The following is a 95,307-nucleotide window of genomic DNA, read 5'->3' on the forward strand; positions in this document are numbered from 1 at the left end:
TGCGCGCCCACGAACTGTGGGAGAAGCTCGTCGTCGACTCCGGACGGGCGGTTTTCACCGAGACCGGCGGTCTCATGATCGGCCGCGAGGACAGCGAGGCCTTCGCCGGTACGCTGCGCAGCGCCCATGAGTGGGGCCTGGACCACGAGGTTCTGGGCGCCGCCGACATCCGGCGCCGTTTTCCCACCTTCAACCCGGCGGCCGAGGACATCGCCTTCTATGAGCGCAAGGCGGGCATCGCCCGGCCCGAGGCGGCTGTCACCGCCCACTTGGGCCTGGCCCGGGCGCATGGCGCCGACCTGCACTTCACGGAACTCGTACTCGGCTGGGAGGCCGACGGCCCGGGCGGCAAGGCCTGGGTGGTCACCGACCGCGGCGCCTACACCGCCGACCGCCTGGTCATCGCGCCCGGGGCCTGGGCACCCAAGCTCCTGACCGACCTCGGCGTGCGCGTGACGGTGGAGCGACAGGTCATGTACTGGTTCCAGCCCGAGGGCGGAACCCGCCCGTTCAGCGCCGAACGGCACCCCGTCTACATCTGGGAGGACCCTGACGGTACCCAGATCTACGGCTTCCCCGCGCTGGACGGACCCGACGGCGGCGCCAAGGTCGCCTTTTTCCGAAGGGGCGTCCCCAGCGACCCCGACCACCTCGACCGCCGGATCCACCCGGACGAGATCACGGCCATGGCCGAGTACCTGCGACCGCGCATCCCCGCCCTGCCCGGCCGCTACCTCAAGGCCGCGGCCTGCATGTACGCCAACACCCCGGACGAGCACTTCGTCCTCGCCCGGCACCCCGAGCATCCGCAGGTGATCGTGGCCTGCGGCTTCTCGGGCCACGGGTTCAAGTTCGTCCCCGTCGTCGGCGAGATCCTCGCCGACCTGGCCACGGTCGGCACCACCGACCACCCCATCGCCCTGTTCGATCCCCGCCGCGTGCGCGTCTGACACTTCCGAAGGTGACGAGATGACCATCACGAATCTGCCGCCCAGCTTGATGCCCACGCTGTCCGGCTCCTCCTACACCGACCCGGGGATCTTCGCCCAGGAGCAGGAGCGGGTCTTCGAGGCCATGTGGTTCTGCGTGGCCCGGGCCGCCGAGCTGGACAAGCCCGGCGCCTTCCGCACCTACCAGGTGGGCCGTGAGAGCGTGCTGGTCTCCCGCTCACGGGACGGCTCGGTCAAGGCGTTCTTGAACATCTGCCGGCACCGCGGCGCCAAGCTCTGCACCGAGGAGTCCGGCGAGGTCAAGCGGGCCTTCCAGTGCCCGTACCACGCCTGGACGTACGGTCTGGACGGCAAGCTCGTCGCCGCGCCCAACCTCGCCAAGATGCCCGACGTCGGCCGCGCCGAGTACGGCCTGGTCAACGTCCATGTGCGGGAGTGGCTCGGCTATGTGTGGGTCTGCCTTGCCGACGAGCCGCCCTCCTTCGAGGCGGACGTGCAGGGCGCGGTCGTCGAGCGGCTCGGCGACCTGGAGTCGATCGGGCGTTACGGGATCGAGGACCTCCAGGTGGGCCGCCGTATCACCTACGACGTGAAGGCGAACTGGAAGCTCATCATCGAGAACTTCATGGAGTGCTATCACTGCGCCACGATCCACCCCGAACTCACGGAGGTTCTCCCGGAGTTCGCGGACGGTTACGCCGCCCAGTACTACGTCGGTCACGGAGCGGAGTTCGGCGAGGACGTTCAGGGCTTCACGGTGGACGGCTCCGAGGGGCTGGACCGCATTCCCGGGGTCGCCGACGGTCAGGACCGCCGCTACTACGCGATCACCGTCCGGCCCCAGGTCTTCATCAACCTCGTGCCGGACCATGTGATCTTCCACCGGATGTACCCGATGGCGCACGACCGCACGATCGTCGAGTGCGACTGGCTGTACCTGCCGCACGTCGTCGAGAGCGGCAAGGACGTGGACCGTTCGGTGGAGCTGTTCCACCGGGTCAACCAGCAGGACTTCGATGCCTGTGAGCGCACCCAGCCGGCGATGAGCTCGAAGGCGTACGCGAAGGGCGGCGTGCTGGTGCCCAGCGAGCACCACATCGGCGAGTTCCACACCTGGGTGCAGAACAAGCTAGAGGTGCGGCCCTCGCACTGATCCCGCCCCAGTACCGCCCGTCCACCTGCTGGTGCGGCCCCTCCGGCAGGTGGGCGGGCCATGTGGGCTGTGAGAAGCTCTTGCCGTACCGATCTTGGGGTTTGTTGATCGAACGGAAGTCTCGTTCGGGTGGTTGCGGGGTCCTCGGCGCATACGAGCAGGGCCTCCTGAACAGCTCGTTGGTGTCGAGTCGCCGAGCGACATCAGGATGCCCCGGTGCCGCGGTCTTCCGTGTCGATGGCCGGGTCGTCCGGCTCGGTCGCCCGGGAGTGTGACTGCCTGCTCAGCGTTGTGAGCTTGTCGAGGTCTTCACCGGGCTGCGTCCGCGGCGGTTTCAGCGCTTGGTGCAGGCAGTGCGGCGTGAGGGAGGATCGTCGCTGGGTCCGGCCCGGCCTGGTCGTCCCTGGTCTTTGCCGCTGGAGGACCGGGTACTGCTGGTAGCGATGTATTGCCGCACCAACCTCACCATGCGGCAGCTCGCGCCGCTGTTCGGGATCTCCTCAGCGGCGGTCGGGCGGATCATCGACCGACACGGTCCGCTGCTGGCGCTTGCGCCGGCCCGGCGTAAGCCCGGCCGGCGGGAGGTGGTCATCGTGGACGGCACGCTGGTGCCCACCCGCGACCGGTCGGTGGTCGCCTCCTCGAAGAACTATCGGTATTCGGTGAACCTGCAGGTGTTGATCAAGGCGGAGACCCGGCTGGTGCCGGCGGTCGGTCGTCCGCTGCCGGGTAACCGCAACGACTGCACGGCCTTCGCCGAGTCCGGTATCGAGGAGACCAGCGGCCGCGCGCCACCGTGCTCGCCGACGGCGGCTATCAGGGAACCGGCGCCCTCGTCCCGCATCGCCGCCGAGCCGGACAGGACCGCCTACCGCAGTGGAAGGAACAGCACAACGCCTCCCACCGGCAAGTCCGGGCTCGCATCGAGCACGTCTTCGCCAGGATGAAGAACTGGAAGATCCTGCGGGACTGCCGACTCAAGGGCGACGGCGTCCACTGGGCGATCAGCGGCGTCGCCCGCATGCACAACCTCGCCCTCACCGGCTGAGCCGACTCACTCCGGCACGCTCACCCCGAGTGCGCGCAGGCGCGGTACGGCAACGGCAAGGCAAGCCTCCACCGACACCGCATCGACTCGCACCACCTGCCCGCCCAGTGGCTCACCACTGGCGACGAAGGTCCATGGACGGGACCGCTCCAGCATCCGCTCACCGTCCGCCTTGACCAACGCGGTCACCCCCCTGCTAGGCAAGCGTCTCCAAGATTGACACGACGTCCACACGCACCCCTGTCCTCCACCCGACAAGGCACGTTACAGCCACCGATCACCATTACGAGACAGCCTTTAGCCCGCACCGTTCGGGAGGGGGCCGTCGGAAAAGGACCCGGGCCACGGGCACCTCGTCGGCGGCCTACTTCACTCCATCGCTGGCGCGACCACGGCTTGACCGGGTCCACGGCCGGCTGCGCGGCCGAGTCCGCATCAGGCTGGGGCGGGACGCGGAGCCGACGGCCGGAGTGATCGACTCGCAGTCGGTCACGGCGGACGCCGTCGTCGGCTCCGGCAGCCGCGGCTTCGACGGCGGCAAGCTGGTCAACGGCCGCAAGCGGCACTTCGTGGTCGACGCCCTCGGCCTGCCGCTGGGCGTCATGGTCACCGGCGCGGACATCGGCGACCGCACCGCCGCCCAGGTCCTGCTCACACGGGTGGCCAACGCCCACCACCGACTGGCCTGGCCTGGGCCGACGGCGGCTGCACCGGCAGCTTCGTCGAGCACTGCCACGCCGCACTGGCGCTGGTCCTGGCGATCGTCAAGCGCAGCGACAACCGGAAGGGGTTCGTGGTGCTGCCCAAGCGGTGGATCGTCGAGTGGTGTTTCGCCCACCTGGTGCACACCCGCCGTCTGGCACGCGACTACGAGCGCCGCACCACCAGCGCCGAGGCGATGGTCTACTGGTCGATGACTCTGCTCATGACCCGCCGCCCGGCCCGGCCGCACCCGCAGCGAGGGTGAACCGGCCCGGCGCCGACTCGATCACCCAGCCGTGCGCGACCAGGCGTTTCTGTGGGGTTGGCCCCTTCGGGGACTTCGACCGCAGCCCCTCAACCTGCGTCGGCACCACGTCCATGCCGAACCCGGAGGCCGTCTCCTGGCAGTTCAGCGGCCCCTGCCCGAGCCGGCACCGGTCCGCGAGCGAGGTGAGGATGCGCTGGTAGTCCACCGACAGCGTCGACCGGGAAAGGCCCTCACACCACACCGGCACCTGCGGCTTCGGTTTCACCGCATCCCAGGGCGCCGACGGCGCGTCCGTGTCCCGCACATCCGGGACGGCCTCCGTCTCGGCGGTGTCGCCGCTATTCGGAGCCAACACCATATCGACCCGCCTGCGGGCGATCGCCCACTCCTGCCATTCCCACTCCTGCCATTCCCGCTCGGCCATGGCCGACTCGGCCTGGATACGATCGGCCTCCTCGCGCAGCTCGTCCACGCGGCGGCGAGCACCCGGCTCACGCTGTTCCAACAACCCAGTCACCGACGGCATCCACGACATCCCGGGGAGCGACAGCACGACAGGCGACTACTCCCACGGCACCTCCGCCCCTACGCCCGACCAGCGGAAACGCGGCTCTCAAGTCCGGAAAGACAACAGCTACTGAAGTCGAGATCGGCAGGGCAGGCACGATGGAACATTGACGGCCGATACTTGGAGCATGGACAGGTCCGAATCGCGGCGGTCCTCGGTACGTCTGCCATCTGTGCTGAGCGTGCACAGTGTCGCGGGCCAGGTCTTCATCCTGCAGGTGGCCGTCGTTCTGCTGCTGGTGATCGCCTCGGTGGTGGCCCTCGTGCTGCAGGCCCGGAACGCGAGCCTGCAGGAGGCCAAGGCACGCTCGCTCGTCGGCGCCGAGACCTTCGCGCACGCCCCGGGCACGCTGGCCGCCATGAAGTCCCCCAACCCCAGCGCCCTGCTCCAGCCGCGGGCGGAGGCGGCGCGGAAGGACTCCGGGGTGGCCTACATCATCGCGTTCGACACGAGGGGCATCCGCTGGACCCATCCCGACCCGGACCTCATCGGCAAGCGTGTCGTCGGCTCCTACGCCGAGGCGCTCGCCGGTCATGTGCACCAGAACACCTACGACACTCCCGGTGTAGGCCGTACCGTGGACTCGGTGGTTCCCGTCTTCGACACCGACGGGGAGGTCGTCGGACTGGTGTCCGTCGGCATCACGCTCAGCAGCGTCAACGAGCAGGTGATGGACCAGCTGCCGCTGCTGATCGGTTCCGCCGTCGGCGGGCTGGCGCTGGTCGCGGGTGGAACCGCGCTGGTGAGCCGACGACTGCGGCGACAGACCCACGGTCTGGATCCGGCCGAGATGACACGGATGTACGAGCATCACGACGCGGTCCTGCACTCGGTACGGGAGGGTGTGGTCGTCGTCAGCGGCGAGGGGCGCCTGCTACTGGCCAACGACGAGGCTCGCCGGCTGCTGGATCTCCCCGAGGAGGGGGAGGGGCGACGGGTCGCTGACCTCGGGCTCGCCCCGCGTGCCGCCGCCCTGCTGACCTCGGACCGTGTGGCCACCGACGAGGTGATCCTGGCCGGGGAGCGGCTGCTGGCCGTGAACCTGCGGCCGACCGCGCCGACCGGGAGCGTGGCGACGCTGCGGGACACCACGGAGTTGCGCGCCCTGGCGGGCCGGGCCGAGGTGGCACGCGAACGCCTGCAACTTCTCTACGACGCCGGGGTACGCATCGGCACCACGCTGGACGTGGTGCGCACCGCCGAGGAACTGGTCGAGATCGCGGTTCCGCGGTTCTCCGACTACGTCACCGTCGAGCTGCTGGACGCGGTCCGGCGGGGCGAGGAACCGAACGGCGACGTGAGCCCGACCATGGAGCGCATCGCCGTACGCGGGATCCGGGACGACCACCCGCTGAGCCCCGCGGGGGAGCGGATCACCTTCGTCCCGACCATGCCGCAGGCGCAGAGCCTGCACAGCGGTCGTGCCGTGCTTCTGCCCGATCTGAGCGACGCGCCCGGCTGGCATGCCCAGGATCCGGAGCAGGCGCGGCGTGTCCTGGACTTCGGCATCCACTCCCTGATCACTGTGCCGTTGCAGGCCCGTGGCACGGCGTTGGGCATGGTGGACTTCTGGCGCTCGCACCGGAAGCCGTTCACGCCCGACGATCTCGCCTTCGCCGAGGAACTGGCCGCGCGAGCCGCAGTCGCTGTCGACAACGCCCGCCGCTACACCCGCGAGCATTCCATGGCCGTCACCTTGCAACGCAGCCTGCTGCCACGCGCCCTGCCCGAGCAGTCGGCGCTGGAGGTGGCGTACCGCTATCTGCCCGCCCAGGCCGGGGTCAGCGGTGACTGGTTCGACGTCATTCCCCTGCCCGGCGCCCGCGTCGCCCTCATCGTCGGCGACGTCGTCGGCCATGGCCTGCACGCCGCCGCGACCATGGGCCGTCTGCGTACCGCGGTGCACAACTTCTGTGCCCTCGATCTCGCCCCTGACGAGCTTCTGAGCCACCTGGACGAGTTGGTCGCCCGCATCGACGAGTCGGAGGCCACCGAAGAGGAGAGCGAAACCATCACCGGGGCCACCTGCCTGTTTGCGATCTACGACCCGGTCTCCGGCCACTGCACCGTCACCCGGGCGGGCCACCCCGGGCCCGCCGTGGTTCACCCCGACGGCTCCGTGACCTTCCCCGACGTCCCGGTCTCACCACCGCTCGGCCTGGGTGCCGGGCTGCCGGTCGAGACGGCCGAACTCCAGCTGCCGGAGGGTTCCCGGATCGCCCTGTACACCGACGGACTCGTCGAGGACCGCGAGCGGGACATCGACGCCGGCCTCGAACTCCTCAGGCACACCCTGGCACACCCCGACCGGCCTCCGGAACAGGACTGTCAGGCGGTACTCGACGCACTGCTGCCCGACCGCCCCCGTGACGACATCGCCCTCCTGGTGGCCCGCAGCAAACGGCTCGACCCGGGCAGGGTCGCCGACTGGGACGTACCGTCCGACCCCGCCGCCCTGGGCCCCCTCCGCGCCGCCTGCGCCGACCGGCTTCAGGCTTGGGGGCTGGATGAGCTCGCTTTCACCACCGAGCTCGTCCTCAGCGAACTGGTCACCAATGCCATCCGCTACGGCGACGATCCCATCCGCCTCCGGCTCATGTACGACCGGGACACTCTGATCTGCGAGGTCTCCGACGGCAGCAGCACGTCCCCGCATATGCGCCGCGCGGCCACCACCGACGAGGGTGGCCGAGGGCTGTTCCTGGTTGCTCAGTTCGCCCGTCGCTGGGGCACCCGGTACACCGATCGCGGAAAGGTCATCTGGAGCGAACAGTCCGTGGAGGCCGCCGAGGCCGGGCTCGGAGCCATGGGAGACCTGCTCCTGGACCAGTGGGACGAGTCGGCGACGTAACCGTGAACGCCCGGACTCTTCGCCTCGCGCTGGTTGCGAAGAGCGCAACTTGGATCATCATCAGAAATCGATATGCGACGCCTCCCTTGACAACGCCCGCGCCGCGCGGAAAGCATGTTGCGTATAGCGAATGTCGTTGTGTTATGTGAGACAACTCTGTCTGGAGTCGGCATGAGGAGCATCACCGTCGTCGGAGCGTCGCTGGCAGGATTGAGCACGGTCCGCGCGCTGCGCGCAGAGGGCTATGACGGCGAGATCGTCGTCGTGGGGGAGGAGCGCCACGCCCCCTACGACCGCCCCCCGCTGTCCAAGGACTTCCTCAAGGGCGACATCGACGCCGATGGGCTCGCGCTCGGCGACGCCGACGAGTACGAGGCTCTGGACGTGCAGTGGCTGCTCGGCGAGCGCGCCGTGCGGCTCGATCCCGTCGCCCGCACCGTCACCCTGGCCGGCGGGCGCCATGTGCGCACCGACGGCGTCGTCGTCGCGACCGGCGCCAGTCCCCGCACCCTCCCCGGCGCGGACGGGCTGGCGGGCGTCCACACCCTGCGCACCCTGGACGACGCCCAGGCCCTGCGCGCCGAACTGCTGGACGGCCTGCCCAGAGTCGTTGTGATCGGTGCCGGGTTCATCGGCGCCGAGGTGGCGTCCACCGCGCACTGGCTCGGGCTCCACGTCACAGTCGTCGAGGCGCTCCCCGTACCTCTGGAGCGCCAGCTCGGGCGCGAGATGGGGCTGGTGTGCTCCTCGCTGCACAGCGATCACGGGGTTGAGCTGTTGTGCGGGACCGGCGTGGCGGAACTGATCGGCGAGGGCCGGGTCACGGGCGTACGGCTGACGGACGGGCGGGTGCTGCCCGCCGACATCGTCGTGGCCGGCATGGGCGTCCGACCCAACACCGACTGGCTTGCGGGCTCCGGCGTGCAGGTCGACGACGGCGTGGTGTGCGACGCCGGCTGCTCGACGGGCACCCCGGGCGTGGTTGCCGTAGGTGACGTCGCCCGCTGCCCCAACCCGTTCACCGGACGGCACGCCCGCATCGAGCACTGGAGCAACGCCACCGAGCAGGCCAAGACCGCCGCCCGTACGCTGCTGACCGGTGTGTCGGCCCAAGCCCCGCTCACCGCACCGTACTTCTGGTCCGACCAGTACCAGGTGCGCATCCAGGTCGCCGGGTACGTCGCACCCGGCGCCGAACCCGACATCGTCGAGGGCGACGTCGACAGCCGCACCTTCACGGCCGTCTACCGGCGCGAGGGCACCCCCGTCGCCGTGCTCTCCCTCAACCAGCCGAAGTTCTTCAACCGGCTCCGCCGCACCCTCGTCCCCGCCGCCACGGCCGTCGTGTCATGAGCTCCGCGCCCCAGCTCTCCCTGGAATCCGAGGGGAAGAGCGCCACGAGCATTCCGCGGTGCCTGAGTTGCGCCTGGGACCACGAGTGGCTGGTCGTGGACGAGGGCAACGTCACCGTCGGCATCATCGCGTTCGCGGCGCAGGCCCTCGGCGATGTCGCCCACCTCCGGCCGCCCGACGTCGGGACCTGGGTCGAGGCGGGGGAGAGCTGCGGACAGACCGAGTCACGGACCGACGTCAGCAGCCTGTACGCCCCCGCCTCGGGCCGGGTCCTGGAAGTCAACACCGCGCTGGCCGGCGACCCCGGCGTCGCCAACGCCGCCCCTTGCGCCGGCGGCTGGCTGTTCCGCCTTCGCGTCGAGAACATCGCCGGCGCGCTGTCCGCCGATGCCTACGCCGCCCATTGCGCCCACACCCAAGGAGACCGCCCATGACCCTGTTCAACCAGCCCCTGCACCAGCTCGACCCGGAGGTAGCCGCCGCGGTCGACGCCGAGCTGGAGCGTCAGCAGTCCACCCTTGAGATGATCGCCTCGGAGAACTTCGCGCCCGTCGCGGTGCTGGAGGCGCAGGGATCGGTCCTGACCAACAAATATGCCGAAGGCTACCCGGGCCGCCGTTACTACGGCGGCTGTGAGCACGTCGATGTCGCCGAGCAGATCGCCATCGACCGGGTCAAAGAGCTGTTCGGCGCCGAGTACGCCAACGTCCAGCCGCACTCGGGCGCGTCCGCCAACCAAGCCGCGCTGTTCGCGCTGGCCCAGCCCGGCGACACCATCCTCGGCCTGGACCTGGCCCACGGCGGCCATCTCACCCACGGCATGAAGATCAATTTCTCGGGCAAGCAGTTCGACGTCGTCCCGTACCACGTGGACCCCGAGACCGGCCTGGTCGACATGGCGGAGCTGGAGCGGCTGGCCAAGGAGCACCGCCCAAAGGTGATCATCGCGGGCTGGTCGGCGTATCCGCGGCAGCTGGACTTCGCGGAGTTCCGGCGGGTCGCCGACGAGGTCGAGGCGTACCTGATGGTCGACATGGCGCATTTCGCCGGTCTGGTCGCGGCCGGGCTGCACCCGAACCCGGTGGAGTACGCGGACGTCGTCACCTCCACGACGCACAAGACGCTCGGCGGGCCGCGCGGGGGCATCATCCTGGCCAGGCAGTCCTTCGCGAAGAAGCTCAACTCCTCGGTCTTCCCGGGCTTCCAGGGCGGCCCCCTGGAGCACGTGATCGCGGCCAAGGCGGTCTCCTTCAAGGTCGCCGCGAGCGAGGAGTTCAAGGAGCGTCAGCGCCGCACGGTCGAGGGCGCGAAGATCCTCGCCGAGCGGCTCACCGCGCCGGATGCCCGTGAGGCCGGGGTGAACGTGCTGTCCGGCGGCACCGACGTGCACCTCGTCTTGGTCGACCTGCGCGCCTCCGAGCTGGACGGGCAGCAGGCCGAGGACCGCCTCCATGAGGTCGGCATCACGGTCAACCGCAACGCCGTCCCCAACGACCCGCGCCCGCCGATGGTCACGTCCGGCCTGCGTATCGGCACCCCGGCCCTGGCCACCCGCGGCTTCCATGCCGAGGACTTCGCCGAGGTCGCCGACGCCATCGCCGAGGCGCTCAAGCCGTCATACGACGCCGAAGCACTCAAGGCCCGCGTGAAGGCGCTGGCCGACAAGCACCCGCTCTACCCCGGCCTGTAACCGACACCCTCCCGCAGGGGCGTGCCGTGACCGCTCGGCACGCCCCACCAATCCCACGGAGTATGGCGTGGCAATCAGCGTCTTCGACCTGTTCTCCATAGGCATCGGCCCGTCCAGCTCCCACACCGTCGGCCCGATGCGCGCCGCCGCGATGTTCGTCGCCCGGCTGAAGCAGGACGGCGTGCTCGCCCAGACCGCCGCCGTCCGGGCGGAGTTGTTCGGCTCCCTCGGCGCGACCGGCCACGGCCACGGCACCCCCAAAGCGGTGCTGCTCGGTCTGGAGGGCAACGAACCGCACACGGTCGACGTCGCCCAGGCCGACCAGGACGTCGAGCGAATCCGCAGCACCGGGCGGATCCGCCTCCTGGGTGCCGAGATCGGCCGGGCTCACGAGATCGACTTCGACGCCTCGACCCAGCTGGTCCTGCACCGCAGGCGGTCGCTGCCGTACCACGCCAACGGCTTGATCCTTTTCGCCTACGACGGTGACGGGGTGCCGCTGCTGGAGAAGACGTACTACTCCGTGGGCGGCGGATTCGTGGTCGACGAGGACGCGGTCGGCGCGGACCGCATCAAGCCCGACGACACGGTGCTGGCGCACCCGTTCAGCACCGGCGACGAACTCCTGCGCCTGACCAAGGAGACCGGTCTGTCGATCTCCGCGCTGATGCTGGAGAACGAGAAGGCCTGGCGCACCGAGGAGGAGATCCGCGCGGGCTTGCTGGGGATCTGGCGGGTCATGCAGGACTGTGTCGCACGCGGGCTGGGTCGCGAGGGCCTCCTCCCCGGGGGGCTGAAGGTCCGTCGGCGGGCCGCAGCGGCAGCCCGGGCGCTGCGCAGCGAGGGAGACCCGGCGGGCCGCACCATGGAGTGGGTGACCCTCTACGCAATGGCCGTGAATGAGGAGAACGCCGCAGGCGGCCAAGTCGTCACCGCCCCCACCAACGGCGCGGCGGGCATCATCCCCGCCGTCCTGCGCTACTTCCTCGACTTCGTGCCCGGCGCCGACGAGGACGGCATCGTCCGCTTCCTCCTCGCGGCGGGCGCCATCGGCCTGCTCTTCAAGGAGAACGCCTCCATCTCCGGAGCCGAGGTCGGCTGCCAGGGCGAGGTCGGCTCCGCCTGCTCGATGGCCGCCGGCGGGCTCGCCGAGGTGCTCGGCGGCAGCCCCGAGCAGGTCGAGAACGCCGCCGAGATCGGCATGGAGCACAACCTCGGGCTCACCTGCGACCCGGTCGGCGGCCTGGTCCAGATCCCATGCATCGAGCGGAACGGGATGGCCGCGGTCAAGGCCGTCACCGCCGCTCGGATGGCCCTGCGCGGCGACGGCCGCCACCACGTCTCCCTCGACAAGGTCATCAAGACCATGAAGGAGACCGGCGCTGACATGAAGACCAAGTACAAGGAGACCGCCCGCGGCGGGCTGGCCGTCAACGTCATCGAGTGCTGAGGAGACGGACGGAGCGGGACAGGGACGAAGCAGGAGAAAGGGCCGCAGCCATATGCTCATCGACACCTACGGTCGCGTCGCCACCGACCTGCGGGTCTCGCTCACCGACCGGTGCAACCTGCGCTGTACGTACTGCATGCCGGCAGAGGGCCTGCGGTGGCTGGCCAGGCCCGACCTACTCACAGACGACGAGGTCGTACGGCTCATCCGGATCGCCGTCACCGAACTCGGCGTGCACGAGGTCCGTTTCACCGGCGGCGAGCCGCTGCTGCGCCCCGGCCTCGTCGGCATCATCGAGCGGTGCGCCGCCCTCACACCGCGCCCCCGGCTGTCGCTGACGACCAACGGCCTCGGCCTCGAACGCACGGCGACTGCCCTGGAGGCCGCGGGCCTGGATCGGGTCAACGTCTCACTGGACACACTGCGCCCCGCCGTCTTCAAGGCCCTGACCCGGCGCGACCGCCATCACGAGGTGCTTCAGGGCCTCGCCTCGGCCCGCGCCGCCGGGCTCACCCCGGTGAAGGTCAACGCCGTCCTGATGCCCGGACTCAACGACGACGAGGCACCCGAACTGCTCGCCTGGGCCATGGAGAGAGACTACGAACTCCGGTTCATCGAACAGATGCCGCTCGACGCCCAGCACTGCTGGCAGCGCGACGGCATGGTCACCGCCGAGGACATCCTGGCGAGCCTGCGCACCCGCTTCACGCTCACCCCCGAGCCGGACGAGGTCCGCGGCTCCGCGCCCGCCAAGCGCTGGCTCGTCGACGGGGGCCCGGCCCGGGTAGGCGTCATCGCCTCCGTGACCCGTCCCTTCTGCCGCGCCTGCGACCGCACCCGCCTCACCGCCGACGGCCAGGTGCGCGCCTGCCTGTTCGCCCGGGAGGAGACCGACCTGCGCGCGCCACTGCGCTCCGGAGCGCCGGACGAGGAGATCGCGGAACTCTGGAAGCGCGCGATGTGGGGGAAGAAGGCCGGCTCCGGACTCGACGAGCCGTCCTTCCGGCAGCCCGACCGGCCGATGTCGGCCATCGGGGGCTGACGCCCGAGCCCGCGAGGGGGGAACGACATCCACCGATAGAACTGGGAGTGAGGCCGTGGGACGGGTCACCGAGCGACGGCGCGTGGTGCGCATCCGGGACGGCGCGCTGAGCACGCGCACGGACACGCTGGTGGCGGAGGAGCCACTGGAGATCCGGCTCGGCGGCAAGCCGCTGGCTATCACCATGCGCACGCCGGGGGACGACTTCGCGCTCGCCGCCGGATTCCTGGTGAGCGAGGGTGTCGTGAGCCGGGCCGAGGACGTCGCGAACATCGTGTACTGCGCCGGTGCCACCCAGAACGGCTCAAACACGTACAATGTCGTCGACGTGCAACTCGCCCCCGGCGTACCGTTGCCCGACATCACGCTCGAACGGAACGTGTACACCACGTCGTCGTGCGGACTGTGCGGCAAGGCCAGCCTGGACGCCGTACGGACCACGGCGCGGTGGCCGATCGCCGACACACCACAGGTACGAATCACCCCAGAACTGCTGGCCATCCTGCCCGACCGACTACGGGCCGCGCAGCGGGTGTTCGACCGCACGGGCGGTCTGCACGCCGCCGGGCTGTTCTCACCCGAGGGCGAACTGCTGGACCTACGGGAGGACGTCGGCCGGCACAACGCCGTCGACAAGCTGATCGGCCGGGCGCTGCGCAACGGCGAACTGCCGCTGCACCGGACCATCCTGCTCGTGTCCGGGCGGGCCTCCTTCGAGCTGGCGCAGAAGGCGGTCATGGCGGGCATCCCGGTGCTGGCGGCGGTCTCGGCGCCATCCTCTCTCGCCGTGGGCCTGGCGGCGGAGACGGGGCTCACGCTCGTCGGCTTCCTGCGCGGGAGTTCCATGAACGTCTACGCGGGCGAGCAGCGCCTCTACCTGCCCACCGCGGCCATGGCCGACGAACCAGCGAGGTGAGCCAGTACATGACCCGCCTCGAAGAACTCCAGGACAGCCGCATCCACGGCAGTACCCTCGTCGGCCCGCCCCGCCTGCACCCACCCGACGCCCACGACCGGCCCCGCCGCGTCGCGATGCTCTCCGTGCACACTTCCCCGCTGCACCAGCCCGGCACCGGCGACGCCGGCGGCATGAACGTCTACATCGTCGAACTCGCGCAGCGTCTCGCCGCGATCGGCATCGAGGTCGAGGTCTTCACCCGCGCCACCACCGGCGGGCTCCCGCCCGCCGTCGAACTCGCCCCCGGCGTACTGGTGCGGCACGTGGACGCCGGCCCCTACGAGGGGCTCGCCAAGGAGGACCTGCCCGCCCAGCTGTGCGCCTTCACCCACGGCGTGATGCGCGCCTGGGCCCGCCACCGGCCCGGCCACTACGACCTGGTCCACTCCCACTACTGGCTCTCCGGCCACGTCGGCTGGCTCGCCGCCGAGCGATGGGGCGTCCCCCTGGTGCACGCCATGCACACCATGGCCAAGGTCAAGAACGCCGCCCTCGCCGAGGGCGACACCCCCGAGCCGGCCGCCCGTGTCATCGGCGAGACGCAGATCGTACGGGCCGCCGACCGGTTGATAGCCAACACGGAGAAGGAGGCGGAGGAACTCCTCCGCTACTACGGCGCCGACGCAGCCCGGGTCGCCGTCGTCCACCCCGGCGTCAACCTGGAGCGCTTCCGGCCTGACACCCGGGGTGTCGAGGCCGGACGAGCCGCTGCCCGCTCGCGCCTCGGCCTTCCGCAGGACGCGGTGATCCCCCTGTTCGTGGGCCGCATACAGCCGTTGAAGGCGCCGGACGTCCTGCTGCGCGCGGTGGCCCAGTTGTTGGCGGAGCAGCCGTGGCTGCGCGAGCGGATCGTGGTGCCGATCGTGGGCGGGCCCAGCGGCAGTGGCCTGGCGAGGCCGGAAGGGCTGCAGAAGCTGGCGGCCTGTCTCGGCATTGCCGATGTGGTGCTGTTTCGGCCGCCGGTCGGCCAGGACCGGCTCGTCGACTGGTATCGGGCGGCGTCCGTCCTCGTCATGCCCTCCTACAGCGAGTCTTTCGGCCTGGTGGCCGTCGAGGCGCAGGCCTGCGGCACCCCGGTGATTGCTGCTGAAGTCGGCGGCTTGCCGGTGGCGGTGAAGGACGGGCTGAGCGGCGTTCTCATACCCGGGCACGACCCGAGAGACTACGCGGTGGCGCTGTCCGGCTTCGCCGGCGACCCCGCACGCTCCACCCGGATGGGCGAGGCCGCTGCCCGGCACGCCCTCTCCTTCGGCTGGGACACGGCCGCGGCGACGACGGCGGATATGTACGCCGCGGTCCTGCACGAGCGTAGGCTCCATCGCATCTCGTGACGCGGCTTCCCAGTCGTATTGGGCGAGCAGCATTTTTTCGCACCGTTGCCAACGCGGCCGGCATCGACGAAGTCGGCGCATTCCTTGGCGCACGCTTTATCACTACCTACCCGGTGCCGTTTATTTCTACTGCCTTGACTCCCATGGTCACCAGGGTTGTGGTCATGCATAAGACTTCCGCGCGGGCACGGAAGCTCTGTACGCAGGCCTGCGTTGACGTGCAGGCTCTGCTTTGGGCAATGGACGAGCTCGATGATGCGAATGCTGCAGCCTCCCCCATCCCCGCTGTACTTGGCCAACTCGCTCCCGCCGCTGTCCTGGCAGAACAAGAGGACCCCGGTCTGCTGTCCTGCCCGGCGCAGGCATCCGACCCGCGTGACCCGCGGGGCCGGCTCCATCCGCTGGTCGGCGTGCTCGCGATCTCCGCCGCGGCCGTGCTGACCGGCGCGATCTCGCTGCCGGCGATCAGCGAGTGGGTCACCGACGCGCCTCAGGACCTGCCCGCCCGCCTGGGCGCCCGCCGTGATCCGTTCACCGGGCGTCGCCAGGCACCGTGCGAGGCGGCCATTCGCCGGATCCTCGCCGGGATCGACGGCGACGAACTCGACCGGGCCGTCGGCACCTGGCTCGCCGCCCGCCGCCCGCAGACAGCCCTGATGCCGCTGCGTGCCCTCGCGGTGGACGGCAAGCCCCTGCGGGGAGCGGCCCGCGCCCACGGGCGCAAGGTCCACCCGCTGTCTGCCGTCGACCACGCCACCAGCGCGGCCCTGGGACAGGTCGACGCGGCAGAGAAGACGAAAGAAATCCCCTGCTTCCAGCCCCTTGCTGGACGGAATCGACCTCGCCGGTGCCGTGGTGACCAGCGATGCGATGCACACTCAGCGCGACCACATCACCTACCTGTTGAGACGCGGCGCTCACTACATCGTGATCGTCAAGAGTAACCAGAAGAAACTCCGCAGACAGCTCAAACAGCTCCCTTAGGACCAGGTCCCGCTCCAGAAACGGACCCGCGAGACGGGGCACGGCCGCGGCGAGATCCGCCGTATCAAGGTGGGCACCGTGAACAACCTGCTCTTCCCCGGCGCGCTCCAGGCCATCGAGTTCAAACGCCACAGAGCGAACCGCAGGGCCGGCAAGGTCAGTCTCAAGACCGTCTACGCCGTGACCAGCCTCAGCGCCGAACGGGCCACACCCGCCCAGCTCACATCCCTGATCAGAGGGCACTGGCGGATCGAGGCCCTCCACCACGTGGGAGACACCACCTTCGCCGAGGACACCTCCCAGCTCCGCACCGGCAACACCCCAAGAGCCATGGCCACCTGGCGCAACCTCGCCATCGGAGCCCTCCGCACCGCCGGACACCACGCAGTCGCCGCGGTTCTCCGGCACAACGCCCGCGACGCTACCCGCCCCCTTGCGATCCTCGCCATCCCATGACCAGAAGCAGGACATTACGGCTTCACGCCGAAGTCCTGGGTGCACCGCACTCCGAGTGCGGCCAGGGTGGTGTTTCCTTCCAGGGAGCACACCGCGACCGCGAGGCCGGTGTGTCCGGCCTTCCGCCACGCCCGGACCGTCTGGCTCAGCAGATCCAAGGTGGGCACCATCACCAGCACCTACCTCCGCAGTTCCAGCCGTCGAGCCGCCTCGGCAGCGATCAGCGTCTTGCCCGCCCCGGTGGCGGCCACCGCTGTGGCCCGCAACCCTCCTCCGACACCTCGCGTCCTGCACGGTATTCCAGCGCACGGACAATCGCGTCGACCGCTTCCACCTGATGCGGCCGGAGCCTGATATCAGCCATTCTTTCCTCTCTGTATGAGGGTCTTCTTACGCGCGGTCAATGGGGTCGGAAATATGTGAGGAGCGGGCGTTGTACATATGGGAAATTGCGCGGCGAAGATGTTGGTGCAGCGTCTGGAGCGTCCATATGAGCTGACGGTAGAATCCGGTTGCGACTTCTTCGGCCGGCGGCTGATGCTGGGGTGATGGATCAGATCCGGGATGTTGTGGGCTTGGTGGGTGACGCTCTGGGGGCCGAGGTCATCGGTGTGTATCTTCACGGCTCCTCTGTGCTGGGTGGCCTGCGGCCGGCCAGCGATGTGGACGTCCTCGTCGTCTCCCGGCGACGGATGAAGGACCGGGAACGGCGGGTACTCCTCGAAGGATTGCTCCAGGTCTCCGGTATGGAAGCAGGGATGCGCCCGGTCGAACTCACCGTCGTCTCCCAGCCCGATGTGCGTCCCTGGCGGTTCCCACCGACCGGTGACTTCCTGTACGGCGAGTGGCTGCGCGAGGAGTTCGAGGCCGGGGGAGTCCCACAACCGGCGCCTATGGCGGATCTGGCCCTGCTGGTGGCGATGGTGCTGGCCGGCGACCACTCCCTTGCCGGCCCGCCACCGGCCCAGGTCTTCGACCCCGTCCCACATGCGGATCTGGTACAGGCGAGTGTGGCGGGCATCCCCGAGCTGCTCGACGACCTGGACGGTGACACCCGCAACGTCGTGCTGACCCTTGCTCGTATCTGGACCACGCTCGCCACCGGCGAGATCAGGCCGAAGAACACCGCCGCCGACTGGGCCCTCGCCCGGCTCCCGCCAGAGCACCGCCCCGTCCTGGAACACGCCAGAAGGTTGTATCTCACGTGCCGGTACTCCGAGGAAGCCTGGAGCGACGACCTGAAAGCAGGAGCACGTCCGTATGCAGACCACGTACTGGTTGAAATCGGCCGACTCTCGCAAGAGCGCATGGGTGGGTTCCCGGATCCTCTGTAGTGATGGTCGGCTTCTGGTTTTCAGTGAGGTTCTTCAGCGTGGCCGCTGAACGGGTGGCGGGCAGGGCCGCGTAATGAACGAGACCCCCGGGCGGTTGGTCGAGGTGTCTGACGTCTCAACTCACCAGCCAAGGGGCCTCGTTGCTGACCTATCCCGCCGCACTCGACCTGCCGCACGCGCTCGTGGAGTGGGTCACCACGCTCATCGTCACCCGCGAGGGTGACCGCCGCTGCAAGCTCCCGCCCCACCAGCGGGCCATGGTCGCCCCGGTCTACCTGCGCGAGCACACCACCCCCACCAAGATCGCCGCACGCTTCGGCATCAGCGAAGCCACCGCCCACGCCTACGTACACAGCGGGACCGCACTGCCGGCGGACAAGGGCTCCCTCCCTCACCCGCGCCCTGCGGCGGGCCAGGCCGGACTACGTGCTGGTGGACGGCACCCTCACCGAGTGCGACCGGGTCGGCGACGGCGAAGGCGACCACTCCGGCAAGGCCCGGCGGCACGGCGTGACCATCCAGACCGTCACCGGCCCGGCCGGCGAGCTGATCTGGTATTCACCGGCGCTACCGGGCCGCACGGTGGACATCACCGCCGCCCGTACCCACCGCATTGTCACCGTGTGTGAGCACTTGCGGATCCCGGCCCTCGCGGACAAGGCGTACGAAGGAGCCGGCGGTACCTTCTGCACCCCGTTCAAACGGCACCGCGGACGCGACCTCACCGCGCACCAGAAATCCGTCAACCGCGCACACGCCCGCCTGTGCAGTCCCGTCGGGCGTGCCTTCGCCCGCCTGAAGGACTGGCGGATCTTCCGTCACGCCCGCTGCAGCCCCAACCGGCTCACGTCAATCGTTCAAGCCATCCTCACCCTGGAGCAGCACCGCTGAAGAACCTCACTGGACAGACCCCCTGTGGGGTGGCTGGGGCAAGCTCAGGAGGAGTTCGCGGTCGTATACCATCCCGCTCACTGTCTGGAAGCGTCGGCGCTGCCCCTGAAAGCGGACATATGAAAGCGAACACCAACCACTTGATGGGCGCCGCCGAGGCGATCGCCTTCGTGACCGGCACCGGATTGTGCATCGCACTGGCCGTGTCAGGACACCCCATCGCCTGGCTCTTCGGTTTCGGGACTCTCACCTTCGCTTGGGACCTGTGGCGCAGGTTCCGTAACGTGAAGACCGACTCGGCCCCGAAGGGGCACCGCGAAAGCTGATCCACCCCTTCACTACGTGACAGAGGGGCTGCCGTGACTACCGCGGCAGCCCCTCTTACGAGTTGGTGCGTGACAGCGACTGAGGCGTGCTGGCCTGTTGGAGGGCCTTGTTCAGGCTTGTGCGGTGCGGTCGGAGACGAGGCCGGCGATGGCGCGGTAGGTGTCGGGCAGGCGGTCGCGCTGGTGGGCCCAACGCATCAACTGCTTGACCAGGTCGTCCGCCGCCCTGCGGGCCACGCGCAGCCAGTGCGCATGGCCGGGCCCGGTCCGGTCGGACGGCGAGGCGGGGCGGGACGGCGCGGAGGCAAGGCCCATGGAAGTGGTCTCCTCAAGGTCGGCCGCAGAGCGCGGCGTTGGAGCTCTCCTGCTGGTCGGGCACGTACTTGTAGCCCACGCGCCGAACGGTGACGATGCGGGGCCGGTGAGCTTCGCCCAGCTTGCGGCGTAGGCGGGCGATGTGGACATCCACGGTGCGGTCGTCGCCGATGTGGTCGTAGCCCCAGACGGCGGTCACCAGCCGATCACGGGTCTGCACATGGTGCGGATGCTGAACGAGATGCGCCAGCAGCTGGCGCAGGCGGAAGCCGGGCGGGCTGGAGCCCTCTACCGCGGCCCGGGCCCTGTGGCCGGCGGCCGTCAACCACGTGCTGCGCGACCATGGCCGGCTCGCACTCAACGCCTACAGCGGCCTGTTCCACTGACGAACCGGCCGTCCCGCGCCATGGCTTGTGGGCCGGACGGAGGTAGAGGGCGCCGACCGTGACGACGACACCGGCCGCGGTGTTCGCGGCGGCGGCCGCCACGGGCCCGGCTTGCGCGTGCTTGACGTTTTGGCGGGTACAGCACCGAGGCCCTGTGGCACCTGACCAGCTTCCGAGCCGCGGTGGGGCGCCGGTGCACGGGCGCACGCCGTGCACTGGCGTCCCGGCACGCGTGTCTCGCCCGGCTGGGCACGCCGACGAGGGATCGGCCGATCCGCGAGACGGTCGCCGAAGGCCCAGACCCTGGGGAGCGGGCCGGCTCAGCCTGTCGACCGCCGGCCCGTGCGTGTCCTCGAACGCCGAGGTCGACGTGGAACGTTGATTGCTCTGTGTAGCTGGTCGGCACACGACGTGGTGCTTCGTCCTCTGGTGAGCGAAAGTTTTGAGTGATGCCGCGAAACTTCTTCCTAAGGTTGGCTGGCGCTGCTAGCTTCTCGGCGAAAGCCCGTCAGGGTTCGTTCGCTGGGTGGTGTCTCAACGCGCAGCGACCGACGTTGAGGAGTGCTCGTGCGGCGGATGACGGCTCGGCCGGCCAATACTTACCAGGCACACCTGCTGCGTCTGCTGCGGGACAGTGGGCGCAGCTCACGGGCCGAACTGGGGGAACGCATCCAGCTCTCCCGCTCCAAACTGGCTGTTGAGATCGACCGGCTGCTGGAGACGGGCCTCGTGGCCACCGATGGGTTCGCCGCTTCCCGAGGGGGCCGGCGGTCCCACAGCGTGCGGCTCGCGCCAGGTCTGCGTTTCCTCGGCGTGGACATCGGCGCAACCTCCATCGACGTGGCCGTCACCAACGGCGAGCTTGAGGTGCTGGGCCACCTCAACGACTCCACGGACGTCAAGAACGGCCCCGTCGCGGTGTTCGAGCAGGTGCTCGCGATGGCGGAGAAGCTCAAGGAGTCCGGGCTGGTGGAAGGCTTCGACGGGGTCGGGGTCGGCGTTCCCGGTCCGGTGCGCTTCCCCGAGGGCGTGCCCGTGGCGCCCCCCATCATGCCGGGCTGGGACGGGTTCCCCGTGCGTGAAGCTCTGAGCCAGGAGTTCGGGTGCTCGGTCATGGTCGACAACGACGTCAACCTCATGGGCCTCGGTGAGCAGCACGCAGGCGTCGCCCGCTCCGTCGCCGACTTCCTCTGCGTCAAGATCGGAACGGGGATCGGCTGCGGCATCATCGTCGGCGGCCAGGTGTACCGGGGCGTCACCGGGTGCGCCGGAGACATCGGCCACATCCAGGTGGATCCGCAGGGGCGGCTGTGCGCGTGCGGAAACCGCGGATGCCTGGAAGCACACTTCAGCGGTGCCGCGCTGGCCAGGGACGCCGAAGAGGCCGCACGCAGCGGTCGTTCGGCGCACCTGGCCGTACGACTGGAGGCGTCCGGGCGGCTCACCTCTGCCGATCTCGCGGCCGCCGCGGCCGCGGGTGACCCGGTCGCACTGGACATGGTCCGCACGGGCGGGGAACGGGTCGGGCAGGTGATCGCCGGGCTCGTCAGCTTCTTCAACCCCGGCATGGTCGTCATCGGTGGTGGTGTGACGGGACTGGGCCACACGCTTCTCGCAAGCGTGCGTTCCCAGGTCTATCGCCGCTCCCTTCCGCTGGCGACGGGGAACCTTCCCATTGTCCTGGGCGAACTGGGCGGCATGGCCGGGGTCATCGGTGCCACGCGACTCATCAGCGACCACCTGTTCTCGCCCGCCTGACCTCCGCGACTCGACTCTCCCGCCCGTCCTCAGCCCCAGTCCCAGTCCCCAGTGGCAGGAGCCCGGGCGGGGTCGGCATGTCCTTTCCGTTGGGATTCCTCGTGGTGCCTATGTCTGTTTCCTCTCACCGGGCCGGTGACACGGTCCGATCACCTCTGCTCACGATGTCGGACATCATCAAGGCCTTTCCCGGGGTGCGGGCCCTGGACGGTGTCACTCTTCAGGTGCAGGCGGGCGAAGTGCACTGCCTGCTGGGGCAGAACGGAGCGGGCAAGTCCACCCTGATCAAGGTGCTCGCCGGCGCTCACCGCCCCGACTCGGGCACGGTCACCTGGCGCGGCGAGGAAGTCGTGCTGAGATCGCCCATCGCCGCGATGCGGCTCGGCATCGCCACGATCTACCAGGAGTTGGACCTGGTGGAGGGGTTGTCCGTCGCCGAGAACGTCTTCCTGGGCCATGAGCGGACGGCCGCCGGGTTTGTGATCCGCGGTCGTGACACCCGCGTCGCGGCGGCGGAACTGCTGCGGCGGCTCGGGCATGAGGAGATCGATGCGAGCCGGGCCGTGGGGGAGTTGTCGGCCGCGCAGCGGCAGATCGTCTCGATGGCCCGGGCGCTCTCCCACGACGTGCGGCTCATCGTCATGGACGAGCCCTCCGCGGCGCTCGACCCCGACGAGACGGAGAACCTTTTCCGCATCGTCCGCGAACTGACGGCCGACGGAGTGGCGGTGGTCTACATCTCGCACCGTCTTGAGGAGATCCGGCGCATCGGGGACCGGGTCACGGTCCTCAAGAACGGCCGGTCCGTCGCCGGGGGGCTTGCGGTGGAGGAGACCCCGGACCGGGAGATCATCGCTCTGATGACCGGGCGCGAGATCGAGCACGTCTTCCCCGGCCGGTCCGCACCTCGGCAGAGCGCGCCGACCGTCCTGCGGACGCGTGGCCTGGCCCGGGAGGGGGAGTTCGCGCCGCTCGACCTCGAACTGCGCGCGGGCGAGATCGTCGGCCTCGCCGGCCTGGTCGGTTCCGGTCGCTCGGAGATCCTGGAAACCATCTACGGGGCGCGCCGCCCCAGCGCCGGGGAGGTGAGCGTCGACGGCCGGCGGCTGCGTCCCGGCAGCGTACGCTCGGCCGTGGCGGCGGGACTGGGCCTGGCTCCCGAGGAACGCAAGGCTCAGGGGCTGTTCCAGCTTGAATCCGTCACCCGCAACGTGTCGGTCTCCACCCTCTCGCGCTTCGCGCGGCTGGGCTGGTTGGACCGGCGCGGCGAGCGCGTCGCGACGAAGGCCGTCACCCGGGAGCTGTCCCTGCGTCCCGACGACCCGGATGTGCTCATACGCACGCTTTCGGGCGGCAACCAGCAGAAGGCGGTCCTCGCACGCTGGCTGCTGCGGGACTGCCGCGTCCTCCTGCTCGACGAGCCGACCCGGGGCGTCGACGTGGGAGCGCGTGCGGAACTCTACGGCGTGATCAGGCGGCTCGCCGACGCGGGTCTGGCCGTTCTCCTCGTCTCCAGCGAGCTTCCCGAGGTCCTCGGCCTCGCCGATCGTGTCCTGGTGCTGCGCGAGGGCCGGGTGGTCGACGCCGCACCGGCCCCGGACCTCGACGAAAACCGCATTCTCGACCTGTTGATGGCAGCCCATGCCGACACCACGTCTCCTGGAACGGAGCCTTCGTGACACAGCAGCCAGTCTCCTCTGCGCGGCGGGCGGTGCCCCAGTCGGCCAGTCGTGGCAAGCGTCCGGTCCGCGGTGGGCCCGCGGGCGGCAGGCCGCCGGGCCCGCTGGCTCGTCTCGGTCGGCAGGCGGACGTCCGCAACCTCTCCCTGCTCGGCGTGCTGGCGATCCTCGTCGCCGTCGGCGGGGTCACCGAGCCCGACACCTTCCTGGCGGGCTCGAACCTGCAACTGGTGCTGACGCAGGCGTCGATCATCGGAGTGGTGACCGTCGGCATGACGTTCGTCATCGCCGGCGGCGGCATCGACCTCTCGGTGGGCGCGATCGTCGCCCTGGCCTCGGTCTGGGCGACCACCGTCGCGACACAGGAGTACGGCTTCACCGGAATCCTGTTCACCGCTGTTGTCGTCGGTGTCGGATGCGGCCTGGTCAACGGCGTCCTCGTCGCGTACGGCGGCATGGTTCCCTTCATCGCCACGCTTGCGATGCTCGCCTCCGCACGCGGGCTGGCTCTTCAGATCACCGACGGCCGCACCCAGATCGTCACGGTGGACGCCGTCCTGGACCTGGGCGCCCCCGGCGCCTATGTGCTCGGCATACCGCCCCTGGTGCTCGTCTTCGGTGCGGTGACCGTGCTCGGCTGGCTGCTTCTGAACCGCACGACCTTCGGCCGCCGCACGCTCGCGGTCGGCGGGAACGCCGAGGCCGCCCGGCTGGCCGGGATCGACATCCGGCGCCAGCGCCTCTACCTGTACGTGCTCTCGGGTCTGTGCTGCGGCATCGCGGCCTTTCTGTTGATCATATTGTCAGGTTCAGGACAGAACACCAACGGCAACCTGTATGAACTCGACGCCATCGCGGCCGTGATCATCGGTGGCACCCTGCTGACCGGCGGGCGCGGCACGATCGTCGGTTCCGTGCTGGGCGTATTGATCTTCACCACGATCACCAACATCTTCGCGCTCAACAACCTGCAGAGCGACGTCCAGCAGATCGCCAAGGGCGCGATCATCGTCGCCGCCGTCCTCCTCCAACACCGCACGCTCCGCCGCACCGGCGGAGCCTGACCAGGCACCCGCCCCCGCCCCTGGTCCTCCCCCCCGCACCACACCTGAGAAGGGCTGACTCAGCATGCCTGAAAAAATCCTCACCAGCCGCAGAAGAGTGCTGTTCGGCGCGGCGATCGGTGCCGGCGCCCTCGTCACCGGCTGCACGAGCAACGCCTCCTCCAGCGATGAGTCCGCTGCCACGGCACCGGAGACCGCGGACAAGCCCGGCAAGCCGGTCACCATCGGGTTCGCCGGACCGCAGGCCGACCACGGCTGGCTGAACGCCATCAACCAGAACGCCACCCGGCGGGCCGAGCAGTACGAGGACGTGACGCTGGAGATCACCGAGGGGTCCAACGACACGGCGACGCAGATCGGCCAGATCACGACACTGATCAACAAGAAGGTCGACGTGCTCGTGATCCTGCCGGCCGACGGCAAGGCGCTCACCCAGACCGGCCTTGAGGCGATGCGTGCGGGCATCCCCGTCGTCAATCTGGACCGGATATTCAACTCCCCCCAGGCCTACCGGTGCTGGATCGGCGGAGACAACTACGGAATGGGCCTCAACGCGGGCCGGTACATCGGCGAGCGACTGAAGGATGTCGCGGACGCCAAGGTCGTCGAACTCGCCGGGCTCGACACCCTGGAGCTCACCAAGCAGCGCACCCAGGGTTTCGACGACGCGCTCAGCAACTACCCGAACATCACCAAGGTCGCCCGCCAGGCAGCCGAGTTCACCGTCGAGTCCGGCCAGGCCAAGATGGCCCAACTACTGCAGGCCCAAAAGGATTTCGACGCTCTGTGGAACCACGATGACGACCAGGGCGTGGGCGCGCTGCGGGCCATCGAGCAAGCCGGCCGGGACGAGTTCGTGATGGTCGGCGGCGCGGGATCGAAGTCGGCCATGGAAGCGATCCAGTCCGACGACAGCGTGCTCAAGGCCACCGTGCTCTACCCGCCGACCATGGCGGCCTCCGCGATCGACCTCGCCCGTGCCCTCGGGCAGGGCAAGGGCGTCAGCGGCCTGGCCGAGCTGGAGATCCCCTCGTCCCTGACGCTCTACTCGGCGATCGTCACCAAGGACAACGTGGAGGACTATCTGCCCACCGGCTTCATCTGAGCCCTTCCCCCCACCCGGCGAACCAGGAGCACATCTGATGAAACACAGTGATCGCAGAGAATACGGCGAGCCCAAACCGGACCTGGGTATCGGCATGGTCGGCTACGCGTTCATGGGCGTCGCCCACTCGCAGGCGTGGCGGACGGCGGGGCACGCGTTCCCGCTCCCACTGCGTCCCCGGCTCGCGATGATCTCGGGCCGTGACGAAGCGGCGGTCGGAGCGGCGGCCCGGCAGCAAGGCTGGGCCGCCGCCGTGACCGACTGGCGTGCCGTCGTGGACAGTGACGACGTCGACCTGGTCGACATCTGCACACCGGGAGACAGCCACGCCGAGATCGCCATCGCGGCGCTGGAGGCGGGTAAGCATGTGCTGTGCGAGAAGCCGTTGGCGAACTCCGTGCCGGAGGCGGAGGCCATGGTGGAGGCCGCGCGGGCGGCCAGCCGCCGTGGCCAGGTGGCGATGGTGGGTTTCAACTACCGTCGGGTACCGGCCATCGCCCAAGCCCGCCGCCTGATCGCCGGAGGCCGCCTCGGAGCGCTGCGCCATATCCGGGTCACTTACCTCCAGGACTGGCTCGTCGACCCTGAGTTCCCGCTGACCTGGCGCCTCTCGCGCGAGAAGGCCGGTTCCGGCGCGCTGGGCGACTTGGGCGCGCACGCGGTGGATCTGGCCCAGTACCTGTCCGCGGAGCCGCTGGCCGGTGTGTCGGCCCTCACCGAGACGTTCGTCTCCGAGCGGCCCCTGGTTGCCGCGACGCTCACAGGGGACGACGGGCCGCGGGCCAGGGGACCGGTGACCGTGGACGACGCGGCCCTGTTCACCGGCCGGCTCGCCTCGGGCGCCCTCGCGAGCTTCGAGGTGTCCCGGGTGGCGGCGGGCCGCAAGAACGCGCTGCGCGTGGAGATCAACGGCGAGCTGGGATCGCTGGCCTTCGACCTCGAACGCCTCAACGAACTGTCATTCCACGACCACACCGAGCCGGCCACGACGGCCGGTTTCCGGCGCGTCCTGGTCACCGAACCCGAGCACCCGTACCTGAAGGCGTGGTGGCCCCCCGGCCACGCCCTGGGCTATGAGCACACCTTCACCCACCAGGCCCACGATCTCGTGCACGCGATCGCCACCGGCACCGACCCCGCACCGTCGTTCACCGAAGGACTGCAGGTCCAGCGGGTGCTGGCCGCGGTCGAGGAGAGCGCGGCGAAGAACGCGAGCTACACCCCCGTACCCGTCTGACGGCAAGGAGACACGCGACAATGCCACGTCCCTTCACCTTGTTCACCGGCCAGTGGGCCGACCTCCCCCTGGAAGAGGTCTGCGGCCTTGCCCGGGACTTCGGCTACGACGGACTCGAACTCGCCTGCTGGGGAGACCACTTCGAGGTCGACCGGGCACTGGAGGACCAGGACTACGTCCGAGGCCGCAGGGAACTCCTCGCCCGCTATGGACTGAGATGCTGGGCCATCTCCAACCATCTGGTCGGCCAGGCCGTGTGCGACCGGCTCATCGACGAACGCCACCAGGCGATACTTCCGGGCCGCATCTGGGGCGACGGCGACCCCGAGGGCGTCAGGCGCCGGGCCGCGGCCGAGATGGCCGACACGGCCAGGGCCGCCGCCGCCCTCGGCGTGGACACCGTCATCGGGTTCACCGGTTCCTCGATCTGGCACCTCGTGGCGATGTTCCCCCCTGTGCCGCCGGAGATGGTGGAGCGCGGATACGCCGACTTCGCCGAACGGTGGGGGCCGATCCTCGACGTCTTCGACGCCGAAGGCGTGCGGTTCGCCCACGAGGTCCACCCCGGTGAGATCGCCTACGACTACTGGACGACGCACAGGGCGCTGGAGGCCGTGGACCACCGGCCCGCCTTCGGGCTCAACTTCGACCCAAGCCACTTCGTCTGGCAGGACCTCGACCCCGTCGGGTTCCTCTACGACTTCCGTGACCGGATCTACCATGTGGACTGCAAGGAGGCGCGTAAACGGCTGGACGGACGCAACGGACGGCTCGGTTCCCACCTGCCCTGGGGCGACCCGCGCCGGGGCTGGGACTTCGTCTCGGCCGGGCACGGCGACGTTCCATGGGAGGACGTCTTCCGCATGCTGTCCTCCATCGGGTACGGCGGTCCCGTCTCCGTTGAGTGGGAGGACCCGGGGATGAGCCGCCTCCAAGGCGCTCCCGAAGCCCTGCGGGCGCTCAAACGCTTCGACTTCGAGCCCCCCACCGCCTCCTTCGACGCCGCCTTCGGTGGCGACCGCCGGCCCTGACAACACCGCCGCCCGCCGAAGCACGAGCCAGTGCCTCTCTCCTTCCGGGGCCCGGCGGCGTGCCTCCGGAGTCCTACCGGCGACGTCGATGCGAACGCGCCCCACGCGCGGACGGGTTCACCAGGGAGGCCCCGTCGATCTCACAGGAACGAGCCGGAGCCCGGCTCATCCGAGGCCGCGACTCGGTCGCCACCACGGGGACTGCAAGAGCTCCTGACGCAATGCGGTGCGGAGGCGGCGCCAGCAGATCAGCGCGCAACCAAGTCACATGAGGGCTTCGTGGATGTCGTCGCGGATCTCCCAACGGATCCGCAGGCGGCGAGCCGTACAGCAGCGCGATGGTCTGCTCGACCACTCACCGCCGGGTGCCCAACCCGGAGCCGTGTTCGGTGCCGCGGCGGGCGATGACCGGCTTGATGCCCCTGGCCCAGACCTGGCGGCGGCAGCAGTCGTGGTCGTAGCCGCGGTCGGCCAAGACCTCCCGCGGCCGCTGCCGAGGCCGGCCCCGTTTGCCCCGGATCGGCGGGACAGCCGCCAACAGGGGCATCAGCCGGGTGACGTCGCCCTCGGTTGCCGCCGGTCAGCGTCGCCGCGAGCGGGATACCAGTGGCATCGCAGACCGAGATGGTGTTTGGAGCCCGATCTGCCCCGGCCGACCGGGCTCCTGCCGGTTTTGAGCCGCCCTTGAGCGCTCGGACGTGGGAGCTGTCGATCACCGCCCGCGACAGGTCCAGGCGGCCGGCCGCCCGCAGCTCGGCCGGCAGCACCTCCACCCGCTGCCGAGCAGCACGCTCCCGCTCCTCCAGCAACCCCACCACCGACGGCGCCCGGCACCTCCACCGAGAAGACGACACGACGTGTCATCACTGCCGTCGGGACACCAGCTCCACGCCTGACCAGCGGAAACAAGACGACCAGGCCCGGAAAGACAACAGCTACTCAGACCCTTGGAGGTTACGGAGCACCAGGTCGTAGGGCTTTTTCTGATCAGTGGTTGGTGGTCTGGCCTGTACTGATCAGTTTGTAGTGCGGTGGTGAGTGGGGGAGTGCGAGTAGCTGAAGTGGTTGTGGCGCTTGCTGGAGCAGGGGTTTGGTCTGCGGCTTTGTCAGCTAGCTGGTTGGGTGATCAGGTCGTGTCATCTGCGCTGCGCAGGGTTCATTTTCAGTGGTCATTCATATGCGGCGGTGCTTGGACGAGCTGTCGGCTTGAACTGGACTGTGGTCAGGTGTTCGAGCTGCTCGAGGCGGGCGAGCCAGTCCGGGACGGCGCCACGAGGCCGCCACCGGCACGGCACCTGTTTCGCCACTTCCCGGAGGGGTATCCCGACCGCGAACCTACAGCCAGGGGGAGCTGATGGACGACGACGACTCCTACGACGACCGGCACCTCGACCACGGGGACCTCGACCACCGGTCCGGCCACACGAGCTGGGACACCGGGCTCGACCACCTCGCCACCGCCTTCACGACCGAGCCCGACCCGGAACCCCGTCCCGAACCCGAGACCCACCCCGAGGCGGACTCCCCGTCCGGACCCGCCGGCGGCACCCGGGACCAAGACGGTGGCGGGAGCCTGCTCCCCGGTCTCCCCTCCGTGGCCGCATGGGGAGGAAACACTCTCAAGATCGCGGTCGGGGCCGGCGGAGCGATCCTTCTGACGTCGTTCGTGCAGACCCTGGGGAACAAACTCGGGGAGCGGACCGCGCAGGCGCTGGAAGACCGGCGCGGCCCCGGCATCCTGCGACGCCTGCGACCGCAGCACGGCCCCGGCGAGGACGAGCTGCACGCGGCCGCGTTCACCGACGCGGTGCGCGGCATCTGCGCCAGACGCCCCGAGTTCGGCGGCACTCTGCGCCTGCTGGACCAGGATTCGCAGGCCACGCTCCTGGTGCATCCCTTCCTCCCCGCCCGGGCCGCCATGCACTTCCAGCGCCTGGACCTGTCCGACACCCGGGTCGCCGGTGCGGTGATCGCCTGGACCGACACTCTCAACGGCCACCCCGACGGGGCGTGGGCCACCACCGCCACCACCCCCGACGGCCGACGCCTCGTCTGGGACGACGACCGGCGCGCCTGGCAGCCCCACCCGTGAGAGCCGGGAGCGGGCCGGAGCCGCTCGTCCGACGGCCCCTGTGCCCCGCCCCGGCGCCGTTCCGGCCCGCGTGCGACTGCACTGACCAGTGCCCGCCCCGGCACAGGAGCCGGTGCGTTACAGCAGTCCTCCCAGCGGGAGGACGCGTTCGGTGAGCCGTCCGCGTACCCTTCCTCGGGTGGTGTCGGCTTCGGTGAGCCAGTCGGCGGCGGTCAGCAGGTCGGCGTGCTCGGCGACGCGGTTGGGTGGCAGGGTGGTGAACGCGGCGACGTCGTCGAGGCGGAGCCCGCCGTCCTCACGGTGTCCCAGGCCGCCGTCGGGGCGGGTGTGGGCGGCGGTGTACAGGGCCAGCAGCCGGGTGGCGGCCCCCGGCTTCTTCGTGCGGATCTTCCGGTCACCCACCACTTTCTGGGCCCAGCCGGAGACCCTGGCGCGGGTGACCTTGCCGAAGGCGAACGGGCGGGGGTGATCGGGCAGCAGTGCGGGGACGGTGAACGCGGTGGGGTCCTCCGGGCGGGAGGCCGTCACCTCGGCGACGGTGCCGGGCAGGTGCAGCCACCCGTCGGAGACCAGCCGCCCGAGCACCCGCTCGACGTCGCCCTGGAGCCAGCCGGTCAGGTCCTGGCCGGTGACGTTCCCGGTGCCGCACCGCGCGGCCCCCGCCGCTGGCCGTGCCCCACCGCGCGGTTGGGCGGCGGGATCGGGGGTGTGCCACGCGCAGTCGGCGGCGCGGCAGGAGCACCGTGCCTGGTCGCGCGGCCCGCCGTCCGCGCGGATGCGGGCCAGGTGCGTGTTGACGTGGCCGACCGCGGCCCGGCGCCCCGGGGAGGCGCCGGGAAGGTGCTGATCGGGGCAGGCCGGGCAGGAGCAGGAGAGCCGGACCGTGCCGGCGGCGGGGCGACCGTAGGGGTCCAGGCGCACCGTCCACACCCGTCCCCTCAGGTGTTCTTCCTGCCTGTCGGCCTGTACTGCCATACGTGCTCCCAGCTCCTGGTCCGTTGCTCCGGGCGCGAGGCGTGGTAGGTGCAGGCGATCGGCGAGGTGGTGGAGGAAAGGCGGCCTGCCGGGTGCGTGGCAGGGGGGACGGGGGCAGGCGGTCGAGGGCTGTGGCGAGGATGACGGTTTCCGGGTAAGTGATCAGTTCCCGGCAGGTCAGGGCGGGGGACGCGGGGCCGGTGGGGAGGTGGGGGATGGCGGCGGTGAGCCGGTTCAGGCGTGTGTGCCAGCGCTGGTGGAGGTGTTGATGGTGGTCGTACCAGCGTGTGGTGATCGTTGATGCCCAGTTCAGGGAGGCTGCCGTCGCGTGGTGGGCGCCGGGGTGGGCCCGGGTGAGTTCGGGGGCGGGCGGATGTCGAGGGGCGCGGGGTGGCAGGGGTCGCTGGCGCCTTGCTGGTGGCGGATGCAGATCGTGAGCCGGGGCGGGCCGCTGGCGGTCGTCGACGTCGAAGACGGCCTTGGGCTCCTGCTCAGCGCGCTGGGGGTGGGCCGTGAGGCCGTGGCCTTCACCGCGGACCAGACGGGCGCCCCGTCCGGCACGCCCGGCTGACCCTCCTCCCGCCTCCGGCGGCGCACGGCCACAGGGCCGACCCTCTTTGAGGGAGGCCCTGCACAGCAAGACCTGCCCCAAAGCGCTCTCAAAGCCCGCAGACCACGATGGCGTGGGGCGACCAAGGCAACACCCCGGCCTTCGCCACCGCGGCCAGGCCGACCGCGAGGTCAGCGCACCGCCGCGGTCTCCATTGGCTGCCAGCGGGGGCCGTCCGGGTCGCCGCTCCAGATCCACTGCTCGCCCGGTGTGCGGGTGAGGCCGAAGTCGTGCAGCCCCGGTGCGCCCCTCGACTCCCAGTGTTCCCAGGCCTCCAGCAACTCGTCGGCCAGGCTGCGGGACCCGCCCTGGTAGGCCACGACCGCCGGACCGGGGCAATTCCTCGCCCTTCGCACACCTTCGCCAGTACACGCCCCGAAGGCCGGCGTTCCCTGAGAACCCCGCGGACCACCGGGTTCGGCGTCGGCGGAAGGTGCTCGGTGACGCAGGGCGCAGCTCATTCCGTTGGGAGTTCGAGGCTGTTACGGCTCGTCCATGCCGGTCGGTGATTCCTGTGGGTTTCCGCTCGTGGCCAGGGTGCGCTTGATGCCGCGCCGTACGAAGGCGCGGGCCCGTGCTGCTCGGCGGACACGCCACAGGTGGCTGATCGGCTCGGGGTCCGCGTACCGGCGCTCGCGGATGTCGCGGACCACATCCGCGGGCGCGCCGAGCGCCGGCAACTCTGCCAGGGCCTCGCCCTTGGTGATCAGCTGTCCGTCGCGGAGCGTGACGGTGGCGCGGGCCAGGACCAGCAGGCCCAGGTCCACCCAGACGTCCCGGAGCCAGAGCCACGGTCTGCCGGTGGCCGGGAGCCAGAACTCCGCCAGGTCGCGCCGGATGAACTCCTCCAACTGCCCGCAGGCGAGCGGCGGGAGCAGTTCCGCCGGCGGCGGGCCGTGGAGGGTGAGTCCGCCGTCGAGCAGTTCCCGGCGGGTGACCGGGGTGACCGGGCGTTCCAGCATCGTGCCGTGCGCCCAGGTGACATGGTCCTCTTCGGCCCCGGGGAGGGCTGTCCTGGCCATGTACGAGCAGTGCAGCTTGGCCGCTGCCGGCTCCTCGCCCAACAAGCGCCGGTGCACACTTGCCAGCCGGTTCATCTGCTCGCCCTCCAGCGGGCTTTCGACCACCGCGATGAGATCGAGATCGCTGCGCCCCGGCTGGAAGTCGCCCAGCGCGAGTGAACCGTGTGCCCAGACAGCCACCACCGGCACCACCAGCGGTACCTCGGAGACGAACCGCTCGAGCACGGCATCCGTGTCGGTCTCTGCCACGGTGAGGATCCTCGCAGAGCACCGTGCACCGCGCCACAAGCTCACCTGATCACGAGCCGCTGCCGGGGCGCTGAGACGCCGATCCCTGTGGTTGTTGAACGCGGGGGGTCGGTGGGCGTGTCCGGTGGCGGGCCGTAACCGCGGGCGGGATCGTGGTGGAGTCGCGGGCCCGGTTCGGGCTCACCACCACCCCCGGCACCAGCGACGACGGCCGGATGCGGCGGATCACCCAGCACCTCCCACCCGCCTACGCCGCCTGCCTGTTCGACGCCCAGGCCGCCGGCGCCACCGACACCCGGCTCCAGGCCGTGGCCGCCGAAGGCCTGCAGGAGGTCCACTTCAACGCCCCGGCCGGCTGACCCGTACGGCCCCAGGGGGCGGACCCCGCCGTTCCACCCGTACCGAACGCCCTGGCAGGGCGGTGCGCCCCGGCCGGCCCGCAGGTCGGCCGGGGTGCCGGTGGCGGCCGGAAGACAGCGGACCGCGCGGTACCGGCCTTGCGGGGGGCCCGTGCCCCTGACAGTCTTCCGGCGCGCGCCCTGCGGCGGCCGGGGCACGGGCCAGGCTCCCGGTCGGCCCCCGCCCGTTGACTCTGCCCGATGGACGAACCGACCAGGAGTGCCCGCCATGCCGCGTATGACCTTCCGTGTGCCCCGCACGCTGCTCGCCGCCACGGCGACGGCTGCTCTCGCCCTCGCCACGGCTCTCACCACGGCGACCGCCCCGGCCGTCGCCGCCCCGGCCGCCGAAGCCGGGACCATCGCCCAGGCCCCCAAAGCCGAAACCACCGGGGCCACCTCGGGCTTCTGGGCCTGCTCCGTGCCGTCCGGCTACACGTACACCTCCTCCCGCGGCTCCTACACCTGCTCGGGAGGCAGCAGCTACCGGACCACCGAGTTCTACGTCCAGCCGCCCGCCGACGGCCTCTGGGCCTGCACCACCATGCCCGGCTACACCCACACCGGGGTCATGAGCAGCCACACCTGCTCCGGCGGCGCCAGCTACACGACCAGCCAGTTCCTGCTCCGCAAGCCCGTGACCGGCATGTGGGCCTGCTCCGTGCCGTCCGGGTTCACGTACACAGCCACCCAGCAGAGCCACACCTGCTCCGGCAACGCCGGCTACACCACTACCCAGTTCCTGCTGCACGCCCTGTAGACGCCGAGGGCTCCGGGCCCGTACGCGCGCTGGCTCACGGCCCGGTCTCCAACCGGAGGACTACGGGGTGCTGATCCGGCTGCCGCTGCGGGACCCGGGGCTGCCCTCGGCGATCTTGCCGCGGTCGGAGGAGTTCCAGGCGTCCGGCTGGAAGACGGGCGCCAGCCGTCTGCGCGGGGTGATGCAGCGGCTGAAGAAGGCCGGTCACGCCCGGCACACGCAGGACGGCTACGACCCGGCCACCGGCCGCCCGCGGTGGGAGTTCGCGGTCCACCGGAACCCGGCCAACACCCCGCAGTACGTCGGCCAGGGCCTGAACGCTGCGTCGCAGGTCAGGCCGATGGTGCGGAAACCGACACGTTGGAGCCGTCCCCCCACACCCCCTGGGGGAGGTGGGTACCTCCTCCCCTCGCCTCCACAGCAGCCCCAATGGTCACACGCGCGCCGGGGCACCGGCTGTGCCGGGGAGTGCCTCTATGTGTTTCGTCAAGCGTGAGGGCGGCTTCGACCTGGGGTTCGATCTTCTTCGTGGGGCATGAGACTGTCTGGCCGTGCCAGAGATGATGAGTGGGTTGGAGGCGGCCTTGGCCGAGGCGTCGTCTCCTTCCTGGAAGGAACGTGTTCGTGCCGGGCGTGACCTTGCTTCCTTTGCTGACGCTCCCGATGCTGCGGAAGCGCTGATGGGGCTGCTCCTGGATGTCGAGGACACGGCGGTGACCCGACAGACGGCAGAGGCCCTGGCCCGCATGGGGACGGTGGCCGCCGTGAGGCTCATCGCTCTCGCGGTTGTCGAGGCTGACGACAATCAGGCTGACTGGCTGCGGACCGGGGTGCATGACGCGCTCGTGGGACCGGACGGTGTGCCGGACGCCGCAGCGGCCTGCAGGAAGCTTGCCCATGGCCAGGAAGAAGCTGTCCGTCGGGGTGCCGCAGAGATCTCGGCGTGGATAGGCGACACAAGGTGTTGATCTGGATCGACGTGCCTGTGGGCTGGTTCAGGCAGCCGCCGCCCGGGTGGGTCGGGGTTCGTAGAAGGTGCCGTCGCGGAGCAGGGCGAACAGGACGCTGATGCGGTGGCGGGTGAGGCGGAGGAGGCGGAGGAGGGCTTGGGTGTGGGTCTTGCCGTGAGCCCGACAGCGGTCGTAGTAGGTGCGGGAGGCGGGGGCGTGCAGGGCGGCGAACGCGGAGAGGAACATCGCCCTCTTCAGCTGGCGGTTTCCGCCTCTGGGAGCGTGGTCGCTGCGGATCGAGGTCCCCGAGGGCTTCGTTGTCGGGTCGAGGCCGGCGTAGGAGGCGAGGTGGGCGGCGGTGGGGAGGCTGGTGCCGTCGCCGACGGTGACCAGCAGCACGGCGGCAGTCTTGACCGCGACTTCCGGCATCGAAGTCAGGACCTTCGGAAGAAGGCGCTCCTTCAGCAGGGCTTTGAGCTGGGCTTCCAGGGCCCGGCGCTGTTCGTGGACGGCCGCCAGGGAACGGGCCAGGGACGGGACCACGACGTCGAGGGTGCCTGTCCCCGGGACGACGACGGTTTGTTCATCGAGCGCGTCGAGGATGTCCTGGACCAGCCGGTCGGCCATGCGCGGGGTCTTGGGCCGGATCACTTCGAGGAGTCTGCGGCGGTCGGCTTTCCGGTGCGTGGCCTGCAGTGCGCCGGGGTCTTCCGCGACCAGGGCGTGGTCGTCTGGATGCACCTGCGCAAAGGACCCCGAGGGCGGCGCATCGCCGTCCACTTTCCAACGGCGGGTTGGAGCAGGCTGCCTGGACCCGCTGGGGGTGCTGGTGTCAGGGGCGGGGCAGGTCGACCAGAGTGCCGGTCAACGGGGCCGTCTCCAGCAGTCCGCGGGTGATCTGCACCCCGGTGAGGCGCTCGGCGAGCGCGAACGCCGCCTGTGTGGGCAGGCCGATGTCCCGCTCGGCGCCGGCGCGCAGGTCGAAGCCGGCCGCCCGCATCTGCTCCACCGCCACCTCCGGGGTGCTGCCGCCGCGCCGGTAGGGAGACAGCGGCTCGAACGACAACCGCTCGACGCCGTCCTGGTACCAGCGGAAGCGGTCGGCGGCTTCGATGGTGCGGGAGTGCGAGACCACCACGGTGCCCCGCGACAGCGGCTCGGCCACCGACCGGGTCACGCCGAGGAAACCAACGGGCTCGACCATCAGCGTCCATCCGCCCACCGCGGTCACGCCCGCGAACAGCCGCTCGCCGCAGAAAGCGTTCCAGGCCGCGTACGCGGGTCCGTACAGGGCGTCCACGCCTCTGACCGCGCAGACCCGCACCGCATCCAGCCGGGCCAGTACCGCCGAGACGGCGAGTCCGCGGATCGCGGTGAGGCAGTACGCCTCGGCCAGTTCGGGGAAATGCTCCTCCAGCCACCGGTAGTCCCGTGCTGTTGCCCTCGACATGGCACCAGCCTCCCAGCCGCCACCGACACCCCGCCCCGCTCTGGCTCTCCTTGTCCCTGCGCTGCGGCAACGCTGTCCGCGCGGACCCTTATCCTCTGGGCAACCTCTGCGGCCGCCGTGCAGGCCGCCACGGGGGAGCCGGCGACATGGACACTGCCCGGAAGGGAGCACGGCCATGGCCGATGGCGCCCCGCACCCCCAGGCCGCCGACAGCTGGTGGTCTCGCCTCGGCCGTCATTGTGGAAGTGCGGCCGTCGTCGTAGGTGTACGCGATGGAGCCGCCGCTGTACGTGCGGGTGAGCATCTGCCCGGCGGCGTCGTAGGTATAGGCGAAGTGCCGGGTCTTGGTGAGGTTGCCTGCCGGGTCGTAGCCGTAGGTGGTCGTGTACCGGGCGGGGTCGGCACCGGTGGTGTTGCCGCGCGGGTCGATGGCGGTGACCTGGCGGCCGTGGGCGTCGTAGGTGTATCTGGTGGTGTGGCCCAGTGGGTCGGTGACCACCAGCGGTCGGTTGATCGCGTCGTAGGCCGTGGTGGTGGACGCGCCCGTGGGGCCGGTGACCTTTGCGGTGTTGCCGGCCGCGTCGTAGGCGTAGCTGGTGGTGTGGGCGGCCGGGTCGGCCCCTGCGGCATTGCCGCGTGGATCCGTCTTGGACAGGACCCGCCCGGCCTTGTCGTAGATGAACGTCGCCTTCTCGCCCAGCGGGGTGGTGACCGAGGTCCGATTGCCCGCCGCGTCGTACCCGTACTCGGTGACCCTGCCGCGCGGGGTCGTCACGGTCGCGATGGCGCCGAGCGAGGTGTACGTGTAGGCGGTCTTGCCGCCCTGCGGATCCGTGGTCGTAGTCAGCTGGTTTGACGCGTTGTACGCGTACGCCGTCTTGTTGCCGCGGCCGTCGGTGTGGCCGGTGACGTTGCCCGCGGCGTCGTAGGTCCAGCTCTCCGAGTTGCCGAGGGACGACGGCGCGCTGCGGGTGAGCATCCGGCCGGCGCTGTCGTACGTCATCGACGTGGTGTTGCCGCGCTGGTCGGTGATGTCGACGGGCCGCAGATGGCGGTCGTAGTCGTAGGTGATGCTCTTGCCGTACGGGTCGATGGTCTCCATCAGCACGTTGCCGGAGTAGACGTCGGTCCACACCCCGCCGTCGGGGGCCGTGGTGTGCGACTCGCGGTCGCCGTCCCAGGTGAACGTGGTGGTCTTGCCGTTCTGGTCGGTCTGGGACGTGATGCGGTCGGTGGCGTCGTAGACGTTGGTGACCTTGCCACCCTCCGGGTCGGTGTAGGAGGACAGCCGCTTGTTCGCGTCGTACGCGTAGGACGAGGTCTTGCCGGCAGGGTCGGTCACCGAGGTCAGCAGGCCGTCGGTGTAGCCGTATGACACCGAAGTGCCGTCCGGCAGGCTCACCTTGGACAGCAGCCCGTCGGTGCCCGTGGTGGTGCGGCCGGTGGCGTCCTTGACCGAGGCGAGTTCGCCGGAGACGTACGTCAGGCTCAGCCCCTTGCCGGCGGCGTCGACCACGGAGGTGAGCTGACCGCTGCTGTCGAAGGTCCGACTGGTGTGGTCGGGCGTTGTGATCGTGTAGTCGCCGGTGCCCTTGCCAGCTTGGCCGCCGACCCCGCCGGAGCCTTGTACGTCCCGTCGCTCGCCTGGGTGAATGCGTGAGCGCGGCGTCACCCGGCGCAGGCGGTGTTCGCTGACCCGGCCTGCACGACGACCAAACCCGCCCCGGACCTGATCGGCCGCGACCTCCATGCCGAGCGCCTCGGGACCGAGCTGATCTGCGACATCGCCTATCTGCCCACCGCAGAGGTCGGTTCTCCCTCGCCTGCCGACCGAACCTGGCCACCCACGAGGTCGTCGGCTACGCCATGACCGACCACCTATGAAACGCCGGCGCTGCCGCGCCCGGTCAACCTGCCGCTGCGGAGACCATCCCGTGAGCGTGAGGAAAACGGGAATCAGGGGGGTCATCGTGAGCCCCGGGCCGGAGAACATATCTCTGCGGGGGTAGGGACCGCCACGCCTTGCCGGGAAGGCGGTCCCCCCTCGGCGGCGCGGGTCAGGGCTGCGATCCGGATTCCGTCGCGGACAACCCCTCCGGTGCCGTGCCCTCCGTGACACCCAGGTCCTGGGTCCCTATGACGGACAGCAGTTCCAGTTGCTCGGCTCCCGGGCTTCCGGGCGGGGCGGTGAACCACAGCAGGCGTTGGCGTCCGTCTTCGCTGAGGAGGTTGTAGCAGTCGAGTTCGATGATGCCGAGCGTGGGGTGGACGATCTTCTTGTGGTCCATGCGGCGCACCGCGACGTCGTGGGTGTCCCAGAGGGCTGCGAACTCCTGGCTGCGGCGGCGTAGCACGGCGATCATCTTCGTGACCTCCGTGTCCCGGCCGCGCTTGGCGGCCGCTGCTTGGAGGTCGGCCACGAACACCCGGGAGTGGTGCGGGTGATCCTCGGGCGGGTACCTCTCGCGCGCCTGCGGGTCGGTGAACCAGCGGTACACGAAGCTCGCCGCCGGGCCGCGGTGTGCCGGGGACTTGCCGAGCAGGTTCCTGGCCAGGTCGTTTTCCACCAGGGTTTCGTGCAAGTCGGTGATGACGCGCGCGGGGGTGTTGGACAGCCGGTCCAGCAGTCCGAGAAGCGCGGGCTGCACGTGCGCCGACGGTCCGTGCGCTGACGGAGGGCCCGGCCGTTCGGCGAGGTGAAACAGGTGGTCGCGCTCGTCGCCGTTCAGGCGCAGGGCTCGGGCGAGGGCGGCCAGGGTCTGGGCCGAAGGCTGCACGCCGTTCTTCGCGCTGCCGCGTTCCAGCTCGGTGTAGTAGTCGGCTGACAGCCCTGCCAGCTGGGCGACTTCCTCGCGGCGCAGCCCGGGGACGCGCCGGCGCGGGCCTTGGGGGAGACCGACCTCGGCGGGGCGGATGCGGTCGCGGCGTGTCCTGAGGAAGGCGCCGAGTTCTGGAAGGTTCACCCCTTCATGGTCGCGCGCGCGCCGAGCCGTAGCCAGGGGGTGGCATCCCCTGGGTAAACGCAGCCCTGGCTAGGGGTGGGGGACCGGCCGATCGTGGATGACGCAGCAGGGCGACGGCGAGACCGCGGCCCGACCCGCATTCACCACAGGAGTCAGTAATGCCCATCCCTACTTCCCTCGACGGGACCGCTGCCCCGGCTCAGCCCTCCGCCTCACCCCGTGTCGCGATCGTCACGGGCGGCTCGCGCGGCATCGGCCGCCGGACCGTCGGGCGGCTGGCCGCCGACGGATACGCCATCGTGGTCGGCTACGCCGGCAACCAGGACGAGGCCGAAGCAGCCGTGAAGGAGGCCATCACCGGCGGCGTCCGGGCGATCGCGGTGCGTGCCGACGTCGCCGACGAACACGCCGTCGCGGCCCTGTTCGACGCGGCCGAAGCAGAGTTCGGCGGTGTCGACGTCGTCGTGCACGCGGCCGGGCGGGCACACATGGCGCCGATCGCCGAGCTGGACCTGGCCGTCCTGGACGACCTGCACCGCACCAACATCCGCGGCACGTTCGTCGTCGTCCAGCAGGCCGCCCGTCGGGTGCGCCCCGGCGGTGCGATCGTGACGTTCTCCACGTCCGTGGTGGGGCTGGCCTTCCCGGGCTACGGCGCATATTCCGCCAGCAAGGGCGCGGTCGAGGCGCTGACGCTGATCCTGGCCCGGGAGCTGCGGGGCCGGGACGTCACCGCCAACGCCGTCGCGCCCGGCCCCACGGCCACCGACCTCTTCCTGGACGGCAAGGACGAGGAGACCATCGCCCGCCTGGCCGCCCAGCCCCCGCTGGAGCGACTCGGTACCCCATCGGACATCGCCGAGGTCGTCGCGTTCCTGGCCTCCCCGGTCGGCCACTGGGTCAACGGACAGGTCGTCCGCGCCAACGGCGGAATCATCTGAACCGCCCGCCCAGCCACCCCATCGATCAACGAAAGACCCTGTCATGAGGAACGACGACACCGGAAAGGCCATCCTGGTCACCGGGGTCTCCAGTGGCATCGGGGCGCTGTCCGTGCGTGCTCTGGCCCTCGCCGGTCACACCGTGTACGCGGGCATCCGCCAGATGGCGACCCGTAACGCGACCGCGGTGGCCGACCTGGTGCGCTACGGCACCGACCACCGGGTCGACGTGCACGCCGTCGAGCTGGACGTCACCTCCCAGGACTCCGCCGACGGCGCAATCGACCGGATCGTCACTGAGCACAGCCGACTCGACGTGGTCGTGCACAACGCCGGGCACATGGTCCTGGGCGCCGCCGAGGCGTTCACCGCCGAGCAGTTCGCGGACCTGTACGACGTGAACGTCCTGGGCACCCAGCGCGTCAACCGCGCCGCCCTGCCGAAGTTGCGTGAGCAGGGCTCGGGGCTGCTGGTGTGGATCGGCAGCACCAGCACCCGAGGCGGTTGCCCCCTTTCCTGGCCCCGTACTTCGCCGCCAAGGCCGCGATGGACGCCCTGGCCGTCAGCTACGCCGCCGAGGTGCTTCCGTTCGGCATCGACACCGCGATCGTGGTGCCTGGTGCGTTCACCACCGGCACCAACCACTTCGCCAACGCAGGCACCCCCGCCGACATCGACCGTGCGGAAGCCTACGACCAACGTCACCAACCCCTTATGGACGACCTGGGCAAGCGCCTGGCCGCGCTCATCCCTTCGGACGCCGATGCGACCGAGGTCGCTGAAGCCGTCGCGCGACTGGTCGCGATGAAGCACGGCACCCGGCCTCTGCACACCCACATAGACCCCAGCCGGGATGGCAGCGAAGTCGTCTCCGCGGTCGCCGACCGCCTCCGCGCCGACTTCTTCCGCCGCATCGGACTGGACAGCCTGCTCACCGCAGGCAGCTCCCTGTGACACCCCACTGAGAGAAGGAACAACCAGCCATGCCTTTTGCGAACTTCAAGGTCCCCGAGAAGACCCTCACCCCGAAGCAGAAGGAGGAGATCGTCATCCGCACCACCGAGCTGTACGTCGAGATCTACGGCGAGCGCGCCCGCAACAACACCATGGTTCTGGTCGAAGAGGTCGCCGACGGCGGCTGGGGCATCGCCGGTAACGTGCTCACCCTCGCTATGCTCGGCGAGGCGACACCGACCGACACCAACGCCGCCTGACCGCACCGGCCGTCATTCGGCCAAGACACCACCTTGAAACCGAAGGCCACCGGGGCGAGCGTCCGGCCAAACGGCCTCGTTCATCCGGGGGCCGGTGAGATCGGCGAAGTCCTTCAATGTGTCCCCGCACTCGATCGGTCTGCGATATCCGCCGGGGTGCGGGGGCGGGGCACGGCAGCGGTCAGCCCCAGGTCGAGCCGCTTGTCCATGTCCAGGCGGAAGGTGCCGTACGGGTTGACGTTGGACCAGAACAGTGCGGTCAGGCCGCGCCGGTCCTCGTCCCTCAGATTCTTCGCCCAGGCCGGCTCGGCCAGGACCTGCTGCACCAGTAGCGTGTTGACATGCACGAGCGCGGACTGGAGCAGATGAAGCACGAGCATCGGCGCCCCGGTGTGCTCCTTGTCCGGGCCGGTCAGGGCGCCGCCCTTGCCGTAGTAGGGCACGGTGTTCGCGCTGTTCCAGTTCTCGACGACCTGGAGGCCGCCATGGATCTCCCGGCGCAGGCCGGGCCCGGCGAGTGAAGATCGCAGCTCAGGTCGACCGGGAGCTGCCCGGCCTCACCGACCGCGAGCGTTGGCGCGTCCTCGGGGCGGAGGACCTCGTGCGGCGCCGTGAGCAGGCCCGCGCGGAGCAGGCCCGCAGCGAGCCGCCCGTGCGGCTGCCCGGGAAGCGGCCAAGCGGCCAAGAAGAACGGCACCGGCCGGACGAAGAAGCCGAAGCGGCGCACCGGCACGGCTCCGCGCCGTGACGGCCGCGAACCGCTCAGACTCGGTACGGCGATCAGCATGATGATGACCGAACGCGGCATGACCACTCCGGCCGCCGGCGGCAGCGTCCTCGCCCAGTCCGACGCCATCCTCACCACGGCCGCGCCCGACCTCGCCGGGCACATCCAGGCCGTGGGACTCGACGCGGACACCAGCTGTCTGGACGCCGCCCCCGACGCGCCCGCGTACGGCACGAAACTGCGCTGGAGCACACCGAAGTTGACCGCGGTGGCCGGCCGAGCCGGCGCCCGGCTGGCCGACGTCTTCGGGGCGAAGGCCAGCCGGAACACGGTCCTGCGACTGGTCGACGCGCTCCCGGAGCCGCAGCCGCGGACCCCGCGGGTGGTCGGCGTCGACGAGTACGCGATGCGCAAGGGACGTGTCTACGGGATGGTCTTGGTCGACGTCGGGACCCGCCGACCAGTTGACCTGCTGCAGGATCGCGAGGCGGGCACGGTCGCGGCCTGGCTGGCCGAACGCCCGGGGGCGAGGTCGTCTGCCGTGACCGTGCTCCGTTCTTCGCCGAAGGCGCCAGCATTGGGGCACCCACTACCGTCCAGGTTGCTGACCGTTTCCACCTCTGGCGCAACCTTGGCGAAGCCGCCGAGCGGTGCATCTCCCGCCATCGCTCGTGCCTGTGCGCGACCACCGCCGAGACGGCCCCGCAGAAGGCAGAGGTCGGGCCTTGACCCCGAATCCTGGACACCGGTTATGCGGCTGGCGTCAGCGTAGTTGATGTTGTTCGGAAGGTGTTCTCGTAGGCGATCGGGCTGCGGCGCCCGGGGCGGGAGTGGCGGCGTCGGGTGTTGTAGCGGTGCAGCCGGCGGAACGCGTCGAGGCGGGCCTCGCGCTCGCCGGCCCAGCGCTTGCGGCCCTGGAGCGTCTCGCGCTTGAACGTCGCGTTGAAGGACTCGGCGAGCGCGTTGTCCGCCGAGCTGCCGACCGCGCTCATGGAGTGCCGGACGCCCGCTGTGCGGCAGGCGCCGGCGAAGGCGGCGCTGGTGTACTGGGCTCCGTGGTCGGTGTGCAGGACCACTCCGGTGAGGCCGCCGCGGGTGAGCTCGGCGGCGGCCAGGGCGTCGGTGACGAGATCGGTGCGCAGGTGATCGGCCAGATCCCGGTCGGCCAGGCGGCGGGAGGCGAGGTCGATGACGGTGGCCACATACAGGAACTTCCCGCCGCCCAGCGGGAGATAGGCGATGTCGCCGGCGTACCGTCTGTTCGGCTTGCTTGCGGTGAAGTCGCGGCCGATCAGGTCCGGGGTCTTCACCCCGGCCGGGTCCGAGATGGTGGTGCGGTGTCTGCGCCGCAGCCGCACGCCGGCCAGATTGATGCTCGCATCACGCGCGCGATGCGCTTGTGGTTGACGCGCTCGCCCGCCTCGCGGAACTCGGCGGTGATCCTGGGGACGCTGTAGGTGCCGTCCGACTCGCGGTGCACGGCCCGTATTCGTGCGGCGAGAACGGCGTCGTCGGCCTGCCTCGCTGCCCGGCCCGCGGCTGTCGCGCGCCGGTGGTGGAAGCTGGAGAACGAGCTCGTCGAGGCTGCCGACGAGGAACAGTCGAACAAGACGATCGCCCGCTACGGCCGCGCGCCGACCCGCGCTGACGACACGACACGGGTCGGTGACGGAACGGCTCGACTTGTTCCAGATGGAGTTCCATCAGCCAGCAGGGCCCGACCCGGCTCGGCGGTCATGCCGGCGCAGGGGCTCGAGCAGAGTGAGTGCCGAATGAGCCAGTTTTCCCTCCGCCGGGGGCATGGCGCTGAGGCTGCGCAGTCGTTCGTTGCGCTGCTCCAGGGCCTGGGCGGTGGTGGGGAAGAGGGTGGCGCCGCCCCGGTCGACCAGCCCTTGGTTCGCGGTCACGAACTGCCGGGTGTCGCGTTCGTAGGCGGCGAAGCCCGCGCCGTGACCCCGGTCCGCGAGGCAGCCGGCGAGCATGTACGCACCGACGAGCGCGAGGCTGGTGCCCTGTCCGGTGAGGAACGAGGGCGCGTACGCGGCGTCGCCGACCAGCGCGGTCCTGCCGTTGGACCAGCGGGGCATGTGGATCTGGCTGACCCCGTCAAAGAACAGGTCCTCCGCCTCGCGCAGGGCGGCCAGCATGTCCGGGACCTCCCATCCCGCGTCGGCGAAGACCTTGGCGACCAGGTCGCGTTGGGCTTGCGGGTCCCGGAACGCGTCCATGGGCGGCTCCGGCCGGGCGAAGTTCAAAAAGGCGTGCACCTCGTCGTCGTCCCCCACGGCGTAGAGTGCCGCGGCCCTGCCCGGGGCGTTCCACATCACGGTCTCGTGGGAGAGCCCGAAGGTGTTGCGCATGGTGAACACAGCGAAGCAGTAGCCGAGGTAGCGGTGGAACTGCTCTTCAGGGCCGAACAGCATCTCCCGGGTGCGCGAGTGCATGCCGTCCGCACCGAACACCATGTCGAACGTACGGCTGCCGCCCCCGCGGAAGGTGACGTCGACCCCGTGGTCGCTCTGGTCGAGGGTGTCGATGGAGTCGTTGAACAGGAACTCCACGTCGTCACGGACCGCCGTGTACAGCGCTTCCGTCAGATCCCCGCGCCGTACCTCCAGGTCCCGTCCCGCGACGCCGCCGGTGACGGCATGCGGGTGCAGGGAGGTCACCTCGCTGCCGTCCGAGTCGAGGAAGGTCAGCCGCCGCAGGTCGATGTGCGCGTCCCGCAGCCGCGGCAGGATCCCCATCCTCCGGACGACTTCCAGTGCGGTGCCGCGCACGTCGATGGGATAGCCACCCCCACGCAGGGTGGGCGCCTTCTCCACGACCGTGACCGCGTATCCGTAGCGGTTCAGCCAGAACGCGAGGGCGGGCCCCGCGATGCTAGCCCCGGATATCAGGACCTTGCGCCTCGGCGTGCTACGGACATCCGTCAGCTGATCGGTGAGGGGCATTCCTTGGCTCCTTTGGGCATGGTGCGAGTGACGAACAGAGCCAGCGACGTGACGACGCCGGCTATGACGAAGCCGGTGACGTAGGCCGATTCGGCCGCGACCTCCGACCCGGAAGGGGTTGCGGCGGTGAGGAGCGCACCACCGAGCTGCCCGCCCACGGCGTAGCCGAGTACGCGGCTCACCAGGATCAGGCTGGTGGCGATGCCGGTGTCCTTGGCATCGACGGCCGTGGCGGTGCTGGTCATCATCGCTGTGACGCACAAACCGTTGGCCAGCGCGATCAGCGCCTTGCCGACGACGACGTGCCAGACCTCGGTGTGCACGGACGCCAGGACGACCAGGGAGACGGCCATCATGACGACCCCGGTGTTGACCACGGCACGCGAGCCGAAACGCCGGTCCCCGATTCCGCCGAGCGGCCCGGCCAGCGTCGCGGCGACGGCGCCGGGCAGTAGGAGGAAGCCGATCTCGGTGGCGCTGGCGCTGAATCCGTACCCGTCGCCGCGCTCGTCGAGCAGCTGCGGAACGAGATAGGCCGCCATCGAGGTGCCGAGGCAGATCACGAATGTCAGCGCACACGCCTTCCAGATCGCGGGCCGTGCCAGCATGTGCAGATCGATCATCGGAGAGGCCGCACGCCGTTCGACGGACACCCAACCGGCGACGAAGACGGCCAGAGACACGACGAGGGCGCCGAGCACGAGTGGTTGCGAGGCCGCTTCGGGCGCCAGCGCGAGTACGAGCATGAGCGTGACCAGCATCCCGCTCAGGAGCAGCAGGCCGGGCCAGTCGATGCCGGCGTCGTCCGACCCGCCCGGCTGGTCGGACGGCATGAGCCTGTTCACGAGCAGGGTGGCCCCGATGACCGCGATCGTGGGCAGCGCGAACATCCAGTGCCGGGAGAGCTCTTCCGCCACCGGCCCGGCCGACAGCATGCCGACTATCCCTCCCCCGACGAAGAGTCCGCTGACCACCCCGATGGCGACCCTCGACTCTCCCGGGGGCAGGTTTTTGCGCACGACGATGAACGACAGGGGAAGCGCGCCCACCATCGCCCCTTGCAGCACCTGCCCGAGCAGCAGTACGGGCAGGTTCGGGGCCAGGGCGGACACCGTGCCGCCGACCGCGACGACCGCCATCAGCCGGATCAGGACCCGTTTCCCGCCGTAGCGGTCGCCGAACATGCCTGCCAACGGCGTGATGAGTGCCCCGGAGATGAGGAGCACGATGCTGAGCAGTGCCCCTTCGGACTGGCTCATGTCCAGTTCGCGTTCCAGGAGCGGGATCGTCGGTGACACCACCGACTCCAGAGCGCCGGTGAACAGTGCCAGTAAACCGAGGGCTCCGACAGCGGCCTTCCCGATGGGGACCGGGGGATCCAGGGTTGTGGTCATGAGTGTCCTTTCCGTCGTTGCCGGGTGAGGAAGGGGGCAACGGGGGGCGCGCACGGCATGTGGCGCTGCCGCCCCGGATGGGCTAGGACCAGCGGCGCAGCGCGGCCCGGGCCGGCAGCGTGACCGCCAGCAGGGCCAGGCCGCCGGCGGCGACCGCGAAGCATCCGTACACCAGCGGAGGCACGTACGGCATGTCACCGGTCACGCCGCTCATCATCGGGATCAGCGTGGCCGCGGCGATCGCGGAGCCGAGGACCAGGCCCACCACGGCGACCAGCAGGCCCTCCCAGCGGAGCATCGTCATCACCTGACGCCGGGTGGAGCCGACGAGGCGCAGCATGCCCAGCTCGCGGCGGCGGTCCAGGACCGTCATCACCAGGGTGTTGACCGCGGCGACGGCGGCGAACCCGCCGAGGACCGCGGCCATGGTGTTGTTCATCCAGGCGCCCAGCTTCGCGTCGCGGTTCTGCTCGGTGGCGTAGCCGGAGGCGTCGGTGACCTCGCCCAGGGCGGTGAGTGACTTCTCCGAGCCGCCCCGTACCAGGAGCGTGCTGTCGAAGCCCGAGGTGACGTGCCCGGCCAGGGACGCCCGGTCCATGGTCACCGTGGCCACGCCGAGGCCGCGGCCGTAGACCGCGACGATCTCGGGGCTGACCTCCGTCCCGTCGGGGAGGTGGAGCGGGAGCCGGTCGCCGACACCGGCGTCCGCCGAGGTCGCCAGGGTCTTGTCGATGGCGATACGCCCCTCGCCGAGCCGGTCGAGGCTGCCGTCGTGTACGTCCAGGTCCTGCACCTTCGCCAGCTCGGCGCCAGAGCCGGTGACGCCCTGGGCGGTCGCGCCCTGGAGCGACTTGAACTCGCCGGAGCCGGTCGGCACCAGCACCTGCGTGTTCAGCAGCCCGACGGCCGCCTCCACGCCCGGCGCGCGGGCGGCGCGTGCCGCCGCGTCCACCGGGAGCCCGGCCGGGTCCGTCACCACGTGGTCCGCGGTGATGCCCGCGCGCAGCTGCTTGTCGGCGGCGTGGGTCTCGCTCGTGTGCATGAACACGAGGGTCGAGGAGAAGGCCACGGCGAGCACGATCGGGGTGATCGCGGAGGCGAGGCGGCGGGCGTTGGTACGGGAGTTGGCGGCCGCGAGTTCGGCGGACGGGCCCGCGCCGCGCAGCGGGAGGCCGAACAGGCCGGCGCACAGCCGTGCCACCAACGGGCCGAGCAGCCCGACGGCGAGCATGAAGAGCATGACGACGCCGAGGGCGGCGCCGGCCGCGTCGTCCCCGGCGGAGCGGGCGGACACGCCGGTGAGGATCGTGCCTCCGACGAGGGCGCCGACGCCGAGGAGGGTACGGAGCAGACCGGGCCGCAGCCGCTCCACCGACGCGTCCGACAGCGCCTGTCCGGGCTTGATCTTCGCGGGCCGGCGCCCGGCCATCCAGCCTGCGCCGAGCGCGGTGAGCAGCCCCATGACGACGGCGGCGAGCAGCGGGAGCCCGGAGACGTGCAGGTCCACGGCGCGCGGGATGGCGTCCCGGTCCTGGAGCTGCCCGAACCACCAGTGGGCGAGCCCGATGCCGGGCAGGCAGCCGATGATCCCGGCGAGCGGCGCGACGAGCAGTGCTTCGGAGGCGACCGCGCGGCGGACCTGCCGCGGGGTGGCGCCGACGGCGCGCAGCAGGGCGAACTCGCGGGCCCGTTGACCGACCGAGAGCGCGACGGTTCCGGCGGCCGTGAAGACGGCGACGATGGCGGCGATGCCGCCGAAGGAGCCGCCGATTCCGAAGAGCGTCACCTTGGCGTACCCGAGGCCCGGGTCCTCGACGGCACCGCGGTCGTCGCCGGTGTGGACCTGGACGCCGGAGCCGGCCAGGGCCTGCTTCACGGCGCCGGCGAGGGCGTCGGCGTCGGTGCCGTCCTCCGCCAGCACGACGACGGCGTCGGCCTTGCCGGGATGCCCGGCGAGCAGGGGGGCCTGGGTGTCGGCGAACCAGGTCAGGGCACCCGCGTCGCCGGAGTCGCGGGCGGTCTCCGCGGGACCGGCCTCGGCGACGCCGGCGACGCGGAAGTCCTGCCGGCCGGCGGCGGTCTCCAGTACGACGGTGTCGCCGACCGCGGCGCGCGCGGCGCGGGCCGTTCCCGCGTCGAGGACGACTTCCCCCTCGCGGGGTGCGGAGCCGGTGGTCAGCGAGGTGCCGGTGAAGGTGTGCGAGCCCCATCCGTGCGCGGTGAGAACACCTCCCGGAACAGTCAGTGCACGGGCGCCGGCGTCCACCGCGCGCACCGGGAAGGTGAAGTCCGCGACGGCGGTGGCCGCACCCGGCGCCCCGGCGGCCTTCGCAGCCAGCCCGGCGTCCATCCGTGCCGTGTCCGGCAGGGGCGTCGCCTCCTTCTCGCGGTCCTCGCCGCTGCCGGTGACGACGTACTTGTTCTGGTCCGCCGCCGCGACGACCGGCGCGTTCGCGTACCGTTCCGGCGGCACGGAGGCGCGCAGGCTGGTCTCGAGCAGGATTCCGCAGGCCGAGACGACCAGTGCGGACATCAGCAGCGCGAGGAAGGTCCCCGCGAAGGACGCGGGCTTGAAGCGGACGGCCTCACGGGCGAGTCCGTTGGGGCGCCTCATGCCGCCACCCCCGCCATCGCACCGGAGCGGGAGGCGCGCGAGGTGAGCACGGCCATCCGTGCCGCGATCCGCTCCACCGAACCGCGCTCGAGGTGGTCGGCGAAGGCGCCGTCGGCGAGGAACAGCACACGGTCGGCCCAGGCGGCCGCGGCCGGGTCGTGGGTGACCATGACAACGGTGGCGCCCAGAGCGTCCACCGCGTTGCGCAGCAGGCCGAGGACCTCGGCGGCGGTGCCGGTGTCGAGGGCGCCGGTGGGTTCGTCCGCGAAGATCACGTCGGGGCTGGTGACCAGGGCGCGGGCGACGGCCACGCGTTGCTGCTGACCGCCGGAGAGTTCTCCGGGCCGGCGCTTCGCCTTGTCGGCGAGTCCGACCTGGGCGAGCACCGCCTGCGCCTGGCGCCGGTCCTGGCGCTGCCCGGCCAGGCGCATGGGCAGCAGCACGTTCTGCTCCGCGGTCAGCGACGGCAGCAGGTTGAACGCCTGGAAGACGAAGCCGAGGCGGCTGCGGCGCAGCTCGGTGAGCTCGTTCTCGCTCATGCCGGTGATCTCCGTGCCGCCGAGGCGCACGGATCCCGCCGTCGGCCGGTCGAGCCCGGCAGCGCACTGCAGGAAGGTGGACTTGCCGGACCCGGACGGGCCCATGACCGCGGTGAACGTGCCGCGCGGCAGGGCGAGGTCGATGCCCGCGAGGGCGTGCACCGTGCCCGGCCCGCGGCCGTACTGCCGCCGGACGTCGCGCAGTTCGACGGCGAGACCGGGCGTGGCGGCCGGGACCTCGGGCCGGTTGTCCGCCTTCTGCCGCTTGCCTCTGCGTAGCCTCATGTCCCGTCTCCCTCTCACGTGCACTTTCTGTGACGGGTGAAGAGTGCGGGGACGGCTGAGCGCCGGGCGTCATACCGGGGAGCCAACTTGGGGGTGCTACCGCGGTAGGGGGTGGAGGAGGGGCGGGGGCGGTCCTACTCGCCCGGAGCGACCAGCCCCGACTCGTAGGCGAAGACCACCGCCTGGGCGCGGTCGCGCAGGCCAAGCTTGGTCAGGACGCGGCTGACGTGCGTCTTCACCGTCTGCTCAGCCAGTACCAGCGTCTGCGCGATCTCCCCGTTCGACTGCCCGCGGGCCACCAGCGTGAGGACCTCGGTCTCGCGTTCCGTCAGGCCTTTGAGCCGCAGCGCGGGCTTGCCCCGGACGGCGGAACGCTGCTTGGCGAAGTCCGCGATGAGACGGCGCGTCACGGAAGGGGCGAGCAGCGCGTCGCCCGAGGCCACGACGCGGACCGCCGCGATGAGGTCGGCCGGCGGCGCATCCTTGAGGAGGAAGCCGCTCGCGCCCGCCCGGAGCGCCTCGTAGACGTAGTCGTCGACGTCGAAGGTGGTGAGCATCAGGACGCGCGGCCGGTGTGTCACACCGGGTGCCGGTTCCAGGAGGCGGCGTGCGGCCTCCAGCCCGTCCATCTCGGGCATCCGCACGTCCATCAGCACGACGTCCGGGTGGGTACGCCGGCTCAGCTCGACGCCCTGCGCGCCGTCGGGGGCCTCGCCTACCACGTCGATGTCGCTCTGGGCGGCCAGCAGGGCGGCGAAGCCGGCCCGCACCATGGCCTGGTCGTCGACGATGATGACGCGCGTCGTCACGTGAAGTCCTTTTCAGTCAGGGAAGTTCAGGGGAAGTTGGGCGGCGACCCGGAAGCCGCCGTCCGGCAGCGGCCCCGTGTCGAGGCTGCCGCCGACGAGCCGCACCCGCTCGCGCATGCCGACGAGACCGTGCCCGGTGCCGCCCACCTCGAGCGGCCCGTCGGGTGGCTGGGGCGGCGGTCCGTTGACGACCAGGACGGTGAGCCGCGCACCGTCCTGCGGATCGGACTCCGTCACCGACAGCGACACCTGCGTGCGGGCACCCGGTGCGTGCCGCACGACGTTCGAGAGAGCCTCCTGGACAATCCGGTACGCGGACAGGCCGACCGCCTCGGGCACCTCGACGTCGCAGGGGGTGAACTCCACCGGCCCGCGGGCCCTCGCCGTCACTTCCACCAGCTGCCCGATCTGCGCCAGGCCCGGCTGGGGCACGAGCTCGCCGTGCGCCTCCTCGTTGCGCAGCACGCCGAGGAGCCGTCGCATTTCGCCGAGCGACTCGCGCGCGGTCGCCGCAATGGACGTGAACTCCTCCCGCACGTCCGGAGGCAGCTTGTCGAGACGGTACTCCGCTGTGTCCGCCTGCACCGTGATGACGGACATGTGGTGTGCCACCACGTCGTGCAGCTCGCGGGCGATCCGGGCGCGCTCCTCCAGCAGCGTCCGCCGGCCACGTTCGGCCTCGCTGATCGTCTCCTGCTCGACCAACCTGCGCTGCACCTCGGACCGCTCGCGCAGCGCACCGCCCAGCAGGAGCGCGACGCCCCCGAGGATGGTGAACAGCAGGCCCATGGCGCCGAAGCCATGGGGCGCGACGAACCCCAGGGCCACGTTCGCGGCGGCCGTGGCCAGCCACACCAGCAGCAGTGTCCGGCGCCGCTCGCGCAGCCCCAGGGCGAGGCAGAGGCCGATGTACCCGACGATCTCCATGGGCGGGAACGGCCACAGCAGCCGCTCCTGGAAGTCGACGGTGAGCAGGGCGAGCGCCCCGGCAACGTCCGCGACGAAGACCACGTACCAGGCCTGCAGCGGCCGTACGACGGCGAGCAGCAGCGGCGCGGCCTGCGCGACGGCCAACCCGCCGGCGACGCCTCCGGTCAGGCCGTAGTCGGCGGTGAGGACCACGATGGTCGTGGGCAGCAGGGCGACGCACAGCACGAACGCCACGGCCCACGGCAGCAGCCGCACCCATCGCCGCGAAGCCCCCGCGAGCAGTGCGCGCGGGCGTTCCTCCTCCACTGAGGTCATGCGCACCAGCCTATGTGCGCCGCGACGGCGTCCGGAGTGGCGCAAGGCGTCGGCTCCTCATATGTCGGCACGCAGCGGTTCTCCCACTTCGTACATGTGCCGCAGGGCCTGACGGTGGGAGTCGACGAGGTCGGTCTCCGCGTAGGGGATGCCGAGGTCGCGGCAGCGGGCCTTCACCATGGACTGGGCGAGCCTCGGGTGCGGGCGGGGCATGCTGGGGAACAGGTGGTGCTTGATCTGGTAGTTGAGGCCCCCGAGGAACCAGTCGGTGGGGAAGCTGCCCCTGACGTTGCGGGACGTGAGGACCTGGAGCCGCAGGTGTCCCCACTTCTCGCCGTCGAGGTCGGGCATGTCCATCCCTTTGTGGTTGGGCGCGAAGGCCATGCCCAGGTGCGGCCCGAACAGCGCCTGGTGGAGCGCCGCGAGGACGAGTGCGTGCGTGAGCGGCATGGTCGTCAGGAGGAGGGTGACGTACCCGGCGAGGTGGGCGACGAGGAGCGTGCCCTTCACCAGTCGTTCGCGGCCGGTCTGACGGCGCAGGTCCTGGAAGCCGTGGAGCTTCAGGGCCAGCCCTTCGAGGAGGGTCAGGGGGAAGAAGAGCCATGCTTGGTGGCGGGTGAGCCAGCCGCGGAACCCCGTGCGGGTGGCAGCCTGCTCGCTGGTGAGGACGAGGACGTCGGCGGCGACGTCGGGGGCCTCGTCCCGGTGGTTGGGGTTCCGTGGTGGCGGTTGGGACTTGTCGCGCGGTGGCGTTCCCGCGGTGCGGCGGAGGCGAGCTTCGCCGTGTGCTGCCGGCACGCGTGGTCACTACGGCGGTGGTCGGCAACGTCCTGAAGCGGCGCATCCATCCGTCTCCCTCTGTCTCGTCCGTGGGAAGACGAGAAGGTAGAGACGCGGTGGACGCCGGGGCGTCACACCAGGGAGCCAAGACGCGGTGATACCCGGGTAGGGGGTTGGGCCAGGTCCGGTCACTGCGCGGCACGGGCCGCACCGCCCCCGGTGGGCCCGCCCCGCGCGCAAGGACCTTCCGAAACGACCGCCCTCCCCTACGCCACGCTCTCCCCGCGGCCGCGACGGGCCCGGCGCCCCGCTCTCCCGCTGCTCGAACTGTGTCCGGTACAGCTCGGTGCAGCGGCCGTCGGCCGCCAGGAGCTCGTCGTGGGCGCCGCGTGCTACGATCCGGCCGCTCTCGATCACCAGGATCAGGTCGGCCGCGCGGATGGTGGACAGGCGGTGGGCGATGACGAGGGTGGTGCGGTCGACCAGGGCCTCAGTCAGGGCCTCCTGAACGGCGGGTTCCGAGGTGTTGTCGAGGTGGGCGGTGGCCTCGTCGAGGATGACCACGTGCTGGCGGGCCAGCAGCAGCCGGGCATGGTCATGCGCTGGCGCTCGCCGCCGGAGAGGCGGTAGCCGCGTTCGCCGACCACCGTCTCCAGGCCGTCCGGCAGGGACCGTACGAGGGTGTCGCCTGTCGCGCAGGGCGGACCAGCCGCCGAGGCCGTAGACCAGCGCGAGGCCGTCCATCCGACAGCCAGACACGGCCCTCGACTCCCTGCCCCTGGTACCGGTCGGCCGAGGCGGGGGTAGCAGGACCCGCACGAACGCAGTCGGGCAGCTCGCCGCCGCACTGCGCGCAGCCGGGCGGCGAAGGCGGCGTCCATACGCGATACCGGTCGCCTGTCCGCACCATCGGCCGCCGGGCGGCGCCCCACGAACCCCTGCCGCCCCAAGCGGCGGCAGGGCACGCCGACTGCGTCCGGAGGGGTACAAGGGCCGACCCGGCGGCCCTCAGGGGGCGGGTTCTTCACCGGTGCTGTCCATCGCCGTACGGCACCACCGCAGTCCGGTGCCGTCAAGGACCAGAAGGTGACTGCCCGGGACAACTGCGGTCTTGGCCATGGCGGACAGCAACCCGTCGGCCAGTGCGGTGCCGTCCTTTCCGTGTGGGAGGTCTGTTTCGGCACGGGCACAACGGCGGAGTGCTGCGCGGTGACAGGTGACACCCTTACGGCGAGACGGTCATCGTGCCTGGAGCCGGGGCCGGCTCGGCGTTCCGATGTCCCTTTGGAAGCGCAGCAGTCGGCGTCCCTGACTGCTCTGCCGCAGGATCTCACCGGTTGAAAGGCTGTCTGGCCTGCCTCATTCCTTCAGGCGGGCATGGATGGCTTCGCTGATGGTCCGCACCGCACGGTCGACATCTCGCACTGTGGCCTCGGGGGTGAGCTGTTCGGATTCGTAGATGAACGCTGTGGAGCCGCGCCGGCTGCCGCAGTAGTCGATGATGCCGTGCTCGATCTGCGTCCGCAGTGCGCTCTCGTATCCGTGGCGCTCGTATGCACCGGAGTCGTCGCCGGCGATGGGGAGGAGATGTGTGGTGAGGCCCTGCAGTTTCGGCTGCAGACCCGAAGCGGGGGAGTGTTCGAAGGCCCATCCGTTGACGAAGACACGGTCGATCCATCCCTTCAACAGTGCAGGCATCGACCACCAGTACACGGGGAAGACCAGCACGAGATCGGTGGCGCGCTCAAGACGACGGTGTTCAGCCGTGACGTCAGCCGGATAGTTGCCGCCGTCGTGGTACGCCCGACGATCCGCCGCAGTGAACCGGGGGTCGAACCGCTCCTTGGCCAGGTCGGCGATCTCGACCGAACCGGGTTGAAGCGCTGCCTGAAGTCTTCCCAGCACGTGATGCGTCAGGGACCGGGGGTCGGGGTTGGCGGCGACCAGCAGGGTATGCATCGATGGCTCCAGTTACGTGAAGATACGGACGTCAACAGGTGGTGTGGATGTGCGGGATGGCGTGCGGTGCTCCGCTTCCCGGAGCCCGGTACGCCAGGCCAAGGCCCGCGGGACTCAGCACCGCCAGGCTTCCGCTGCCGTGGCCCGCAGGGCGAAGTCCTCGAAGGTCCGCGGCGCGCACCCCAGCACGGTGGCGACGTCGTCCGACGTCCAGGCGGCGGTCCCGCGTTCAAGCAGCACGAACATCTCGGTGAGGTGCTGGGCCTCGTCCTGGCCCCAGCCCTCCTGGACCAACGTCGCGGTGTACTCGGCCGGGGAGACGCGCCGGCAGGCGGTGGGCAGCCCGGACGCCCGGGAGATCAGCTCGACTGCCTCCGCCCAGGTCAGCCCGCGCGGCCCGGTCAGCTCATAGACCCGACCGGCGTGCTGTCCGGGCTCGGACAGCACTGCGGCCGCTACGTCGGCAACGTCCTCAAGGTCGATGAACGGCTCGGGGACCGCACCCGCCGGAAGCGCCGGCTCGCCGGCGGCCAGCGGGGCGCGGAAGGGGTGCCCGTCGAAGTTCTGGGCGAAGTCCGAGGCACGCAGGGTGGTCCATTCCAGCGCCGAGCCGCGCACGGCGTCCTCGGCCGAGCGCATGTCCAGACCGAACGCAGAGTCGCCCCAATCGTCGGCGCCGTGACCGGAGAGCAGGACCAGGCGCCGCACACCGGCGGCCTCGGCCCGCGCCACGAAGTCGTGCACCGGACCGGGCACGGGCACAGGCACCACGTAGGCGGTGGTGACGTCCCGCAGGACCTGGTCCCAGCCGGCGGGGTGGAACCAGTCGAACGAGGTCCGACTGGAACGGGAGGCGGCGCGCACGGGCGTGTCGCGCAGCCGCAACCGGGCGGTCACCCGCTGGCCGGTGTTGCCCGTCGCGCCGAGGACAAGAGTGATGTCGTTGCTCACGGCAGCGAGTCAACGGCACGCACCCGGACGGTTCCATAGGTGATACGCCAGATCACCTGGGCAATCGTCTGAATCGTTTAGCCTTGGCGGGTGGATGCTTTCGGCGACCTACTGCGCGGAGTGCGGGCCCAGGGCTCGTTGTTCGGCAGCTCGACCCTGACCCCGCCCTGGTCGCTGCACTTCGTGGACGGCGCGCCGCTGACCTTGTGCACCGTCCTCTCCGGAGGCGGCTGGATCGTGCCGGAGCGCCGCCCTCCCGAGCATCTGGGCGTCGGCGAGACAATGATCGTGCGGGGCCCCGCGCCGTTCCTCTTCGTCGACGAGGTGGGCACTCGGGCCGAACCCGTCGAGTGCGGCGCGTTATGCTCGACGCCCGAGCAGGGCGGGACCCGCTACCGGCTTGGCTGGCACGACGCCGGTACCGGCGGGGAGGATACGACGACCCTGGTCGTCGGCGCCTATCCGGTGCGCGGGGAGATCAGTCGCAGGCTGCTGGACGCGCTGCCCGTCGTACTGCGCGTGGGGTCCGGCGGCGGGCCCGACCCCGTGTGGGACCATCTCGCCGCCGAGGTCGCCGCCGACACCCCGGGCCAGCAGATCGTCCTCGACCGGCTGCTGGACTGGATGTTGGTGTGCGCGCTGCGCGAGTACTTCGACCGGCCCGGCGGTACTCCGCCAGGCTGGTACTCCGCCGGGCGCGACCCGGTGGTGGGTGGCGCGCTGCGCCTGCTGCACGGGGAACCGGCAGCGCCGTGGACGGTTGCCTCGCTGGCCAGCCGGACCGGGGTGTCGCGGGCCACGCTGGCGAAGCGGTTCACCGACCTGGTCGGCGAACCGCCCCTGACCTACCTCACCCACTGGCGTATGACGCTCGCGGCGGACCTGCTGACCGAGCGCGAGACGGCGACTGTCGCGGAGATCGCCCGCGCCGTGGGCTACTCCGACGCGTTCGCGTTCAGCGCGGCGTTCAAACGAACCCGCGGCATCAGCCCCAGCGCGTATCGGCGCACCGCGACGGCCCCACCCCCGCAGCCGGCCGGCACACCCCCATGACAAGTCCCCCGGCAACCGCCCCCTCGTCCAGGACCCTCCGCTGGTCAGCGAGATAGAGGTGCAACAGCCTCCGAGCGCTCACCTCACCCAGGTGAACAGCAGGCGCTTCGACTGGCAGACAGTCAGCAATCACCCTGCCTGACACACATTCTCGTGTCTGGAGAACCGTCCCACTTCGGCTCCCCCGCCCATCCCGGCCGCGTCAGCGGGCCGTGGGCGCTGGCGCGAAGCACCGGCTGGTCTTCGTCGACCGGCTGCTGGCCACCCTGTGGACCGCTCCACCATCACCCGCGTCGTCGGCGGGATCCGGCTCATGCTCGCCGAGCGCGGCTGCGCCGTCCACCCCTGCGTGCGGCTCACGACCCGCACCAAGGCCATCGACCGCCTCGGCGCTGGCGGCAGGACCGGGATCATCGGCAGCACCGAGATCCGTGTCCGGCCGCCGGACGCGCGGACCGGGAGGCGTTCATCTCCGGCAGGACCAGACAGAACGCCGTCCAGGCCATGGGCGTCACTGGCGACGGCGGCCGCGTGCTGTTCCGCAGCCCGCCCCGGCCGGGCAGCTGCGCGAACTTCACCCACACCTGTCAGCTGGGGCTGGTCAGCCTCCTGCCCGACGGGCCCGCGGTGGAGATCCTCGCCGACACCGGCTGCCGGGGCCTGGGCACGCAGGCCAGCGGGCGGGTGATCACACCACCGCACCGGAAGGTCGCCAAGAACACCTCGGACTGGTACGAGGAGATGTACCGGCGGCAGCGCGCTGCGCACTCCTCGCGGCGCGTCCGGGTCGAGCACGGCATCGCCCATATGAAGAACTGGCGGGCGTTGGCCCGCTGCCTTGGACACCGCGAGTACATCGGCGACACCGGCCAGGCCGTCGCCCGCCTGCACAACCTCGCCCTCGACGCATGATCAACGCGAGGCCCTAACCACAGCTCAGCCTGCCTGCTCACGGCCTTCTGCAACACGCTTGAACGGAACTGATCAGGGTGGGGCCGGTCTCATGTGCGCGGCAGACGGTCATGCCGGGGCGACGAGGACGCCGGGAAGCTCACCGGCCTCCACGGCGTCCCGGTCGATGGCCACGCCCGTGTAGGCGCCCACGGCCGTGAACACCAGCTCGGGCAGGCGCTCGCCATGCTCCTCGAAGTACGCGACGACTTCGGCCTCACCGGTCTCGGGTATCGACGGGAACACCGCGCCCGCGGCGTCGAGGGCCGAGCCCTGCCCGGTGCCGGTGCCGGTGCCGAAGTCAGCCCGGTACGCGCGGGCACCGGGTGCGTGGATGATCTGGGCCGGGGGGCTGAAGCGGTTGGCGGTCAGGCAGAGGATCTCCTCGCCCTCGCGGGGAAGCATCGACTCGGCCTTGCCCTGGTAGCCGGTCGCCCAGGTCGCCATGCCCCAGTCCTCCAGCACGTACGTCCACTCACCGCATATGCCGTACATGGCGCGATTGAGGTGGGAGGAGGGCCGGTCCGGCTGCCCGGCCGGTACGCGTAACTCCCTGTATGGGGTGCGCGCGGCCAGCTCGTCGAGGTCGGCGCCCAGGTTGATGAGGAACTCGTCCGTCTCCACGCCTCGGGCCAGGGTCAGCGAGATGCCGCCGAGCATGCCGGGCACGGCCGACGAAGGGGTGTGGTGGTGTGCGCTCATCCACGCGATGCCGCCACTCATGCCGGTCAGGCTATCGGCCGGTACCGGCAGCGCCTCGGTGGCGGCAACGGGCCCGGGCGGCACCGTCTGAGACGCAACCTCCCCGGGAAACCCGGAAGGCGAGGAGATCGCTCTCCTCGCCACACCCAACTTATAGCGCACCGGGGGGCTTGCCACAAGACCCCCATCAGAGCGGAGAATCGGCGGCCGATGCCCGACAACCTGCGGAAATGAGGGGCGCGACGTGTGCGTGCGGTGGTCGACGTGCGGGGAAGCGGCGGTGCGGTGGTCCCGGAAGGCGGCGCGATGAACGAGCAGTACGTGGTGGACCTCGGAGAGGTCGCCGGGATCCAGGTCGCGGCCGTCGGCGGCAAGGCGGCGCACCTGGGTGAGTTGTCACGGATCGAGGGGATCCGGGTGCCGGCCGGCTTCTGCGTGACGACGGACGCCTTCCGGCGGGTCGTGGCGCACGTGCCGTCGATCGACGAGCAGCTCGACGAGCTGGCGCGGGCCGCCCCGGACGACCGGGAGACGATACGCACGCTCGGCGCGCGGCTCCGCCGTGCCGTCGAGGGAGCAGCCGTCCCGGGCGACGTCGCGGAGGCCATCACCCGCGCCCTCGCCCGGTTCGGCGAGCGGGCCGCCTACGCCGTCCGCTCCAGCGCGACGGCGGAGGACCTGCCGACGGCCTCCTTCGCCGGCCAGCAGGACACCTACCTGAACGTCGTGGGGCCGGCGGCGGTCCTGGAGCACGTGAGCCGGTGCTGGGCCTCGCTGTTCACCGAACGGGCCGTCACCTACCGGCTCAGGAAAGGCATCGACCACCGCACCGTCCGCATGGCCGTGGTCGTGCAGCGGATGGTCTTCCCGGATGCGTCCGGCATCCTGTTCACGGCCGACCCCGTCACGGGGCACCGGAAGACCGCCACCGTGGACGCCGGGTTCGGCCTCGGCGAGGCCCTGGTCTCCGGACTGGTGAACCCGGACGTCTTCAAGGTGCGGGACGGCGAGATCGTCGACAAGACGATCGTCGCCAAACAGCGCGCCGTCCACGCCCTGCCGGCAGGCGGCACGCGGGATGTCGCCGTCGACGCCCGGCGGCAGGAGCAGCCGGCGCTGACGGATGCCCAGGTCTTGCGGCTCGTACAGCTCGGGCGGCGGATCGAAGCGCACTTCGGCCGCCCCCAGGACATCGAATGGTGCCTGGACGGCGACGACTTCCACATCGTGCAGAGCCGGCCCATCACCACGCTGTTCCCCGTGCCCCGGGCCGGCGACCGGGAGAACCACGTCTACGTCTCCGTCGGGCACCAGCAGATGATGACCGACGCCATGAAGCCCCTCGGCCTCTCACTGTGGCGGATGACGGCCATGGCCCCCATGCAGGAGGCCGGCGGGCGGCTGTTCGTGGACGTCACCCCGCACCTGGCCGCACCCGCGAGCCGCGCTGCCCTCCTGGACATGATGGGGCGGGAAGACCCGCTGATCACGGACGCGCTGCAGACGCTCCTCGGCCGCGGCGACTTCGTCCCGTCGCTCCCCGACACGAAACCCGGCGGGCCACCGGCCGGCGGCGCCCCCGCCCCGATCGACACCGATCCGGCCCTCGTCACCGAACTGGTCGGGCGTAGCCAGGCGTCCGTCGCCGCGCTGGAGCGCGACATCCGCACGAAGACCGGACCGGAGCTGTTCGACTTCCTGCTGGAGGCATTCGAGGACCACAAACGCGTCCTCGGTGATCCGCTGAGCATGCAGGTGATCATGGCGGGCATGGAGGCCACCTGGTGGCTCAACGACCGCTTGCGGGACTGGCTGGGGGAGAAGAACGCGGCCGACACGCTCACGCTGTCCGCCCCCGGCAACGTCACCTCGGAGATGGGACTGGCGCTGATGGACGTCGCGGACGCCGTCCGCCCGCATCCGGAGGTGGTGGCGTTCCTGCAGGGCGTCGAGGACGACGACTTCCTCGATGACCTGGCGAAGCTCCCGGGCGGACCCGAAGCGCGCGACGCCGTCGAGGCCTACCTCGACCGCTACGGGATGCGTTGCGTCGGCGAGATCGACATCACCAGGCCGCGCTGGCGGGAACGGCCCGCCGCCCTCGTGCCCGCGATCCTCGACAACGTCCGCAACTTCGAGCCGGGCGCCGCCGCACGTCGTTTCGAGGAAGGCCGGCAGAAGGCGCTGCGGAAGGAGCAGGACGTACTGTCCCGCCTGCGAGCCCTGCCGGACGGGGAGCGGAAGGCCGGCGAGACCAAGCGGATGATCGACCGGATGCGCACCTTCATCGGGTACCGGGAGTACCCGAAGTACGGCATCGTCAGCCGATACTTCGTCTACAAGCGGGCCCTGCTCGCCGAGGCCGAACGGCTCGTGCGGGCCGACGTGCTCGCCGGGAAGGAGGACGCCTTCTACCTCACCTTCGAGGAACTGCACGAGGCCGCGTGCTCGCATCGGGTGGACGCCGGGCTGATCCGGCAGCGCAAGGACGCGTTCCGTGCGTACCAGGCGCTGACCCCGCCCCGGGTGCTCACCTCGGACGGTGAAGCCGTCAACGGGGCGTACCGACGCGACGACGCACCGGCCGGCGCCCTGCTGGGCCTGCCGGTCTCCGCCGGGACCGTCGAAGGGCGGGCCCGCGTAGTCCTGGACATGGCGCAGGCCGATCTCGAAGAGGACGACATCCTGGTCACGGCCTACACGGACCCGAGCTGGTCGCCGCTGTTCGTCGGGATCGCGGGCCTGGTGACGGAGGTGGGCGGCCTGATGACCCATGGCGCGGTCATCGCCCGGGAGTACGGCCTGCCGGCGGTCGTGGGCGTGGAACGGGCCACCCGCCTGATCCAGGACGGCCGGCGAATCCGCGTCCACGGCACCGATGGCTACATCGAGTTGCTCTCCTGACCGGCGGCGTCCCAGGAGGCCGCCTTCTCCCCGGCCGGCCCCTCGATGATCCCGGCCAGGCCCGCGCCCCCGTCACCAGGAACGCGTCACCGCCTACCCGGCCCGCTGACCGCGAGACGTACAGCCGCCTCCACGGTGGGGTAGGACACGTCCCGCCCGCCGAACACGAAGCCCTCCACCTCCGGAGCACCCAAGAAACCCAGGCCGCAGGCGCAGCTCCGAGCCTCCAACGAACCCGGAGCGGTTCAGCCGGGGTGGTCCGCCGCTCAGATCCGCGAGAGTCGGGCAGGAAGGAGCTGGACGCCCCCACCCAGGGGAAGCCGCCCGTCTCGTGAGTCGTGCGAGGTGAGACCGTTCGGTGGTGTGGCCCAGCACCCCCGAGGAGGGCCGTTCTCTCCTGCTTGCGGGTCGTGGGCCAAGGCGGCAGCGGGTTGGACCCGGCGGCCGCGCCCCCTGGTGCGGACGACGACGCCCCGCCCCCGCCGTGAGCGGTGGGGGCGGGGCGGGTGACCGGCTCAGGCGTGGCCGGCGGTGGGGCGGACGATGATCTCGCTGACGTCGACCTCGGCGGGCTGGTCGATGGCGAACGCGATGGCCGCGCCGACGGACGAGGCCGGGATGGCGACGCTGCGGTAGGTGCGCATCTCCTCGCGGCCCACCGGGTCCGAGATGGACTCCGCCAGTTCGGACTCGGTGACGCCCGGGCAGACGGTGGTGACCCGGATGTCGCCGTCGACCTCCTGCCGCAGGCCCTCCGAGACGGCCCATACGGCGTACTTGGTGGCGCAGTAGACGGCCGCGGTCGGGGAGACCTGGTGGGCTCCGATGGAGGCGACGTTGACGAACTGGCCGTGGCGCTGGGCCTGCATGACCGGCAGTGCGGCCGCGATGCCGTGCAGGACGCCGCGGACGTTCACATCGATCATGCGGTTCCACTCGTCGAGCCGGAGCGCCTCCAGCTTGGACAACGGCATCACACCGGCGTTGTTGACCAGGACGTCGACGCGACCGTGCCCGCTGTGGGCGGCGTCGACGAAGACCCGTACCTGTTCGGCGTCGGTCACGTCCAGAGGGTGGTACTCGGCGCTGCCGCCGGCCGCCCGGATGTTCTCGGTGAGTTCTTCGAGCCGTTCGGTACGGCGGGCTCCGAGAACGACATGGTGGCCTCGCTCGGCGAGCAGTTTGGCGGTCGCCGCGCCGATGCCGCTGCTGGCGCCGGTGATGAGGACGACCTTCTGGCTGGTGGAGGGGGTCATGGGCGAAGAACTCCTTCGGAGTGGAGCGGCCGACGCGGTGGGCGGGCGCTCACGAGTCGGGGGTGGCGGCTCAGGCCGCCCGCAACCGGATCCCGGTCATGGCCGGGCTCCCCGCCGGGCGCGCGGGTCGCCCTCGCGGTAGAGCACGAGGTGCTCGTGGAAGAGAACGCCGTCGCGGACGTCGCCGGTGGCGGTGAAGCCGGTGTCGTCGACGTAGTCGAGGTGGCTGCCGGTGACGGTGTAGCGGCCGGTGTAGGCGCTCCGGCGGTCGCCCCGGGCCTCGTCGTAGCGGCCGTCCGGCAGCAGTTCCTGGCGGATGAAGCCGTCCGCGGTCACCCACATCCCGACGTACTCGTGTTCATCGCGTGTCGTGTCGTTGCTGGTCATGGCTCCACCCTCGGCCCCGCGGCGGGAAGCGACCAGGCCGCCGTCCTCCTGGGTGAGGGCTTCCTGGGTGCCGCGCACCCACCGTCGCGAGCGGCAGGGCCGTACGGCAGCGGCGCGGCGGACGCACACGGCCGGCAGTGACGCGGTGGGGGCGTCCGCCTCGGCCGGGGCCCTCGCGGCACGCCGCTCCGCGGATCGGATGCGGAGCTCTCGTCGTCGGCACCCGGCAGCGGTGCCGGCCCGCGCGGGCCCGGCCGCTCCCCGCGGCACGGCTGCCGTGATCACCGCCCGGTTCGCTGAACAGGCCCTTCGCAAGCGCTCCTTACGCACCACCGCAGCGGGCGGCACCCATTGTGGGTGCGGCGGACCTGGGGGCAGGGCGGCCTGGTTCCGATGACCGAACCCTTCGAAGCTGATGGAGCGGAAGCCGCCTGGCGTCATCCACCGCCCGCCCGGCTCCCGGCAGCGCACTTCGCGCATCGCACACACCGATCACCCCGAACCCACCGAGGAACGAGCAATGAGCGCTACCGACACGGACATCGCGGGCTGGAACTCCAAGGCCCTCGACGAGATCCTCTCGAACGACGCGGGACGTCCCGTCCTGTTCACCAACGCCCGCATCCTGACGATGGACCCGCTGATCGGGACCATGACCGGTGCCGACATCCTGTTCGTCGGCTCCCTGATCGTCGCGGTCGGTCCGTCCCTGTTCACCGCGGCGGAGGACGACAACGCCATCGTCGTCGACGCCACGGGCACGACCGTCGTCCCCGCCGTCGTGGACACCGTCGCGCTGGCCGGCGGCCGCGGCGAACGCTCGGAGTACGTCGCGACGCTGACCCCGGGCAACACCAGCGACCTGCTGGTGCTGCCCGACGAACTCGCCGCCGACGTACCGAGCGCCCTGGCCACGCTCATCTCCCGGCCCGAGCAGGTCCGCGCGCTGATCGCGGCCGGCCGGCCCGTGCTGTGGGCCGGCGCCGACGCCCCCGGCCGGGCCACCGCCCCCGAAACGGGCATCCCTGCCTCACCGGACCTGACCGGCAACCCGCGGGTCGGCGTCTGGATCGACCAGGACGACTTCCTGCACCAGGAACTCACCGCCGACGGCCGCTACGACGAGACGCGGGGCGGCCGCCCGCACGCCTACCAGGGCCGGTACTGGATGGACGGCGACCGGATCGACTACCTCGACGACCTCGGTTTCTGGGCCGTGGGGTACTTCCGCGGTGACGAACTGCACCACGTCGGCTACATCATGCACCTGGGCTGATCCCTCGCGCGGCGCCGTGATCACTTTTCCTCCGGGAAGGCCGTTGTCGGCCGACCCGGGGGAAGCCTCGGCACCACCGCCGGCCCCCTCGTGCCTGCTGGACGCCCACCGACGCGGACTCGCCGAGACCGGGCCGCGACACCACGTCACCCGCGCCGCGATCGGCCTCGCCCGCACCCGCGTCTCACCTCTTCGCGGCACTGCGCCCCGCTGGACGAGATCCAGCGGGGCGCAGTCAACCGACAGCGTCCTGCCTGCCGGAGGGGCGGGCGGCTGTCCGGATCCGCGGGGCAGGCGGCCTGGGCGGCGGCTTCGGCCGCACGCTGTCCACGATCATTCTCTCGTGGTGGTGCGATACGGCCGCGGCGCGCGGTCGCCGGGGGACAGCCAAGGGGCTACCAGGGCACGGGGCCGGTGGCGCCGACGAAGGCGGGGCTCGGCGTACCGGGCCCGGCGGTGGCGGCGGCGACGATCGCCGAGGCGCCTTCCGCGACGCTCTGGGTGCCCTGGTGGCCGTTGAGGTCGGTCGCGGTGAATCCGGGGTCGACCGAGACCACGCTGATCTGCGGGAAGGACTGCGCGTAGACGGCGGTGAGCATGTTCAGCGCGGCCTTGGAGGAGTTGTAGGCCAGCAGCGGCGCCCATGCGGGGAGCAGTTCGGTGTGGGCGGCCGGGTCGGCGTTGATCGCCAGGGAGCCCAGCGCGCTGGAGACGTTGACGATCGCGGGCCGGGCCGCCTGCTGGAGCAGGGGCAGGAAGGCGCGGGTGGTGCGCACTGCGCCGAAGACGTTGGTGTCGAAGACCTGCAGCAGGTCAGTGGCGGTCAGCTCGCCGGCCGGGGCGGCCGGGCCGGCGATGCCGGCGTTGTTGACCAGGACGTCCACCCGGCCCGCCTCGGCGCGCACCCGGTCGGCGGCCGCGGCGACGGACGCCTCGTCGGTGACGTCGATCAGCAGCGGACGGGCTCCCAGGGCCTTGGCCGCCGACTCGCCGCGGTGGGCGTCGCGGGCACCGGCGTAGACGGTGTGACCGGCTGCGACGAGGCGGCGGGCCGTTTCGAATCCGAGGCCCTTGTTGGCCCCTGTGATCACGGTGACTGTTGCCATGCCATTCACCCTGCGCGCCGCGACGAGGGACAGGGAGAGCCCTCCTCAGCGGGGGGTCGGCCAGTACCAGGCTGTTCCTCGGCAAGCGGCGGACAATGGATGGGTGAACGACGATCCCGCGGCCCTCGGCCAGGCCCTGCGCCACTGGCGCGACCGCACGAGCCCTGACGACCTGGGCCTGCCCCGCGGCGGGGTGCGCCGGGCGCCCGGGCTGCGCCGCGAAGAGCTCGCCCAGCTCGCCGGCCTCTCCGTGGACTACGTCGTCCGCCTGGAGCGGGGCCGGGCCACTTCGCCCTCCCCGCAGGTCCTGGCCTCCCTCGCCCGCGCCCTGCGCCTGACCGAGACCGAACGCGACCACCTCTACCTGCTGGCCGGTCAGGCTCCGCCCACCAGTGGCCAGGTCTCCCCGCACGTTCCGCCGAGCGTCCAGCGCCTGCTCGACCAGCTCAACGGCAGCCCACTCAGCGTCCACGACGCCGCGTGGAACCTCATTTCGTGGAACCCCCTGTGGGCCGCCCTGATGGGGGATCCGTCCCCCTGGCGCGGCAGGGACCGCAACATCGCCTGGCGGCACTTCACCGGCCGGCCCACCCGCGTCACCCACGACCCCGACCAGCAGGACCGCTTCGAGACCGCCCTCGTCTCCGACCTGCGCTCCTCCGCCGCCCGATACCCCCGGGACACCCGGCTCACCGCGCTGATCAACGACCTGCGCGGTGTCAGCGACCGCTTCGACGACCTCTGGAACTCCCACACGGTCGGCTTCCACACCACCGACAGAAAGACCGTCCACCATCCCGGCCTCGGGCCGGTCGCCGTCGACTGCGACACCCTCACCGTCCCCGGCAACGACCTGCGCATCGCCGTCTGCTCCGCACCGGCAGGCACCGCCGCAGCCGACCGGTTCGCCCTGCTGAACACCATCGGGACTCAGGTTCTCGGCTGACGCGACCTGCGGTCCCAGGGTGGTGTACCGCTGATTGCGCCCGAGCGGCGGACTCGCCGGACCACCGGGCGGCGGTTGCTTGTCCGAGACGACCAGGCGGCCTCACTCCGGGCCGTTTCGTCGACGTACTCGATCCGGGTACCGGAGACCTGGTGGGGACCCGTGTAGGCGCTCTCCCGGTCGCCGCGCGCCTCGTCGTAGCGGCCGTTCGCGAGCAGTTCCTGACGGATGTGCCCGTCGGCCGTCACCCACATCCCGACGTACGGGTGCGGCGAGGCGTTGGCGACCTCGGCCGGGAGCGTTGGTGTGGGCGGTGGTGCCGCGGCCGGCGGGAGCTGCTGCGGACTGCGCTGTGCGGCCTCGCCGGAACCGGGGAGGCTCCCGCTGTCCGGTGCCGCGGTGCACGCGGTGAGACCTCCCACGATGAGGAGGATGACGCGTGTGACGCCGGCCATGGTCGCGGAGCGGGCCCTCACACGGCCCGCCTCGGTCAGTCGTCCTGGTGCCCTGGGTGGGTGGTCACCGCCAGCGAGCCGAGCAGGCGGAGCGCGTCCGTGGTCCCGGTGCCCTCCTGGGCGTGGTAGACGATCAGCTGCTGCCCCGGGGCGGAGCGCACGTCGAAGGTCTGCATGCGCAGGGTGAGTTCACCGACGTCGGGGTGCAGCAGCACCTTCGCGGCGTCACTCTTGCCCCGCGCGTCCCGCCTCCGCCAGAGGTCGGCGAACTCGCGGCTGCGCTCTGAGGCGGTCTGCAGTACCTCCTGGACCCGCGGGTCGTTCGGCCGGGCACCCTCCAGGAAGCGAAATCCCGCGACCGCGTTGGCCGCGGCCCTCTCCCAGTCCGCGTGGAACGCGCGGACCGACGGGTCGAGGAACATCGTGAGCAGCACGTTCGCGCCGGGTTGCAGGTGAGGGAAGGCGGCCCGCCCCAGCGTGTTCGCGGCCAGGACGTCGTAGGCCCGCCCCAGCAGCAGGGCCGGCGTGCGGTCCCACAGCTCGACCAGGGCCAGCAACTGGGCATCCGCCCGCTCGATGCCGCCTTCGTTGTGCGGGAGCGGGGTCAGGCCCGCGATCCGGTACAGGTGCAGCCGGCCGTCGTCGTCCAGCAGCAGCGCGTCGCTCAGGGCGTCCAGGACCTGCGGCGACGGGCGCCGCTCACGTCCCTGCTCCAGTCGCACGTAGTAGTCGACGCTGATGCGGGCCAGCATCGCGACCTCTTCGCGCCGCAGGCCGGGAACCCGTCGCCGCCCGTCCTCGGGCAGCCCGACGTCGGACGGCGTCACCTGCGCACGCCGGCCCCGCAGGTAGTCGCCCAGTTTCGAGGTGTCCATGTTGCTCAGGCTAGGCTCCCGAGCGGCTGGGAGCCTGGTCCCAGTACCCCCAGGACAGGTCGCGGTCCCCTGCGGTGCCCCAGTCCGTCGAGGGTGGAGGCCATGCCCGGCATCGCCCGCCTGCACAACCTCGCCCTCGCCGGATGAGGCGCAAGCCGGCAGGTCGGTCAGTGTGTCCCAGAACGTCTACGGGACAACCTCAGCGGAGTCTCGCGGACACGAACAACGACAACCCCGGCCGTCAGGTGCGGCTGACCTTCCTCGGACAGCCGTCGAAGGGGCGAACCGGGCCGCGGCGCGACCGCCGACGGCTGATGGTCGAGCCCGTTGGTTTCCTCGGCGTGACCCGGTCGGTGGCCGAGCCGCTGTCGCGGGGCACCATGGTGGTCTCGCACTCCCGCACCATCGAAGCCGCCGACCGCTTCCGCTGGTACCAGGACGGCGTCGAGCGGTTGTCGTTCGAGCCGCTGTTTCCCTACCGGCGCGGCGGCAGCACCCCGGAGGTGGCGGTGGAGCAGATGCGGGCGGCCGGCTTCGACCTGCGCGCCGGCACCGAGCGGGACATCGGCCTGCCCACACAGGCGGCGTTCGCGCTCGCCGAGCGCCTCACCGGGGTGCAGATCACCCGCGAACTGCTGGAGACGGCCCCGTTGACCGGCACTCTGGTCGACCTGCCCCGCCCCTGACACCAGCACCCCCAGCGGGTCCAGGCAGCCTGCTCCAACCCGCCGTTGGAAAGTGGACGGCGATGCGCCGCCCTCGGGGTCCTTTGCGCAGGTGCATCCAGACGACCACGCCCTGGCCGCGGAAGACCCCGGCACACTGCAGGCCACGCACCGGAAAGCCGACCGCCGCAGACTCCTCGAAGTGATCCGGCCCAAGACCCCGCGCATGGCCGCCCGGCTGGTCAACGAGATCTTCGGCGCGCTCGATGAACAAACCGTCGTCGTCCCGGGGACAGGCACCCTCGACGTCGTGGTCCCGTCCCTGGCCCGTTCCCTGGCGGCCGTCCACGAACAGCGCCGGGCCCTGGAAGCCCGGGACTGTAAATCGTTCGGTGTAACTCCTGATCAAGGAAGATGCGCCGATGACCAGTGAGAACGTGGCTGAGCAGGACGCTGTCGAGTCGGCAGCGGCTGTGTCGGCGAAGGCCGTGGACGACCGGCTGATCGACGAGCTGGTGGGGCGGGCCCAGGCCGAGGGCCTGCGGCTGACCGGCGAGGGCGGGCTGTCCCCGCAGGGGGCAACCCCCGGCAGCAGCTGACCAGGCGGCTGCTGGAGTCCGCCCTGGAGGGCGAGATCACCGACCACCTCGGCTATGACAAGCACGATCCGGCGGGCAAGAACGGCGGCAACTCGCGCAACGGCACACGCGCCAAGACCGTGCTGACCGACGTGGGGCCGGTGGAGATCGTCGTGCCCCGCGACCGGAACGGCTCCTTTGAGCCGAAGGTCGTCAAGAAGCGGCAGAAGCGCCTGACCGGGGTCGACGAGATGGTGATCTCGCTGGCCGCGAAGGGCCTGACCACCGGCGAGGTGCAGGCCCACCTGGCCGAGGTCTACGGCGTCGACGTCTCTGGCCAGGCCATCTCCACCATCACCGACAAGGTCCTCGCGGGCATGGCCGAGTGGCGGAGCAGGCCCCTCGACCCGGTCTATCCGGTGGTCTTCGTCGACGCCATCCACGTGAAGATCCGTGACGGTGCGGTGGCCAACCGGCCCGTCTAGGTGGCCCTGGCGGTCACGGTCGAGGGCCGGCGGGAGATCCTGGGCCTGTGGGCCGGTGACGGCGGCGAGGGCGCCAAGCACTGGCTGCACATCCTCACCGAGATCAAGAACCGCGGCGTCAGCGATGTGCTGATGCTGGTCTGCGACGGGCTCAAGGGCCTGCCCGAGGCAGTGGAGACCGTCTGGCCTCGCACGGTGGTGCAGACCTGCGTGGTGCATCTGCTGCGGAACTCCTTCCGCTATGCCGCCCGCCAGGACTGGGACAAGATCGCCAAGGTTCTGAAGCCCGTCTACACGGCGCCGACCGAGGAGGCCGCCCTGGAGCGGTTCGCCGAGTTCGCCGACGCCTGGGGCCGGAAGTATCCGGCGATCGTGCGGCTGTGGGAGAACGCCTGGGTGGGGGTGCCCCCGGACGGAGTCTGGGGGAGAGTTCACTCCGTTCCTGCGGTTCGATGCCGAGATCCGCCGCATCGTCTGCACCACCAACGCGATCGAGTCGGTGAACGCGCGGATCCGGCGGGCGGTCAAGGCCCGCGGACACTTTCCCAACGAGACCGCCGCTCTGAAGTGCGTCTACATGGCGATCATGTCCCTCGACCCCACCGGCAAGGGACAGGCCCGCTGGACCATGCGCTGGAAGACCGCGCTGAACGCCTTCGACATCACCTTCGACGGCCGCCTGTCGGCGGCCCGTCAGTAGCCCCAACTACCCTCGTTACACCGCTCGTTTGACAGACCCGGTCCTCGCGACACCCGCGATCTGTGGGAGCTGCAAGGACGTGGACGTTGAGCGGGGTGATCTTGCGGGGTTGCGGGAGCGTTTCCTTGCGCGGCTGGATGTCGTGGGGAATGTGACCGTGGTGGCGCGTGAGCTGGGGGTGAACCCGAACACCGCCTTCGGCTGGGCCCGGAAGGCCGGACGGATCTCGATGCGCCTGCCGCGCCGACATCCCGGGCGGGAGGATTACCAGCGGCTTCGGGCCGCAGGCGCCACGGGCCGGGCAGCTGCCCGGCAGGTCGGCGTGAACGAGCGCACCGCCAAGGACTGGGACTGGGGCGTCAAGAAGACCGGCACCACGCGCACCTATGCGGACGGGAGCCGCATCGACTACGCGGCGGGGACCGTCACGATGTGCGGTGTGACCACGGCACCGGTGGGCCTGACGGCCCTGGAGAAGCAGCTTCACCCGCGTTTCCTGACGCTCGCCGAACGCGAACGGATCCGCGATCTGCGTGCGGCGGGGTGGTCGCTGCGGGCGATCGGACGGGCCCTGGGGCGGCCGGCGAGCACGGTCAAGCGAGAGATCGACACCAACTCGGGCACCGAGGGCAACCGGCCCTACGCGGCCCACCGGGCGGCCGCCGTGCGCAGACCCCGGCCCAAGGACCGCAAACTGCTGCGCGCGGGCCAGCTGCGCCGTTTCGTCCGGGACAGACACGGGCCCGCTGGCTCTCCTGGCGGCCCGTTGCTGTTGTGTCCTCTGACAATGAAGTTGGACGGCTTGCTGGCAAAGTTGGACCGGTCAGGCGGCTATCCCGAGCGATGACACGCACCTGGTCACGAGAGTTGGAAAAAGTGCGACCGGCGCTGACTAGGCTCACCTCCGTGTCCGAGCCAGCTCCTGACCCCCGCCTGCAGTCCTTGATCAACCAGCTCCGGCCAGGGGCCGTGAGAACGGTGAAGGTCACCGGGTTCGACGGGGCGGACGTCCTGGTGCAGCTCGTAGATGCCGCAGGGGAGAAGGCCGAGACCGGCCGGATTCCTGGCCATGAGGCGTCGATGCGTCGGGTGGAGCATCCATCCGAGCTGTTCGAGGTCGGCCAGGAGATCGACGCCGAAGAGATCGGCCGTTGGCGCGAAGGTGAGCTTCACCTCTCCGCCAGGGCGTGCGAGATTCCGGCCCTGAGGTCCTTCCTCCTCGCGGTCGAACGAGGGCAGGTCGTGACTGGAACGGTCGCCGAGGTTCACAACTTCGGGGTCTTCGTTCACATCGATGGCGAGCCGAACGGCTTCTGCACCGGCTTCATCCGGGTGCCGGACCTGACGTGGGGCTGGATCAACCACCCCTCCGAGGTGGTCGAAGCCGGCCAGCGGATCACCGCTGAGGTGGTCGTCACCGAGACGCGCTCCGGACAGGTCACGCTGTCATTGAAGGCTCTGCAGGAAAATCCACTCATCCGGTTCGCGGATCAGGTCGGCTGCGTTCTCACCGGGCCGATCATCAAGATCGTTCCATTTGGTGTGTTTGTGCAGCTTGCTCGCGACGTCGTGGGGTTCCTGAACCTCTCGGAGCTGACTGACGAATCGGTCGAGACCCCGGATCGGCTTGTCGATGAAGGCGAGCTGATCACAGTGAAGGTCGCCGCGGTCGACCTTCAGCGCCACCGGGTGCGGCTGGGCCCCGCTGGTCGGGCGGACAGAATCTAGCGAACTGTGCGAAGTAACGCGGCGTCCCCGTACGCAAGAGCCGGTGCCCCCGCCTTGCCCCAGCCCTCTCGGTCCGACATCAATGGCAGGAACGCAGCGGTCGTCCAACTTTCCTGGCAATCGGTCCAGGTTCAGCGTCAGGGGACATGTTGCACTGTGAGGGCGTGTTCCGGCAGGCTGCGCCCGGAATCGAGGTGTCACGCACCCCTGTCACGCTCCGGCCGCCACACGCTCTGAACCGGGGAAACGCCCCTCAACCCCCCGTATCTGCCGTCAACGTGACACCCCCGGGCAGGCACCGATGCACGGGGTTGATCGGCATGGTTTCGGCCACTGCATCTGATTGCACGGCGGGGCCCGGACAGGTGCGGATACGGTCGATCAGTTTGACGGCTGGCGGTGGCTGCCGTTGGGAAGTGTCCGGTCGGCGCGTCGTCGCATCGCGGGTGGAGGTGGTTCGGTGGACAGCACCGAGCAGCAGATCGAGGAGCAGTTCGCGCAGCTTCAGCAGAAGGTCGGCGCTCGCCATGCCGAGGTGCTGAAGCATGCCGACAGTGACCAGTTCGCGGTGGAGTACGCCCGCCTGGTGAACTCCACCAGCAAGCTGGTGGAGTTCGAGAAGACGATCCCCGAGCGTCTGGCCGAACCCGATCGCAGACGCAGTGAGCGCATCGTGACGTGGTCCTGGCGCGGCCAGGCAGCCGTCGGCGCGGTGTTCATCGCGCTCGTCTTCGTCCTCGACCGCTCGACCTGGTGGCTGGCCCTGCTGGTCCCGCACTTCGTGGGAACGGTGGCCGGTTGCTTCCAGAAGGTCGATGTCGAACAGCACCGTGACCGCCGCTTCGGGGCCGTCGGACTGCACGTGGTCGCGCTCCTGGTGGCCCTCATCAGCCTGAGCGTGATCAGCCGGTGGTTCATCATCGCCGCCGCTGTGGGCTGGATGCTTGTCGCCGGGTCCTCGATGGGCAGCACGGACGCGGACCCGAAGGGGGCACGGCGGTGAGCGACGACTACGGCTACCAGGTCCGCCGTCTGGAGACCCGGACCGGCGGGATGGAGCACGAGCTGCACTCGCTGCGTTCGAAGCTGGGGGAGGTTGAAGACCTCGACTACGAGCTGCGCGACATCCGCAGCGGCATCCGCAACCTCGAGGACGACCTCAGCACCGTCCGCAACGATCTCACCGAGCTGGACGACGACGTACGCGGCCACATCCAGGACACCGATCAGTCCCTCAAGCGGCTGACCGGCCGCCTCCAGGCCCTCGAAGCCCACCTGCTCGCCGCGGGCGGCGCCCCACTCGCCGACCTCGACACCATTGACCCAGAGTGGAAGAAGCTGGCCAGGAACGCCAACCACGGCTGGCACGTACGCTCCGGCCTGCTCCCCAGACACCAGCGCGAGGCCCACCGCTTCAAGGTTCGCGAGTACGAAGGCGCGATCGCCGAACGCGATGAGCACCGCGACAAAGTGGTGGAGGCCGCCGGCATCCTGGCCACTCAGCCGCGCACGTCCCGCGATTTCAAGCAGGCCGTCATGGACTTCGGCATGTCCCGCACCCTCGCCGAGAGCCACGATCAGCGGGCCCGGCAACTCGCCGGCCCTGCCCGCGCCGCCCAGGCCGCACTGGCCCAGGACGACACTCTCAGGCAGGCGAAGGCGTCGCTGATCGAGCAGGGCGACAAGGCGGAGCGGAAGCTGAACTGGCTGCTGCGCGGCCGTCTGGCCGACGCCATCCGCAACCGCGCCCTGCTGCCCATGTGGTTCGTGACCGTACTCGGTCCCGTGCCGCCGGCGCACAAGACGCAGGAGTGGATGGACCTCGCCACCCAGGTCCTGGCCTACCGGGTCGCCTACGGGATCACGGACCAGGTCGTCGCGCTCGGACCGGCGCCCGACGAGTACGTGCCACGCCGCACCGAGTGGCACAGCGAACTCACCAAGGACCTGCGCCGCTGGTAACCCGCGTGGATGAGCGACACCAGTGACCACCACGGCCTGCAACACAGCTGTGCAACACGAGGTGCAACACAGGGCACGTTGCACTCCTGACCTGCCAGAACATCGCCCGGCGCACACAGCAACGGACCCCATGCCAACTCGCACTTCGGCGTCGGTTCTGCCTCGCATTTCGATGTCCACATTCTCGCAAGCGGGGAGAATGAACGGTGACATCGGCTGGGGATGGCTGTGACAGCTCATGAGGTCGCGCAGCGCGCTGGGATGCGAGGTGCAATCCATCCGTGTGCGGGAGTTGCTACGCCGATGACGTTGCCCGCAAGGAAGCCGCGGCCGAAGCAGCCCGTCGCCAGGCTGCCGCACCGTCGGAGCCGGCGGGCGACCGCGGCCAGGAGTCGGGCAGGCTCCGTGGCCTGTTCCGTCGCCGGACCTGACCCCAACGCGCAGCAGACCACCTGCGCGGCCAGCCTCGTTGCACGGTCGGCTCTCGGCTGCCGGAGACCAGCTGTTTGTCACCGGTCGTGCGGGGGGCCTTCGGTGGAGAGGCCAGCGGTGAAGGAAGTGGCTTTCGTTGGCCTTGACTTCACTGTGGGTGTAGTGCGGGGGGCGGTTGTTATATGAGAGGTAAACATGCCGAGTGTGGGTCTTGCGTCACAGTGAACCTTTTCCGTCTTGATCAGCTGGCGAGTTCGAGGGCGACGACGGCACGGACGACGGCGGTGATCCGGGTGGTGCTGCAGCGGAGCTTCCGCAGGAGCCGCCAGTACTTGAGAGTCGCCATGGCACGTTCACCCAAGCTGCGGATCTTGGCGTGGTCCCGGTTGTGACGCCGGCGCCAGCCGCGAAGACGCTTGCCCCGGATCGGGACACGGATCGCGGGACCGGCGCCCTGATACGCCTTGTCGGCCCAGCACTTGACGTCATCGGCGGCGAGGACAGCGGGAATGCCGTGGGTCCGGGCCGCGGTCAGGTCGTGAGTGCCTCCCGGCAACGCGCCCGAGGCCCAGATCAGGCGCCCGGCTGGATCGGCGAGGACTTGCACGTTCATCCCGTGGTGCTTCTTCTTGCCCGAGTAGAAAGGGCGGTCGGCGGCGATACGGTCGATCGGCAGCACGGTGCCGTCGAGAATCACGTACGCCTTCTTGCGTGCGGTCGCCATGGCCTGCTCCAGCGTGGGCGCGAGAGCAGCCAGGAGGTCGACGGCCTCGCGTATGTAGCGGTAGGCCGTGGCGATCCCGATGCGGAAACCTGCGGCGAGGCGGGCGTTGGGGGTGCCCCCGGCCGGAGGCTGGGGGAGTGTCACCGCAGCGCAGGTGGGCCAGGACGGGCAGGGCCTGCCGGCTGCAGGTGGGGCGACGCCATCGGGAGCCGATGCGGCGTCGGTGAACTGTGAGAAGGCCGGAGAGGTGCTGCAGGGCGCGGCTGGACAGTTCGATGGCGGACGGGTGGACAAGCACGAGAGCTCCTGGCGGACTGGTGATCTTGGTCGTGAACCCGTCTACCAGGAGCTTTCTTCATGCCCGCCACCGGGGTCGCTGGTCCAACCACCCGTCAGGTTGGAAGAGGCTCACTCAACCGTCAGACCGATGACCCGACGTCACCCAATCAAGTTCACTAGTGTGACTTACACCTCATCGAATCCTTTCATGAATGGCGCGCCACGCGATGGGCCAGTGTCCCACCGACACCCGCACATGGAAGGAGCGTTGAATGAGGTCAAGACCCCTACACCGGATTCGACGTGTCGCTGGGGTACTGATCATTGCCCTGCCTCTCGGCTTAGGTGCGCTCACGGCACCAGCCACGGCTCAGGAGAGCCGTGGTGCGACACCACCAGTCCTTGCAAAGACTATGGAGGACAGCCCAGAAGAACTCCGCGAGTACTGGACCCCGGAACGCATCGAGCAGGCTCTCGCCAACCCGATGGACTCGCCCGCGAAGGCGTCAGCTTCCGCACCGCGGGCCGCGGAACTCGAGGGCACCGGATCTTCCACGGTGGTGTCCGCCGACGCGGTACCGCCCGCATCCAAAGCCGCGCGGACGTCCAGCACTCTTGCCGCGACCTCAGTCTCCCGGTCGGTGCGTGTCACCGATACCACTGCATGGCCGAACAGCGCTGTGGGGAAACTGCTGTTCAGAACGGCTGACGGTGTGGACCGCATGTGCAGTGCGGCGTCAATCACCTCCACGACGAGGAACGCCATCTGGACCGCGGCTCACTGCCTGCACAGCGGCCGCAACGAAGGCGACTTCAACACATCGTTCATCTTCCTGCCCGCGTACGACAACGGGTGGTATCCAGGGTTCTGGTTCGCTGCCCGTGTCATCGTTCCCGCCGACTGGGCCCAGAACCAGGATGTCTACGACGCCGACATGGGCGCCCTCGTCCTGCAGCCGAACAGCAGCTACGGCAACCTGCAGGACTACGTGGGAGCGTTCGGATACACCTTCGGCAACGCCGACCACAGCAACGCCCACTCCTTCGGCTACCCGGCAAATGGCTACAACCGGCCGGACTCAGACTTCGCCGGAGCCGAGTACCAGATGTACTGCAGCGGTAGCACGGTCGACGCGGCCAACTGGAACCCTCTCGACGACCGCTTGAGGATGAACTGCGATATGGGCGGCGGGGCCAGTGGCGGTCCCATGGTCATCGGTGTGGGGGCAGGCAACATTCAGATCATCGGCGCCAACAGCCACCGCAACGTGGATAGTGCAGGTAACTGGGCCGACAACTACTTGTTCTCGTCGGAACACAGTGCCAACGCCGCCGCCGTAATCGACCTCGTCAACAGCTGATCTGCAAGCCACCACTCGATGCCGCGACCCGACGGGTGGAGCGGGCTCTCCTCAGCCCGCTCCACCCGTCGGGTCAGTCGGGCTCGATACCGAGTGGTCCAGCGGGATCGGCGTTCCGGATGCGTTCCTCGGTCCAGTACTCCCGGGCACGCTCCCTCTCCCCCTCGGGCACCCGGTGCTCGACGATGCGGTCACTGGGATCGCGGTTCGCGGTGTAGGCCGTCGCGGCGCCCGCGACGGCCGCCGCGACGCCCCCTGTCAGCAGAATCGCAACGCAAGCCTTCCGTAGGTTTCCGTGCCTGCCGTTCTGGCGTTCTTCCATGCCTGCCACTTTCGACATCCTCCGCTGGATACCTTCAGGTGACCGTACCGCACACCGCTCGCTATGAACCGAATAGTTCGGGCCTGACGGCCCGCAGCCACCACACGATCTTCGTTTGTCCACACGCCAACCGATGATCACGCGGTGGTCGCGCTCGTTCCCGGCCGGGTCCGCAACAAGAGCGCGAAGTCAGACTGGAGTACCGGGCCATGCAGTCCATGACCTCGTCGGTGATGGTGGAGATCGTCTGGCGGGAGTCTCAACACCATAGACCTCCACGAGGCGGGCCTGCACCTCGCCGGTGCTCAGGTCCTTCGCGGACAGGGAGATGACGGTCTCGTCCACGCCGGTCAGACGCTTCTGCCGCTTCTTGACGATCTTCGGATCGAAGGATCCGTCGCGGTCGCGTGGCGCGAATATCTCCACCGGTCCGACGTCGGTCAGCACGGTCTTGGCGCGGGTGCCGTCACGGCTGTCGCCGCCGTTCTCCCCGGCCGGATTGTGCTTTCGTAGCCGAGGTGTTCGGTGATGTCGGCATACACGTGAACGCGCCCAGTCACGTACGGGTGAACGTGCTCAGTTAGTGAGGTGGGGGAAGCTGCCGCACCATAAGACGCTGTAGGACTACGACTTCTCCTTCCAGCCCGACCTCGACCCGCGCAAGGTCAAGGGCCTGGCCACTCTGTCGTTCGTCGAGGCCAAGGCGAACGCAGCCCCCTGCTGGGGTCGCCCGGGGTCGGCAAGACGCACATCGCCGTCGTTCTGGCCGTCGCGGCCTGCCAGGCCGGCTGCTCGGTCTACTTCACCAGCCTCGACGACATGTTCCGCAACCTCACCGCCGCAGAAACCGCAGGCCGCCTGACGAACAAGCTCGGCACCTACCTGCGGCCCAGCCGTCCTGGTGGTCGACGAGGTCAGCTACCAGCCCCTGGAACGAGCGGAGGTGACCCTCGTCTTTCAGGTGATTTCCAAGCGCTACGAGAAGGGCTCGATCATCCTCACCTCGAACAAGACCTTTAGCGAGTGGGGCCAGGTCTTCGGCGACGAGGTCCTGGCCACCGCGATCCTCGACCGCCTCCTCCATCACTGCGACGTGATCCCGATCAATGGCCCCAGCTACCGGCTCAAGAACCGGCTCGCCGCCATCGAGCGAGACACCCAGGTGGCCTGACCGGCAGAAACAGCGCAGCTCGTCACTGGATGACAGTGATCTTTGGAAGGGGCTGCTGCCATTCGCCCAGTTCCGCGACGAGAACCCGGCGGGCCAGCCGCCGGGCCTGGCCCCATCCCTCATCGGTGGACAGGGCATCCCATGTCCACCGATCAGCGCTGTCGCCGTCGCTCATCCCGCCAAGGATCACGTCGATCTTCTGCAGGTCGGCCATGACTCCGTCGGCGATCTGCCCATCGGCCACCAATACGTCCGCCATGCGGAAGGCATGATTGAAGTCCAGAGCGATCTCGTCCGTCACCACGCCATGTCTGTCCAGCCAGGCAGCCTGAGCCCGAGCGTCAGCTGCCAACACGGCCAGCGACTCGATCAGTAGACGCCGACGGAACGAAGGACCAGGACTCCCCACACCACAATCGTCGCACGCCCCACCTCTCTCAAGCACCCAGACGAACATCCGAACGAGCACGTTTCCCCGTACTTACCTGAGCACTTCCGCGAGTACGCCGACAGGTGATCTCGCCCTTCAGGGTGGACCCCAGCAGAGGCCGTTGAGCCTATGAAGGCTGTGTCGGCGAAGGCCGTGGACGACCAGCTGATCGACGAGCTGGTGAGCCGGGCCCAGGCCGAGGGCCTGCAGTTGACCGGCGAGGGCGGGCTGTCCCCGCAGGGGGCAACCACCCCCAGCAGCAGCTGACCAAGCGGCTGCTGGAGTCCGCCCTGGAGGGCGAGATCACCGACCACCTCGGCTATGACAAGCACGATCCGGCGGGCAAGAACGGCGGCAACTCGCGCAACGGCACCCGCCCCAAGGCCGTGCTGACCGACGTCGGGCCAGTGGAGATAGCCGTGCCCCGCGACCGGAACGGCTCCTTCGAACCGAAGATCGTCCGCAAGCGGCAGAAGCGCCTGACCAGGGTCGACGAGATGGTGATCCCACTGGCCGCCAAGGGCCTGACCACCGGCGAGGTCCAGGCCCACCTGGCGGAGGTCTACGGCGCGGAGGTCTCCCGCCAGACGATCTCCACGAGCACCGACACAGCACCGCGTGCTGCGCGGTCCCGCCCGACCCGCCCACACCACACGATCACGTCCACTAGGGTGCCTCTGGGGAGAGCACGAAAGATCATCACATAAGGGGGGCTGTCGGCATGACAACCACGATCGAGAACAGCAGCATTAACGACACTGCGTTCGTACGCGACTTCTGCCGTACGACGCTACCCGAGCTGCTGGTCGGCGCTGGCGTGAGCGCCTCGGACGCACAGGCCGTCGCCGTGGACGTCATCCGCCGCGCGCGGATGCTGGCCGCACTTCCCGTGGCCTACTTTGACGTGCTGATCACACCGTTCATCGAAGAGGTCTCGCAGCACCGTCCGCTGTCTGCGCCTGCTTGGTTGAGAGCATCTGTGGTTGTGGCCGTGCGCAACAGCCGTCTGGAGGACTTCCACGCCCTGGGCGGCCCGCTACGCGCCGCCGATATTGCAGCCATCACCGAAGCCGCCGCAGCCCCGCTCGCGGCACTGCTGGAACAGCCTGGCCCGCCGGTCAAGGACAACGCGCTGGCCGGATTCGACGTGGCGTATCCCCGGGCGTGGGCCTGCCTGACCGCCCTGTCGGACCTGATGGAATCGGACACGGGCGGAGAACGCGCCTACACCCTGCCCCAAGCGCAGCTGCCCCAGCTGCCGGGGCCGGAGGAGACAGTCCACGCCAAGGAAGCCACCAGCCTCAAGACTGTGGGCGGCGGCCAAGTTGTGATCGTCTCGGGTATTGACCCGCGCTTTGACCAGGCACTGCTTGCAATGATGCGGCAGGTTAAAGAGGGCGCTGCCGAGCTGGTCCCGTTGTCCGCGCTCAGCCGCCTGTCCCGCAACAGCGCCAAGCAGTTGCGTGTACTGGAGTTCCTCTTGGCCCACGGGGCAACGGTGTTGACGACCAACTTCCTGCTGGCCCCGGACACCGTGGGGGTGCGGACCCGGCCGCTGGTCAAACCCGACTCCTACGAGCTTCGCCGCAATTTGAAGCAGCTGCGCGGCCTGGGCCCTACGCACACCCGCTGGGCCAAGGCGCTGCGCAAGCAACTGTAAACCCGTCGCCCTTGCCGCCCCAGACCGGACAGGAACCGGCCGAAATCTGCCTGTCCGGCCTAGGGCGGCAGGGATGATGGAAGTGTTGTATGCCGACGGGGCCTGTGGGGGGACCTGGTGTATTTGAGCCGCGTGAAAGTATCCGGGCTGAGAGCGAGCGCCGAGGGGGAGATCGACTGCAGATTGCCGGGGCGCTTCGGCGTGTTGATCGGCGCGAACGGCGCAGGCAAGACCACCATTACCGACGCTCTATATCTGGCGCATACCAGTCGCTTCCCGCTGCTGCCGCGCCAGAGCGCCTCCGCTTTGGGCACTGGCGGGAAGCCCGGCGTCGAGGTGGAGTACAGCCTTGAGAACTCCGCGGACGCGGAAGGCCCGCTGGGCCGATCACTGCACGACTTCCCACACCGCACCGCCGGTGGGGTCGCCCAGAAATGGGTTGCCGACCTGCAGCGCAACCTCGGCACGGTCAGGACCCGGGTGGGACGGTCCCAGATCCAAAACCAGGGAATGGGCACGGACCCCTTCAAACTCATCTACCTGCCAGCTTGGCGCCACCCCCTGGATGAGCTGGCTCGCCGCGAGACCCGCATCCTGATCGAGCTACTGCGGGCCGAGCAAGAACGACTGGATGGCAGCCGCAGCTTGGTGCCGCTGCGGGTGAAGGCCTCTCGACTCCTGGAGAACCTGGCCAAGGACGGCCTCATCGAAGCAGTCGAGGAACGTATCAGCGGTCATCTCGCCGCCCTCACCTTGGGCGTGCAGCAGCAGTGGCCCTACGTACGCGGCCAGGTAATCGACGACTCCTACCTCGCCCGCGTCCTGGAGCTGATGCTTGCCGTCATCGAGAGCCGCTCCTCAGCCCGCCCTCTGGAGGTCTCCGGCCTGGGCTACGTCAACCTGCTCCACATCGCGGTGACCCTGGCCGCGATCCCCGACTCCACCCACCGTGGCGCCCCAGGTACCACACCGCAGCCCGGCGAGCCCGGCCCCGTACCAGAGGCGCTGACGGAAGCAGACGAGGAACAGCTGGCACGGGAGCAGCGGGCGCAGGCCGTAGCCGAGGCCGAGTCCGAGGCGGACTCCTTCTTTCCCAACGCCCCCTTCCACGCCACCGTCGTCATTGAGGAGCCCGAGGCCCACCTCCACCCACAGCTGCAGCACGCCCTCGTGCGTTACCTGCGCAAGACCGTCCGCGACCGCCCGGAACTGCAGATCGTCCTCTCCAGCCACGCCACCGACATCATCACCTCCTGCAATCCGGAAGATCTCGTGGTGCTGCGGCGCACGGCCGACGGCCGCCGCGTCTGCCGGCCGATCGCCCACATCCAAATAGTCGACCGCGATCGCACGCTGCGGATGGCCCGTCTCCACATGGACGCCAGCCGCTCCGCCGCTCTGTTCGCCGAGCGGCTGGTCGTGGTCGAGGGTGTCACCGAAGCCGCCATTCTCCGGGACTTCGGCCGTGCCTGGGCCGCAGACGACCCTGCGAAGCGCGCCTTCATCGAGGCCCTCAGCATCATGTATGTCGGAACCAAGGTCGGAGCCTGGACCTCCCAGTTCCTGGCCACCAAGGGCGAAGAAATCTGCACCCGGCTGGCCGTGCTGCGCGACAGCGACAGGCCGTTCGACCAGGAATACTTCCTTCCTACATGGCTCAAGAACCACGATCCCGACGTCGTGCAGGCCTTCATCAGCCACCCGACGCTGGAACCGTCCATCGTGGAAGGCAACGAGCACCTCATCACCGAAGCTCTGGCCGACATCGACGCCGAACCGATCACCGGAGGACCCACCCCCGAAGCGGTACATGACCTGTTCAAAAGCGCCCGCGCGGCCACGAAAACGACGCCCGCCACGCCGGCAGGACCGCATGCCAAAGACAAGGCGGCTTTCGCCGACGCCCTCGCCGTCCGCCTCGCCGACGCTGTCGAGAGCAACCAGCCTGTTCATGTCCCCGCGCACATGAAGGACCTGTTCGACTTTCTCTACCCGCAACCCGCGGCCCCTGACGACAGCAAGGAAGACGACGACGCGCAAGAAGCAGCCGAAGACGTTAGCGAGCTGCCTGTGTCCACCCCACCGTCCGGCCCGATCGTGCCCGGTGTCCAAATCCCCGCCCCGGCGCCACCGCCCGGAGCTGGCGAAGCCTGGCCCACGGACGCCCCCCAGCACACCGGCCCTGACCCTGCGGCCGACGAACCGGCCCCACGGAACCGGCCGTGACCGGCACAGGCACTGACGGCGATCTCACCCGCGAGCAGTTGATCGCCGCCGGAACTCCGCAACGCCGCCTCTACATCGAAGCAGCCCCCGGCTCCGGCAAGACCACCGTGGCCGCCCAGCGCTTCGGCATCCAGCGCTTTCGCAACGGCAATGATCAGCGCGCCGTCATCGCGGTCAGCTTCACCCGCTCGGCGACCGCCGAACTCCGCGGACGCGTGCTCAGCCACTGGGGGCCGGCCGCCCTGGCCTGGCCGCACCGCATCGTCACCTTGGACACCATCGTCTGCGACCTGCTCACCCATCTACTGCACACCGGGCATATGCACTGGCCCGCTGGCCACCGCTCGCTCACCATGATCGACCACTGGCAGGTCTTGCTGGACACCGACTGGACCGGATGGGAACCCATTCTCACCCTCGACGGCGACCAAGTCGTCACCAAGCTGTGCCGGGCCCGCAGCGAGTCTCGGCCCACCAAGGCAGCCGTCAACCAAGCTCTGGCCGAGGGTTGGTGCACCCATCAGGAAGCCCGCCGCCTCTTGGAGATGGCCCTGGGGGACAGCGCCATGCGCGACGTCCTGCTCCTCCGTCTCACCCAGACCGTTCGCGCACTCATCATCGATGAGATCTTCGACGCCAACGCACTTGACTTGTCTCTGGTTCGGCTTGCCGCCGACGCAGGCTTGGACGTCACCGTGGTTGGCGACCCCTGGCAGGCCCTGTACGGCTTCCGCGGCGCCCGCCCCGACCAGGTGCCCATCGTGGTTAAGGAAGCAGGCCTCGTGCAACGGGACCTGAGCACCTCCTTCCGATGGAAGAGCGAGGAGCAAACCCTCTTGGCGAACCGCCTCAGAACAGGTCAGGGGGTGAGCCTGCCGCAAGGGCGCGCCGAGGACGTCGACGTCCTCCTTGCACTGCAATGGAGCCCGCTCTGGGCCACCGGGCCCCACGTCCTGCCTCTGGCCTACGGATCCTTCAAGGGCAACCCTCAGGAAGCGGCCGGGACCCTCCTGCTCAGCGAGCTCACCCAGCGAACCTTTGGTGACAACGCCACCTTCCACAACGACGCCCTGACCACACTCGGCATCGACCACCAGGCATTGCAGCGACTACGGCCGCACTTGGGCGCCCTCCTTGACGACCTAGCGGGAACGAGAGACGTAGCCGAGATTCTGACCAGCCTCAACACCGTCATCGGGAAAGAAACTGCCCGACGCATTCCCAGGCGCCACCCCTCCCACATCGCGCGCCTGGAACTCCTCCGTGCCTGTCTCCAGGCACCCGCAGCCCGACTCATCCCTGGTCTTACCGCCCATCAAGCCAAGGGTCGCGAGTGGGACCACGTCGGCGTATGCCTCACCAGTTCCGAACGTGGAACTCTCCGCCGAGGACTCAGCTCCGCCAACGAAGATCACCGTAAGCTCTACGTCGCCCTCACCCGAGCCAAGTGGACAACCATGGTCATCTCGGCCGAAACAGCATGATCACTTACGGCGCGGGAATGCCAGCCGAGGGTGGACAGCCTCGGCCACGGCACCGTCTGCTGGGGCAGGAACGCACGCAGCAGCGGGGGCCGGGCAGGAAGACCCTGCCCGGCCCCGCATTGGGACTGTGCGGCTATATCGACCACGTCTCGGCCGCAGGTAGCTGCTGTATTCGCTCCGTGCCAGGGCTGTGGCCTGGGAGTGCTACGTGACCGCGGGCAGGAGCATGGCGAGCAGGGCGATGCCGATCGTCAAGGTGCCAGCGAAGACCACGCCGCCGCGGGTGATGGCGCCGGGGATAGCCGCGCCTTCCCACCGGGCGGTTCCGTAGCCGATGACGCCGGCCACGGCGGAGACCGCCAAGAGGACGATGAGCGTGAGGAGGAGCAGCAGAAGGCCGTGGGTGCTCATGCGACACCTCGCTGACCCTGCTGGTGGCGGGCGATCATGTGGAGCTGTTCGGGGATCCAGATGCGGCGGTCCCGGGCGGCCTGGTAGAGGGCGCTGCGGAAGCGGGTCAGGCGCATGCTGACCGCGCCCCTGGTGGTCTTCAGCTTGTCCGCTATTTCGGTGGCCCCGTAGCCCTCGACCGTCAGGCGCACCACGGCCTGGGTTGCCAGCGGCTGTTCGGCCAGGATGTCCTCGAAGGCGCTGCCGAACGTGTCGGCTTCGGGTCCGGGCAGGTAGCCGGAGGTCTGGAAGAGACCGAAGAGTGCCGAAGGGTCCCGCTGCGCGGCCTCCTGGCGGGTAATCTTCATACGCTGCTTCGCCCACTTCACGTAGGCCCGGCGGAACTCCCAGATGCATTGGCCGATGAAGAAGGTGGTCAGGCAGCAGACGCCCCTGGAGCCCCTGTGGTTCGGGTTCCAGCCACCGGCGACGAGCGCCTTGCGGCGGAAGGTCTTCAGGGCACCCAGGAGAGCATCGACGATGATCTCGTCGCGGTCCTCGGGACTGCGGTGGAGGAGGGCGACGTCGTCGGGGTGCACCCAGAATCGGATGCCCTTGTTCTCGAAGCGCTGCTGGGCGAGGCGGATAAGATTGCCGTTGCGGAGCATGCCACGCAGGATCGGCATGCTGTCCCGGCACAGCTCGTTGCGGAACACCTCGTACTCCGGCCCCCGGAAGTCAGACAAGGCCAGCTCGTTGACCCGGTCCGCGTCCCGCTGGACTCTTCGCGCTCGCTCGCTGTGCAGCGCGCTGTCGACGACCTCGGCGATCTCTTCATACATGGACATAAGAACTCTCCGGTATGGTCCGCGCGGCCTCCTCGACGATCTTGCTTCTCGCGCGAGCTGGCTGCAGAGCAGTCTGCTTGTTGAATCTGCTCAGCCGCTTCTATGCGCTGTGAATTCATGGATGTCACACAGCAGCCAAAATTTTTCGCGAGATTATGAGAGCCCGCCCAATAATGGATGCCCCGAAAAGGGGTGTTGGGTGCGAAATGCTCATTTCGTGTCCGGCGGTGGAGAGCTGTTCGACGCGTTCGGGAGCGCGGGCGGCGGTGGCATAGATCCCCGGCCAGGTCCCCACCTGAAGAAGGGGACTGGGCAGGTCTTCCCTCGGGCCGCCGAGGCTCCTGGAGTTCGAAGAGCCGACACGGGTGATCGCTTCGGGGCAGCCGTCCGATCTCAGCATCGCCCGTACACGCCACAACCTCAGCCCGGTGAGCTGGTCTCGCTCGCACCAAACCCGCCCGCCCGGCGCCGACCGTTCTCGATCTCTCCTAGACCTCACTGGCCCGTCTCGCGTGGCTCCGTACGGCTGCGAGCGAGCTGCGTCTGCTCGCGCAGGGTGCGGATCCAGGTCTCCATGAAGCCAGTGGCGCGGGTGTCGTCTCCGGGCAGGCAGAACAAGTCCGAATCGGCCTGGAGCTGCTCCATCAGGGCTAGGTGGAGTTCGTGCCATATCGGATCCAGGCAGCTCAGGAGACTGTCGGCGAACTGCCGGGGGCCGGTGTCGATGGAGATCAACTGAGTGAGGAGCGGGCCCAGGCCGCGTTCGTCGATCCGGGCGCGCAGCGCGGCCAGAGCGGGAGTGTCGGGCATGAACAGGCCGTGCATCACATACAAGGCGTAGAAGGGCCGCAGCCCGGTCAGCACCGCACGGGCCCGGATCAGCTCTTCCCAGCTCGCCCGCCGGGCCTGCTCCAGCGGAAGAGTCACGCGGCCGAGCGGGCTCCAGTCCACCGCAGGGGCCTCACCGAGCTCGGCTGCGCCCAGCATCCGCGCCCAGTCCTCCGCGGTCAGACCGAACACCCCCATCGCGGCGAACGCCTCGGCCAGGGCGTCTGCGCCGACCTCTTCCGGGCCCAGGCCGATCGCCGCGGCCAGGTGCACGACCGCCGCCGGAGGCGGCCCGTCGTCGGGCAGGTCCTCATCGGCCCACAGCGTCGCCCGCACCCGGCCAGGATGCGGCGGAAGGTGATGCGGCCGGGAAGCAACCAGCTCCCCGGCGACCGTATAGAACGCATCCGGACCCTCCTCACCCCTACCGGCCGCGCCCCGGGCCAGTTCCATCAGGTACTGCGACAGCGAGGTAGCCGCCGCCCAGGTGAGAGCCTCACGGACCGCGGCCTCAGGCGGCTCGGGCACCACCACCGCACCGGACAGCCGGGGCGCGCCGGCCTCAGCGAAACAGGCAAGCACCGCCAGCCGCCGATCACGCCCCTGCCGGGTATGCCGGGCCAGCGCGGCCGCACTCTCCACCACCACCGGATCGACCGCGTCCACCACGCTTCCCCGCCCGCGCCCCAGCCCCCGCCGCCGGTGCCGCTCCAGCAGCCCCTCCCGACGCCAGCCCTCCAACCGCGATGCCGTCACCACCAGCCCCCGCGCGGCGAGTTCACCGATGACCTGCTGATCGGCCCAGCTCGCCGCTCCCCGTACCACCCGGCCATTACAACCCCGGGAAGTACCCCCGCGCAGCAGGAAAAGCATCTGGCTCACTGGTGCCCACCAGCAGCCCCGCCCCACGAGAGGGGCCACGACCGCAAGGAAGCCATCCCATGACCGACCGCCAGCGCAGGCGCATCCGCACACGGGCCGCCGCCGCACTGACCACCCTCACCCTCGCCCTGCTCCTGACCGGCATCACCCACCCCGGCCACCTGACGCGGCTCCTGCTCGCCGTCACCGCCCTCCTCGGCACCATCACCGCCGTCATCGCCCTCGCCTCGACCTTCGCCCGCACCCCCGCCACCCGCACCGCGGCCAGATGCACCCTCGACCTCCTGCTGCGCCTCGTGCCCTGGTACACCCCCCGGAACTGACCCCACCTCACCCCGGGACACGGAAGCGAGCCCGGGCAGAGGCACGGGCTCCATACCCGGAAACACGGAAACTGACTGGACCTATCTGGCCCGGGCGCTGCGGGCGGCTACCGTGTACGAGTGACTCCGCCCGGACCCGCCACGGTGGGGTGGGGTGGGGGCGGGGGCGGAGAGGGGGCGGGGTGTGGCAGGTGGTGGAGGGCTGGGTGTGGAGCCGCAACGTGCGGCCGCTGCTGGAGTTGCTCTCCCGCTATGCCGGCTACGTGTTCGACGACACCGACTGGGAGACCGTGGAGGCGGCCCTGCCCGCCACCGATGACGAGCGCGACGACGGCTGGTACTCCTACCCCCTGGTCGGCACCGACCAGACCGTGCGGGTGCGGTTGGCCACCGCGGTCGGCAGCGACGTGGTCTGCGTCGAGATCTCCGGCGTGCAGACGGCGGAGCTGCGTATCAGGGCCGACACCCTGCTGTCCGCCTTCGCCACCGCCTGAGCTCCTCGCGGGCCGTCAGGCGCGCATCCGCGTACTCCTGAACGGCCGCCCCACCGCTGCCGGCTCGACGCCCTCGTGAAGACCTGCAGCCGCGGGCCGCCCCGCCGAGGCCCGCCGGCCTGCGCCCGTAGAACCCACGCCACCCCAGACACCCGGCGCTCCCTCTTCCGGGCCGTGGCCTGCCGGGCCCGCCCGGCGGCGGCCTGCCCTTGGGGAGAGGGCTGGCGGCCGGGGGTGGGGGAGGGGTTGGATGGCGCCGTGATTCCTCCGCTTCCGCCCTGTAACCCGGCCCATCAGGCCGTCGAGTGCGAAGACGCCGAGACCCTGGCCCTGCTGCTGGCCGAGGGCGCCGACCTCGGTGAGGTGTGCTGCAATCTGACGCTGCTGACCCACGCCGTCGACATCGAGGGCGACAGCGCCCTGCGGAGCGGCCGGCCGCTGACCGTCCACACCACCGCCGTCCTCCTCGCCTTCGGCTCGGGCCCGCCTCCTTGGCGGGACCTGGGTACGGTGGTCCGCGGCGGGGTCCACAATCCACGGGGGTACGAGGTGACCGATGGATTGCGTGGGTGGGAGGCGGTCGCCGCGCTGCGGCCCGTTCTTGCTCCGGGCGCGGGCGCGGACGAGGGGGTCGACTGGGAGGCTCTCTTGGCCGCCTGGGGCGTGTGGTTCCCGTCCGACTACCGGGCCTTCATGGAGGTCTACGGGGCGGGCGGCATCAGCGACTCCCTGGAGGTCCTGCGTCCGCTGGGCCCGGACCGCATGGACGACGGCGGCATGGCTTCCGGGACGGCGAACGCACGCGACCAGTGGCTCCCGGACTCGGCCGCCGACGGTGTCGCAGGCGGTGGCGGCACCACGGGGGATGTCCTCGCCTGGGGTGTGACGACCGCGGCGGACGTCCTGTGCTGGCTGGCCTCTCCGGCCGACCCGGACCGGTGGCCGGTCGCGGTGCTGCGGCCGAGCCTGGTCTCCCGGTGGACCGTTCACCCCGTCGGTATGGCCGAGTTCCTGCGCCGACTGCTGGCCGGCGAGTTCGACAGCTGCCCGGTCAGCGACACCACGCTGTGGCGGGCGGGCGGGCGCGGGGCGGTTCCTGCACTGGCGCGAGGAGGAGCGCCTGCTGGCCCAGGGCATCGACCCGTGGACGGGCGAGCCGGACCCGTACGCCGGCCTGCGGTTCGACCCCTGACCCGCCCGGCGGCGGTTGTCGAATGCGGGGGGTCGGTGGGCGTGTCCGGTGGCTTGTCAGAGCCTGCGGTTAGCGTCGCCGCCATGGGAATCCACTGCGAGTACGTCCGTCTGTCCCCGGCCGAGCTGCGGCGGTCGCTGGATGATCCGGCCTGGGCGCACAAGCACCTCGACGAGCTCGGTGATGCCTGGGCCGACGGGGATCCGCTGCCGCCGGAGAAGGCGCCGTTCTTCAGCATCGAGAAGGCCTGGCACAAGCTGCACCACCTCCTTGCCGCCCACGGCGGCATGCCGGTCGACATCGTCCACGGAGGGGCCGAGCTTGCGCTGGAGGAGATGGACTACGGCCCCGCCCGTTACCTGAGCCCTCAGGACGTCGCCCGGGCCGCCGGTTTCCTCGCCGCCACACCGTTTGGTGAGCTCGCCCGGTACTACGACCTGGCGGCCATGCGCCGCGCCGAGATCTATCTCCTGCCGGAATCCGAGGCCGGGGTCCCCGCGGACCTGGAGACCCTGCGGCGCCGCTACGGGGAGCTGACCCGGTTCTTCCGCGCTGCCGCCGCAGCGGGCGACGCCGTCGTTCTCATGCTGGCCTGACCGGGCTCCGGCCCTGCCCGGACTGCTCTACCCGACACTGCCCCGCCCTGCCTCGATGCGGAGGCGGGGGCGCCGGTGGTGGCTGGGATGCTGCCGGGTATGGATGCGCAGAAGTTCGTGCCCGGCCGGGTCTACCGCGCCGACCACGCCGGCCTGCTCTCCGGGCCTGTCCGCCGGGAGCCGGCAGGCGGACTGCCGGAGGGCCTGCTGACGACTGAGCCCGGACCCGTCGCCTGGCCGCCTGTGCCGGTCAGGACCGGGCGGCTGGTGCTGCGCGCGTCCGAGGCCGGGGACCGTGCGGCGTTCATTGAGCTGTTCGCCTCGCCGGAGGTGGGCGCCTACCTCGGTGGCTCCCGGCCGCGTGAGGAGCTCGAGCGTGCGGTGCCCGTGGTGCCCGGGCGGCGCCCGGGCCTGTTCGTGGTCGATCTCGACGGGACGATGATCGGCATGGTCACGTTCGATTGGCGCGGTGCGGGGCGCCCGGGGCACATCCGCCCGGAGGGCGGGGAGGCCGAGCTCGGTTACCTGTTCCTGCCGCGGGCGTGGGGATGCGGATATGCCGCCGAGGCGTGCGCTGCGGCACTGGGCTGGTTCGCCGCCGCGTATCCCGGCGAGCCGGTGGTGCTCGCCGCCCAGGCCGCCAACGCCCGCGCGGTGCGCCTCGCGGTGAGGCTGGGGTTCACCGAGGTGGAGCGGTTCCGGGTTCCGGGAGTGGGGCGCCGAGCAGTGGTTCGGCGTGTGGTCCCCGGCTCCGCCGCCCGGTTGAGCCGGTGCCCGGCAGCGCGGGACAGCCAGGCGTACCGTGCGGTCGCCGGCCTCGGCGCGCCGCTCGGCCTTGGGCTGCACGCCGGAAGGGAAAGCCGTACGGGGACGGGCGATGAGGCCGCGCCGAGGCGCAGCACCGGCTTCTCCTGCAGTACGAGAAGCCTGGGGGACAGCCCCGCCTCCCAGCACAGCCTGGGACAGGCCGCCAGAGCGTAGGGGGACGGCCACAGCCCGCCCACGGCCTGGCCGAACACGTCGATGTGCTCGTCCCCGTAGTGCCGGTCGGGATCGAAGAACTGGTTGGCGGTCTCCAACGCCTTCTTCTACTCGCGGTCGTAAGCCTCCGCCGACCAGCGGGCGGAGAGGGCCAGGAAAGCCCGGTTCTCCTCATCGGTGCGCTGCCAGTCGATGAACGGCCTGCTGACCATCCCGGTGCTCTCGTCCCACCTCACGCCCCACAAGCGTAGAAGCGGCAACTCCCGCGCGCCGCTGGCTTTCCGCCGTGTCCGCCCCCCGGGGGACGGCGGGCGGCCGCAGACAGCGGAGCGGTGGAGGAAAGGGCAAAGGATCGGCACGGGCGCTCACCCCCCCCGTTCGCACCGTAGGGTCGGAACATGTCGACCGAAGACCTCCCGGCCCCCACGGCCAAGCACTGGCAGGACTGCACGGACGTGCACGACTTCCTGGACCAGATCCGTCTCCGGCCCGGCGTGTGGCTGCCCGGGGGCTCACTTCAGCACCTGCAGTCCATGCTCATCGGCTACCGGGTAGCACTCGGCGTGCACAGCATCGACGAACCCTGGGCTTTCTGGCCCGAAGACGACTTCAGCCGCTGGCTCCGTGAGTATCGCGGCATCGCCAGCTCCCTCGCCTGGGCAGCCGAGATCGAGCGCAACACCTCTGACGGTTCAACTCCCGTCGATGAGTTCTTCCGTCTCCTCGACGCCTACCGGAGCGACGCGGCGCAGAGTCCGGAGCCAACCGCCACGACTGCTCGGCTTCCCGGCATCGAGTACATGATCAACACTTTTGTCACCCTCTTCTGGCGCAAGCGTCTCCTCACACAGGCGACCGAACGTCTCGAAGACCGCGGCTTCCGCGTCATCCGCCTGGAAGCCGGCCAATGGAACACGGAGCGAGACATGCACCGCGCCATGGCCGCGGCACTGGACTTCCCCGACTACTACGGGCACAACCTGGACGCGCTCAACGACTGCCTGGGCGACGTGGCCTGCTACGGCGGCTACGACGATGCCCCCGAGAGCGCCGGACTGGCCCTCGTCTTCACTGACTACGACCGGTTCGCGACGACCTGCCCCAGGGCGGCGCAGGCCGTCCTGGACGTCATCGCCGACCAGGCTCGCCAGGCAGCCGTACTTCGCCGCCGTCTGATCTGCCTGGTCCAGAGCAACGACCCGCGGAGACGGCGACCCACTCCGCGGCACGAAGGCATGTACCTAGAAGGCCGCAGGAGGGGCTTCATCGGGTGGCATGGGGCGGGCGATGCCATTCAGGCGCCCGGCTCGTCTTCGGGGCTGGGGACTGGAGGCGGGAATCCCTGGTGACTGCATCCTGGGGGCGACCTTTGAGCCTGGGAGGTAGCTCACCGTCAGCCCGGTGCCGGGGGCGAGCCTGTCCGGCTGTCCTGCCTGATCGAAGTTTGACCGTTCTCCCCAAGGCTTGAGCGTTCTGGGTGAGGAGCAGGGCAGTGGTCGGTATTCGCGGGCACCCAAGGGGTGTCACCGCCAGCCGGCCGTCCGGAGCACGGCTGCGGCGGTGGCGGTGACGGAGCTGTCGGTGGCGTCGATGGCGAAGTCCTCGACCTGGGCCTGGTCGAGCTCACCCGCCCTGTTCAGGTGCCAGCGCAGTGCGCTGTGGTCGTCGCCGTGGCGGTGGGCGAGGCGCTGCCGCACTGTGGGCAGGTGGGCCCGCAGTCGGCACACCACCAGGTCGGTACCGACTGCCTCCTGGTACCGCTTGCGGTCGGCCCGGCTCTCGGCCACCCCGGCGAGGATGAGTCGGGTCGCGCCGGCGTCGAGGTAGTTGCCCGCCACGCAGCGCAGGTTCCGCAGCAGCATGTCGAAGTTGAAGGGGTCGCCCGCAGGTGTCGGCCAGGACTGGCACAGCCGGTCGAGATCCATGACCGCGTTGGGGATCCCCGCGTCGGTCCATGGCCCGTAGGTGGCGGAGTCCTGGCCCATCGACGCAAGCACCAGCTCCTGGCCGTCCGCGCCCTTTCGCGGCTGCGGCGCCGCCAGGATGCGTGGGGTGGCGGTCAGGTACAGCCGGAAGTCCACCGGGATCCGGGAGTTGCCGTGGATCGCCGCCCACGGACGACCAAGATCACCGGCAGTTCCATGCGCCTCATCCACGACCGCGAGGTCGAAGCCTGCCATCTGCTGCCCGTAGAGCCGCTTTCCGCCCGCCAGTGCGGCTTCCAGCGGCCCGCGAACCTTCCGCCGGCCCTCCGGGGCCTCCGGCTCCCTGCCGTCCTGCCAGGGCCCGTACGGGCGCTGATCCGGATCCGGCTGCTCGGGATCGTCGCGGTCCACGAGGGAGGCGTAGGTGGCCAGCACGACCACCGGCCCGTGCCCGGCCCACAGGGCGAGTTGAATGGGGTTGGTGGTGGTGCGCACCCCGAGCTGCGCCAGGACGGCATCGCCTTCCAGGGAACAGACGGCCACCATCGGCCCACGGTGCCCGACCTTCCGCCAGGCGTGGGCGGTCTGCACGAGCAGGTCCAGGGTGGGCATCATGACCAGGGTCCGCCCGCGGGGGAAGCACTCCAGCGCGGCGGTAGTGGCGGTGATTGAGGCTTTTCCATCATCGTTCTGAGCTGGCCAGATGCAGGGTGAGGACGGCCTGGATGAGGCCGGTGATGCGGGTGGTGGAGCACCGGAGCTTGCGCAGGAGGCGCCAGGACTTGAGGGTGGCCATGGCCTGCTCGACGAGGGCGCGGATCTTCGCGTGGGACCGGTTGACCGCCTGTTGACCGGTGGAAAGAGTCTCCCACCGCCCCCAGCACGGGGTGCGGACCGTGCGGCCGACGCCCCGGTAGCCCTTGTCGGCCCAACAGGTGATGCCGGTCTCGGCGAGGGCGTCGATGATGCCGTGCTCGCGGGCCGCGCGGACGTCGTGGACGGCGCCGGGCAGAGCCGGTGAGGCCCACAGCAGTCGGCCGAAGGGATCGGCGAGGACCTGCACGTTCATGCCGTGCCGCTTGTGCTTCCCCGAGTAGTAGGGCCGGTCGGCTGCGATCCGGTCGATCGGCAGCAGGGTGCCATCCAGCAGCACGAACGCCTTCGACGATGCCGTCCGGGCCGCGTCCGCGAGGGTGGGGGCGAGGGCGGCCAGGACCTCGACGGCCTCGGTGATGTACCGGTACGCGGTCGTGGTTCCGATGCCGAATCCGGTTGCGAGCTGGGCGTACGGGTGGCCGTTGCGGAGATGGGCGAGGGTGAGCAGGGCCTGCCGGCCGGCGCTCAGGCGCCGCCAGCGGGTGCCGAGCTCCCTGCGGCGCTGACGGAGCTTGGTGGACAGGAAGCGCAGGGCAGAACTGGACACGTCGACGCCCGACGGGTAGACAAGCACACGAAGCCTCTGGTGGAGACGGATTTCTTGGTCGAAAACCCATCTACCAGGGGCTTCGTCCGTCTGTCACGCCAACTCCCCCGCTCGCGCAGCAGGTTGAAAAACGCTCATTGTCTTCCCTGATCCGGTGGCGGACACCAGTGTGGCGCGCGCCCCCTCCTGGGGCACCTCGAATCGTGCGGGGAATCCCACCCATTTCCGGATGCAGGTGACGGCCTCTACCTGGTGCTCTCGGAGCGGAATTCTCCGCATACCGGCCTCCCTCCCACACTGGTCGTCATAGCGGTTGCTAAGCGAGTCAAGAATCCGCACGGCCCATAGTCGTCCCTGCCTGTCATTGGGAGGGGTTTTCTTTTATCCGTTCAGTCCCGTGAGGCCCCATGTGTCGAGGCCGGAGTAGAGGGTGGCGGTGCGGCATCGAGGGGCTGCCATGCACTCGGCTTCTCCCTGGTAGACGGCCACCAGTGAGTCGGTGCCCTGCCACCAGGTGTCCGCCAGCCCGGCGGTCTCCGGTACCGGTGTGAATCCGTCGAGCTGGAGATCCTCCACCGCGTCACCGGTCACCGTGGTGATCGTTCGGGCGTACCGGAGGGCGTGGTCGGCCAGGGCCAGGGATTCCACCCACCCTTCGACGCTGGCATGCAGTGGCACCCAGCGTTCCGCCTCGATACCGAACTCGCCTCTGGGGCCGATCATGAAGGAGTAGGGCAGGGCGGTGCGCTGCGGGCCGGCTTCGAACCACCAGCCTTCCTCCTTCGAGCCCGCCGGCACGCCCGGGGCGAAGACGCCGGGGCCGCCGTCGTAGTGCTGAGCAGGAGGCAGCGCTATCCCGCCCCAGGTCTGCGCGTAGGCCACCACGCGGTCGACCACTGCGGCGGGAATATCAGACTCCACCCACCGGACTCGGTACTGCTCGATGTCCGGAACGGCAAGCCGGTACCCGTGAATTCCCACGAAATAATTGGCCCTGCGCGTCAGTCCCTTTGGGATCCCGCTTCTGATGGTCAATGAACAACTCTCTTCTCCGGCCACCCCGGCAGCGATACCTGAACCGTGCCCCAGTAGGGTGTGTCCAGATTCCGCCAACGCTACATGATGCATCATCACCGTGTGACCACTATGCTGGTCCTCGGTCCGATCGACCCGCCCCTCCCTTCGTAGCCAGCCTGGCCCGCGTAGCGGGCCCAACCTCTCCCCCTCACTCAGGGAGTGACGGCTGATCACCTCGCACCCTTTCCCGGGCCGTTGCCGGGGGGTGAAGCGAAGCGGAGCCCCCTCGGCCCGCAGCGCGGGCCGCCCTCGGCCGTAGTGAGCGAAGCGAGCGGCGGCTGGCCCCGGCGCGCGCAGCGCGCCGGGGCGCAACGCGGCCCGTTGGCCGGGGCTCCGCCCCGGCCCGCCCGAGCGAAGCGAGGGCGCTTGCTCGGCGCGAAGCGCCGAGCTTCGAACCGAGCGGAGCGAGGTCCGCGATC

78 protein-coding genes and 21 pseudogenes (1 of these 99 only partly in view) are annotated in these 95,307 nt (G+C 70.1%); 57 read left to right on the forward strand and 42 right to left on the reverse strand.

The annotated features are described in order from the left end of the window. From solA to QPK52_RS26675, 5 genes and pseudogenes are all read left to right on the forward strand, one after another. On the forward strand, positions 1-950 hold the 3' portion of the coding sequence (gene solA / locus QPK52_RS26655; RefSeq protein ID WP_410540068.1) for an N-methyl-L-tryptophan oxidase. The gene continues 199 nt to the left of window position 1, outside the view; the window shows 950 of its 1,149 coding nt (coding positions 200-1,149); its start codon lies off the left edge, out of view; its stop codon occupies positions 948-950. A gap of 19 nt (positions 951-969) precedes the next feature. Beyond that, on the forward strand, positions 970-2,103 hold the full coding sequence (locus QPK52_RS26660; protein WP_410540069.1) for an aromatic ring-hydroxylating oxygenase subunit alpha: 1,134 nt from the start codon (positions 970-972) through the stop codon (positions 2,101-2,103). Between the two features lie 443 nt (positions 2,104-2,546). Continuing rightward, positions 2,547-3,151, forward strand: a pseudogene (locus tag QPK52_RS26665) (transposase). Between the two features lie 470 nt (positions 3,152-3,621). After that, positions 3,622-3,756, forward strand: a pseudogene (locus QPK52_RS26670) (IS5/IS1182 family transposase); the annotation flags it as partial. A gap of 191 nt (positions 3,757-3,947) precedes the next feature. Further along, positions 3,948-4,118, forward strand: coding sequence for a hypothetical protein (locus QPK52_RS26675; RefSeq protein WP_410540497.1), 171 nt, complete (start codon positions 3,948-3,950; stop codon positions 4,116-4,118). Here the strand turns inward: QPK52_RS26675 and QPK52_RS26680 are convergent. Then, entirely contained in the window at positions 4,075-4,647 is a 573-nt protein-coding gene (locus QPK52_RS26680) for a hypothetical protein (RefSeq protein WP_410540486.1), read from the reverse strand. The two genes, QPK52_RS26675 and QPK52_RS26680, sit on opposite strands and share 44 nt — an antisense overlap. A gap of 169 nt (positions 4,648-4,816) precedes the next feature. Between QPK52_RS26680 and QPK52_RS26685 the strand changes: the two genes are divergently transcribed. The 10 genes from QPK52_RS26685 (at position 4,817) to QPK52_RS26730 (ending at position 16,804) form a co-directional block, all read left to right on the forward strand. Next, positions 4,817-7,540: a SpoIIE family protein phosphatase gene (locus QPK52_RS26685; RefSeq protein ID WP_410540070.1), complete on the forward strand. Its 2,724-nt coding sequence runs from the start codon at positions 4,817-4,819 to the stop codon at positions 7,538-7,540. 171 nt (positions 7,541-7,711) lie between these two features. Continuing rightward, a complete protein-coding gene (locus tag QPK52_RS26690) occupies positions 7,712-8,893 on the forward strand; it encodes an NAD(P)/FAD-dependent oxidoreductase (protein ID WP_410540071.1) in 1,182 nt (393 codons plus the stop codon). Next, on the forward strand, positions 8,890-9,327 hold the full coding sequence (locus tag QPK52_RS26695; protein ID WP_410540072.1) for a glycine cleavage system protein H: 438 nt from the start codon (positions 8,890-8,892) through the stop codon (positions 9,325-9,327). The genes QPK52_RS26690 and QPK52_RS26695 overlap by 4 nt, the downstream gene beginning before the upstream one ends. Further along, positions 9,324-10,583 carry a serine hydroxymethyltransferase gene (glyA, locus tag QPK52_RS26700; RefSeq protein WP_410540074.1) on the forward strand — a complete coding sequence of 420 codons (1,260 nt, stop codon included), beginning with the start codon at positions 9,324-9,326 and terminating at the stop codon, positions 10,581-10,583. The genes QPK52_RS26695 and glyA overlap by 4 nt, the downstream gene beginning before the upstream one ends. A 67-nt stretch (positions 10,584-10,650) precedes the next feature. Continuing rightward, positions 10,651-12,033 carry an L-serine ammonia-lyase gene (locus QPK52_RS26705; RefSeq protein ID WP_410540075.1) on the forward strand — a complete coding sequence of 461 codons (1,383 nt, stop codon included), beginning with the start codon at positions 10,651-10,653 and terminating at the stop codon, positions 12,031-12,033. 52 nt (positions 12,034-12,085) lie between these two features. Beyond that, entirely contained in the window at positions 12,086-13,075 is a 990-nt protein-coding gene (gene moaA, locus QPK52_RS26710) for a GTP 3',8-cyclase MoaA (protein WP_410540077.1), read from the forward strand. A 55-nt stretch (positions 13,076-13,130) separates the two neighbouring features. Next, positions 13,131-13,991: a formate dehydrogenase accessory sulfurtransferase FdhD gene (gene fdhD, locus QPK52_RS26715; protein WP_410540078.1), complete on the forward strand. Its 861-nt coding sequence runs from the start codon at positions 13,131-13,133 to the stop codon at positions 13,989-13,991. Continuing rightward, entirely contained in the window at positions 13,988-15,364 is a 1,377-nt protein-coding gene (gene mshA, locus QPK52_RS26720) for a D-inositol-3-phosphate glycosyltransferase (protein ID WP_410540079.1), read from the forward strand. Before fdhD ends, mshA begins: the two co-directional genes overlap by 4 nt. 239 nt (positions 15,365-15,603) lie before the next feature. Beyond that, on the forward strand, positions 15,604-16,308 hold the full coding sequence (locus QPK52_RS26725; protein WP_410540080.1) for a transposase family protein: 705 nt from the start codon (positions 15,604-15,606) through the stop codon (positions 16,306-16,308). Positions 16,309-16,426: 118 nt separating this feature from the next. After that, positions 16,427-16,804 carry a hypothetical protein gene (locus tag QPK52_RS26730; protein WP_410540081.1) on the forward strand — a complete coding sequence of 126 codons (378 nt, stop codon included), beginning with the start codon at positions 16,427-16,429 and terminating at the stop codon, positions 16,802-16,804. A gap of 14 nt (positions 16,805-16,818) precedes the next feature. Here QPK52_RS26730 and QPK52_RS26735 read toward each other — a convergent pair whose 3' ends face one another. Further along, the gene (locus QPK52_RS26735; RefSeq protein ID WP_410540082.1) at positions 16,819-16,974 is read right to left on the reverse strand and encodes a hypothetical protein; all 156 of its coding nucleotides are present in this window, start codon (positions 16,972-16,974) and stop codon (positions 16,819-16,821) included. A gap of 378 nt (positions 16,975-17,352) precedes the next feature. On the opposite strand from QPK52_RS26735, the gene QPK52_RS26740 reads away from it, so the two are divergent. From QPK52_RS26740 to QPK52_RS26750, 3 genes and pseudogenes are all read left to right on the forward strand, one after another. Next, positions 17,353-18,138 carry an aminoglycoside adenylyltransferase family protein gene (locus tag QPK52_RS26740; RefSeq protein ID WP_410540083.1) on the forward strand — a complete coding sequence of 262 codons (786 nt, stop codon included), beginning with the start codon at positions 17,353-17,355 and terminating at the stop codon, positions 18,136-18,138. 140 nt (positions 18,139-18,278) lie between these two features. After that, positions 18,279-19,029, forward strand: a pseudogene (locus tag QPK52_RS26745) (transposase family protein). Between the two features lie 119 nt (positions 19,030-19,148). Further along, positions 19,149-19,355 (forward strand): hypothetical protein, encoded by a 207-nt coding sequence (locus QPK52_RS26750; RefSeq protein WP_410540085.1) that lies wholly within the window; start codon positions 19,149-19,151, stop codon positions 19,353-19,355. Positions 19,356-19,466: 111 nt separating this feature from the next. On the opposite strand, the pseudogene QPK52_RS26755 reads toward QPK52_RS26750, so the two are convergent. Together QPK52_RS26755 and QPK52_RS26760 are read right to left on the reverse strand one after the other, a co-directional pair. Further along, a pseudogene (locus QPK52_RS26755) lies at positions 19,467-19,562 on the reverse strand (transposase); the annotation flags it as partial. Between the two features lie 121 nt (positions 19,563-19,683). Continuing rightward, positions 19,684-19,926 (reverse strand): annotated as a pseudogene (locus tag QPK52_RS26760) (winged helix-turn-helix domain-containing protein); the annotation flags it as partial. Between the two features lie 706 nt (positions 19,927-20,632). Here QPK52_RS26760 and QPK52_RS26765 point away from each other — a divergent pair. From QPK52_RS26765 to QPK52_RS26790, 6 genes are all read left to right on the forward strand, one after another. Further along, positions 20,633-21,814: an ROK family transcriptional regulator gene (locus QPK52_RS26765; RefSeq protein ID WP_093663327.1), complete on the forward strand. Its 1,182-nt coding sequence runs from the start codon at positions 20,633-20,635 to the stop codon at positions 21,812-21,814. A gap of 164 nt (positions 21,815-21,978) precedes the next feature. Then, complete coding sequence (locus tag QPK52_RS26770) at positions 21,979-23,493, forward strand: sugar ABC transporter ATP-binding protein (protein ID WP_177214146.1); 1,515 nt, start codon at positions 21,979-21,981, stop codon at positions 23,491-23,493. Positions 23,494-23,525: 32 nt separating this feature from the next. Then, positions 23,526-24,557 (forward strand): ABC transporter permease, encoded by a 1,032-nt coding sequence (locus QPK52_RS26775; RefSeq protein WP_410540487.1) that lies wholly within the window; start codon positions 23,526-23,528, stop codon positions 24,555-24,557. 64 nt (positions 24,558-24,621) lie between these two features. Then, positions 24,622-25,662 carry a substrate-binding domain-containing protein gene (locus tag QPK52_RS26780; protein ID WP_410540086.1) on the forward strand — a complete coding sequence of 347 codons (1,041 nt, stop codon included), beginning with the start codon at positions 24,622-24,624 and terminating at the stop codon, positions 25,660-25,662. A 37-nt stretch (positions 25,663-25,699) separates the two neighbouring features. Beyond that, a complete protein-coding gene (locus QPK52_RS26785) occupies positions 25,700-26,899 on the forward strand; it encodes a Gfo/Idh/MocA family protein (RefSeq protein WP_410540087.1) in 1,200 nt (399 codons plus the stop codon). A gap of 20 nt (positions 26,900-26,919) precedes the next feature. Continuing rightward, positions 26,920-27,930 (forward strand): sugar phosphate isomerase/epimerase family protein, encoded by a 1,011-nt coding sequence (locus tag QPK52_RS26790; protein WP_410540088.1) that lies wholly within the window; start codon positions 26,920-26,922, stop codon positions 27,928-27,930. A gap of 264 nt (positions 27,931-28,194) precedes the next feature. Here the strand turns inward: QPK52_RS26790 and QPK52_RS26795 are convergent. Continuing rightward, a pseudogene (locus QPK52_RS26795) lies at positions 28,195-28,700 on the reverse strand (IS5 family transposase); the annotation flags it as partial. Positions 28,701-29,284: 584 nt separating this feature from the next. Between QPK52_RS26795 and QPK52_RS26800 the strand changes: the two are divergent. Beyond that, positions 29,285-30,022 (forward strand): hypothetical protein, encoded by a 738-nt coding sequence (locus QPK52_RS26800; RefSeq protein ID WP_410540089.1) that lies wholly within the window; start codon positions 29,285-29,287, stop codon positions 30,020-30,022. Positions 30,023-30,139: 117 nt separating this feature from the next. Here QPK52_RS26800 and QPK52_RS26805 read toward each other — a convergent pair whose 3' ends face one another. Continuing rightward, a complete protein-coding gene (locus QPK52_RS26805) occupies positions 30,140-30,997 on the reverse strand; it encodes a hypothetical protein (RefSeq protein WP_410540090.1) in 858 nt (285 codons plus the stop codon). A 424-nt stretch (positions 30,998-31,421) separates the two neighbouring features. Here QPK52_RS26805 and QPK52_RS26810 point away from each other — a divergent pair, with 424 nt between their 5' ends. Further along, positions 31,422-31,568 (forward strand): hypothetical protein, encoded by a 147-nt coding sequence (locus tag QPK52_RS26810; RefSeq protein ID WP_410540091.1) that lies wholly within the window; start codon positions 31,422-31,424, stop codon positions 31,566-31,568. Between the two features lie 170 nt (positions 31,569-31,738). On the opposite strand, the gene QPK52_RS26815 is transcribed toward QPK52_RS26810, so the two are convergent. Further along, the gene (locus tag QPK52_RS26815) at positions 31,739-31,927 is read right to left on the reverse strand and encodes a hypothetical protein (protein WP_410540092.1); all 189 of its coding nucleotides are present in this window, start codon (positions 31,925-31,927) and stop codon (positions 31,739-31,741) included. A 162-nt stretch (positions 31,928-32,089) separates the two neighbouring features. Beyond that, complete coding sequence (locus tag QPK52_RS26820; protein ID WP_410540093.1) at positions 32,090-32,878, reverse strand: nucleotidyltransferase domain-containing protein; 789 nt, start codon at positions 32,876-32,878, stop codon at positions 32,090-32,092. Positions 32,879-33,006: 128 nt separating this feature from the next. Here QPK52_RS26820 and tpg point away from each other — a divergent pair. The 3 genes and pseudogenes from tpg to QPK52_RS26835 all read left to right on the forward strand — a co-directional run. Next, positions 33,007-33,237, forward strand: a pseudogene (gene tpg / locus QPK52_RS26825) (telomere-protecting terminal protein Tpg); the annotation flags it as partial. A gap of 268 nt (positions 33,238-33,505) precedes the next feature. After that, complete coding sequence (locus tag QPK52_RS26830) at positions 33,506-34,036, forward strand: hypothetical protein (protein ID WP_410540094.1); 531 nt, start codon at positions 33,506-33,508, stop codon at positions 34,034-34,036. Between the two features lie 560 nt (positions 34,037-34,596). Beyond that, positions 34,597-35,004 (forward strand): HEAT repeat domain-containing protein, encoded by a 408-nt coding sequence (locus QPK52_RS26835; protein ID WP_410540488.1) that lies wholly within the window; start codon positions 34,597-34,599, stop codon positions 35,002-35,004. A gap of 27 nt (positions 35,005-35,031) precedes the next feature. Here QPK52_RS26835 and QPK52_RS26840 read toward each other — a convergent pair. From QPK52_RS26840 to QPK52_RS26855, 4 genes and pseudogenes are all read right to left on the reverse strand, one after another. Continuing rightward, a pseudogene (locus QPK52_RS26840) lies at positions 35,032-35,676 on the reverse strand (transposase); the annotation flags it as partial. Positions 35,677-35,818: 142 nt separating this feature from the next. Continuing rightward, complete coding sequence (locus QPK52_RS26845; protein ID WP_410540095.1) at positions 35,819-36,436, reverse strand: DUF6461 domain-containing protein; 618 nt, start codon at positions 36,434-36,436, stop codon at positions 35,819-35,821. Positions 36,437-36,659: 223 nt separating this feature from the next. Beyond that, positions 36,660-38,089 (reverse strand): annotated as a pseudogene (locus tag QPK52_RS26850) (RHS repeat protein); the annotation flags it as partial. Positions 38,090-38,493: 404 nt separating this feature from the next. Continuing rightward, the gene (locus QPK52_RS26855; RefSeq protein ID WP_410540096.1) at positions 38,494-39,399 is read right to left on the reverse strand and encodes a helix-turn-helix domain-containing protein; all 906 of its coding nucleotides are present in this window, start codon (positions 39,397-39,399) and stop codon (positions 38,494-38,496) included. Between the two features lie 158 nt (positions 39,400-39,557). Between QPK52_RS26855 and QPK52_RS26860 the strand changes: the two genes are divergently transcribed. The 3 genes and pseudogenes from QPK52_RS26860 to QPK52_RS26870 all read left to right on the forward strand — a co-directional run bounded on the left by QPK52_RS26860 (position 39,558) and on the right by QPK52_RS26870 (position 41,554). Beyond that, on the forward strand, positions 39,558-40,340 hold the full coding sequence (locus QPK52_RS26860) for an SDR family oxidoreductase (protein ID WP_410540097.1): 783 nt from the start codon (positions 39,558-39,560) through the stop codon (positions 40,338-40,340). Between the two features lie 43 nt (positions 40,341-40,383). Next, positions 40,384-41,294, forward strand: a pseudogene (locus QPK52_RS26865) (SDR family NAD(P)-dependent oxidoreductase). Between the two features lie 29 nt (positions 41,295-41,323). Beyond that, complete coding sequence (locus QPK52_RS26870) at positions 41,324-41,554, forward strand: tautomerase family protein (RefSeq protein WP_410540099.1); 231 nt, start codon at positions 41,324-41,326, stop codon at positions 41,552-41,554. A gap of 113 nt (positions 41,555-41,667) precedes the next feature. On the opposite strand, the gene QPK52_RS26875 is transcribed toward QPK52_RS26870, so the two are convergent. Continuing rightward, positions 41,668-42,084: a Tn3 family transposase gene (locus QPK52_RS26875; RefSeq protein ID WP_410540489.1), complete on the reverse strand. Its 417-nt coding sequence runs from the start codon at positions 42,082-42,084 to the stop codon at positions 41,668-41,670. On the opposite strand from QPK52_RS26875, the gene QPK52_RS26880 reads away from it, so the two are divergent. Both QPK52_RS26880 and QPK52_RS26885 read left to right on the forward strand, forming a co-directional pair. Further along, positions 42,072-42,302 carry a hypothetical protein gene (locus tag QPK52_RS26880; RefSeq protein ID WP_410540100.1) on the forward strand — a complete coding sequence of 77 codons (231 nt, stop codon included), beginning with the start codon at positions 42,072-42,074 and terminating at the stop codon, positions 42,300-42,302. The genes QPK52_RS26875 and QPK52_RS26880 overlap by 13 nt on opposite strands. A 37-nt stretch (positions 42,303-42,339) precedes the next feature. Next, entirely contained in the window at positions 42,340-43,053 is a 714-nt protein-coding gene (locus QPK52_RS26885) for a hypothetical protein (RefSeq protein ID WP_410540101.1), read from the forward strand. Here QPK52_RS26885 and QPK52_RS26890 read toward each other — a convergent pair. The 12 genes and pseudogenes from QPK52_RS26890 to QPK52_RS26945 form a co-directional block, all read right to left on the reverse strand. After that, positions 43,031-43,639, reverse strand: a complete 609-nt coding sequence (locus tag QPK52_RS26890) for an IS3 family transposase (protein ID WP_410540102.1) — start codon at positions 43,637-43,639, stop codon at positions 43,031-43,033. The genes QPK52_RS26885 and QPK52_RS26890 overlap by 23 nt on opposite strands. Beyond that, entirely contained in the window at positions 43,588-43,890 is a 303-nt protein-coding gene (locus QPK52_RS26895) for an IS3 family transposase (protein WP_410540103.1), read from the reverse strand. Before QPK52_RS26895 ends, QPK52_RS26890 begins: the two co-directional genes overlap by 52 nt. A 94-nt stretch (positions 43,891-43,984) precedes the next feature. Beyond that, positions 43,985-45,235: an FAD-dependent monooxygenase gene (locus QPK52_RS26900; RefSeq protein WP_410540104.1), complete on the reverse strand. Its 1,251-nt coding sequence runs from the start codon at positions 45,233-45,235 to the stop codon at positions 43,985-43,987. After that, on the reverse strand, positions 45,214-46,629 hold the full coding sequence (locus QPK52_RS26905; RefSeq protein ID WP_410540106.1) for an MFS transporter: 1,416 nt from the start codon (positions 46,627-46,629) through the stop codon (positions 45,214-45,216). The genes QPK52_RS26900 and QPK52_RS26905 overlap by 22 nt, the downstream gene beginning before the upstream one ends. Before the next feature lie 82 nt (positions 46,630-46,711). Continuing rightward, a complete protein-coding gene (locus QPK52_RS26910) occupies positions 46,712-49,243 on the reverse strand; it encodes an FtsX-like permease family protein (RefSeq protein ID WP_410540107.1) in 2,532 nt (843 codons plus the stop codon). After that, positions 49,240-50,067, reverse strand: coding sequence for an ABC transporter ATP-binding protein (locus QPK52_RS26915; RefSeq protein WP_410540108.1), 828 nt, complete (start codon positions 50,065-50,067; stop codon positions 49,240-49,242). The genes QPK52_RS26910 and QPK52_RS26915 overlap by 4 nt, the downstream gene beginning before the upstream one ends. A 134-nt stretch (positions 50,068-50,201) precedes the next feature. Continuing rightward, complete coding sequence (locus tag QPK52_RS26920) at positions 50,202-50,876, reverse strand: response regulator (RefSeq protein WP_093663234.1); 675 nt, start codon at positions 50,874-50,876, stop codon at positions 50,202-50,204. Between the two features lie 12 nt (positions 50,877-50,888). Further along, a complete protein-coding gene (locus QPK52_RS26925) occupies positions 50,889-52,121 on the reverse strand; it encodes a sensor histidine kinase (RefSeq protein WP_410540110.1) in 1,233 nt (410 codons plus the stop codon). A gap of 57 nt (positions 52,122-52,178) precedes the next feature. Then, positions 52,179-52,852: pseudogene (locus QPK52_RS26930) on the reverse strand (acyl-CoA desaturase); the annotation flags it as partial. A gap of 349 nt (positions 52,853-53,201) precedes the next feature. Continuing rightward, positions 53,202-53,587 (reverse strand): annotated as a pseudogene (locus QPK52_RS26935) (ATP-binding cassette domain-containing protein); the annotation flags it as partial. A 673-nt stretch (positions 53,588-54,260) separates the two neighbouring features. Next, positions 54,261-54,860, reverse strand: coding sequence for an NAD(P)H-dependent oxidoreductase (locus tag QPK52_RS26940; protein ID WP_410540111.1), 600 nt, complete (start codon positions 54,858-54,860; stop codon positions 54,261-54,263). A 114-nt stretch (positions 54,861-54,974) separates the two neighbouring features. Continuing rightward, complete coding sequence (locus QPK52_RS26945) at positions 54,975-55,811, reverse strand: NAD(P)H-binding protein (protein ID WP_410540112.1); 837 nt, start codon at positions 55,809-55,811, stop codon at positions 54,975-54,977. 90 nt (positions 55,812-55,901) lie between these two features. Here QPK52_RS26945 and QPK52_RS26950 point away from each other — a divergent pair, with 90 nt between their 5' ends. Both QPK52_RS26950 and QPK52_RS26955 read left to right on the forward strand, forming a co-directional pair. Continuing rightward, positions 55,902-56,864, forward strand: a complete 963-nt coding sequence (locus tag QPK52_RS26950; protein WP_410540113.1) for an AraC family transcriptional regulator — start codon at positions 55,902-55,904, stop codon at positions 56,862-56,864. A 504-nt stretch (positions 56,865-57,368) separates the two neighbouring features. Beyond that, entirely contained in the window at positions 57,369-57,776 is a 408-nt protein-coding gene (locus tag QPK52_RS26955; protein ID WP_410540115.1) for a transposase family protein, read from the forward strand. 108 nt (positions 57,777-57,884) lie between these two features. Here the strand turns inward: QPK52_RS26955 and QPK52_RS26960 are convergent, their stop codons facing one another. Further along, entirely contained in the window at positions 57,885-58,538 is a 654-nt protein-coding gene (locus QPK52_RS26960) for a hypothetical protein (protein ID WP_410540116.1), read from the reverse strand. A 285-nt stretch (positions 58,539-58,823) separates the two neighbouring features. Between QPK52_RS26960 and rph the strand changes: the two genes are divergently transcribed. Further along, the gene (gene rph, locus QPK52_RS26965; protein ID WP_410540117.1) at positions 58,824-61,421 is read left to right on the forward strand and encodes a rifamycin-inactivating phosphotransferase; all 2,598 of its coding nucleotides are present in this window, start codon (positions 58,824-58,826) and stop codon (positions 61,419-61,421) included. A 515-nt stretch (positions 61,422-61,936) separates the two neighbouring features. Here the strand turns inward: rph and QPK52_RS26970 are convergent. Together QPK52_RS26970 and QPK52_RS26975 are read right to left on the reverse strand one after the other, a co-directional pair. Further along, positions 61,937-62,677: an SDR family oxidoreductase gene (locus QPK52_RS26970; protein WP_410540119.1), complete on the reverse strand. Its 741-nt coding sequence runs from the start codon at positions 62,675-62,677 to the stop codon at positions 61,937-61,939. A 96-nt stretch (positions 62,678-62,773) separates the two neighbouring features. Then, positions 62,774-63,064: an Atu4866 domain-containing protein gene (locus QPK52_RS26975; RefSeq protein WP_093658554.1), complete on the reverse strand. Its 291-nt coding sequence runs from the start codon at positions 63,062-63,064 to the stop codon at positions 62,774-62,776. Positions 63,065-63,584: 520 nt separating this feature from the next. Between QPK52_RS26975 and QPK52_RS26980 the strand changes: the two genes are divergently transcribed. Continuing rightward, positions 63,585-64,340, forward strand: coding sequence for an Atu4866 domain-containing protein (locus tag QPK52_RS26980; RefSeq protein WP_410540121.1), 756 nt, complete (start codon positions 63,585-63,587; stop codon positions 64,338-64,340). Between the two features lie 395 nt (positions 64,341-64,735). Here QPK52_RS26980 and QPK52_RS26985 read toward each other — a convergent pair whose 3' ends face one another. Further along, positions 64,736-65,446, reverse strand: a complete 711-nt coding sequence (locus QPK52_RS26985) for an SDR family NAD(P)-dependent oxidoreductase (RefSeq protein ID WP_101257278.1) — start codon at positions 65,444-65,446, stop codon at positions 64,736-64,738. Between the two features lie 103 nt (positions 65,447-65,549). Here QPK52_RS26985 and QPK52_RS26990 point away from each other — a divergent pair, with 103 nt between their 5' ends. Continuing rightward, entirely contained in the window at positions 65,550-66,392 is an 843-nt protein-coding gene (locus QPK52_RS26990; protein WP_240958534.1) for a helix-turn-helix domain-containing protein, read from the forward strand. Between the two features lie 113 nt (positions 66,393-66,505). On the opposite strand, the pseudogene QPK52_RS26995 reads toward QPK52_RS26990, so the two are convergent. Then, positions 66,506-66,664, reverse strand: a pseudogene (locus QPK52_RS26995) (Atu4866 domain-containing protein); the annotation flags it as partial. A gap of 218 nt (positions 66,665-66,882) precedes the next feature. Then, positions 66,883-67,722 (reverse strand): helix-turn-helix domain-containing protein, encoded by an 840-nt coding sequence (locus QPK52_RS27000; protein WP_410540122.1) that lies wholly within the window; start codon positions 67,720-67,722, stop codon positions 66,883-66,885. Between the two features lie 314 nt (positions 67,723-68,036). On the opposite strand from QPK52_RS27000, the gene QPK52_RS27005 reads away from it, so the two are divergent. The 7 genes and pseudogenes from QPK52_RS27005 (at position 68,037) to QPK52_RS27035 (ending at position 73,840) form a co-directional block, all read left to right on the forward strand. Next, positions 68,037-68,408: a DUF6461 domain-containing protein gene (locus QPK52_RS27005; RefSeq protein WP_410540124.1), complete on the forward strand. Its 372-nt coding sequence runs from the start codon at positions 68,037-68,039 to the stop codon at positions 68,406-68,408. A 142-nt stretch (positions 68,409-68,550) separates the two neighbouring features. Continuing rightward, a pseudogene (locus QPK52_RS27010) lies at positions 68,551-68,763 on the forward strand (IS110 family transposase); the annotation flags it as partial. 46 nt (positions 68,764-68,809) lie between these two features. After that, positions 68,810-70,150, forward strand: a pseudogene (locus QPK52_RS27015) (IS256 family transposase). A gap of 79 nt (positions 70,151-70,229) precedes the next feature. Further along, the gene (locus QPK52_RS27020; protein WP_410540125.1) at positions 70,230-70,997 is read left to right on the forward strand and encodes a helix-turn-helix domain-containing protein; all 768 of its coding nucleotides are present in this window, start codon (positions 70,230-70,232) and stop codon (positions 70,995-70,997) included. Positions 70,998-71,056: 59 nt separating this feature from the next. Then, positions 71,057-71,878 carry a S1 RNA-binding domain-containing protein gene (locus tag QPK52_RS27025; protein WP_410540126.1) on the forward strand — a complete coding sequence of 274 codons (822 nt, stop codon included), beginning with the start codon at positions 71,057-71,059 and terminating at the stop codon, positions 71,876-71,878. Between the two features lie 460 nt (positions 71,879-72,338). Further along, complete coding sequence (locus tag QPK52_RS27030) at positions 72,339-72,881, forward strand: hypothetical protein (protein ID WP_101257291.1); 543 nt, start codon at positions 72,339-72,341, stop codon at positions 72,879-72,881. Continuing rightward, on the forward strand, positions 72,878-73,840 hold the full coding sequence (locus QPK52_RS27035) for a hypothetical protein (protein ID WP_410540127.1): 963 nt from the start codon (positions 72,878-72,880) through the stop codon (positions 73,838-73,840). Before QPK52_RS27030 ends, QPK52_RS27035 begins: the two co-directional genes overlap by 4 nt. 673 nt (positions 73,841-74,513) lie before the next feature. Here the strand turns inward: QPK52_RS27035 and QPK52_RS27040 are convergent. Then, positions 74,514-75,294 (reverse strand): annotated as a pseudogene (locus QPK52_RS27040) (transposase family protein). A gap of 394 nt (positions 75,295-75,688) precedes the next feature. On the opposite strand from QPK52_RS27040, the gene QPK52_RS27045 reads away from it, so the two are divergent. Beyond that, the gene (locus QPK52_RS27045; RefSeq protein WP_410540128.1) at positions 75,689-76,636 is read left to right on the forward strand and encodes a trypsin-like serine peptidase; all 948 of its coding nucleotides are present in this window, start codon (positions 75,689-75,691) and stop codon (positions 76,634-76,636) included. Positions 76,637-76,709: 73 nt separating this feature from the next. On the opposite strand, the gene QPK52_RS27050 is transcribed toward QPK52_RS27045, so the two are convergent. Beyond that, entirely contained in the window at positions 76,710-76,958 is a 249-nt protein-coding gene (locus tag QPK52_RS27050) for a hypothetical protein (protein ID WP_410540129.1), read from the reverse strand. A gap of 193 nt (positions 76,959-77,151) precedes the next feature. Further along, a pseudogene (locus QPK52_RS27055) lies at positions 77,152-77,491 on the reverse strand (transposase); the annotation flags it as partial. A 59-nt stretch (positions 77,492-77,550) separates the two neighbouring features. Here QPK52_RS27055 and istB point away from each other — a divergent pair. Beyond that, positions 77,551-78,129 (forward strand): annotated as a pseudogene (istB, locus tag QPK52_RS27060) (IS21-like element helper ATPase IstB); the annotation flags it as partial. Positions 78,130-78,151: 22 nt separating this feature from the next. On the opposite strand, the gene QPK52_RS27065 reads toward istB, so the two are convergent. Further along, positions 78,152-78,430 carry a hypothetical protein gene (locus tag QPK52_RS27065; protein WP_410540130.1) on the reverse strand — a complete coding sequence of 93 codons (279 nt, stop codon included), beginning with the start codon at positions 78,428-78,430 and terminating at the stop codon, positions 78,152-78,154. Between the two features lie 258 nt (positions 78,431-78,688). Here QPK52_RS27065 and QPK52_RS27070 point away from each other — a divergent pair. The 4 genes and pseudogenes from QPK52_RS27070 to QPK52_RS27085 all read left to right on the forward strand — a co-directional run. Next, positions 78,689-79,206 (forward strand): annotated as a pseudogene (locus tag QPK52_RS27070) (transposase); the annotation flags it as partial. Between the two features lie 74 nt (positions 79,207-79,280). Next, positions 79,281-80,219, forward strand: a complete 939-nt coding sequence (locus QPK52_RS27075) for a hypothetical protein (protein WP_410540131.1) — start codon at positions 79,281-79,283, stop codon at positions 80,217-80,219. A 132-nt stretch (positions 80,220-80,351) separates the two neighbouring features. Then, positions 80,352-82,445 (forward strand): ATP-dependent nuclease, encoded by a 2,094-nt coding sequence (locus tag QPK52_RS27080; RefSeq protein ID WP_410540490.1) that lies wholly within the window; start codon positions 80,352-80,354, stop codon positions 82,443-82,445. Beyond that, on the forward strand, positions 82,442-83,929 hold the full coding sequence (locus tag QPK52_RS27085; RefSeq protein ID WP_410540132.1) for a UvrD-helicase domain-containing protein: 1,488 nt from the start codon (positions 82,442-82,444) through the stop codon (positions 83,927-83,929). Before QPK52_RS27080 ends, QPK52_RS27085 begins: the two co-directional genes overlap by 4 nt. Before the next feature lie 204 nt (positions 83,930-84,133). On the opposite strand, the gene QPK52_RS27090 is transcribed toward QPK52_RS27085, so the two are convergent. The 3 genes from QPK52_RS27090 to QPK52_RS27100 form a co-directional block, all read right to left on the reverse strand. Further along, positions 84,134-84,340 carry a hypothetical protein gene (locus QPK52_RS27090; protein WP_410540133.1) on the reverse strand — a complete coding sequence of 69 codons (207 nt, stop codon included), beginning with the start codon at positions 84,338-84,340 and terminating at the stop codon, positions 84,134-84,136. Beyond that, entirely contained in the window at positions 84,337-85,167 is an 831-nt protein-coding gene (locus tag QPK52_RS27095; RefSeq protein WP_410540134.1) for a hypothetical protein, read from the reverse strand. Before QPK52_RS27095 ends, QPK52_RS27090 begins: the two co-directional genes overlap by 4 nt. Positions 85,168-85,662: 495 nt before the next feature. Further along, positions 85,663-86,877, reverse strand: a complete 1,215-nt coding sequence (locus tag QPK52_RS27100; protein WP_410540135.1) for a hypothetical protein — start codon at positions 86,875-86,877, stop codon at positions 85,663-85,665. 59 nt (positions 86,878-86,936) lie between these two features. Here QPK52_RS27100 and QPK52_RS27105 point away from each other — a divergent pair, with 59 nt between their 5' ends. The 4 genes and pseudogenes from QPK52_RS27105 (at position 86,937) to QPK52_RS27120 (ending at position 90,248) form a co-directional block, all read left to right on the forward strand. After that, the gene (locus QPK52_RS27105; RefSeq protein WP_410540136.1) at positions 86,937-87,200 is read left to right on the forward strand and encodes a hypothetical protein; all 264 of its coding nucleotides are present in this window, start codon (positions 86,937-86,939) and stop codon (positions 87,198-87,200) included. Between the two features lie 182 nt (positions 87,201-87,382). Further along, complete coding sequence (locus tag QPK52_RS27110) at positions 87,383-87,694, forward strand: hypothetical protein (protein WP_410540137.1); 312 nt, start codon at positions 87,383-87,385, stop codon at positions 87,692-87,694. 258 nt (positions 87,695-87,952) lie between these two features. Beyond that, positions 87,953-89,482, forward strand: a complete 1,530-nt coding sequence (locus tag QPK52_RS27115) for a YfbM family protein (RefSeq protein WP_410540138.1) — start codon at positions 87,953-87,955, stop codon at positions 89,480-89,482. 207 nt (positions 89,483-89,689) lie between these two features. Then, a pseudogene (locus tag QPK52_RS27120) lies at positions 89,690-90,248 on the forward strand (GNAT family N-acetyltransferase). A gap of 322 nt (positions 90,249-90,570) precedes the next feature. Here the strand turns inward: QPK52_RS27120 and QPK52_RS27125 are convergent. Then, the gene (locus tag QPK52_RS27125) at positions 90,571-90,699 is read right to left on the reverse strand and encodes a hypothetical protein (RefSeq protein WP_410540139.1); all 129 of its coding nucleotides are present in this window, start codon (positions 90,697-90,699) and stop codon (positions 90,571-90,573) included. A gap of 162 nt (positions 90,700-90,861) precedes the next feature. Here QPK52_RS27125 and QPK52_RS27130 point away from each other — a divergent pair, with 162 nt between their 5' ends. Next, complete coding sequence (locus tag QPK52_RS27130) at positions 90,862-91,812, forward strand: barstar family protein (RefSeq protein WP_410540141.1); 951 nt, start codon at positions 90,862-90,864, stop codon at positions 91,810-91,812. A gap of 576 nt (positions 91,813-92,388) precedes the next feature. On the opposite strand, the pseudogene QPK52_RS27135 reads toward QPK52_RS27130, so the two are convergent. From QPK52_RS27135 to QPK52_RS27145, 3 genes and pseudogenes are all read right to left on the reverse strand, one after another. Further along, positions 92,389-93,060, reverse strand: a pseudogene (locus QPK52_RS27135) (helicase); the annotation flags it as partial. A gap of 10 nt (positions 93,061-93,070) precedes the next feature. Further along, positions 93,071-93,838: an IS5 family transposase gene (locus QPK52_RS27140; protein WP_410540142.1), complete on the reverse strand. Its 768-nt coding sequence runs from the start codon at positions 93,836-93,838 to the stop codon at positions 93,071-93,073. A gap of 354 nt (positions 93,839-94,192) precedes the next feature. Continuing rightward, positions 94,193-94,708, reverse strand: coding sequence for a hypothetical protein (locus tag QPK52_RS27145; protein WP_410540143.1), 516 nt, complete (start codon positions 94,706-94,708; stop codon positions 94,193-94,195). Between the last annotated feature and the right edge of the window lie 599 nt (positions 94,709-95,307).

The organism is Streptomyces sp. KL2, assembly GCF_046529545.1.
GTDB classification, from domain to species: Bacteria; Actinomycetota; Actinomycetes; order Streptomycetales; family Streptomycetaceae; genus Streptomyces; species Streptomyces radiopugnans.

Bases quoted from the DNA above. Each gene is read 5' to 3' on its own strand.
- QPK52_RS26660 (WP_410540069.1), top strand. From the start codon at position 970: ATGACCATCACGAATCTGCCGCCCAGCTTGATGCCCACGCTGTCCGGC.
- QPK52_RS26680 (WP_410540486.1), bottom strand. From the start codon at position 4,647: ATGCCGTCGGTGACTGGGTTGTTGGAACAGCGTGAGCCGGGTGCTCGC.
- QPK52_RS26685 (WP_410540070.1), top strand. From the start codon at position 4,817: ATGGACAGGTCCGAATCGCGGCGGTCCTCGGTACGTCTGCCATCTGTG.
- QPK52_RS26690 (WP_410540071.1), top strand. From the start codon at position 7,712: ATGAGGAGCATCACCGTCGTCGGAGCGTCGCTGGCAGGATTGAGCACG.
- QPK52_RS26695 (WP_410540072.1), top strand. From the start codon at position 8,890: ATGAGCTCCGCGCCCCAGCTCTCCCTGGAATCCGAGGGGAAGAGCGCC.
- glyA (WP_410540074.1), top strand. From the start codon at position 9,324: ATGACCCTGTTCAACCAGCCCCTGCACCAGCTCGACCCGGAGGTAGCC.
- moaA (WP_410540077.1), top strand. From the start codon at position 12,086: ATGCTCATCGACACCTACGGTCGCGTCGCCACCGACCTGCGGGTCTCG.
- QPK52_RS26725 (WP_410540080.1), top strand. From the start codon at position 15,604: ATGGACGAGCTCGATGATGCGAATGCTGCAGCCTCCCCCATCCCCGCT.
- QPK52_RS26735 (WP_410540082.1), bottom strand. From the start codon at position 16,974: ATGGTGCCCACCTTGGATCTGCTGAGCCAGACGGTCCGGGCGTGGCGG.
- QPK52_RS26740 (WP_410540083.1), top strand. From the start codon at position 17,353: ATGGATCAGATCCGGGATGTTGTGGGCTTGGTGGGTGACGCTCTGGGG.
- QPK52_RS26750 (WP_410540085.1), top strand. From the start codon at position 19,149: ATGAAAGCGAACACCAACCACTTGATGGGCGCCGCCGAGGCGATCGCC.
- QPK52_RS26765 (WP_093663327.1), top strand. From the start codon at position 20,633: ATGACGGCTCGGCCGGCCAATACTTACCAGGCACACCTGCTGCGTCTG.
- QPK52_RS26770 (WP_177214146.1), top strand. From the start codon at position 21,979: ATGTCGGACATCATCAAGGCCTTTCCCGGGGTGCGGGCCCTGGACGGT.
- QPK52_RS26780 (WP_410540086.1), top strand. From the start codon at position 24,622: ATGCCTGAAAAAATCCTCACCAGCCGCAGAAGAGTGCTGTTCGGCGCG.
- QPK52_RS26785 (WP_410540087.1), top strand. From the start codon at position 25,700: ATGAAACACAGTGATCGCAGAGAATACGGCGAGCCCAAACCGGACCTG.
- QPK52_RS26790 (WP_410540088.1), top strand. From the start codon at position 26,920: ATGCCACGTCCCTTCACCTTGTTCACCGGCCAGTGGGCCGACCTCCCC.
- QPK52_RS26800 (WP_410540089.1), top strand. From the start codon at position 29,285: ATGGACGACGACGACTCCTACGACGACCGGCACCTCGACCACGGGGAC.
- QPK52_RS26805 (WP_410540090.1), bottom strand. From the start codon at position 30,997: ATGGCAGTACAGGCCGACAGGCAGGAAGAACACCTGAGGGGACGGGTG.
- QPK52_RS26810 (WP_410540091.1), top strand. From the start codon at position 31,422: ATGCAGATCGTGAGCCGGGGCGGGCCGCTGGCGGTCGTCGACGTCGAA.
- QPK52_RS26830 (WP_410540094.1), top strand. From the start codon at position 33,506: ATGCCGCGTATGACCTTCCGTGTGCCCCGCACGCTGCTCGCCGCCACG.
- QPK52_RS26835 (WP_410540488.1), top strand. From the start codon at position 34,597: ATGATGAGTGGGTTGGAGGCGGCCTTGGCCGAGGCGTCGTCTCCTTCC.
- QPK52_RS26845 (WP_410540095.1), bottom strand. From the start codon at position 36,436: ATGTCGAGGGCAACAGCACGGGACTACCGGTGGCTGGAGGAGCATTTC.
- QPK52_RS26860 (WP_410540097.1), top strand. From the start codon at position 39,558: ATGCCCATCCCTACTTCCCTCGACGGGACCGCTGCCCCGGCTCAGCCC.
- QPK52_RS26870 (WP_410540099.1), top strand. From the start codon at position 41,324: ATGCCTTTTGCGAACTTCAAGGTCCCCGAGAAGACCCTCACCCCGAAG.
- QPK52_RS26885 (WP_410540101.1), top strand. From the start codon at position 42,340: ATGATGATGACCGAACGCGGCATGACCACTCCGGCCGCCGGCGGCAGC.
- QPK52_RS26900 (WP_410540104.1), bottom strand. From the start codon at position 45,235: ATGCCCCTCACCGATCAGCTGACGGATGTCCGTAGCACGCCGAGGCGC.
- QPK52_RS26905 (WP_410540106.1), bottom strand. From the start codon at position 46,629: ATGACCACAACCCTGGATCCCCCGGTCCCCATCGGGAAGGCCGCTGTC.
- QPK52_RS26910 (WP_410540107.1), bottom strand. From the start codon at position 49,243: ATGAGGCGCCCCAACGGACTCGCCCGTGAGGCCGTCCGCTTCAAGCCC.
- QPK52_RS26915 (WP_410540108.1), bottom strand. From the start codon at position 50,067: ATGAGGCTACGCAGAGGCAAGCGGCAGAAGGCGGACAACCGGCCCGAG.
- QPK52_RS26925 (WP_410540110.1), bottom strand. From the start codon at position 52,121: ATGACCTCAGTGGAGGAGGAACGCCCGCGCGCACTGCTCGCGGGGGCT.
- QPK52_RS26940 (WP_410540111.1), bottom strand. From the start codon at position 54,860: ATGCATACCCTGCTGGTCGCCGCCAACCCCGACCCCCGGTCCCTGACG.
- QPK52_RS26955 (WP_410540115.1), top strand. From the start codon at position 57,369: ATGGGCGTCACTGGCGACGGCGGCCGCGTGCTGTTCCGCAGCCCGCCC.
- QPK52_RS26960 (WP_410540116.1), bottom strand. From the start codon at position 58,538: ATGAGTGGCGGCATCGCGTGGATGAGCGCACACCACCACACCCCTTCG.
- rph (WP_410540117.1), top strand. From the start codon at position 58,824: ATGAACGAGCAGTACGTGGTGGACCTCGGAGAGGTCGCCGGGATCCAG.
- QPK52_RS26970 (WP_410540119.1), bottom strand. From the start codon at position 62,677: ATGACCCCCTCCACCAGCCAGAAGGTCGTCCTCATCACCGGCGCCAGC.
- QPK52_RS26975 (WP_093658554.1), bottom strand. From the start codon at position 63,064: ATGACCAGCAACGACACGACACGCGATGAACACGAGTACGTCGGGATG.
- QPK52_RS26980 (WP_410540121.1), top strand. From the start codon at position 63,585: ATGAGCGCTACCGACACGGACATCGCGGGCTGGAACTCCAAGGCCCTC.
- QPK52_RS26985 (WP_101257278.1), bottom strand. From the start codon at position 65,446: ATGGCAACAGTCACCGTGATCACAGGGGCCAACAAGGGCCTCGGATTC.
- QPK52_RS27000 (WP_410540122.1), bottom strand. From the start codon at position 67,722: ATGGACACCTCGAAACTGGGCGACTACCTGCGGGGCCGGCGTGCGCAG.
- QPK52_RS27005 (WP_410540124.1), top strand. From the start codon at position 68,037: ATGGTCGAGCCCGTTGGTTTCCTCGGCGTGACCCGGTCGGTGGCCGAG.
- QPK52_RS27045 (WP_410540128.1), top strand. From the start codon at position 75,689: ATGGAGGACAGCCCAGAAGAACTCCGCGAGTACTGGACCCCGGAACGC.
- QPK52_RS27050 (WP_410540129.1), bottom strand. From the start codon at position 76,958: ATGGAAGAACGCCAGAACGGCAGGCACGGAAACCTACGGAAGGCTTGC.
- QPK52_RS27075 (WP_410540131.1), top strand. From the start codon at position 79,281: ATGACAACCACGATCGAGAACAGCAGCATTAACGACACTGCGTTCGTA.
- QPK52_RS27090 (WP_410540133.1), bottom strand. From the start codon at position 84,340: ATGAGCACCCACGGCCTTCTGCTGCTCCTCCTCACGCTCATCGTCCTC.
- QPK52_RS27095 (WP_410540134.1), bottom strand. From the start codon at position 85,167: ATGTCCATGTATGAAGAGATCGCCGAGGTCGTCGACAGCGCGCTGCAC.
- QPK52_RS27105 (WP_410540136.1), top strand. From the start codon at position 86,937: ATGACCGACCGCCAGCGCAGGCGCATCCGCACACGGGCCGCCGCCGCA.
- QPK52_RS27130 (WP_410540141.1), top strand. From the start codon at position 90,862: ATGTCGACCGAAGACCTCCCGGCCCCCACGGCCAAGCACTGGCAGGAC.